The following is a 115,343-nucleotide window of genomic DNA, read 5'->3' as shown; positions in this document are numbered from 1 at the left end:
AGGTTCTGGCGTCATCAAGCGCTCGAACTGTTGCAGGTGTTCTTCACCCTGACGGTCCAGGGTAATTTCCACAATGGCCGTCAAACTGGAGCCCAATTGTTCAGGGTCCAGCAAGGCAACTTGCCGTCGAATCACCCCTTGTTCGCTTAAACGACGTACGCGGCGTAAGCAGGTTGGGGGGGACGCGTGTACGCGCAAAGCCAGCTCTTGATTGCTGATGGAGGCATCATTTTGTAGTTGCTCCAGAATTCGCAGATCCAGCTCGTCCAGTTCAATCATGACAATGTTTATCTATCTATTATGAAATTAAATTTCGTTAAATAAATTTTATTTTGTGCTTATTTCATATTGATTATTAAGTGAAATTTTAATTCATTTCAATAAAAAAATAGACATAAAATTTTTCTTGTTTCAGATCAGAATAGGCGATTGGATTGATTAGCTGGCCCTAGAAGACAGGGTCATGAACAGGAGTTGGCTATGTGTGGAATTGTTGGCGCTGTGGCGCAACGCGATATTGTCCCCGTGCTGCTGGAAGGTTTGAAGCGTCTGGAGTACCGGGGCTACGATTCTTGCGGCGTTGCTGTTCATGCGCAGGGCCAGTTGTTGCGGGCACGTAGTACTCAGCGTGTGGCAGAGCTGCAAGAGCAGGTCAAGGCGGATAATCTGCAAGGTTTTACCGGCATTGCCCACACACGCTGGGCGACGCACGGCGCACCCGCTACCCATAATGCTCATCCGCATTTCTCCGGTAAGGGCAAAGCGCGTATTGCACTGGTGCATAACGGCATCATCGAGAACCATGACGATCTGCGTGCCGAACTGCAAGGCATTGGTTATGTGTTCGAGAGCCAGACCGACACCGAAGTCATTGCCCACTTGATCGACCACCTGTACAACGGCGATCTGTTTGAAGCTGTGCAGCAGGTTATCCGCCGCCTGACCGGTGCCTATGCCATTGCCGTGTTCTGCCAGGACGAGCCACATCGCGTTGTCGGTGCCCGCCACGGCTCGCCGCTGGTTGTCGGCGTAGGTGAAAACGAAAACTTCCTGGCCTCGGATGCCTTGGCATTGGCCGGCACCACCGATCAGATCATCTACCTGGAAGATGGAGATGTGATCGATCTGCAAATCAATAAAGTGTGGATCGTGGACAAAGACGGCCGCTCTGTTGATCGTCTTGTACACACTGTGCATCTGCATACGGCTGCGGCTGAATTGGGCCCATACCGCCATTTCATGCAAAAGGAAATTTTCGAGCAGCCCCGTGCGGTGGGCGATACCTTGCAAGATATCGAAAGCGTCACACCCGAGCTGTTTGGTGATCAGGCTTACAAGGTTTTCCAGGATATCGACAATGTACTGATCCTGGCTTGTGGCACCAGCTACTACGCCGGTCTGACTGCCCGTTACTGGATCGAATCCTTGGCCAAAATCCCCGTTAACGTGGAAATTGCCAGCGAATACCGTTACCGCGACAGCGTGCCTAATCCACGTACCCTAGTCGTGACCATTTCCCAGTCAGGAGAAACCGCCGATACCCTGGCCGCGTTGAAGCACGCTCGCAGCCTGGGCATGGAACAGACCTTGACCATCTGCAACGTGGCCACCAGTGCCATGGTGCGCGAGTGCAAATTGGCTTATATCACCCGTGCTGGGGTGGAAATTGGCGTAGCTTCTACCAAAGGCTTTACCACTCAGCTGACGGGTCTGTTTCTGTTGACCATCGCTTTGGCTCAAGTCAAAGGCCGTTTGAATCAGGAACGGGAAGCGGATTACCTGAAAGCCTTGCGGCACCTGCCTACTGCCATTGCGGCCGTGTTGGCCCTGGAGCCACAGATCATGGCTTGGGCGGACCGTTTCGCCAGCAAGGAAAACGCCTTGTTCCTGGGCCGTGGCATGCATTACCCCATTGCCATGGAAGGTGCGCTGAAGCTGAAAGAAATCAGCTACATCCACGCCGAAGGCTACCCCGCTGGAGAGCTGAAGCACGGCCCCTTGGCCTTGGTCACTGAAGCCATGCCCGTGGTCACCATCGCACCACGCGATGAACTGTTGGAAAAGCTGAAATCCAATATTGAAGAAGTCCACGCACGCGGTGGTGAGTTGTACGTATTTGCCGACGCCGATACCCGAATTGGTAGCAGCGAACGTGTACATGTCATCCGCATGCCCGAACACTACGGCAAACTGTCGCCCATTCTGCATACCGTGACGCTGCAATTGCTGGCTTATCACACGGCTTGCTCGCGTGGCACGGACGTGGACAAACCACGGAATTTGGCTAAGAGTGTGACGGTGGAGTAAACGAAATTTGATCGTTGTAGACCGGAGTCAAAATTGATCCGGTTCCGCTGTCGATTCACACTGAGCAAGTCTTATCAAAACCCGCCGACATTAATGTCGGCGGGTTTTGATTTTTATGTCGCTGCCTTGCTCAAAAGAGCTAACCGTTAACAGGTTTTATTAAAAATAGTCAAAAACCCAGAATTTGATACACGACTGTCTATTCAAGGAACTGCCTGTATATCATCGACTGATGAAGATAATTGTGGTGCTTATGCCCAGTAGAGGGCGGCCGAATGGAGTTGTATTTGATCGTCTGGAGAAGCGATCAGAGTCCCTAAAAACAGCCCCATTTGTCGCTCCAAATCCACACCGCTAGCGGACTGGACAACGTGAGCCATATAATAATTGATAACGATTCTCATTATTGTCAGTGCGGAGTACCCTCGTGTCATCTTCAGTCCTTTCCTTGTCAGGCGTGTCGTCGGCCCATTCGGTCGAGGCACTTTACTGCGACCACCACAGTTGGTTGCAGCGCTGGCTGCATCACCGCTTGGGTGGAGCAGACCAGGCGGCTGACTTGGCACAGGACACGTTTGTACGTTTACTAAGTAGCCGATCCAAGTGGCAGTTTTCCAGTCCCGGTGAAGCTCGGGCTTATTTGCGCAAGACGGCGCAAAACCTGTGCATCAATTTGTGGCGACGTCAGGAAATTGAACAGGCCTGGCTGGATATTCTGGCGGCCACCCCCGAGACGTTCTACCCCTCGGCAGAACGGCAGGCGATGATTTTGCAGGCGCTGGAAGAAATCAGCATCATGCTAAGCGGCTTGTCTCCCAAAGCCGCCAAAGCCTTTACCCTTGCCGTTATTTGTGAGATGACCGACGACGAGGTCGGTGCCGAAATGGGTATTTCTGGTCGCATGGTGCGCAAGTACGTAGCCCAGGCCATGTTGGGCTGCATCAGCCTGCATGCTTGCCAAACGGTGGCCGAGCTACGCCAGGAACCCCAGTACTAATTGTTATGAATCACGGTTCCAGTTTTTCTTCTCCGGGCACGCCTCCCCATACCGTCCTGATGCAAGCCGCCGAGTGGTACGCCTGTCTGCGTGATGGCAAGGCTAGTGCCGCGCAAAGATCTGCCTGGCAGAGTTGGCTGACGCAGGACGAGATGCACAGCACGGCCTGGCGCTATGTGGAGGAGGTCAGCCGCGGGTTTGAGCCGGTGCGCACGGCCCCGGATTCCCGCCGCGTGGTGGAGCAGTTGCACACGGCGAATGAACGTTTGCATAGCCGCCGCCGCGTCTTGACCAGTGTGGCGGCCCTGGCGGGTACCGGGGTGTTGAGCTGGCTCGGCTGGCGTCAGTCCTGGTTGCCTTCCAGCGTCATGGCCTTGGGTGCTGACCATTCCACCCAGACCGGTGAGCAAAGTCAGATTGTGCTGGCAGATGGCTCCCGGCTTTGGCTCAATACGGCCTCGGCCATTGATGTGCAGTTCAGTGCACAGGCTCGCCACATTGTTTTGATTTCTGGTGAAGTGTTTATCCAGACGGCGCAAGACGATGCGGCACGGCCTTTCACTGTGCAGACCCCCCAGGGCAGCATGCGTGCTTTAGGGACGCAGTTTAATGTGCGTATGGACAAGGATTGCACGCAGCTGGCGGTGTACGAAGGGGCGGTGCGGGTGTCTACGGCGACAGGTCAAAGCACTGCCACGGTACAGGCGGGCAAGCAGGTGCATTTTAGTGCGCAGCGTGTCAAGCAGAGCATGGATGCCGACCAGGCGCGCGAGGCCTGGACTAAAGGCGTGCTGGTGGCGGACAACATCCCTTTGCGCAGTGTGATCCAGGAATTGGGCCGCTATCGGAAAGGCTATATCGGCGTGGATGAGTCCGTGGCCGATTTGAAGGTCTATGGCAGTTTTCCCATTCATGACACCGACCGCGTGTTGAAAATGCTGGTTTCGGCACTGCCGATACGGATAGGCCAGCCCTTGCCGTGGTGGACCAATGTGGAAGCCCAACACTAAGCGGGCGGGGTGCTGGGGTACTCATTTATAGATATTTTTAAAAATAGAATATCCATTGTTTTCAATGGGTTGATAGCGCTTCAGTACAAAAAAACAAAATAAGACGCAAAAGCAGGTTCCGGGTTTGGGAGACTTATTGGTTTTAGACAGTAAGAGGACCTGATTGGCGTGACGCCAATGAAGCAGGAGGCGGGCCGTGATGGCCGCTCAGTACTGAACATCAACGCAAGAACATCGTTCAGGTTCATCGTTTCTTTTGTGACTGACCCGTGTTTTTGAAGGATGTCTTCGTATGCTTCGTCGCCCCGATCCACTTTCCCTGTCCAAGGAAACGGGATTGCATCGCACCCCCTTGCGCCCATTGGTCTTGGCCTTGTATCTGCTGATGGCTGGTAGTGCATTTGTTATCAGCACTCAGCAGGCCCAGGCGGCTACACAAAACAGCCCGGCGGCGGACAAGACGCAACGCTATGACATTTCTGCCGGGCCTTTGAGCCGCGTGCTGATGCGTTTTTCGCAAGAAAGCGGGGTGTATCTGGTTGGCTCGGGCAGTGTGGCCGAAGGCAAGCAAAGTGCGGGCCTGAAAGGCAATTACAACGTGACACAGGCCTTGGATACCTTGCTGGCAGGCACGGGTATTCGTTATTCACGCGATGCCAATACCGTGAATTTGTGGCCAGTCACAGAAACTACACAGCTTGAGCCCGTGCGCGTTCAAGGCACCTTGAACCGGGCGACGGAAGACACCGGTCTGTACACCCTGAACGGCACCAGCAGTACTGCTACCCGTTTGAACATGGACACCCAGCACACACCGCAATCAGTCAGTGTGATGACGCGCCAGCAAATGGATGACTTTGGGCTGACCAGCTTTGATGACGTCATGAACTTCACCACCGGCGTTACGGCCAATACGGCAGCCGTGGGTGGTGGGTTTCAGTTTCAGGCGCGCGGTTTTGACATCAGCAATGTGCAGGTGGACGGCGTGCAAAGCAGCTACCGTGCTGCCGGGCGTGGTGCGTTCAATCCTATTTCTCTGGATATGGATTTATACGACCGTGTGGAAGTCGTGCGCGGGGCGACGGGTCTGTTGTCTCCGACAGGTGAGCCGTCTGCGCTAATCAACCTGATTCGCAAACGTCCTCAAGCAGAATTCGGTGGCAAGCTCAGTGCGCAATACGGCTCTTGGCAGGACAAACGCATTACGGCTGATGTGACCGGCCCACTGACTGACGACGGTCGTTTGCGCATGCGCGTCATTGGTTCACACAAGGAGGCTGACTCCTTTATGGACCGTCAGAGCAACAAGAATGATCTGCTCTCTGGCATGCTGGAATTTGACCTGACAGACCGGACTTTGTTGACCGCTGGCTACGATTATCAGAAAGCCAAATTGCGCGGCGAAGCCAATATGGGGGTGCCCTTGTTTAACAGCGAGGGGGACCGTATCGATGTGACCCGCTCTATGTCGCTGGTGCCGGACTGGACTTACTGGGACAAACGCCATCAAAACGCGTTTTTTTCGGTTGAGCATGAGTTTGATAACAGCTGGAATGCCAAGCTCAGCTATAGCCACCAGCGTGATGATGGTGATGCCTTGATTACCGGCTGGGGGCAGGGGGTCAATCCTATTGTTCGCCCCGACGGCTCCGGTCTTGGCATACGTGCCAACTTGGCGGCCAATGGCTATCGGCATCAGGACAATCTGGAACTGTCGGTCAACGGCCCCTTTGAGCTTTTTGGTCGCCAACACCAGTTGATGTTTGGGTTTAATGGCACCCGCAAGCGTGACACCACGCACACCATGAAAATCAGCGATGAAAGTACATGGTTTATTCCCAATATTTACGATTGGGACGGCTATATGCCTGAACCGAGCGTCAGCCGGACGGGTGAATGGAACCGCGTACACACACGTGAATATGGGTTTTTTGCAGGTACACGTTTAAACATTATTGATCCGCTTAACGTGATCTTGGGCATGCGTTTGTCTGACTACAAAACCTACCGCGATAACTACGGCAAAACCGGTCAGTTCACCGGCGTGTCCAATGAATTGCGTAACCGCAATGAAGTCACGCCGTACTTTGGGGTGACCTACGATTTCAACCCGAATTTGACGGCCTACGCCAGCTACACGCGCCTGTTTCAGCCGCAAAGCTACAAAGACATCAACGAAAACTTTCTGGACCCCATTACCGGTGTTAACCGCGAAATTGGCTTGAAAGGCAATTTGATGGACGAGGCCGTGCAGTTCTCCTTGGCGGCCTTTGAAACTCGTCAAAACAATCTGGCCGTTCTGGACCCGTCTGTGCCGGATGATTTCCTCTTGCCCGATGGCAGCCGCCCCTATGTCTCTTCCGGGGATGGCAATAAAACCAAGGGTTTTGAAGTGGAGCTGAACGGGGCGTTAAGCAATAGCTGGAACGTGTTTGCGTCCTACAGCTACGCCAGTACCAAAAATGGTCAGGGCGAGCGCATTAATACCTACATCCCGAGTCAGACCTTCCGCCTGGGCACCATGTATCAATTCTCGGGTGCGCTGCAAGGCCTAAGCGCCGGTGCCACGGTGAATTGGTTTGGCAAGCGTGATCTGTGGACAGCAGGCCGTCCGTACAACGCCAGCAATGGCAAAGCGCTGGAAGCCACCCATAGCAGCTACGCCCTGGTGGGTCTGCATGCGAACTACCGCGTGAATCAACACTGGAACGCCAAGCTGACCGTCAACAACCTCTTTGACAAGCATTACTACGATAACTTCGTGATCTTCCGGGCTCGCTACGGCGCGCCGCGCAATGTGCATCTGTCCATTGATTACCAGTGGTAGTCCTTTCACCTACTTTCTATCGAGCCAAAATTATGACGTCGCTGACGACTCGCCATCTTGTTCGTGGTCTGTACCTTGCTATCGCAATGGCCTTTTCAACAGGCTACGTACACGCCAAGACCCCTGCGCCTGCAGGCTATCAAGCCGTTACCCAAGCCCAGATCATGCAAAAACCGACTGCCGCTGAAGTGCTGGAAATTGTTTACAGCCTCAAGCAATCCAGCTTGTACGTGTCCTCGCCCAACTGGCAAGACGAGACTCTGTCCCGCACGCTGGTGCTGGACCCTAAAACACTAGCCATCAAACAAGAAATCCCGATGCAAGCCAAGAGCTTTGGGGTGGCTCTGGATGATGCCGCCAACCGGCTGTATCTGACTCAAGGTTTCAACGGCAGCATGGCCGTGGTGGACACTAGCAAGAACGAAGTGATCAAGCGTATTCCCATGCAGGAAAAAATCAATTTCCAAGACGCCATTGCTGCTGCCGATTTTGGCCAAGCGCGTAAAGACGGCTTGTTGAAAATGATGGAACGCTTCAAGGTGACGGACGACTACAAATACAAGACGCGCGAGCTGGTGTTGGACAAGAAAAACCACCGTGCTTTTGCACCGGGCCTTGGCCTGGGTTTTGACAGTGTCTTGTTCGTGGTGAATACACAGACGCTGGAACTGGAAAAAGTGCTGCCCGGCTTTGGCTATAACGTCGTGGGTATCACCCTGGACGAAGCCAATAACCGCTTGTTTGTGTCCAACATGCAAGGTCAGCTGATGGTGGTCAACACCCAGACCTTGAATATTGATCAGGTCTGGGAAATTGAGGCCGATCAGTTGCTGAATATGGCCTACGACCCCGCGCAAAATCGCCTGTTCGGTGTGGACCAGGGCATTGACCGTGACGATGCACGTAACCTGCATCTGGAGCGTGAGTACAAGCGCCGCAGCTCCGGCCATCAGGTGTTTGTGCTCAATGCAGACAATGGCAAAACTTTGGCGGTGATGCCTACGGGCGAAGTGCCTATTGGCGTGCGTTTTGATGCTGAATCACAGCGTCTTTTCGTAGCCAACCGCGGTGGCGTGCGCGAGAAAGAAGGCAAAGGTTCGGTCAGCATTTTTGACACCGTGAACTACAAGCCACTGCAAACCATTGAGTTGGCTCCCCATCCCAACAGCCTGGAATACATTCCTGCTGAAAAAGCCTTGTACGTGTCGGTGAAGAACGACGGCAACAGCAAGGAAAAAGGGACTAAAGAAAGCATGGTGCGTATCCAGTTTTAAGCAGGGTAGGCATGTAGCAAGGCTGCAAGACTGATTGACAAGGTGGGTCCAAACCCGGGTTCGGCGTCATGCTGAACTCGGGTTTCTTTCATGTGGATTGCTTGCGATATTTACTGCTAAACTATAAGATTAGATATCTAACTAAATGATGGTTTCATAAGGGCTACGAGAATGATAGCTAGCCCTTGTGCCGTAGGTCGCCTGCTTGTCGGCCCTTCTTCCAAATCCATCTATCGAATTTTTCAGCACAGAGTGTGCTTCTTCAGTTAAAGGAAAACCACCCATGTCTCACTATCTGATCGAGCTTTACACGCCTAATGCCAAGTGGAATGCACTGCCTGTCGAGCAGCGTCAGCACTTCCTGGCAGGTCTTCAGGAAGCGATGGGGGGTCTATCCAGTCTTGGAATTGAAGTGTTGGCCCTGACAGCGACCGAACATGATATTGATCGCGCCAGTGACCATCGCTTTATGGGTGTGTGGCGCTTCCCTGATCAACAGGCATGTGAGGCCTTGCTGGGTGGTATCAAAGCCAGTGGCTGGTACGAGTACTTCGACCATGTCAATGCGTCGGGAACAGAGGGAGGGTTTGCTCAACACTTGCTTGAGCTGGCCCAAGCCTGATCGTAGGCTTGGTTCCTGTGTGATGCTTGCAGTCATGGCCTGAAAAGGTGACTCAAGTTGGGGTTGGGGGCAGGTGTGAAAACCTGCTCCCAATTCCGCTATCACTATTTACGATCCGTTTGGAACATCAGAACTGAATGCGTGCCACGCTCTCAAACATACCCTGGGCGGCATCTTCGCCATTCTTCACCGTGGCATATACATCACCGTTTTTCTTGGCGATTGCCAAGGTGTTGGGATGGGCCGGTGTACTGATGCTGTGCAGCTTGCGGTAGTTATTGCTGTCGAACACGGTGATCTCGCCTGATTCACGGTTGGTCACCAGCAAGCGCTGTCGGGCCGGGTCCAGCTTCAAATTGACGGGGCCGGAGGCGGGCATCTCAGCCACCATTTTCTCGGTGTTCAGGTCAATGGCGACTACCCGGTTACCTGGGTGGCGGGATTGATAGCCGGGAATGCCGCGCTCCTGGAAACCACGCATTTTGGGGTGGCCTTGGTCCACGGCTAACAGACGGTGATTGATCTCGTCATAGGCCAGGTTCAGGGGCTGTTCCGCACCCAGGCTGAAGCGTTTCACAATCTCATTGGTTTGTGTATCAAGCACTACCGCTTCGCCCTGCATATTGGAGACATACAGGCGTTGATGCTTAGGGTCCAGTGCAATGCCGGTCGCGGTAAAGCCAAAGCCGGGAATAATTTTCTCGACCTTATTGGCTTGGGTATCAATCACGAAGAGCTTGCCCTGTTCGTTGTCAAATGCAGGCATGTACAAGCGGTGTGCGGCGGTATCCAGCAGCAGTTGGCGGAAATGATATTCAGGCCGTTCCTTGCCGTCTTTGCCCTTGAGCATCGGAGCCAGTTGTAGGTTTTGCAGCACTTGTCGGCTTTGTGTGTCGATGATGGTGATGGCTGCTTGGCCTGTATTGCCCACGTATAAACGGTTAGCCTGATCATCCAGTGCCAGGCTGAACGCTTTGCGGTTTAGTGGGATAGTTCCCACAACTTTCAGGTCTGCCGGACTCACGATCAGGATTTGATAGGGCACGGTGCTGTCCGTGAAGCTGCCTGCGGAGGCCACAAACAGTAGATCCAGCTTGTCGCTGTACACCAGCTCGTAAATGCCTTGGGCAATCTGTGCCCGGGTCACCACTGGCTCGGCACGCTGTTCCACCGAGGTGGGAGCCGTGTTTTGCTGATTCTGAGCGGGCGCGCTGCAGGCCATCAGGCTGGCAGCCAGGGCGGCGTACAAAAGGGTAGAGGCAACAGTTCGGGTCATGGAGTTAGGCCGTATAAAGAGGTTGGGCATCGCCATCAGAACTCAAACGAGGCGGACAGATTGAAGGTGCGCGGCTGGCTCACCCCACGCCACAAGGCGCCATACCAGTAATGGGAGTTGGCCACGTTGTAGACCGTGCCACGGAACGTGACCGGGGTAGAGGCAATTTTGGTGGCGTAGGCAAAGCCCAGGTCGTAACGACGCCAGCTAGGAATGGATTGGCTGTTGGCTTGATCCAGATACTGCTTGCCGGTGTGGATGGCGTTGGCTGTCAGTGTCAGACCATTGATTTGCGGCACGTCATAGGCGACGCCCAGCTTGGCTTCAAAGCGTGGCACTTCGGGTGCGTCGTAGCCGTCATACAACCCGCCTTGAGTCTGGGTTAGCTTGGCTTGTTTCCAGCTCAAACCCCCAATCAGGCGCAGCCCTTTGACGGGTTCACCAAACACTTCCCATTCAATACCGCGATTGCGTTGTTCGCCATCAAAGCTGTAGACGTTGTCTGCATTGGTGATGGCGCTGGGGCGGGTAATTTCAAACAAGGCCACAGTGGTGGCCAGACTGCCAGCGTCGAATTTCAGGCCGATCTCTTTTTGCTTGGACTTATAAGGGGCAAACATATCCCCGGCATTGGCAGCGGTAGCGGGGGCCTGGGCTCCTGCGCTTAGGCCTTCGATGTAATTACCGTAAATCGAAACCTGATCCGTCAGCTTGAACAGCGCGGCAAAGGCAGGCGTGGTGGCCCGTTCGTCGTACATACCGCTGTTGACCTGACCCGTTACTGGATCAAACGTTTTTTGTTTTACGCGCTGTTGACGCACCCCGACCGTCAGTTGCAAACGGTCATCCAGCATGGACAGCGTGTCGGCTACACCCAGACTTTGTAGTGTGTTCTCGTTGCTCTTGGGGATGTCAGGCGAATAGTTGACGTTGGGCTTGGAGACGTACGTGGGGTCGTAGATATTACCGGAGGGCAGACCAGCGACGAGGTAGTTCGCGCGGGCTTGATACACCGTTCTTTCAGAGGCATTGGCATTGAACGACAACTGATGCTTGATCGGCCCGGTGACAAATTTCGTTTGCCCCCCAATATCAGCAGCAATGTTTTCGAACTTGGAGTTCCACACCAGGACGGAGTCACGTGCGAAGTCGCCATCGGTGTTCAGCAGACGCCAGTTCATGACGTTAGCGGTCATTTTGCGATCGTTACGACCTACGCTGGCCCAGATGGTAGTGTCATCGCTCAGGTCGTACTCGCCCTTAAGCATGAACAGGTCGCCACGGGTGTTGTAGACAGACCAGGGTTCGCCCGCGATCAGCTTGTCGTGCGTAGGGGGAGCGGGGACAGACGCCAGCCTAGAGGTGATCTGCGCGGAGACACCGTCGGTATTTTCTTCGTTGTGAATCCAGTCAAAGCCCACGCGTAAATTCGGGCTGCGATAGTCCAGGCCCAAGCCTATGGCTTCGTTATCCAGTTTTTTGTCTTTGACGGCGGTCTCGCCTTTGCGCTTGGTGGCATTGATGCGTACCCCCCATTGATTGTCGGCACCAAAGCGGCGACCAAAGTCGACTTTGCCTGAATAGATGGAGTCACTTTCATAACCGATACCCACCCGGTTCAGGTCCTCGTCAGAGGCACGCTTGGTGACGGTGTTAACCGTTCCGGCAACGCTGCCGCTGGGCATCATGCCGTTAAGCAGAGCCGAAGGGCCTTTGAAAATCTCTACCCGTTCCGAAAAATCGCCCAGGCTGCGGTTGCCGTAAGAGGCCAAGCCGTATAGACCATTAATGCCCAGGTCCTCCAGACCGGCGGTGTTGAAACCACGGATATGCACAGAGGCATAGTTACTCAAGTCGTAATCGCTGCCTGTGGTGGAGACAGAGGGGTCGGAGTCGGAAATGACCCTGAGTAAATTGCCCGACTGGGTGCTTTCAATGGCTTCGCGGGTATACGCCTTGGTGCTGAACGGCGTTTCCATGAAGTCTTTATTGCCTAACATGCCTACCCGGCTACCCGTAGCAATTTGCCCGCCAGCGTAAGTGGGTGTCAGGCCATTGCTGGAGCCCACAACGGTCAGGGGAGCCAGTTGTGGGACCTGACTATCCGCATTGGGGGCCAACGCGGTCAAGGACACACTCTTGCCACGGCGCTGATAGCGAATATTGGTATTGGCCAGTAATTGGCCCAACGCTTGATCGGCGGTCAAACTGCCCGAAAGAGCCGGGGCGTAGAGCCCTTTAACGATCTCGGGGGAGTAGGCCAGATCCAGCGAATAACGGTTGGCTAGCTCCAGCAGTGCCTGACTTAATGGCTGAGCGGGAATGCTGATGGAGATGGCTGCGCTTTGAGCGTGGGCTGGCGTCGCTCCCATACCGAGGAGCACAGCAGCAGTTAGGCAGCTTATCGAGAAAGAAAAAAAAGTCTTGCTGCACGCAGCGCGGCTGCGGCCTGGTCGGGTCTGGTTCACTGAGCGAGGGTTCCGGTTGGGTTGCTGGCGTTTTTGTACCGCCCAAGCCCAGACAGCAGCGTGGACAGGGGAACAAAAAACGGCCTCTTATGGATAAAGACAAAGCAGCCGAACCAAAACCGGATAAAAAACCGAGCCGAATTTGAAACAAATTGTTTCTTTGGCGAGGTTTATGCTATTTACGTCGAGACACCACTGGCGTGCCGTCCCGCAAATAGCTGACCGTCACGGGAACAATATCGGGTAGTAAATCCAGAAATACGGCGGTGTCATTCGTGCTGAACGCACCGGCAATATGCAGGCCACTTAAGTCTTGGCGGTTGGCGCGTACCGGCTTGGGCGCATACCGGTTGATCTCGCTGATCGCCTCGCTTAGCGGCGTATCGCTAAACAGCAGCCGGCCTTGTGTCCAGGCCATCAAAGAGGCGACGTCACTGTCACCCATCATCACTAAATCAGTATCTGTCTGGGCGCTGACGCCTTGTTTGGCGGTCAGGGCAACCGTGCTGCGGTTCCACCAGGGCCCATGTTTCACTTGTACCGAACCAGAATCCACCACCACTCGTACTTGCGCCTCGTCGCGTCGCACACCAAAGCGAGTCCCGGTCACGCGTACCGAGGTGTCACCCGCATCCACCAGGAAGGGGCGCTGGGTATCGCTGGCGACGGTGAAAGAGGCCTCGCCAGCCCGTAGGGTGACGACACGACTATGTTCAAACAGCTGCACGTGCAAAGCCGTGGCCGTGTTCAGTTCAATGATGGAGCCATCGGGCAAAGAGACTTGGGTATGTTCGCCTTGGCGGGTGGCAAATTGTTGCTCATAAAGCGACTCGCCTTGATTAAACCAGGACAGGGCAAGCCCGCCACTAATGGCGGCAGTGCAAGCTGCACCGGCACCAATCAGCAGGCCCCGACGCTGTAGAAAGCCAGGGCTGGGGGCCGCCGGTTCCTGGGCCAGTTTGCGCAAACGTTCGCTGGATACCAGGCTGACCGCATTCCAGATACCTAGGGCCCGCTTGTATTCCAACAGATGCTCCGGGCTGGCTTGCAACCAGGTTTGTAGCTCAAGACGCTCGGCCTCATCCATGTTTCCCGACTTTTCACGTGCGAGCCAGTACGACGCTGCATCGCAAGGGTTGTGTTCGGTGGAGGGGAGGTTCGGGTCGTTCACAGGATCAAAGTCCGACAGGGGGCGCCAAATAATCTCATGGGATTATAGGCTTGCCAGCCTTCTCGACGAGTCCGGAATCCGCTGGGCAAAAGCTATGCAGTTGTGTACGGATGTGGCGCGTGGCATCAATCACATAGCGCTCCACCGTATTGATAGCGAGTCCCATTTTCTGGGCAATTTCCGCGTGGGTATAGCCTTCCAGCCGATGGTAAATAAAGACTTGGCGTTTTTTCAAAGGCAGTTGCGCCAGCGCGGCCTCCAGCGCCTGAGCCAGATCGCAGACATGCAAATGGGCTTCAGGGTCCGCTAAAAGGGGGTGGTCTTCTTCGGCCAGCTCTTCCAGCGATACGCAATGAGTCCGCGATTGCCGTTTGACCTCATTGATCAGCCGGTTACGTGCCGAACGCATTAAATAAGCTTTGGGGTTGAGAACGGCTTCGGAGCCTTTGCTCAGAAACTGCAACGCCGATTCCTGGGCGGCATCCTCCGCGTCGCAGGATAAGGAGTTTCTTTTTGCCCATGTCCCGATCAACCCGCTGTAGTGAGCGAGCCAGCCTTTGAGGAATGGCGATGGGCGGGACATGACAATGAGACAAGGCGTATGAAAAGGGAAGGGCTCATATTAGCAATAATTCTCATTCTTATATACGAATCCCTTTCCTATTGTGTCTGCCAATACACAAGCGCAGCCTCAAGTCGCTGGATTTTCTGGCTCTTATGACCCCAGGGTGGGCAGTGCACTACGCGTATGACGCTATTGGTTTTATCGATGGCCGGTGCTGATTAATCGATTTGTTCCCTCTCTTATGCCCCTCTACGATGAACTTCAATAATGAGGAGGCAAACCATGACAACGCAGTTTTCAAATCCGGTCCGGACTTATGTCGGTCCGGGAAGCCTGAAAGAAATATCCGGATTGGCAGCCAATAAAAAAGTGACGCTGGTGACTTTCCCGGAAGCGCGGGGACTGGGCTTGGTTGCCCATATCCAAAGTCTGTTGGGAGATAGCCTGATTCACATTGTGGAGGATGTGCAGCCCAATCCCGATGTCAGTTATTTAAAGGCCGTGTACGAGACCTTCTGGCAGCAGGCCAGAGACAGTGACATCGTACTGGCCGTGGGCGGTGGCAGCGCGATTGATACAGCCAAGGCCTTGATCGTAGGTACCCAGACCGGGACCTTTCAGGAACTGCTGGATTTATTGTTTACCGGCAAGGCATTTACCCCTGCCACTACCAAGTCTTTGATTGCTGTGCCGACGACGGCAGGTACAGGTAGTGAAGTCACGCCGTGGGCGACTATCTGGGATCAGCAGGCTCAGAAAAAATACTCTCTGCATCTGGAACAAACTTGGCCAGCCGTCGCGATTATCGACCCGGAGTTGATGTTGACCGTGCCGGAGAAAGTGACAGTTTCGACGGGGCTGGATGCGCTGTCCCATGCCTTGGAGTCCATCTGGAACGTCAATGCCAATCCGATTTCGGATACGTTTGCGATATCAGCGGTCAAGGACATCTTGACCTATTTGCCGCTGTTGCAAAAAGACCTGGGCAATATCACACTGCGTTCCAAAATGGCCTTGGCCGCCTTGAAAGCGGGGATGGCTTTTTCCAATACCAAAACCGCGCTGGCCCATTCCATTTCCTACGAAATGACCTTGCGTCACGGCTTGCCACATGGCATTGCCTGCTCGTTTACCTTGCCGTATGTGCTGGGGCTGGCTTGGGGATGTGATCCAGCGCGTGATCAGGTTTTTGAAACCTTGTTCGGCCCTGATCGCCTTCAGGCACAAGAAACGTTGCGATTATTCCTGCTCAGTGTAGGGGTCAAGACCGAATTTGCAGATTACGGCGTTCAGGCTGAAGAGCAAGACGCCATGATCGCCTATGCCATGCAAGGTGCACGCGGGAAGAACTTCATCGCGGCGTGATTTGTATCGAAAAAAACAAGAAACAAGAGACAAAAAAGCAAAAAGGTAGCGCGGATATCTCCACCTTTTTGAAACAGCAAAAAAATAGCATCCCCAGGCTCTGGCTCGCCAGTTCAAGCGGGATGAAAGGAGCTGGTTATGACTCAAGCAACAAGCCTGCCGGGGCTGGCCCAGGCGCCTGGTTCATCGTTTCGGAAAGCGCAGTGGCGCATGCTCCTGGCGGCGATGTTTTGTTATTTGTTTTTCTACACAGGACGACAGACTTTCGGCTTTGCCATTCCGGGGCTGAAAGAGGAGTTTGGGTTCTCCAGTGCGGCACTGGGTTGGGTATCGGCTGCTTTGTTATGGGCCTATGCCGTGGGGCAGGCCATCAATGGCAATCTGGCTGACAAGTATGGTGGCCGTCGCATTATGACAGCGGGGGCGGTGCTGTCCTGCGGTGCCAACTGGATTGCTAGTTTTGCGACGGGTTTTTTCAGCTTGTTGATTCCCTGGGGAGCCAATGGCTATTTTCAGGCTCTGGGCTGGGCTCCCGGCAGTCGTTTGATCTCCAACTGGTGGGGCGTGTCCGAACGCGGTAGAGCCTATGGCTTATATGTGTTTGCTGCTGGTTGCGCCTCTGTCTTGTCCTATGCGACGTCCATTGTGGTGATTGATGTCCTGCACTTGGATTGGCGGTGGATTTTCAGGCTACCCGTCTTGCTGATGCTGGTCGGTGGGATTGTGTTTTATCTGGTGGCCCGCGAGCGGCCCGAGGATATGGGTTTTGAGCCTCTAGCCGATACAGGAGTCGCCAATTCCGATGATGCTACCAAGGCGCTGGAAGGGGAGACAGAAACCTCCTGGCAACGCTATAAGGCAGTCCTGAAAAACAAGCGTCTGTTGATTGCCGCCTTGTCCTTGGGTTTTCAGAATGCGGCCCGTTATGGCTTGATTGTTTGGGTGCCAGTGCACTTTCTGGGCGTGGACTGGAAGTCGGGCGACGGCATGATTGATCCCAAATGGATCACGATTGCACTGCCTATCGGTATGGCGGTCGGGGCCTTGAGCAATGGCTGGATATCAGACCGTTTGTTTGGCTCCAAGCGCTACCAGGCCATCATGCTTTATACGGGTCTGGGGGCACTGACCAGCCTGTGGATGTGGACCTTGCCAGTCACCAGCTCGCTAGGACTGCTGGCCTTGTTCTTATGCGGTTTCTTTGTGTATGGCCCGGCGACTAGCTTTTGGGCTCTATGTCCGGATCTGGTCGGTGCCAAGCGTTCGGGCACGGCAACCGGCGTGATGAACTTTTCCTCTTACTTGTTTGCTGGCTTGGCCGAACCAATGATTGGTAGTGTGCTGGATTCGACTGGCGATACCTCCTTGATCTTTGTAGTCGTGTTGATTGCATGTTCATGTAGCGCGCTGGTGGCACTATTCATCCGTCGTTAATTCAAACAAGGGCTGTCCATGCACCACTATCACAAATGGTTGAGATCTTTTTATGCCGTGGCTTTCACCGGCGGGTTCACCTCGGCGGCACGGTATCTCAGCATTGGACAGCCTACCGTCAGCGAACAGGTCCGGGCTTTGGAGCAGCGCTTTGATGTGGAACTGTTTTACCGCTCGGGCAGCCAGCTTGAACTCAGCTCAGCGGGCAAGCGGCTCTATGAAATTACCAAGCCCTTGTTTGATCTGGAAGAAGAGGCCGTTCACCTGCTGGAGAGTTTTAAGCAGCGTAAATCAGGCTTGCTACGTATCGGGGGGGTGTCCCCGCCCATTGCGATGGATCTGGTTTTTAAGTTGGGGCAGAACAATCCGGACCTTGAGTTAAAGACCTATTTTTCCTCCGCATCCGAGGTGTTGGAAAAACTCTATGACTTTGAGGTGGATGTGGCCTTGCTGGCTCATCCCAAATCAGATCCCAGCTTGCACACGCAGCTTTACCAGCGTTACCCAGTGGTCGCTGTGGTCCCCGAACAGCACGCCTGGTGTGCCCAAAGCCGGGTGTCGGTGGAGCAACTCAGGGACGAGCCCGTTGTGCTTAGGGAAAAGGGTTCACGCACCCGTCAGATTATGGAGGAGGGCTGCGAGCAGCATCAGATCAGTATGAATTGTGTGATGGAGCTAAACAGTCGCGAGGCGATTGTGCACGCCATCCGCAAAGGGATGGGAATCGGTTTTGTATCGGCCCCAGAGTACGTGGATATTCCAGGTACGCGGCTGATTACCTTTGAGCACCATCCTTTTTTTATCGACTACTACCTGTGCTGCCTGGAGTTACGGAAAGACCGACCACTTATTAACGATTTGTTCATGGATCTGGAATCCACCCATTAGCTCTTGTAACTAGCATTTCGCGTTTGGAGAACGATGATGACGTATCAACAACCTCAACAAGTACAGGCCGTGATTTTTGACTGGGCAGGCACGGTCGTTGATTTTGGTTCTTTTGCACCTACTCAGATTTTTGTCGAGGCCTTTGCCGAGTTTGGTATGCAGGTGTCCCTGGAAGAAGCACGTGGCCCGATGGGTATGGGCAAGTGGGACCATATTCGCACCTTGTGCAATGTGCCCGAGATTGCCGAACGCTACAAAGCCAAGTTCGGTCGTACCCCCAGCGATGAGGACGTCACCGCGATTTATGAGCGCTTCATGCCCTTGCAGATTGAAAAAATCGCCGAGCATTCAGCCTTAATCCCGGGGGCGCTGGAGGTGATCTCCACTCTGAAAAGTACAGGGGTAAAAGTGGGTTCTTGCTCTGGCTACCCCAAAGTGGTGATGGACAAGGTGGTCGAGCTGGCTGCAAAGAATGGCTATATGGCTGACTGCGTTGTAGCCACGGATGAAGTACCTAACGGGCGCCCGCATCCTGCTCAGTCCTTGGCCAATGTGATTGCATTGGGTGTGTCGGACGTGGCCGCTTGCGTCAAAGTAGATGACACTTGGCCAGGCATTGTAGAAGGGCGTAGTGCCGGAATGTGGACAGTGGCACTTACATGCTCGGGCAATGCCTTGGGCCTGACCTACGAGCAGTTCAAGCAGTTGCCTGCTGACAAGCTGCAAGCTGAGCGTGAACGAATCGAAGCCATGTTCAGCGATTCGCGCCCCCATTATATGATCGACACCATTGTTGACTTGCCGGAGGTGCTGGCAGACATCAATCGTCGTTTGTCCAATGGCGAGATGCCGCAAAGTAGTTGATTTGCTGCGTCGCATCTCAAGGAAAACCTCCATGTACGGCACCTAAGCATGGCGGCACACTGCAAGATAGGCCGCGCCCGTCCGGGGGTGGCCTGTTTTCGGGATGAGCGCAGATATGCAGTCTTCACATGTGGCACATGTTCAGGAGATTACGGCTGTTTGGCAGGGGAACCTGTCACGGCGCGATCAGGCTGTTATTCATAGCTGGCGGCGGTGCATCGAGCATCACCGTCTTGATCCCGCCCAGGCTTGCGAGGCCTATATCGTGCCGGACTCTCAGTTGCGTGAGCACCGTCAGCAGTCCGAGGCCCTGATCAATATTGCGCGCTCCGGGCTGGAACGCCTTTACCAACAGGTATCCGGCTTGAACTATGTCCTGCTGCTGTCGGACAACAAGGGCGTGACGGTCGATTTTCTGGGTTCGGATGGTCAGCGCGATGCTTTGCGGCAGGCCGGTTTGTATATGGGCTCGGAATGGTCTGAAGAGCGCGCGGGGACGTGTGCGGTGGGCACTTGCCTGCACACGGGCGAGGCCCTGACCATTCATCAAAACGATCATTTCGATCATATGCACGCGCCCCTGTCCTGCACGGCGGCGCCTATCTATCGCTATGACGGCGAGCTGGCTGCGGTGCTGGATTTGTCTTTGTTGCAGTCTCCGGAAGTCAAAGCCAGCCAAGGTTTGGCTCTGCACCTGGCGACGGCGGCAACCCGGCGTATTGAACTGGCCAACCTCATGGCCTGCCATCGTCAGGAGTGGATTCTGTGTCTGTCTCAGTCGCCCGAATTTCTGGATATTGATCCCGAGGCTGCGATTGCCATTGATGGTTCTGGCCGTATTAAGGGAATGACCCATACCGGTGCCCGTATCTTGGCGCGGGCGGCAAATCTGGACTGGCGTAGTCCTGCTGGTTTGCTGGGGCAGAATCTGATGCGTTTCCTGCATCTGGACGTCGATCAATTGCCGACGCTGATGCGCCACCGCCCGACTCAGGAGCGGGTTGTTATGGCGCGTGATGGCAGTGTGCTGTTTGCCCATGCCATTGAGCCTCGGCGGGTGTCGAGTAGCCGATCCGTCGGCATGGATGGGGCGGCGGTGGATGCGGCGCTGCCGCAGGCCCTTCGAGGGCTGGCGGGCACTGACGCCGCCATGCAGTCCATATTGCTGAAGGCTGCGCGGCTGGCTCCACGGGGAATGCCCGTGTTGCTGCAGGGCGAGACCGGTTCGGGTAAAGAATATTTGGCGCGGGCGATTCATGCCGCGAGTGCTCGTCGGGGGAGTTTTGTGGCCGTCAATTGCGCCGCTTTGCCCGAGAGCCTGATTGAAAGTGAACTGTTCGGCTATTTGGCGGGAACCTATACAGGGGGCGCGGCACGCGGTCGCATGGGTTTGATTGAGGCGGCGGATGGCGGCACGCTGTTCCTGGACGAGATCGGTGATATGCCGCTGGCCATGCAAAGCCGCCTGTTGCGGGTCTTGGCGGAGTCAGAAGTCACCCCACTGGGGGCACGCACTGGTAAGCGCGTTGATATACGCGTGATTTCGGCTAGCCATCATGATTTGAGTGCTCTGGTCGAACAAGGCCGGTTTCGTGCAGACCTGCTGTATCGCCTGAATGCGGCGGTCCTGACTCTACCTGCTTTACGTCAGCGCACGGATGTTGAGTGGCTGGTGCAACAGGTGCTACAGCGACGTAGAACGCAGGACGATGTGCTGGGTTTGTCTCCAGAGGCGTGGCAGGCCTTGAAGGCGTATGACTGGCCGGGCAATCTGCGCGAACTGGATAATGCGCTGGTGTTGGCTTTGGCACTGGCGGAAGGTTCATGCATAGAAGAGCATGACTTGCCGGAGGCCTTGCGCGACATGCGCTCCCCCGGTTTGATGGGTAATACGCTACTGGATCGGGCCACGGGATTGCCATGGCAGCAGACCTTGCAGGACTGTGGCGGTAACGTCAGCGCAGCGGCGCGGCGGCTTGGAATCAGCCGCTCCACCTTGCACAGACATATCAAACGCGAGGGTGTGGCTCATAAACCGGTGGCGGGTGACACAGGCTGCGACACCTGATGCATCACCTGTGCCACACATGGCACAGTTTCATGGCCCACAAACGGGATACAGCCCTTTAAAACAAGCCCATTGCGGCTTGGCACGCTGTTTGCTTTGTACTCCATAGCTGGACAGTAAAAGTCCGGCGCAACATTAAAACGATATGGAGACAAATCATGCCAACACAGCAGCACCTGCAGCCGTCTGCACGACAGCTGGACACGGTTCTTGAACAGTTGACCCATGCTCTTGCCAGCAATGCACCAGACGATGCGGCAGCCTTGTTTGCCGACGACAGTTATTGGCGCGACTTGGTCATGTTCACCTGGAACCTGCGCACCATGGAAGGGCGCGATCAGATACGGGACATGCTGACGCAGCAAGAGCAAGCCGCCATGTCCGCCAAGTTTGAGCGTGATAGTGCAGAGCCCGTCAGTGATGATGGCCAAGGTTTGATAGAAGGCTGGTTCCGTGTGGAGACCGATGTGGCGAGGGGCTATGGCCACGTTCGTTTGAAGAACGGCAGGATCTGGACTTTTCTGACCACCATGTCCGAGCTGAAAGGCCACGAAGAACCTTTGGGCGTGCGTCGCCCCATGGGGGCTGAGCATGGTATCCGACGTGGTCGTCAGACCTGGCAGGAACGTCGTCAACAGGAGCAGGCCGAACTGGGCACGTCGGAGCAGCCCTATGTGCTGGTGATTGGTGGCGGGCAGGGCGGTATTGCATTGGGCGCACGCCTGCGGCAGTTAAATGTGCCGACTCTGATCATCGACCAGCATGCTCGCCCCGGCGATAGCTGGCGCAAACGCTACAAGTCGCTGTGCCTGCATGACCCCGTCTGGTATGACCATCTGCCTTACATGCCCTTTCCCGAGAACTGGCCGGTCTTCGCGCCCAAGGACAAGATTGGTGATTGGCTGGAAATGTACGTCAAGATTATGGAGCTGAACTATTGGAGTAGCACCGTTTGCAAGAAGGTGAGCTACGACGAATCCAGCAAAACCTGGGAAGTGCAGATTGAGCGTGATGGCAAGCCCATGACGCTAAGGCCACAGCAATTGGTCTTTGCCACGGGCATGTCCGGCAAGGCGAACGTGCCTAGCATGAAGGGGCAGGATGTTTTTAAGGGTGAGCAACAGCACTCGTCGCAGCACCCCGGCCCTGAAGCTTACGCAGGCAAAAAAGTGGTGGTGATCGGTGCCAACAACTCGGCTCACGATATCTGCGCCGCACTGTGGGAAGCGGGCGCGGATGTCACCATGGTGCAGCGTTCATCCACGCATATTGTGCGATCCGACTCCTTGATGGAGATCGGTTTGGGCGATTTGTATTCCGAACGCGCATTGGCCTCGGGAGTGAGCACGCGTAAGGCTGATCTGCTGTTTGCGTCCTTGCCCTACCGCATCATGGCCGACTTCCAGATCCCTGTTTACGACAAGATTCGTGAACGTGATGCGGATTTTTATAACAAGCTGGAAGCCGCCGGTTTCATGTTGGATTGGGGTGATGATGGCTCCGGGCTCTTTATGAAATACCTGCGCCGGGCGTCCGGCTATTACATCGACGTGGGTGCTTGCGAGTTGATTATCGATGGCAGTATCAAGCTTAAATCTCGCACCGATATTAGTCATTTGAGCGAGGACGCCGTGGTGCTGACGGACGGCACCGAATTGCCTGCTGATTTGGTGGTTTACGCCACAGGCTACGGCTCCATGAACGGTTGGGTGGCAGATCTGGCAGGCCAGGAGATGGCGGATCGCGTCGGTAAGTGCTGGGGCCTGGGCTCAGAAACCATCAAAGATCCCGGGCCGTGGGAAGGTGAGCAGCGCAATATGTGGAAGCCGACCCAGCAGCCTAACCTTTGGTTCCACGGCGGGAATTTGCATCAGTCGCGCCATTACTCCCAGTACCTGGCCTTGCAGCTTAAAGCTCGTCAGGCGGGTTTGCCGGTACAGGTGTACGGGACGCAGGAAGTGCATCATCTGCGCTGATAGTGGGTAGGTGTGCACACTAGGCGCGCGGCTGATAGCTTGGCGTCGACCTACAGCAAGCCAGGCGATCCTATCGATTGCCTAGCCTGCTTTGGGATAGCCCCGAAGTGCGCCGTCCTTAGCAAACACGCGATCAAGGCCGGGGCTTTGTTAGTAAATCAGCTTAACTTTTTACCTTATGTATCCAGCCAGGCGCGGCCGGATCGGGGTAAGGGCGCGCGCATTTTTAGCCTCTTGCATAGAGTAAAGTGGGTGGCAGCGTAGCTATTTGTTTAATCTCAGGAAGACCGGTGTTGGCGCGTGCTGCCATGGATCAAATTATGCAGCGATCATCCCCGTAAAACAGGGTAAAAAAGTGAGGCGGCAACGAGTCAATGGAGAGGGGCTGATGAAATTGCGAATCAATTATTATAAGGAAATTGCTTGTTGCATTTCGTAGTTTCCGGCCTGAGTGAGGGTGTTACGGTAGAACCATCCATTGAAAACAACGAATTTTTTGTTGATTGATTTGGACTCCTTTTAATAACAGCGATAAAGGTATTTTTAAATTAAAAATCCCTTTTTCTGATATTGGAGAAAGTCTATGAAAAAATCTGCCATTCTCTCTAGTGTATTAATGGCTACGGCCTTGAGCTTTGGTCTGCAAGGCGGCGCTATGGCCAACGAGCCCGCCGTTAATCAGGATCAATCGGCAACGACAGGTGAAGCTGTCAGCGATACCTGGATCACTACCAAGATCAAGGCTGATCTGGCCAGCACCAAGGATTTGAAGAGCACGGATATCTCTGTTGAGACCAATAACGGCGTCGCAACATTGACCGGTACCGTCCCCAGCGAAATCGAGCAAAAGAAGGCCGTTGCCGCCACTGAAAGCGTCAAAGGCGTTGTGAAAGTTGATTCGTCTGGATTGAAAGTAAAACCAGAATAAGTTATCTGGATTCAATCCAAGTTTTGCATTCCTGCTAAATAGGAGAACAACTATGAATGAAGATACTATCAAAGGTAAATGGAAACAGCTGTCGGGTAAAATCCAGGCTAAATGGGGAAAACTGACCAATGATGATGTCGATGTTGTCGAAGGCAATACCGAGTATCTGGTTGGGAAAATACAGGAACGTTATGGCATTGCGCGTGAAGAAGCTGAAAAGCAAGTGCGTGATTTCAACGGCGGTGCTTGATGGCCCAAGCTGATTGATTCGGCATAGAAAAACGCCCTGCATATGCAGGGCGTTTTTATTTGTCCTTCAAGTGCACGCTAGTCAAAAGCGGGGCCACCAGCGCGGCACCTCCGCGGGATCAGTCCTCATCCATTGCTTGATAGCGCTCGAGCAGATAATCCAGCAGTGCCCGCACGGCAGGCATTTGGCCTCGGCGGGAGGAAAAAACGGCATGGATGATCTCGCGCCGCGGGGCCCAGTTGGGGATCAGTTTGACCAGCGAGCCCTCGGCCAGTTGATCGCACACCACCAAGGTCGGTAATTGCACTACGCCCACACCGGCCAGGGCCGCTGCGCGTAGGGCAGTCATATCTGTGGTAATCAGCCGGGGCGTGTGGTGCAGCATGGCTTGGGCCCCGTCGGGGCCGAACAAGGTCCAGGTATGGCTTTGCTGAGGCAGGCCCAAACCCAGGCTGGGGTAGTCCGCCAGATCGGCGGGGGAGCTGGGCATGCCGTGGCGTTCAATCAGCGCGGGGCTGGCTATCAGGCACTGGCTGCGGTCAGACAGAACCCGCATCACCAGGTCGCTATCTTGCAGTGGTGGGGGACGCACGCGAATGGCGATATCCAGCGCTTCGCCAATCAAATCTACGCGCCGATTGGTGGCGTCCAATTGCACGGTCACATGTGGGTAGCTGACCATGAAATCGGCCAACATATCACTGACATGTGCGTTCAGTAAGGTAATTGGGCAACTAATCCGTACGACGCCACGTGGCTCGGCACGGGTCAGCTCAATGGCAGCCTGGGCCGCTTCGGCCTCAACCAGCATGGCTTTGCAGTGCTCGTAATAGGTCTGGCCGATTTCAGTGATGGTAAAGCGCCGGGTGGAGCGCTGGATCAGCCGTACACCCAGGCGTTGCTCGAGCGCGGCCAGTCTGCGGCTTAGTGTGGATTTGGGCAGGCCCAATGCACGGCCCGCTGGGGCGAAGCCGCCATGATCCACAATCTGAACATAGAAGTACAAGTCGTTTAAATCTTGCATGGCGTTTTATCGTTCCAAAAATGGAACATAGATGGCAGATTTAGGGGGCTACTGGTGTCGTCGTCCCGAGTTTATTCTGTCTCTTATGTTGAAACAAGGAGATGGACATGAAGAAAATTCTTGGTATCTATAGCGCTCCCCGTCCTCATTGGGTGGGCGACGGCTTCCCCGTTCGCTCCCTGTTTTCGTACCACACACACGCAAAACAGCTGAGCCCCTTCCTGCTGATGGATTATGCCGGACCTGCCGAGTTCGCGCCCAGTAACCACAAGCGCGGCGTTGGCCAGCATCCACATCGGGGTTTTGAAACCGTCACCATCGTCTACAAGGGCGAAGTGTCGCATCACGACTCCACCGGCCAGGGGGGCACCATTGGCCCCGGCGATGTGCAGTGGATGACCGCTGGCTCGGGGATTTTGCACGAGGAGTACCACTCCGACGCGTTTGCCCGTTCGGGCGGCACGCTTGAGATGGTGCAACTGTGGGTCAACCTGCCTGCCAAGGACAAAGGAGCCCCTGCTGGCTACCAGGCCATTACCGATCAGCAGATCCCTGTCGTGGCTCTGCCTGATGCGGCTGGCATGGTGCGCGTCATTGCCGGTGAGAAGGACGGTGCTACTGGCCCTGCCAAGACTTTCACTCCCATGAATGTATGGGATATGCGTCTGAATCAGGGGGGTATTGCTGAGCTGGAAAGCCCAGAGGACTGGACCGCTGCTCTGGTGGTGCTGCAAGGCACGGTACTGGTCAATGGTCAGAGTGTGGCGCGTGAAGGGCAGTTGGTCGTTCTGGATCGTACCGGCAGTCAGTTCAGCGTCGAGGCCAATAACGACGCCGTGGTTTTGCTGATCAGTGGTCAACCCATTGATGAGCCCATCGTGGGACACGGTCCATTTGTCATGAATAGCAAGCAAGAGATTTTGCAGGCTATGGATGACTTCAGTAGTGGCCGATTTGGTGCGATGACGCCTGCATCGGCATCGTAAAGCAAGCCTGCGAGGGCTGCACGGCAGCCCTCGTCTTTCACCCCCAGGAGAAACAGCATGTCTATTCCCAACAATGTGGCCAACTTCAACGGCGCTGCCCCGGTCATTGATCCTGATGACGCCGTCATGTTGCTGATTGATCACCAAAGTGGCCTGTTTCAGACCGTCAAAGATATGCCCATGACCACCCTGCGTGATCATGCAGCGGCCTTGGCCAAAATCGCTACGTTGAGCAAGCTGCCTGTGATCACCACGGCGTCGGTTCCGCAAGGCCCCAATGGCCCCTTGATTCCCGAGATTCACCAGAATGCTCCCCACGCCCAGTACGTGGCCCGCAAAGGCGAAATCAATGCCTGGGATAACGAAGATTTTGTGGCAGCTGTCAAAGCCACAGGCCGCAAGACACTGATTATTGCGGGCACGATCACCAGCGTCTGCATGGCTTTCCCGGCGATAAGCGCAGTCTATGAAGGCTATAAAGTCTTTGTGGTGATTGATGCCTCGGGCACCTATTCCAAGATGGCCCAGGAAATCACCATGGCTCGTATGGTTCAGGCCGGCATTGTGCCTATCGACGTGGGTGCGGTGGCCTCCGAGCTGCAAAAAACCTGGAACCGTGCAGACGCCCAGGAGTGGGCACAGGTCTACACCAAGATCTTCCCGTCTTATCAACTGCTGATCGAGAGCTACATGAAAGCGCAAGACGTGCTCAAGAACCAGGAACAGTTGGATTCGCAGCGCTAATACCCTCAGCGCTGTTGCCGTACCGGGTGCGTGACCCGCACCCATCCCTTTCCATCACTTTTGAGGAAAATTGAGATGACTACGCCTTACAAACGACTGGATAAAGACCAAGCTGCTGTACTCCTGGTCGACCACCAAACCGGCTTGCTGTCTTTAGTGCGTGATATTGACCCCGACAAGTTTAAGAATAATGTGCTGGCACTGGCTGACCTGGCCAAGTACTTCAACTTGCCCACGATTTTGACCACCAGCTTTGAAGAAGGCCCCAACGGTCCTTTGGTTCCCGAGCTGAAAGAAACCTTCCCGGATGCACCTTACATTGCCCGTCCCGGCCAGATCAACGCGTGGGATAACGAAGACTTCGTCAAAGCCATCAAAGCAACAGGCAAGAAGCAGCTGATTATTGCTGGCGTGGTGACCGAAGTGTGCGTGGCGTTCCCTGCCTTGTCGGCCATTGAAGAAGGTTTTGATGTGTTTGTGGTCACGGATGCGTCGGGCACATTCAACGAGTTCACCCGTCATTCGGCGTGGGATCGTATGTCTGCCGCTGGTGCGCAATTGATGACCTGGTTTGGCGTGGCGTGTGAACTGCACCGCGACTGGCGTAACGACGTGGAGGGTTTGGGTGCTTTGTTCTCCAACCACATCCCCGACTATCGCAACCTGATCAACAGCCACACCAAGTTCACTTCCGGTAAGTAAGCGTCTGGGTGCAGCGCTGGTCACTTCGGTGACCAGCGTTTTTTGCTGGCTCTTTACCCAGCCCCCGCACAAGCATTTTTTGGAGTTTGACCCATGAGTACACTCAGTTCCGAAGTCTCCGTATCCTTTGATTGTCCTGAAGGCCCCAATGGTGACAAGCAGATCCAGCGCGTGGCGTCGCGCAGTGCACAAGTGGGCGGAGGTATTACCGTTAGCCGTATCTTGCCGTCCTCGCAGCGACGTTTGGTGGGGGCCTGGTGTTTCCTGGATCATGCCGGGCCAGCGGTGTTCAGCTCCGGCTCGGGCCTGCGTGTCGGGCCGCACCCGCATATTGGGCTGCAGACCTTTACCTGGATGATTCAGGGTGAAGTGTTGCACCGCGACAGCCTGGGCCATGTACAGGTGGTCAAACCCGGCCAGGTCAATTTGATGACGGCAGGGTACGGCATCAGCCATACCGAAGAATCCTTGCCCGGCGAGGATAAATTGCATGCGGTTCAGCTCTGGATTGCCTTGCCTGCCAAGGACGCCGCCTGTGAACCCGCTTTTGACCATCACCCGGACTTGCCGCATTGGCGCGAAGGGGAGTGTGATTTCACCTTGTTGGCGGGTAGTTATGGCAGCCGAAAAGCGCCCAGCAAGCTGTATTCGCCTTTGGTGGGTATGGATTTGAATAGTGTGAAGACCGGTGACATCACCTTGAATCTGAATCCGGAATTTGAGTATGGGTTTTTAGTGGTTCAAGGCACGGTGGGTATTCAAGCCGAGCAGTTTCAAACGAATGAACTGGCCTATGTTGGGCGGGGTCTGAACCAACTAACGCTGAGTTTGAGTGCAGGCTGCCGGATCATTGTCCTGGGTGGCGAGCCTTATACCGATGATCTGGTGCTGTGGTGGAACTTTGTTGGTGAAAATCAGGATGTTATCGGTCAGGCACAGCGCGATTGGCGTGCCGCCCATGCTCGCTTTGGCGTGGTGCAGGGTTATGACGGTGATCCTTTGCTGGCGCCCGATTTGCCGTGGGAAACCAACTGATTGTTGAAGGTTTCCCGGTCGTGCCAGGTCTTTGGTCAGTGCAAGCCTTCGCCTCTGCGATGGCTTGCGTCTTGGCTCAATAGGTAGAGAACTTAGCGTTAGCGGCCTACCAGTCTGCATCCCTTTGAACTTGCTGCTATCTGCCCGAATGGCCCCTTTTGGGGCCATTCTGCTTGGATGAAATTTGCTCAGCTTGACTGGCGGTCTACGGATGATCGGAGTACAAAACAGTGTGCTGGTGTGAACGAGTGTGCAGGAAATAGCCTGCTGGGGTGTTGTACAAACCTGTGTTTGCACGACAGCGTTGAGCGATTTTTTAAAGGTAGCTGGAATGCGATTGAAAGATAAAGTGGCGGTTGTTACCGGGTCGGCAGCGGGTATTGGTTTAGCAACGGCCAGGAAGTTTGCCCAGGAAGGGGCGATTGTGGTGTTGTGTGATCGTAATGCGGATGCCGTCAATCAAGCAGCGCAATCCTTAAGCAGCAATGGCGTTACCGCTGTGGGCTACACCGTGGATGTGACAGACCGTGCGCAGATTGATGCAATGGTGGCCGATGTGAAGCAAAAGTTCGGCCGCATTGATGTATTGGTGAACAATGCTGGGATCACCAAAGATGCCAAGCTGGTGCGCATGACCGAGCAGCAGTTTGATGACGTCATTGATGTAAACCTGAAGGCTGTCTTTAGCTTCACCCAGGCGGTTGCCGCGGTGATGCTGGAGCAGGAAAGCGGTTCTATTCTGAACGCCTCCAGCGTGGTGGGCCTGTACGGTAATTATGGTCAAACGAATTACGCAGCCAGCAAGTTTGGGGTGATCGGTTTTACCAAAACCTGGGCCAGGGAATTGGGCCCCAAAGGGATTCGCGTCAATGCTGTTTGTCCTGGTTTTATCGAGACCGATATTCTGAAAACCATCCCTGAAAAAGTACTGCAAGGCTTTCGCGATCATTGCTGGTTGCGACGCATGGGCAAGCCGGAAGAAATCGCCAATGTGTACGCCTTTTTGGCCTCGGATGAAGCCAGTTTCATCAATGGCACAACCCTGGAAGTATCGGGTGGTTTAACGGTTTAATTTCGAGTCGCAAAAAGCGGTGTGACAGCTTCGTTCCTGAGTGAAATGTCAACGCAAGAAAAGCCTGAATCCGAGTCAAACCGGATTCAGGCTTTTTTCTGCATCGGCGCTTCAGGAATTGCGGATTTGAGAGATGTTCTTCAAACCAGCGGTCCTGTTGCGTCCGTTCTCTTTATAGAGAGGAGTGTGTCTTAGTCCAGCTCGGGATGGCGGTCCACCAAACGCTGACGTTTTTGCTTGAGCGCTTCCAAGTCTTCCTCGGCCTTGGCGATTGCTTCTTCCACATCCTGCACGCTTTGTTCGATGTGGTCATAGGCTTGCTGCAGCAGCTCCTTGGCTTCCTTGCGGTTGGAGGCGGTAGGCGTATCACCCCGCAAGGGGCGGTTGGCCGTTTCAGGCAGGAACAAGGCGGTAATCAGACCAATCACACTGGCAAACATCAGGTAGTACGCGGGCACCATCAGATTATCGGTGCGTTCCACCAACCAGGCCGCAACGGTAGGAGTTAAGCCCGCCACAATAATGGCGATATTGAACGAGGCGGCCAGGGCGCTATAACGCAGTCGGGTAGGGAACAAGGCTGGCAGGGTAGAGGCCATCACCCCGGTCAGGCAGTTCAGCAAGACGGCCAGGATCAGCAGGCCCAGGAAAATCTGCACATTGCTGTCGCTGCCAATAAAGTGAAAAGCAGGGATAGCAAAGAGGAACAGACCCAGGCTACCCGCCAGCAGAAAGGGTTTACGGCCAATCTTGTCGCTGACAAACCCCACGACGGGCTGCACAAACAGCATCCCTATCATTACCACCACAATAATGAAAACCCCGTGCTCTTCGGCGTAGCCCAAGCTGCTGGACAGATAGGTGGGCATATAGGTCAGCAACATGTAGTAAGTGATGTTGGTGACCAAGACCATACCAATACAAATCAGCAGGGCTTTGCGGTACTTGGAGAAGATCTCGCGAAAGGAGACGGTGGGGCGCTCTTGCAGGGCCGCGCGGTCCTCTTGCTCCATTTTTTCCAGCTGCTCGATAAAGGCAGGCGTCTCTTCTGCCGCATGGCGTAAGTACAGACCCAAGACGCCCAGTGGCCCGGCAATCAGAAAGGGAATGCGCCAGCCCCACTCCAGGAAGTTTGCCTCTGTTAGGGAGGTCTGCAGCAGGACTACCAGACCAGCACCTAATACAAAGCCTGCAATGGAGCCAAAATCCAGCCAACTGCCCAGGAAACCACGCTGCCGGTCCGGGGCATATTCAGCCACGAAAACGGCTGCGCCGGTGTATTCACCCCCCACGGAAAAACCTTGGGCCAGTTTGCACAGCAGCAACAAGATGGGTGCCCAGAGGCCGATAGACAGATAGGAAGGAATCAGACCAATTAAAAAGGTGCTGATGGCCATGATGATGATGGTGATGGACAGCACTTTCTGGCGACCGAATTTGTCGCCCATCAAACCAAAGAACACCCCGCCTAAAGGCCGCACCAAAAAGGGCACCGAGAAAGTACCCAAAGCGGCAATGGTTTGTACGGCGGGTGAAGCATCGGGGAAAAACACTTTACCCAGGGTGGCAGCCACAAAGCCGTAGACGCCAAAGTCAAACCACTCCATGGCGTTGCCCAGGGCAGCGGCCGTAACGGCTTTTTTGAGTTTGCTGTTGTCTACGACGGTGATGTCGTCAATGTGTAGCGGCTTGGCGTTGCTGGATGCCGCGGGGGACTGCGTCATAAGGCTTCTCCGGGTGAGCAGGACGATGGCCTACAGGTTCGCCTTATGTGCAATCGATACCAGGGAAGGAGCGCTGGCATGACGACATTCTGATCAGGCGAGGCTTGGAGGCGATTCTACGTCCTGCTTTGCTGTTCGTCTATCGAATGGAAAGGGTCGAGCAGACAAGGCCAAGTCGCGAAAAGATCCGGGTGCGACTTGCTGTGCTTATTGTTACTTAGCCTAAGGCCGCCTCACACGATATTTGCACATGCTTACAGAGCGCGGCAGCCTGGCGGCAAAGCCGCTTTTTTCACGTAGGTCCGTAGCTCTTCCACCAGAGCGGCTGCGGCGGGCGTCAAATCGTGTTCTTGATGGAACATCAGGCACAAGGTACGTACCAGGGTGGGGGCCTGCAAAAGTGAAAACGTCAGGCCGGGCATCAAGACGCGCTGCGCGGCCAGGGCAGGGAGCAAGGCAATTGCCAGACCGCTTTGCACCAATGCGGCCTGCGAGGTCGTACTGGACGCTTCGTAAAACGGGGCCGAGGCTTCGATAGGCAGGTCCGGGCGCGATTGCAGCACCGCCATGATCCCGGTTTCGTCCACCACCCCGACCAGTTTGCGATCGTTGAGGGCGGACCAGCTGACCGTGTTATTGGCATCCGGTTTGATCAGCTTGTCGTCGCTGCGATAGAGCACACCAAACTGATCTTCCAGCAGCGGCTGAGTGTCCAGCCCTTGGACATCTGCCCAGGGACTGGTCAGACCAAAGTCAATTTCCCCCGCCACGATCTGACGTTGAATGCGCCCCGAGTTGTCATCACGCAGGTAGAGACGCACCGCAGGGTGACGCTGCGAAAAGTTCGCCGCGGCTGGTGCGATCAGATCCGTAATGGCGGAAGGGGCCGCCGCCACACTGACCCGGCCACTTTTTAATTCCCCATAGCGCATGACATCGCTGATGGCGCCATCAAAGTCCGCCAGCAGTCGGGTGATGCGTGGCAGGAACTCCAGGCCAATAGGCGTCAGGGATACGCGTCGGCTGGTGCGATTGAACAAAGTGGTATTTAAGGCCACTTCCAATTGCTGAATCAGACCCGTGACCGAGGATTGTGTTTGAAAAAGGCGACGCGCGGCATGAGTGAAACTGGCCTCTTGGGCCACCGCGACAAACGCGTTCAGGTGCTTGAGCGTGATGTGCTTGGGAAGTCTGTCCATATCAATTTGTGATTAATCAATTAACTTAAACAATTTTTCATATTAATAATACCTTTGGATAATGCGGTCAACTCCCCTTTTTGTGGGAGGGTTAGTGGAGACGTATATGCAGACAGACGACCGCAGCTTGGACGTCAAGATCAGCAATGGCTGGATTATTGATGGCTTGGCCACGCCGCGCTGGCGTGGTGATGTGGGTATTCGAGACGGGCGTATTGTTGCCGTGGGCGATTTGAGCGCCTGGCACGCCGATCAATTGCTGGACGCCAGCGGCCATGTTGTGGCCCCTGGGTTTATTGATACCCATGGCCATGATGATCTGATGTTCATCGAGCGGCCTGTTTTGGACTGGAAAACCAGCCAGGGCATTACGACAGTTGTGGTTGGTAATTGTGGCGTCAGTGCGTTTCCGACTCCTTTACCCGGTAATTCTGCCGCCGCCTTGGCCTTGCTGGGCGATTCGCCCTTGTTTGAGGACATGGCGCAGTACGTGCAAGCCGTGCGTAATCTGAAGCCCATGATTAATGTGGCCGCTTTGGTGGGACATGCCAATTTACGCATGGCCGTGATGCAGGACCCGCTGGCCCAGCCCACCGAGGCTGAACAAACCGCGATGGAATCCTTATTGGCCCAGGCACTGCAAGACGGTGCGGTGGGTTTTAGTACCGGTCTGGCGTATGAGCCCGGTTGCATGGCTGACCAGGCCGAGCTGGAAGGTCTGGCGCGTGTTGCCGCCACTAAAGGCTCTTTGCATACCAGCCATATTCGCAATGAAGGCGATACGGTTCAGGAATCGGTAGAAGAAGTGCTGGCCGTAGCTCGTCAGACGCAGTGCGCCACGCTGGTGTCGCACCACAAGTGCATGATGCCGGCCAACTGGGGCCGCAGTGCCCACACTTTGGCCAACATTGATCAGGCCCGCGCCGATGGCGTGCAGGCCACCCTGGATATTTATCCCTATTCGGGCAGCTCCACGATCTTGATCCCCGAGCGTGCCCACACCATCGATCAGATTCGGATTACCTGGTCCGAGCCTCACCCGGAATGCAATGGCCAGTATCTGGCCGACATTGCCGAGCAGTGGGGTTGCGATCGGGAAACGGCCGCTCGCCGCTTGCTGCCGGCGGGCGCTATTTACTTTGCGATGGACGAGAAAGAAGTCCAACGCATTTTCAGCCACCCATGTTGCATGGTGGGCTCGGACGGATTGCCCGCGGATGCGCACCCCCACCCCCGTTTGTGGGGCAGCTTCACGCGCATTTTAGGGCGGTACGTACGCGAGGATGGCCTGATGTCACTGGAGCAGGCGGTCGCCAAAATGACTGCCATGCCTGCTTCGGTCTTTGGGTTGGAGAATCGCGGCGTGTTGCAGGTCGGCGCCTGGGCGGATCTGGTGGTGTTTAATCCCGAAACGGTGCAAGATTGCGCCACCTGGGAGCAGCCCACCTTACCGTCTCAAGGTGTGCAGACCGTGTTTGTCAATGGCGTGCAGGTTCATCCTGTCGCCCCGGAAAAGCGGCCCGGACAGGTGCTTAACCGCGCCTTTGCCGCTCAGGCACAAAGCCTGGATGCGCCGATTATTCCGCTGTAAGCGGCGCGTCGGACAAAAAAACAGTCGCTGTGGCCTGGGGTGCTTAACCAGGGCAGGGTGATTGCATCACATGCAGGTCAGTCTTTTGAAAGCTGGCCAGGAAGGATCGTTAAGGAGACGACATGAGTGTCATTCAGCAACAAATGCCAACGGGCAAGCGCAATGCTGCCATGGTGGTGTTTTTAATAGGCATGGCGATTGCCTTGTACACCCACTTTTACATGCCGGGTGAAAGCTCCCTGTGGGGCTTGACGCCGGTAGTGGTGTTTGCGCTTATCGCTTTGCTGGGTGTGGATATTGTTCTGGCCACGATTGGTGCCATTGTGTTGGGCGCCATCATGACCAGTACCACCCCTATTGCCATGGGCAAACTGCTGGCAGAGTCCTTGGGCTCGTTTATTGCCGTGGTGGGTTTGATTATTGTGCTGGGCGCCGGTGTGGGTGAAGTCGCTGCTCGTACGGGGGCCGCTGAGCAATTGGTGCGCGCCATCGTCAAGCGTATTGGCCTGTCCAATCCGCTGCGCGTGCGTCTGGGCATCATGGTGGCTTCCACCTTGATCTGTGGCGCTCTGGGTACGCTGGCGGGCGGTAACGCCATTATTGCGGCGGTGGTTATTCCTATTGCCGCGGCCGTGCGTCTGTCCCCCCCTGCAGTTGCCGCCTTGTTCCAAAGTGCCGGTTCCGCAGGTCTGGTGCTGGGCCCCTTTACCCCTAACGTGGTGACGGTAACGGGTCTGACAGGCTTGAGCTACACCGATTATCTGCTGGTTGCCGGTCTGCCTATGGCTGTGGCCACCTTGCTGACGGGCTGGTTCATGTCCGGTCGCATCCAGAAGATGACCAAGGACCATTTCCAGTACGAAGAAGCCTCGCAAGGTGCGGCGGCTTTTGACGTGAATGCCAAGGCTTCGCCCAAGGCTGTACGCGCTGCTTGGGCTTTCTGCATCACCATCGTGGGTCTGGCTGCTATTGGTATTGCGTCCAAAGCCGGTTTTGCCTACGCCATTATCGTGATGGTGTCCTTGGGTGCGACGACGGGTCTGGCCGGTGGTCTGAACCCACGTGAAATTTTGCAAGCCATGTATGCCGGTGCGGGCAAGCTGATCTGGATTTTCTTCCTGTTCTGGTTGTTCAACCCCGTGCTGGTCTTGGTTGACCAACTGAACGCGTATCACGCCTTGCTGGATACGGTGCAGCCTTACCTGATCGGTATCAGTGGTGCGGTGCTGTGCATGTTGATTGTGGCCTTTAACGTGGTCGGTCACATTCCTGGTGCTGCCGTGGCGCAGATGACGTTTACCGCCAAGATTTTTGGTCCTGTGCTGGCTGCTGCCGGTGTGGGTCCTGCCGCGACAGCTGCTGTCATTTTGGGCAGCTCGCAAATTGACTGGTTTGGTCCATTCCCTTCTTCGGATATGTTTGGCCAGATGGGCCTGGCACGTTCCACTCAGCTGAAGTACATGTTGTATAACGGCTGGGCGGTGATGGCCATCAACTTACTGATGTTCGCCGGCCTGTTCTGGATTTTGGTCTGAGTATAAAAAGGGAGTTTGTATGTTTACCTTAGGAAGCGAGTTATTGGATGCGCCGCTGGTTCGCGAGCGCTTGCAAGAACGTCTTGAGCCTTTGCTGAATCAGGAGTCCGCCCGTATTTCCATGGCGGTCTACGCGACCGACGGTACCTCCTTGTTTGACTGGCATGCGCAGCGCGTCATGCCATCAGCCAGCCTGATCAAAACACCCATGCTCCTGTGTTTGCTGGAGCAAGTGGCCCAGGGCAAGCTGTCGCTGGATACGGTCTACCCTCTGCCCGAGGGTGACCGGACACCGGGTACCGGCATTTTGAGCCAGCTGCCCGGTGTGCCCAGCCTGAGCCTGCGCGAGCTGGCTTTGCTGATGATTATCCTGAGCGATAACGTCGCCACCAATGCCCTGATTGATTTGCTGGGCATGGATAACATCAACGCCTGGAGCGCCCAGGCCGGTTTGCAGCATACCGATTTACAGCGCCACATGATGGACATGAAGGCGCGTGAGGCCGGGAAAGACAACTGGACCACAGCCCAGGATGCCTGCTCGACCTTGCTGTACTTGCTGCATTCGCCCGCCTTGCCCGAGAACCTGCGTCAGCAAGGGCTGGACATGCTGGCCGATCAGCGCGAGCGCGGCCACTTTGCGGCGATTCTGCCCTCTATCGCTCAACTGGCTCACAAGACCGGCTCCTTGCCGGGCCTGCGTCACGATGCCGGGATTTTGACGATGGGCGAGCGCAGTGTGGTGCTGACGGTGATGGCTGATGGCTTTACCGATGGCCGCACCAGCACCTCCCTCTACGGTGGCCAGGGGGCGGGGGTTTTGTCCCGTCTGGCCTTGGAAACGGCCCGCGCCTTGCAGTACTAAGCGGGTCCGAAAGGATAAAAGTATGTCTACGACACGTGTTGCCCTGGTTCAACTGGATAGCGGCCGCGACCGCCAGACCAACCTGGATCAGCTAGAACATTGGGTGTTGGCCGCTGCCAAAGATGGGGCTCAAGTGATTGTGACCCCGGAATACAGCGATGTCCGTGGCGATACGGAATGGCTGCAGCAAAACGCTACGCCCATTCCGGGCCTGGTCACTGAGCATATGGCCAGCCTGGCGCGCCGCACTGGTGCCTGGATTCATCTGGGTTCCATGCACGAGCGCCGTCCCGATGACCATCGCTTGGGCAACACCAGTGTCACTTTCTCGCCCGATGGGCAAATTGTGGCGCAGTATCGCAAAGTGCACTTGTACGATGCGGTAGTCAACGGTCTGGAATATCGCGAATCCGACGATTTCTGCCATGGCGAGCATCTGCAAAATGTACAGGTCGGGGAGTTGAACCTGGGCCTGAGCATTTGCTACGACATGCGCTTTGCTGAGCTGTTCCGTACCTTGCGTGCCCGTGGCGCCAATGTGCTGGTGGTCCCGGCTGCTTTCAATGTGCATACCGGCCGCGACCACTGGGAAGTTTTGCTGCGTGCCCGTGCGATTGAAAACCAATGCTACGTGCTGGCCGCAGCGCAGATCGGTGGCCCTGGTCCTGCCATGCCTTGTCTGGGCCGCAGCATGATTATTGATCCCTGGGGAACCGTGTTGGCTTGTATGCCTGATCAGGCGGGTTATATCTGTGCCGATCTGGACCCCGCACGTGTGCAAGGCATGCGTGAATCGCTCCCGGCTTGGCAGCACCGCCGGGGCGACCTGTATCCTATTCCTTCTTGATTGTGTGCTGAAACAGACTGGAGTCTGCTAATGACCGTTCCTGCTGCCTTTGAGTTTTATCCGGGCACCGCGCCTTTATTGATCTCCATGCCCCATTCGGGCACCTACGTGCCATCGGATCTATTGGCACGCTTTACGGAGTCGGCGTGTCAGGTGCCAGATACGGATTGGCATATCTCTCGCTTGTATGAAAATGCCCGTCAGTTGGGGGCCTCGGTACTGGTGGCGACGTATTCGCGTTTTGTTGTGGACCAGAACCGTCCACCCGACAACACCAGTCTGTACCCCGGTCAAAGTGTGACTGGCCTGTGTCCCCTGGATACGTTCGGCGATGAGCCTATCTACCAGTCCGGCCAAGAACCTGACGAGCGTGAAATCGCCCAGCGTCGCGAGACGATCTGGCTGCCCTATCACCAGAAGCTGGAAGAAGAGCTGACTCGTTTGCTGGCCCTGCATGGCCGTGTAGTTCTATGGGATGCACACTCGATTCGTTCAGTGGTGCCACGTTTTTTTGAAGGCCGTTTGCCGGATCTGAATTTTGGCACGGCCAACGGTGTCAGTTGTGATTCCGCTTTGAGCGATCGCTTGATGCAAACGGCATCGGCCAACCAGGACTACAGCAGTGTTTTGAATGGTCGTTTCAAAGGTGGCTACATCACTCGCCACTACGGGCGTCCCGAGCAGAACATCCATGCTGTGCAGCTGGAAATGGCGCAGTGCTGTTATATGGAAGAGCAGTGGCCCTTTGAATACAAAGAAGATGCCGCCCGTAACATCCAGCCCTTGCTTGAGGCCTTGTTACGCGACGCGCTGGCTTTTGCTTCTGAGACGTAAATTCAGGATTGGCCCCGGCGCAGACAGGCCGGGGCGCTACACTATCGCCTTGGCCACGGTGGCCGTAGAGCGATTCATTCATGTCTGACCTTTCCCCGCCCTTGTTCGAGAAATTGTGCTGTCCGTTGGACGGCTTGCCGCTCGTGTTCGAGGCGCCCAGCTGGCGCTGTCCGTCAGGCCATTGTTTCGATACGGCCAGCCAGGGCTATATCAATCTGCTTCCGGTACAAAACAAACGTTCACGCGATCCAGGCGATAGCAAGGAAATGGTGGCGGCGCGCCGTCGCTATCTGGAGTCCGGGGTATACGAGCCAATTGCCGCCGGCGTCTGGCAGGCGTTGATGGATGGCCTGGAAGGGGAGGCGCCCTATGCGTGTCTGGATGCAGGCTGTGGCGAGGGCTATTACCCACGCTATTTGCGTCAGCAAGACAAAGAGGGGCAACTGGCCCTGATTGGCCTGGATATCTCCAAATGGGCAGCGATGGCGGCGGCACGCAGTTCCCCAGATATCCGCTGGCTGGTAGGCAGCAATGCGCAATTGCCGGTACCTGATGGCAGCCTGGATGCCTTGCTATGCATGTTTGGTTTTGCCGTGCCTGAGGAGTTTCTGCGTGCCCTGAAATCGGGTGGTATCTGGGTGCAGGTAGAAGCCGGTTCTGATCATTTGCTGGAGCTGCGGCGCATTATCTATCCAACCTTAAAGGCGGATAAGGACGTGGCCCAGGAGCCTGCCGCAGGCTTTAGCCTGGAGGCCTGCGAGCGTATTCGCTGTGAGATCAGCCTGACATCACAAGCGCAGATTGCAGATCTGCTCCTGATGACACCCCATCTGTTTCGCGCCAGCGCGCAAGGCTTGGAGCAGGCTCGTCAATTGACGAGCCTGGATGTACAGGTAGATGTGCTGGTGAAGGTGCTGCGTCGCCTTTAAGCCGTTTTCACGTCTTCATCGCTGATGATAGGGTCGCACAGCTCGACCCGGTTACGGCCATTGCGCTTGGCTTTGTAGAGCGCTGCATCGGCCAGTTTTAAGACCGTGCTGTGCTCGCGAGCGTGTACCGGCCAGTGGGCCAGTCCAATTGAAATCGTAATAGGGGAGCCCGCCGGGCTATTGGTCTCGCTGATCAGGATGCGCAGGCGTTCAGCCAGTTGCAGGGCTTGGTCGATGTCTTGATCGGGCAGGAAAATGCAGAACTCCTCGCCACCGACCCGACAGATCAGGTCAGTCTCGCGGGTACATGCCCGCATCGTGTCAGCCAAAAAGCTCAGCACCAGATCGCCAATATCGTGCCCATGGGTGTCGTTGATGCGCTTGAAGTGGTCAATATCCACCGTCAGCACGGAAAAGGGAGTATCTGTTTCCTTCCACTGCTGCAATACGGCGGCCATGCCACGGCGGTTATTCAGGCCGGTCAGCGGGTCGGTATTGCGCTCCACATTCATCACACCCATCTTGCGATTGACGCGTTTCAAGCCCAGCAGCATAGCCAGCTTGATCTGGCGGGATTCAAAGTACCAGGCGTGGACCTGAGAGATACGCGAACTGGCATTGGCCGAGTCCAGATGTGGCGCCTGACGGGCCAGCTGGCGCAAGGGCTTGGCGATCAGCATGGCCAGCATCCAGATCAGAATCTGCACGGCCACGAAAAACGGAATGGAGTTGCGCAGCACCTTGCCCAGCAAGACGGTCAGCTCGTCCAGCACGACTTTGGTGGGGCTTTGCACCACCACGCCCCATTTCACATCACTGCTGGGCGCGAAACCGGTCAGCATGTCTACGCCTTTGACATTGCGTAGGGCAATGGCATCGCTCTGGCCTTGGCTGACGGCATCAATGGCGGGATTGCCGTGCACGACTTCGCCAATACGGGCCACATCACGATGGAATATCAGGCGTTTGTGCTGATCGACCACATAAATATAGGAGCCGTCCCTGTAGAAATGCTCGCCCAGCAAGGCGTTCAGGCTATTGGGTTCATGCAGGTAAATGGAGCCGCCTACCAGCCCCTTGTAGTTACCGTCCCCATCAAAAATGGGGTGCGATATAAAGATCAGCAAACGCCCGGTGGCTGATAAATACGGAGGGCTGATCACCGGCTCTTTGGTGTGCAAGGCCAGCTGCGTGCCTTCGCCTTTCAATGTGGTGCCGATCAGGCTGAGCTGCTGGGGGGCATTGGCCAGAACCCGCCCCTCGTCGTTCAGGATCAAGACCGAGTTAAAGCTGTTGTTTTGTTCTTGCAGACGTCTGACTTCGTCGCCCAAGGTTAGCTCGGCCTGCGGCAAGGCTGTCGAGAGCACACTGGCGCTGTAGCGCAGCTGCTGTTGCAAATTGGCGATGAACGCATCGGTACTGCTGGCCAGCTTAAGCGCATAGGCACGGTTCTTCTCCAGTGCCTGCTCGATGAGCAAGGTACGTTCAGCCGAATAGGCCCCGTATAGGGTATAGCCCATGGTCAGCAGACTGCTGGCGGTAGCCAGCAAGAGAATCAGCCGGCGCAGATCAACAAAAAACATGAGGATGGGCGAATGCTAAAGGTAAAAGGGGGCAGATAAGACCAAGAAGAGGGGCGGAAGACGCCTAAACCATTATACGTAAAGAATGTTTCTAGGTTTGTGTAGGTGTGAGCTGAAGCGACAGACAGCCGGGCGTGCAGGGCAGGGGATAAGCTCAGAGTGTAAGATGTGAAATGGTCTAGACCAATAGACAATTACCACATGTGTTTCGCTGGCTGGGTAAATTGGACGGTATCGGCCAGCACTTTTCCATGGAGATCCCGATATGAAAAGCGTAGATAGTTTTAAGGCTTTGCACCAGTTGGACGTCGGCGGGCAGTCCTACGACTACTATCGGTTGGATGCGGTTCGTGGAGATGGCCTGGATGTTGCCAGCCTGCCCTATGGCCTGAAGATCCTGCTGGAAAACTTGCTGCGCACCGAAGACGGCGGGGATGTTACCGCGGATGATATCCGTGCTTTGGCGGCCTGGAACCCGGCGGCAGAGCCAGATCGTGAAATTGCCTTCACCCCCGCACGCGTTGTTTTGCAGGACTTTACCGGCGTACCCGCCGTTGTGGACTTGGCCGCCATGCGTGAAGCCATGCAGGCTCTGGGTGGCGACCCTCAAAAAATTAACCCCTTGGCACCGGTAGAGCTGGTGATCGATCACTCGGTGATCGTGGATGATTTCGGTAAGCCCAGCTCCTTCGAGCGTAACGTGCAGATTGAATACGAGCGCAATATGGAGCGCTACCAGTTCCTGCGTTGGGGCCAAAGTGCCTTCGATAATTTCAAAGTCGTGCCACCGGGCACGGGTATTGTTCACCAGGTAAACCTGGAGCATTTGGCTCGCGTGGTCTTTACGCGCGACGAGCAAGGCCGTCAATTGGCGTACCCCGACACCTGTGTGGGCACGGACTCGCATACGCCTATGGTGAACGGTCTGGGCGTGGTCGCCTGGGGCGTAGGCGGGATCGAGGCCGAAGCCGCTATGTTGGGCCAGCCCATTTCCATGCTGATCCCCCGTGTGGTGGGCTTTAAGCTGACGGGTCAAATGCCCGAGGGCACCACCGCCACCGACTTGGTACTGACGATTACCGATATGCTGCGCAAACATGGCGTGGTCGGTAAGTTTGTCGAGTTCTACGGCCCCGGTGTCAGTGCTGTGCCCCTGGCCAACCGGGCGACCATCGGCAATATGAGCCCCGAATACGGCTCTACGATCTCCATGTTCCCCATTGACGACGAAACCCTGCGTTATATGGAGCTGACTGGTCGCAGCACAGAGCAGATTGAACTGGTACGCGCCTATGCTCAAGCCCAGGGCCTGTGGCACGATCCGCAGCACGAACCTCGCTATTCCGAGCGTCTGGAACTGGATCTGTCTACCGTTGTGCCGTCGATTGCGGGCCCCAAGCGTCCACAGGACCGTATTGCCCTGTCCTCGTCCAAACCTTCGTTCCGCACCGCTGTGCGTGACCTGTTGGGCGATGATGTAGCTACTTACGATGAAGCCGTGGAAGAAAGTTTCCCCGCCTCGGATGTGCCTTCCCACAAGCCACCCGCACCACGTAAAGCTGCTGTGGAATTTACGCTTGCCGATGGTAGCCAATGCACACTGGACCACGGCTCGGTCGTGATCGCCGCTATTACCTCGTGTACCAACACTTCAAACCCCAGCGTCATGATGGCTGCCGGTTTGTTGGCTAAAAAAGCGGTGGAAAAAGGTTTGAGCCGCAAACCTTGGGTAAAAACCAGTCTGGCCCCCGGTTCGCGTGTGGTCACGGACTATTACCAGCGTGCGGGCCTGACGCCGTATCTGGACAAGCTGGGCTTTGATCTGGTCGGTTATGGTTGCACCACGTGTATCGGTAACTCCGGCCCTTTGATTCCCGAGGTCAGCCAAGCTATTAACCAGAACGATTTGGCAGTGGTGTCTACCCTGTCGGGTAACCGTAACTTCGAGGGCCGTATTCACCCCGAAGTCAAAATGAATTACCTGATGTCGCCACCTCTGGTGGTGGCCTATGCTTTGGCAGGCACCATGGACATCGACCTGTACCAAGAGCCTTTGGGCCAGGGTAGCGATGGCAAGGATGTCTACCTGAAAGACATCTGGCCCTCTGCGGCAGAGGTGCAGGACGTGATCAGCAAGGCTATTGCCTCGGATATGTACCGTGATGGCTATGCCGATGTGTTTGCCGGTGATGAACGCTGGCGCTCGCTGCCTACCCCACAAGGGGACCGTTTCGAGTGGCAGGATGACTCTACCTACGTACGCAAACCGCCTTACTTCATCGACTTGAAGCGCGACCCCAGCCCGGTTACGGACATTCGGGGGGCACGGGTTCTGGCCAAGCTGGGTGATTCGGTCACAACGGACCATATCAGCCCAGCGGGTTCCATCGCCCGTATGTCGCCAGCGGCCACGTATCTGATGGAGCACGACGTTAAACCACAGGATTTCAACTCCTACGGTTCGCGTCGCGGTAACCATGAAGTCATGATTCGCGGTACCTTTGCCAACGTTCGCTTGCGCAACCAGTTGGCCCCCGGCACTGAGGGCGGCTACACCCGCGACTTCACGCAGGATGGTGCTCCCGTTGCGACCATTTACGATGCCTCCCGCAATTATTTGAACGCAGCGGTTCCACTGGTGATTCTGGCTGGTAAAGAATACGGTTCAGGCTCGTCGCGTGACTGGGCGGCCAAAGGCACAGTGCTGTTGGGCGTACGTGCCGTGATTGCCGAGTCTTACGAACGTATTCACCGCAGCAACTTGCTGGGCATGGGTGTTATGCCCTTGCAGTTCCCAGCGGGTCAAAATGCCGAAACTCTGGGCCTGACGGGCGATGAGGTCTTTGATATTGAAGGCATTACGGCCTTGAATCAGGACAAAATCCCCGAGAAAGTGAAAGTGCGTGCCGGGGAGATCGAATTCGAGGCTCTGGTCCGCATCGACACGCCTAGCGAAGCACATTACTACCGTCACGGCGGTATCATGCAGTACGTTTTGCGGGGCTTGTTGAAGGCCTAAGCCCGGCCTAGGTCAAGGCGTGTCGTGACACGTCAGCAGGTGCGTCAGTGGCAGGGTGCAACTGACGCACTTGTGTGTTTAAGAGCCGGCATTTTTGCCGGTTTTTTGCTTGGAAAAAGAAAAAATGCAAAATACCCAAGAAGCGTCTTGGTCTGAATTACTGTCTGGCCGCAATGGTTTGCGCTCCTTGGCATTGGCCGGAGGCGTGGCTGTCCATGCGATTAACGTGTATGTGGCGACAACGATTCTGCCTTCTGTGGTGGAGGATATTGGCGGGCTGGAGTACTACGCCTGGAATACGACGCTGTTCGTGGTGGCCTCCATTCTGGGTTCGGCCCTGTCACCCCAAGTGCTGGAAAAACTGGGTCTGCGACACAGCTTCTTGATCTCGCTGCTGTTTTTTGCCATTGGCACCACCTTGTGCGCCGTGGCACCGTCTATGCCTTTCTTGCTGTTTGCCCGCACGGTCCAGGGTTTGGGGGGCGGCTTGTTGCTGGGTCTCAGCTATTCCTCGATCCGGCTAGTCTTTGACGAGCGTCTTTGGCCGCGGGTGATGGCACTGGTGTCTAGTATGTGGGGCGTGGCAACCTTATCCGGCCCCGCTATTGGCGGTATCTTTGCCCAGATGGGGCAATGGCGTCTGGCCTTCTGGAGTGTCTTGCCCTGTGCGGCTTTGCTGGCCGTGCTGGTCTGGACGCAGTTGCGTGATGCGCGTGCGCCTGAAACGCGTAAATCCGGCTCCACCCTAGGCAAGGTCTTGCTGCTGACAGCCTCTGTGCTGGTGATGTCGGCAGGTAGCCTGTCCACCTCCTGGATGATTAATCTGGCCGGAGTGCTGGGCGGTGCGATTCTGGTTTATTTAATGGCCCGTGCAGATCGCCAGTCCACTAGCCGGCTTTTTCCTCAAGGTACTTATTCGATCAGCACGGCCTTGGGCAGTTTGTATGCGGGTATTGGCCTGGTCAGCGTGGCAGTGGCCACGGAAATCTTCATTCCGTATTTTCTGCAGATCATCCACCACATGAGCCCACTTAAAGCCGGTTATCTGACGGCCTTGATGTCGGGTGGCTGGACCTTGGGTTCAATTGCCAGTTCCAGCCGTAGCCTGAAAACCGGGGACAGGCTGATTATTGCCGGGCCTGTGCTCTCGGGCGTGTCCCTGGCCGCTCTGGGCGTATTCATCCCTTGGGTCGGTTTGAGTGAAGGCACTGATTATTCTTGGGCCCTGTACCTGTCTTTATTGGGGGTCGGACTGGGGATTGGCCTTGCTTGGCCGCATCTGCTGACGCGGGTTTTTCATTCTGCGCCCAAGGGGCAGGAGAATATTGCCTCGGCCGCCATTACCACCTTGCAGTTGTTCACGATGGCATTGGGTGCGGCCTTGGCGGGGATTATTACAACGGCTTCGGGCTTCGTAGACCCCGGTGGGGTGCAGGGCGCACGCCAGTCGGCGCAGGCGCTGCTGTGGCTATTCGCCTTGGCACCCCTGCTCGCGGCCTTTTTGTCCGGGCCAGCGCGCCGGGTGCGTCCTACGACTTAGTCCTGGACGGTGCTTTTGGGCAAGCGGAACAGTTCTGGATCAGGGCCAAGACGGCCTTCGGGCTGGTCCAGACTGGCAATAGCCGCCATATCCTGTTCGCTTAGTTCAAAGCTGAAAATGTCCATATTGTCGCGTTGACGCTGGGCGGAGTTGGACTTGGTAATCACCATATTGCCCAGTTGAATCTGCCAGCGCAGCATGATTTGAGCTACGGAACGACCATGCTCCTTGGCAATCTTGTTCAGCACCGGGTTGTCCCACAGCGTGCCCAATCCCAGCGGGCTCCAGGCCTGAGTCTGGATGGCGTGGTCAATATGGTAGTGGCGGGATTCTGCCTGCTGAAAGCCAGGGTGCAGCTCAATCTGGTTCAAGACGGGCAGAACACCGGTCTTATCCAGCAAGGTTTGCAGGTGCTGGGGCAGGAAATTGCACACACCAATGGATTTCACACGGCCCTCATTGCGCAAATTGATCAGCGTTTCCCAGGACTGCATGTACTGGCGGTTCTTGGGCACAGGCCAGTGAATCAGGTATAGATCCACATAGTCCAGCTGCAGCTTGTCCATGCTTTCTTCAAAGGCGGCGCGAGTGTTCTCATGGCCATGCATGTCGTTCCACAGCTTGGTGGTCACAAACAATTCTTCGCGGGGTACGGTGGACTGACGAATGCCTTGTCCGACCTCGGCTTCGTTGCCGTAGATAGCGGCGGTGTCGATCAGGCGGTAGCCCGCGTCGATGCCACTGCACACGACATCTGCCGTTTGCTCGACAGGAACCTGCCAGACGCCCATGCCCAGTTGCGGCGCACGGTTATCGTCATGGAAGGTGATTGTTGGGGGGGTAGTCGACATAGGTCTCTCCTCGGTTGAGTGCACGGCAAAACAGCCAGGACATGGCTGCTGCAACCACCGCGCATTGGGAACGATCGGGCTCTAGCGTACAGGCAGTGTCAAAGTGAATGTCCTTAAAAGGACCTGAATCCGCATGGGATGGACACGCGAAGCTTGTACGTAGGCAGGAAATTAGCTTATTGTTTTTTGTCCTGCGGCGATTATAGAGGCGTCGACTGGAATTTTTCTTAAGATGTTGCAATCTGCATCATTCATAATCCCATATAAGCGTTTGCCTATGGGATTCCAGCTGGAGTAAGTATGAGCGTACATACCACGCAGGTTCGCGTAAGCGTTCCCGCCCTGACCGCCTGCAAGGGCAAACAAAAAATTGCTGCGTTAACAGCCTATATCGCGCCTATCGCACGTATGCTGGACGAGCACCTGGATATGATTCTGGTGGGCGATTCGACTGCTATGGTGGGCTATGCCATGCCCGACACCCTAAGCATTACCGTCGATATGATGGCTGCCCACGCTGCCGCCGTGGTGCGTGCGACTCAACACGCTTGTATTGTCGTGGATATGCCGTTTGGTAGCTATCAGGAATCACCCCAGCAGGCCTTTGCCAATGCATCGCGTATGCTGGCAGCCAGTGGCGCACAGGCCGTCAAGCTGGAAGGTGGCCAAGTCATGGCAGAGACCACCCGCTTCCTGGTCGAGCGCGGCGTACCTGTGCTGGCCCACGTTGGGTTGATGCCGCAGTACGTCAACACTATGGGCGGTTACAAAGCCCAAGGCATGACCGATGCCGCCGCCCAGCGCGTGCTGGAAGATGCCGTGGCGCATGCTCAGGCCGGTGCCTGGGGTGTTGTACTGGAAGGTGTGGCTGAAGGTCTGGGTCGCCGTATCACCGAATCTATTTCCATCCCTACCATTGGTATTGGCGCATCGCCCGCATGTGATGGTCAGGTTTTGGTAACGGAAGACATTTTGGGCCTGACTAATGGCAAAATCCCCAAATTCGCCAAGCCTTATGCAGATGTGGGTGCCTTGATCTCGCAAGCCGCAGCGCAATACGCGTCTGAAGTGCGTGATGGCTCTTTCCCCACGCTGGATCAATGTTTCGGTGTCAAACGCTAGTCCGGCTAACTATTACCCATTAGAATATTTCATGTTGATAAATGCGGCATTCACATAGAACGACATGGAAATTCGCCAATTAGAAGCTTTTGCAGCTGTGATGTCCGCAGGCAGTGTGACCGCTGCCGGCCGACTGCTTGACCGCTCTCAGCCGGTGGTCAGTCGGCAGATCCAGGAGATGGAGCAGGAACTGGGTTTCAGACTTTTTACACGCACCCGTCCGCAGGTCACCCTGACCGAGCAAGGGCGCGAGTTTTATCTGGAAGCCCGGCCTGTACTGATGAACCTGGAGGTACTGCAAAGCCGTGCCCTGGAAATCGCGCGTGGGGGCTTGCGGCCCCTGCGTATCGTCGCGACCCATGCCCTGGCTCTCGGCTTGTTGCCGCAAGCCCTGGGCATCATGGAGCAGCACGATCCGGCCTTCAAGCAAAAGCTGATTATTGACACGGTTAAACCGGAAGAAGTGGTGCAGGCTATCGACGAAGGGCGGGCAGACCTGGCTGTAACCAGTCTGCCGCTGGATATTGATGGCTGCACCTTGCATTGGTCCGGGCAAAGTCCCTGCTTACTGGGCATGTCCGTGAACCATCCATTGGCAAAGCAGGAACTGGTGCGCTTAAGCGATATTCAAGGCACGCCCTTGATCTCGATCCAGAACCGCCACCGCTTGCGCCACACCTTGGCCACCGCCTTGCTGCGCGCGAGCCCGGAAGCGCCGGAAGATATCCGTCATATCGAGGTTGCCTCATCGCTGGAAGGCCTGGTTCTGGCTAGCCAAGGCGTTGGCGTGTCCCTGATTGATCCTTTCACCGCCCACGGCCTGCCTCTGCCGAACGTGGTGCTACGCCCGATTGATATTCACGTGCCTTATATGGTCGGCGTGGTGTCTTTGCGATCCCGCGAACTGCGGCCCGATGCGCAGCGTCTGGTGGAAGCCATGCGGCAATATGTACTGCAATTTATCCCGCGTTTTGTGCTGGGCGATGACACTGGTTTGCCAAGCACACAAGACCCATTTGATTCGCTGTAATTAAGCGTGCAGGCAAGGGCGTGGCCGCCGCTTGCCCGCCTTTTCTAGCGCTAGGGAATCATGGCGTAAGCCACCACTTCCAGCTTCATGCCCGGCTCGACCAAGGCCGCTACGCCCACGCTGGCGCGGTTAGGGTAGGGGGCGGAGAAAAACTCGCGATACACCCTATCAATAACATCCATGTCTGCTACATCAGTCATGTAGATGAGCACTTGGGTGACATTTTCCAGCGTACCGCCCGCCGCTTGCGTGGCACGCTGCAGGTTGGAAAAGGTCAGGCGAGCCTGCTGTTCGATGGGCCCCGTGTCTATGCTGCCATCCGGCCGCACAGGCCCGTTCACCATGAACAGCATTTCACCTTTGGCTTTGACTGCCCATGAAAACGCTTGCTTCAGGGGCGGAAGCCCGACGTCGACAACGTGTTTCATTACTTGCTCCGAGTAAAGGTGACCGGCAGCGACGCAAAAAGTGCGCGCGTCGCATCGCCCAGGCTCGTGTTGGGGCGAGCCAGGTCAAGAATGACATTGAAGTGATTGCGTGCAGGCATTTCGATGGACGTCCCGTACTGCACGCTCATCGCGTCGAGTAGCTCTGCAAAAGCCTGGCTCTGTCGTTTGAACTCCGAGGTTTCTATCTCGCCCCAGCTAATGATGGAGGGAGGAAAACCCGTCAAATCAAACCCTTGCGGGCTGACCGTCAGTGCGCTGGACTCGTCCAGGGAGAGCGCCTCATTGATGCTGGTGCCAATAAGGGGCTGCAGATCGTAGATGCCCGACACAAGTACTGCCGCTGCAGGCGTTCCAGCCGGTAAATCAGCGTCGTCCTTCCACCCCCGCAGACAGCACATGGCAGCCAAATGCGCACCGGCTGAGCTACCGGCAACGATGATGCGTTGAGGGTCAAAGCCTAATTCTTCCCCGTGCTGGTGCAACCAGCGTAATGCCTTACGACATTCAAGCACCATGTCATGGACGCTAGCCTGCGGTGCCAAGGTGTAGTCAATGGCGGCAAAGGCAATGCCAGCCTGGGTGCAATCCGGGGCAGCGAATAAGGAGGACGCCTTGGAGAGCTCCTGCCAGTAACCGCCATGAATAAACAGCAGTAGCGGCGGGAGTGGTTCCGAGTCACCGTGCTCCGGCAAAAAGAGGTCGAGCGTATGCGCCGCAGCACTGCCATACGCTAGCTCGACATGCCTGGACGCGCTGTTCAAGGCGGCCTTGCTGAGCGTGGCGTATTCCTCAATGTACGGCGCATAGTTGCCGCCTATACAGGAGCTTGGCGAATACTCGCGCTCTCGCACCTCGGCAGAGAGAGTGTGTTTTGAGGCCTGCGTCACAGTGCGGTCCGAACAGTCCAGATCTCGGGGAACAGCACGACGTCCAGCATCTTGCGCAGGTAGCTGACGCCACCCGTGCCACCCGTTCCACGCTTAAAGCCGATAACGCGTTCGACTGTTGTGACGTGACGGAAACGCCAAAGGCGGAAAGCGTCCTCAATATCGGTCAGTTTTTCGCCGAGTTGGTAAAGATCCCAGTGAGCATACGGGTCGCGATAAACCTGCAGCCAGGCGGCTTCGACTTCGGGGCTGGCAACATAGGGTTGAGTCCAGTCACGCTCCAGATGGTCGGCTGGGATATCAAAGCCCTGGCGTGCCAACAGGCGCAGCGACTCGTCGTAAAGCGAAGGGGCGCGATACGCTGCCTCGACTTGGCTTAACAGGTCGGCTCTGTGCGCATGGGGTTTGAGCATGGCCGCATTCTTGTTGCCCAGGGCGAACTCAATACAGCGATATTGCGCGCTTTGGAAACCGCTGGAACTGGCCAGATACGGGCGCATGGCGGTGTATTCCGGCGGGGTCATCGTTGACAGGACGGTCCAGGCGCTGACCAGTTGCTCCATGATGCGCGAGACGCGTGCCAACATCTTGAAGCTGTCGGCGTAGCGGTCCGCGGCGACGGAGGCGGTGGCCGCGTTCAATTCGTGCAGCATCAGCTTCATCCAGAGTTCGCTGGTCTGGTGCTGGATGATGAACAACATTTCGTCGTGAGCAGGGGAGAGCGGGTGCTGCGCGCCCAGCACTTCGTCCAGGTGCAGGTAATCGCCATAGCTCATGGATTGGCTGAAATCCAATTGCGCCTTTTCTTCCGAAACGATGCGCTCTGTGTCGCTGAATTCCTTGTCAGCCGATGCTTTGGAAGCATTCATTGATTCTGTCTCCCGTACGTTAATAATGGCGTTTGTGATATGCCGAACATTATCGTTTGTTAGAGCCCGACATGCGCATGTAGCCTGATTTCACCAGTGAATGTTTCGCGCTTCAGGGAGAGAGCCGCTGGGCGCTGCGTTTGCCGCTAATGATGGGCAGACAGGGTGGGGTCAACCGGGTAGGCGCTTGCCTGGGCAAAGAGGGGATTTGTCTGTGGTTTCAGGAACAAGTCCCACTTAATTTTATGCGTTGATCTTATGTATTTAAGAGACTTGTGCCAAGCTGTTTTTCGTGGACGCATAATTTTTTCTCTAAATTTTCAAAAATGGATTTTTTTATGCAAATAGAACTGGATGAGGTGGACTGCAAGTTGTTGGCAGAACTGCAGCGAAACGCCAGGCTCACGACCAGCGAGCTGGCTCAAAAGGTGGGCATATCGCAGTCGCCTTGCTGGCGTCGAATTCGGCGCATGGAAGAATCCGGATTGATCGCCGGCTACCAGGCCAGGCTCGACCGCCGCGGTTTGGGGTACGGGGTGGTGGCCTTTGTCAGTATCAGTGTCGACTTTCAAAACGAAGCCCGCTCGGTCGAGTTTGTCGAGGCTGTGCGCGATATTCCCGAGGTGGTGATGTGCCATGGCATTGCTGGTCCGGCCGATTTTTTGCTGATGGTCGTTGCCAAAGATCTTGATAGCTATTCCGAACTGCTGCAACGAAAACTGCATCGCTTGCCGGGTGTTAGACAGGCACAAACCAGCTTTTCTTTGCAAGAATTCAAAGGGCTGAATGAGCTGCCAATTCCTGCGCTAAGCGGCGCTACCACTTGATTTGGCGCCTTACTGATCGGGGTGCGTGGACAGGCAAAAGCGCTTGCCAAGCCGCGTATCCCCAAGGAAGGTGGTAAGGGTTTGCTCTGATTTGTTGTTGGGGAAGTCCGTCCTTAGAATTGATCAAATATCACAAATCATTGGTCGAATTCACTTTGTGACGGAATTTAATGAAACATTCAGATGCTCCCAGCACAAGCGCTCCGCTTGAGGCTTTTCAACCCATCGTGCGGCAATCCGTCAACGAAGCGGTCTATCAAGCCTTACGCAATAAGTTGATGCACGGTGAATACCGTGCCGGCCAAGTGCTCGGCATTCAATATCTGGCCGATGCGCTGGGCACCAGCACGATGCCTGTGCGTGAAGCGCTGCGCCGTCTGGTCGCCCAGCAGGGCTTGGAGCCCTTGCCCAACGGCACTACGCGTGTCCCCCTGATTACCAAAGCCTGCCTGAGCGATATTCGTCGCGCCCGTGTCCTGATCGAAGGCACGGTCACGGAGTGGGCCGGTCCTTACCTCACCTCGGCCTTGCTGGACCAGCTTGAACAACTGGCAGGGGAAATCACTCAAGAGCGCCGCACGCCCCAAGGCGTTGCCAGCAGCCTTGAGAAAAACCGGATCTTTCATTTCACGATTTACGGAGCGGCACAGTCCCCCGTCATGCTCGCCATGATCGAGAGCCTGTGGCTGCAGTCGGGTGCTTATCTGCGTGAAACCCGCGAGTTGCTGCACAACAAGGATTCCGCGGATCAACTGCACGAATCCACCATCAAAGCGCTACGTGCCGGAAAGTTCACCGAGGCGCGCCAATACATTCAGGAGGATGTCTCCTGGGTCTTCGACCGCCTGGATCTCGCCGATTAAATCGATCTCTTAACGACTCCTCATCCACCAAAGACCATGCTAAAAAAACATAGATCAAAAGTAGTTACCGAGGGCGCGACCCGCACCCCACACCGAGCTTTTCTACGGGCCACCGGCCTGGATGATGATGATCTGGACCGCTCGATGGTCGCTATCATCGGCACTGCCGGAGACAACACACCTTGCTCTAAATCGCTAGGCCCTCAGGCAGACAGCGTTCGTTTGGGCGTTGCCCAAGGCGGCGGTGTGCCCGTCATGATGAACACGATTTCCGTGTCCGACGGTACCTCCATGAACCACGCTGGCATGCGTATGAGTCTGGTCTCGCGCGAGTTGATCGCCGACAGTATGGAAGTGGCGGTGCGCGGTCATGCCTATGACGCTTTGGTTGGCCTGGGCGGTTGCGACAAGACACTGCCTGGCACTTTGATGGCCATGGCACGGCTTAACGTGCCCTCGGTTTTCATTTATGGCGGTTCTATGTTGCCGGGCTACTCGCCTGACGGCACTGAAAATACGGTGCTGACCGCCATTGAAGGCGTGGGCCGCTACCAGACCGGGGCGATTTCCCTGGAGCAACTGCACGGTATCGAGCGCACCTGTGCCATGACCGTCGGCTCCTGTCCGGGCCAGTTCACGGCCAACACCATGGGTATGGTGGCCGAGGCCTTGGGTTTGTCTTTTCTAGGTTCTTCGACCACCCCAGCGGTGTACAGCCAACGGCACGCGTTGGCTCGCCGTGCGGGTCGACGCGTGATGGAAATTCTGGCTAACGGTGGCCCACTGCCGCGCGATCTCATTACACGCAAGAGCCTGGAAAACGCCACTGCCGCTGTCGCCGCTACCGGTGGATCGACCAACGTGGCTTTGCATATTCCCGCTATTGCGCACGAAGTGGGCATTCGTTTCACCACGGACGATATGGCCGAGGTCTTTAACCGCACGCCATTGATTGCCGACTTGCAACCCGGTGGCCGTTATTTGGCACGTGATCTGGACGTGATCGGCGGCGTGCCAGTGGTCTTTAAGGCACTGCTGAAAAGCGGCCACTTGCACGGTGATGCACTGACCATTACGGGTGAAACCCTGGCAGAGGCCCTGGAGAGTTTCCCTGATGTGGATGGTCGCATTGTGCGCAGCAGCGATCAGCCTATCCATGCTTCGGGTGGTTTGGTCGTACTCAAGGGCAATCTGTGCCCCGATGGTGCCTTGCTGAAGATCGCCGGTCTGAAGTCTCTTGTTTTTGAAGGGCGTGCACGCGTTTTTGAAACTGAAGAAGACTGTATGGCGGTGGTGTCCAAACAAGCCTACGAGGCGGGCGATGTACTGATCATTCGCAACGAAGGCCCTAAAGGTGGCCCCGGTATGCGCGAGATGTTAAGCGTTACCGCCGCGATCTACGGTCATGGCAATGGCGAGAAAGTGGCGCTGCTGACGGATGGCCGTTTTTCGGGTGCGACACGCGGTATGTGTATCGGCTATGCCAGCCCTGAAGCGGCGGCAGGCGGGAACATCGGTCTGGTGCGCGACGGCGATCGTATCACTATCGACGCTACGCAAAGCAGTATGCAGCTGCATGTGTCCGATGAGGAACTGGCCCTACGCAAGACGCAATGGCAGCCCTATTTGCGAGGCCGGCTGGCCGGTGCGCTGGAAAAATACTCACGCCTGGTTGGGCCAACCAACGAGGGGGCAGTAACCCATTCGGGGGCTGCTGAATGGCCGCAAGAAGAGAACGAGGACGACTGAAATGAAACTCGGTTTTTGCGGTTTAGGATTAATGGGCGCTGCGATGGTGCAGCGTCTGCTCAAGGCGGGCCATGAGGTCAAAGTCTGGAACCGTTCCAGAGAAAAGGCCGAGCCGCTTGCGGCGCTAGGCGCTCAGGTCGTGGGCACGCCAAGCGAAGCTGCTGAAGGTGTGGATGGCGTCCTGTTATGCCTGTTCGACGCCAAGGCGGCAGAGGCCGTGGTGTTCGGTGTGGACGGGCTGGCTCAGGCAGCGGGGCTTAAGTGGGTGGTGGATCATTCCAGCATTGATCCGGAAGCAACGCGCCGTTTGGCTGCCCGTTTAGCGCAGAACGGCGGGGCCGACTGGATAGACGCCCCGGTTTCTGGCGGCATTCCAGGCGTGGAAGCCGGTACGCTGGCCATCATGACAGGCGGCAGTGAAACCCATATGCCCGAGGCCGAGGCTGCCATGCGTGCCTATGCCGGCAATATTACGCATATGGGGCCCTCCGGCGCGGGGCAAGCGACTAAGCTGTGCAACCAGGCTATCGTCGCTACCTCGATTGCGGCGCTGGCTGAAGCGATTGGTTTTGCCCAACGCAATAACATCAATGTAGATAAGCTGGCGCCCGCGCTGGCGGGCGGCTGGGCGGACTCCAAGCCCTTGCAGATTTTCGCCCCTCGCATGATAGAGGCCCAAGCAAAAAGCATCGGTGCGCTGTCCACCATGCTCAAGGATATGGATACCTTGATCGCCAACGCTCAACAAAGCGGTGCGCCTATGCCGGTGGCAGCAAGCGTGCAGCAACTGTTGCGCGTCGCAAGCGCGATGGGGCTGGGGCAGGCTGAAGTCTCTGCGGTGATTAGCGTGGTTCTGCCCGAGCAGCGCGACGCCTTTCTTCGACAGATAGACGCTTAAGACAGGCGGCCCCATGCAACTTTCCGCGAACCTCAGCTGGCTGTATCGGCATCTGGACTGGAACGAACGCTTTGAGGCGGCGGCGGCCGATGGTTTTCAGGGGGCCGAGATTCTGCTGCCCTACGACCATTCTCCCGCTTGGTACGCCAGTCAGCTGCAAGCTGCAAAACTTGAGCTGACATTGATCAATACACCGATAGGCGAGGGGGCGGGCAGGCTGGGCTGGGCGGCGGTCCCCAACGCTCAGCCGCAGTTCCACGAAGCTTTTGATCGTGCCCGCGCAGTTGCGCAGGCAACTGGATGTCGTCGTATCCATGTCATGGCCGGCTATGTGAGCGGCTTGGAGCAGGAGTCGTGCCTGTCTACCTTGCTCAATAACCTGGAACACGCGCTGGCCTTGGCCGAAGCCGACGATTTGGTGCTGACGCTGGAGGCACTGAATCGCAGCGATATGGTGGGGTACTTCTATCACCTGCCCGAGCAGGCGATAGCGGTGCTGAAGCATTTCAATGCCCCGCGCCTGCGGCTGCAATTTGATTATTACCACTGCGTCAAAGAAAGTCTGGACGTACCTGCCAGCGTTGCGGCCTGTGCCCCCTGGATAGGGTATGTACAGATCGCTGGCGCTGATGGGCGCTATGAGCCTGATCTTACTCAGCATGGTTTGCTTGAGGGTCTAAGCGCCTTGCCGACTTTGGGTTACGACAGCTGGTTGGGCTGCGAGTATCAGCCTCGCGGACTACCGTCAGAAGGCTTGTCCTGGTGTCAGCCCTTGCGTGATCGTGGGGTGCTGGACACAGCACGTCGTCACAATGACGCCGCAGCCAGCTTTCAGACCGCTGGGAGATAAGCCATGAAACATGTTTTGATTACTGGCGCCAATGGCTATATCGGGCAAGCGCTTGCCCGTGCGGCGCTTAACCGCCTTGCCGCTAATGAGATTCAAAGCCTGACGCTGACTGATCTTGCCTTTGAGGATCAACGCTATCACCAGGTGCCCGGCGTGCGCTGCATCAGTGGTGATCTATCCGACAAGACCGTGCTGGAAACGGTTCTGACGCCCGCGCCGGATACGGTTTTCCATCTGGCTTCGGTGACCAGTCGGCTGGCTGAAGAAAACTTTGCATTGGGTCTGCGCGTCAATATCGACGGCACAATTGGCTTGTTTGAACACCTGCGTCAACAAGGCCAGTGCCCTGTCGTGGTGTATGCCAGCAGTATCGGCGTCTTTGGTACTCCCTTGCCCGAGCAGGTAAGCGACGACACACCAGTCGCACCCACCTTAAGTTATGGCACACAAAAGCGGATGGTGGAGCTGTTGCTCGCTGATTACAGCCGCCTTGGTTTTCTGGACGGTCGCTCGGTTCGCCTTCCTACGGTGGTCGCCAGACCGCTTACTGCCGAAACCGCGCTGTCCTCATTTGCCAGTTCCTTGATTCATGCCCTGGCAGCAGGCAGTCCTTACGACTGTCCCATCGGACCGCAGGGGTGGATGTGGCTGCTTTCCTTACCCGCTTGCGTCCGACATCTTCTGATGGCTGCGACGATTGAAACAGCCCGGCTTCCTGCTGGCCGGGTGTGGAGTCTTCCCGCTCAACGCCTTCAGGTCGCAGACCTGGTTCAGGCAGCGAAATCCCGCTATGGCTTGGGGGCCGATGCGGGCTTGCGCTTCCAGTCCAACCCTCAGTTTGAACAGCAGTTTGCCCAGTGGCCGCCTTTGACGACCTCGATCGCCACGCAGCTGGGTATGTATCACGACGGCGATGTTACTACCTTGATTGAACAGGCCCTTGTTTCTTGAACGGCCTACTTAACTATACCTATAACTATCTACCACCAAAAAAGGATCTCCCCATGAAAAATCGATGGATTTCTCGCCTGTTGGGTATCGCCTTAACGAGCCTGGGTGTTGCGGCTGGCCCCGCGAAAGCGGACAAACCTGTGGAGTTGACTTTCTCTGCCTGGATTCCGCAAACGCATGTCCTGGTGGCTAACTTCATGAAGCCCTGGGCCAAAGAGGTAGAGCAGGCCACTGAAGGGCGCGTCAAGATCAGCTTCCTGACGAAGCCCGTCACCAACCCGGTCGGGCATTTGGATGCAGTACGTAATGGCATCGTCGATCTGGCCTTTATTTCGTACTCCTATTACCCGGGCAATTTCGATTTAATGAAATTCGCCATGTTGCCTTTTTCGGGTAATAGCGCTGAGTCGACCTCGCTGGCTGCTTGGGATATCTATGACAAGTACCTGCAAGATGCCAAGGAGCATCGCGGTATCAAGTTGCTCGGCATTTATGGACATGGCCCTGGCAGCGTCTATACAACGACTAAACAGGTACAGACCATCGACGATTTCGATGGCCTCAAGCTGCGCATCGGTGGGGGCATGCAGGCTGACCTGTCTAAGGCACTTAAAGTGAACGCGGTTGTAAAGCCAGCCTCCGAATCGTATGAACTCTTGAGCACTGGCGTGGTGGATGGAGTGCTGTTCCCGCCTGAGTCTATTGCTTCTTTTCGTCTGGATACGGTGGTCAAACACGCTACGGTTTTCCCGGGTGGCCTCTATGCCGATCTGCACGGCATCATCATGAACCCGGGCGCTTTTGATCGTCTGTCTGAAAAAGACCGTGCCATCGTGCTGGGTCTCTCCGGTGAGCATATTGCTCGCATGGGGGGCAAGGCTTGGGGCGATGCCGATGCGGCCGCCATGAAAACCTTGGAGACACACAACGTGCAGTTCCATCCTGCCAGTGATGAGCTGATCGCTGCCGTCAAAGAGCGTACTGCGCCATTCGAGCAAGCATGGCTGACTGCTGCGAAGGCCAAGGGCATTGATGGGCCCGCTGTGCTGGCAGAATTTCGTGCCGACCTGAAAGAGCGGGAAAGCGGTAATTGATCAGCACACCCAGACTGTCTTGAACCTGCTGTGCGCCCTGTGCGCCAGCAGTCCCGGAGCTACAAATCATGAACTCCTTTGTCTCTTTACTAAGAGCAGGTCTTCGACGTTTGACCGAGTTATGCATCGCCTCGCTGGCCTTGCTGACGCTGGTTGACGTGTTAGGGCGCTATATCTTCAACGTCTCGGTCATGGGGGCGGTAGAACTTACCGAAATACTCATGGTGGGTGTCATCTTCTGCGGCATCGTCTTTGCAACTATGGAGCGCGAACACGTTGTTGTGGATCTGGTGCCTATTCCCGGTGGGGAGAAGGGCGCTCGCCTTGTCCACGTCTCCAGCCACTTGCTGGCAGCGGGAATCAGTGCCCTGTTGGCGATGGTCAGCTGGACGCAAGCCGAGTCGGCTGCCGAGTACGCCGACCAGACTACCTTGCTGGGGTTGCCGCTGGCCCCGGTTGTTTATTTCATGAGCATCATGTTGTTCGTCAACACAATCGTGGAGTTGAGTCAGCTTCGACGAGACCTGCGCACAGACACGACACATCTGGAAGAAGAGGCAACGAATGACTGAAGCGCTTATTGGCTTTGCAGCCATGCTCCTCTTGATCTTCCTGCGTGTGCCGGTGGCGTTTTCCATGGCCTTGGTGGGGTTCATCGGCGTTGGCATCATGCGCAACTGGCCTTCGGCCTATGCAATGACCGGTGCAGTGGTTCGTGAAAGCGGTTTTCAGTATCTTTTGTCGGTACTGCCGCTGTTCATTTTGATGGGTAATTTCATCACCCAGGCCAAATTGTCCAAAGAACTGTATGCCGCGGCGTATGCGTTCCTGGGCCATAGAAAAGGCGGGCTGGCCATGTCTACTGTGGTGGCCTGTGGCGGCTTCGGTGCGGTGTGCGGCTCCAGTCTGGCGACGGCCGCCACTATGTCCAAGGTGGCCTACCCAGAAATGCGCAGGCTGGGCTACAGCCGTGCCTTGGCTTCCGGTTCGATCGCGGCCGGTGGCACTCTGGGCATTCTGATTCCGCCTTCTATTGTCATGGTGGTCTATGCCATCTTGACCGAACAAAGCATAGGCAAGATGTTTGCCGCCGGAATTTTGCCAGGGCTGCTGGCCATCGGCTTTTATCTATTGGCGGTGCGCTGGACAATCTGGCGTGATCCCAATGCGGGCCCTCCCGGTGAACGCATGAGTTGGAAGGAGCGTTTGCTTGCGCTGCGGGATGTCTGGGGTGTGCTGGTACTGTTCATCATCGTCATGGGCGGTATTTATGGCGGCATCTTTAGCTCGACCGAAGCAGCGGGGATTGGTGCTTGTGGCGCCTTCCTGTTCGCCTTGCTGCGCCGCCGCCTGACCTGGCAGGTGCTCTCTACCGTTCTGGTTGAGTCAGCCCGCACCACGGGCATGCTGTTTATGGTGCTGATCGGTGCTTTGCTGTTTTCCAGCTTCATCAACTTCACCTCCATGCCCGGCGACTTGCAAGACTGGGTGCAGCAATTCGACATGAGCCCGATCGTGGTGATCCTGCTGATTTGTGCGATTTATATCGTTCTGGGCAGCGTGCTGGAAAGCATGTCCATGGTCTTGCTGACGGTGCCTATTTTCTACCCGCTGGTACAGCACCTGGGCTTTGACCTGATCTGGTTTGGCATCATCGTGGTGGTGGTCACAGAAATCAGCTTCATCACGCCGCCCGTGGGCATGAACGTGATGGTCCTGAAAAGCCTGCTGCCCGACGTGAAGATGCAGACGCTGTATCGGGGTGTTATCCCCTTCGTGGTCGCCGACGTTTTCCGTCTGGCTGTGCTCTTGGCTTTCCCGGTCATTTCGCTGCTGCTACCAAGATACCTTGGATAAGCAAAAAAGGATTTCAAACATGATTATCGACCAAAGAACCTACACCATTCCGACCGGTTTGCTGCGCGATTTCTTGTCGCTGTATGCGGTGGAAGGGCGTGCCGTACAAATCGAGCATCTGGGCGCCTGCCATGGTTACTACACTACCGAAGTTGGGGAGTTGAATCAGGTGGTGCATCTGTGGGCCTACGAGGATATGGCGGACCGCGAGGCTCGTCGCAGCGCGCTGGAAGCTGATCCTCGTTGGCTGGCCTATCGCCGCAAAGCCTCCGCAGCAGGGCATGTTGTACGTCAGAGCAATGCGCTTCTTAAACAAGTGGATTTTGACGTTTTTACCAGCGAGTCCTGATCATGAGCCAGAAAATTCTTCAAGCATGTCCCTTGCCACCGCCTTTGGCGGCCAAATTGCCCTCCTTGTGTCAGACCGAGCTTCTTAGTGATGCCCCTGACCAAGCCGCTTTTTTGCGTGAACGTGGTGGCGAGTTCACCGTATTGATCACCACCGGGACACAGGGTGCGGACAAGGCACTGATTGATGCGCTGCCTAACCTACAGGCTATTTGCAGTCTGGGCGTGGGCTACGATGCCATCGACTTGGATGCAGTCCGCGCGCGTGGCGTGATGCTGAGCAATACCCCGGACGTGCTTAACGATTGTGTGGCCGACCTGGCCATAGGTCTGCTTATTGACGTGGTGCGTGGCATTTCTGCTTCTGACCGCCACGTCAGACGCGGCGATTGGCCCCGTGTTGGCCCCACAATGCCAAGCACGCGTGTCAGCGGCAAGCGCCTGGGTATGTTGGGTATGGGCCGAGTAGGCCAAGTCATTGCGCGGCGTGCGATTGGCTTCAATATGGAGATCCGCTACCACACGCGCACAGCAAAATCTGAACTTCCCTGGCAGCACGAGCCTTCGCTTATCGACTTGGCGCAATGGTGTGATTTCCTCATCGTGGCTTGCCCAGGCAGCCCGGAAACCTTCCATTTAGTGTCTGCCGAGGTGTTGAAAGCCTTAGGGCCCAACGGCTACCTCGTCAATATTGCCCGCGGCTCGGTCGTAGATGAGCAGGCGCTGGTCGCCGCGCTGGAAAGCGGCCAATTGGGCGGTGCCGGGCTAGATGTGTTTGAGAACGAACCCGAGGTACCTGCCCCATTGCTGAGCAATGAGCGAGTGGTCGTATTGCCGCATGTAGGTAGCGCCACCCGAGAAACCCGAGCCGCCATGTGCGAGTTGGTGCTCAAGAATGTAGAGCGCTTCCTCACGAAGCGGAGTCTTGTGACGCCAGTAGAGCTTTAAGACTTGCATAGAGCAAAGCAGTGGCCCACCCGAATTGCTTGGGCCGCTGTTATAGCTTGGCAAGGCGGCAGCCTTTGTCGCTGTGTCACTTAAGGCCGATGCTGCTCAGTTTATCGGGGCGGCGATCCCTGTCGGCATGATTGGAATATGCTGGTTAACTCGTGCAGAAAGCCGGGCTGGGAAGGGGCCGATAAACGCATTCGCGCTTCCCAAGATGCGTCATTAAATTAAAATTCGACTGCCGACTGCCGACTGCCGACTGCCGACTGCCGACTGCCATGATCCGTGCATAGTTTGTCTTGTCCCGGTCTAATTGCGAATCGCCGTTCCACACGAGGTGGTAGATCTTTGAGATGGCTCGGCTCAGTCATATACTTGATGCTTAAACAATTAAATTGAATCGGATTAATAATCCGGCATCAGGTGGAGAACACACGCATCATGCGACTCAATATCGAGGATTATCAGACAGCCGCGCAGCGTTGCTTGCCGCGCTTTGTCTATGACTATGTGGCTGGTGGTGCTGAAGATGAGTTATGTCTGGCCCGCAACAGGGCTGATCTACAGGCCCTGACCTTGTCTCCACGAAGCCTGCGCGATACCTCGGCGCTCAGTACCGCTATCGATGTCTTCGGACGGCGCTGGGCGGCTCCCTTTGGGGTTGCACCGGTTGGCCTGATTGATGTGGTTCGGCCTCATGGGGATGTGCTGGCAGCCCGTGCTGCAGGTAAAGCTGGCTTGCCGTATATCTTGTCCACCGCTTCCAATAGTCCCCTGGAGCAGGTGCGTGAAGCCTGCGAAGGCCCATGCTGGATGCAGTTGTATGTCATGCAAGACAGGGGTATGGCCAACTCTATTCTGGATCGCGCTCGCCAAGCCGGTTTTGAGGCCCTAGTGTTAACGGTAGATGTGCCAATCGGTGGCTACAGAGAGAAAGATATACGCCACGGTTTCAAATTGCCGTTTCGCCCAGGTCCCAGCTTGTTGCTGGATATGGCATCACAACCGCGCTGGCTATTGCGCCAGGCCCTGGCGGGTCAGCCTCAGTTCGTCAACTTAATGCCAACAGAAGGGGCCAGCTCGGCACAAGCACAAGCGGCCTTGCTGGCGCGGAGCATGGACCGCAGCCTGGTATGGGACGATGTGGCTTGGTTGCGCTCCAAGTGGGGCGGTCCCGTGCTGATTAAAGGCGTACTGCATCCCGAGGATGCGCGCCAAGCACTGCAATACGGCATTGACGGCTTGATTGTGTCCAATCATGGAGGGCGTCAGCTCGATTGCGCCCCGTCCACGATTAGCGCGCTGCCGCAGATCATGGATATCGTTAAAACGCAGATCCCGGTGTTTATCGATAGCGGCTTCAGACGTGGTGCAGATGTGGCCAAAGCACTTGCATACGGGGCGACCGGAGCTTTCTTAGGTCGCGCGGTTGCCTATGGATTGGCTCAAGGCGGTGAACAGGGAGTATCTGAGGTGCTGGGTCTGGTCGCTCAGGAATTGGAGCGGACGATGGTTCTGCTAGGAGCCGCATGCCCGGAGGATTTGGTTCAATGCCAGATTTAATCCGCTAAGCGCTTAGAGGCGCAGCATGAGCTCTGTTGCCTCAGAACGGCAGGTTGGATTGCTCTGAGACCCTTATCCGTGTGGCGGCTAGCCTGATCTGATATTCCCGCAGTTTAGAGTGTTAATAGCCTTAGCCTACCTTGCTCAATCCTGTTCCGGGCTATATAGATAGAGGTGGAGAAACTTAGCGGAGGTACTCTTGTGAAAGGAACTTGTCTTTGCCAAGGGGTGGCTTTTGAGCTAGATGGCGCGGTGACGGAGTTGCTGTATTGTCATTGCAGTATGTGCCGTAAGTCCCACGGCTCAGCATTCCGGGCGCGTGGCAAAGTAAATGCCGGGCAGTTTCATTGGCTGCGGGGTCAGGAGCTTGTCCGTTTCTATGAGTCATCACCAGGCGAGCACCGAGGTTTTTGTTCTACCTGCGGGTCAAACATTCTGACTAAGTTCGATCGAAAGCCACAAGAGTTTGGCTTGGCGCTAGGGGTGCTGGATGATGATCCTGGCCTGCGTCCCACTTGCCATGTCTTTGTGGGTTCAAAAGCTTCGTGGCATGAGATCAGGGATGACTTGCCTCAATATGACGGCTTTGCACCGGGTTAGATGCTTTTGGGGCAGAAAAACAAAACGCCAAGCTTTTGAAAGCTTGGCGTTTTATTTTATTCATGGTGCCGGCTAAAGGAGTTGAACCCTCGACCTTCGCATTACAAGTGCGCTGCTCTACCAACTGAGCTAAGCCGGCGAATTGACGATTATAGCCGGGTTTTTTGTAAACAGGCAATCCCTGAAAAAATATTCCTATACCCTGTTCGCGACGGCCTTAGCCAATAGATGGGTTTTGGTTATAAGGGCATGATGAAAATGTCGTTTTAAATGCCTTTTCCCCTATCCATAATCTGATCTATCCAAGCTGCGCTTATATAGATAGCACGCGGTTGAACATCAGTGACGGGCAAAGAATGCCGCGTCAGGGAACTCTGGGGAACACCATGAAATTGAAGTCTGTTGTTGGTTCTGCCTTGTTGTTGGCATCATTGCTGGGTGGCACAGCCAGTGCCCAGGTTTCTTTGCTGAATGCCTCTTTTGACGTGGCTCGCGAAACCTTTGCGGCGATTAACCCCAAGTTTGTTGAACACTGGAAAGCCACCACGGGCGAGGACATCAAGATTGACCAGTCCTTTGCCGGTACGTCCCGTCAGGCTCAGGATATTATCCAGGGCAAGAAAGTGGATACGGTTACTTTCAATCAAGTCACTGATATCGAGTTTTTGGCCGAGCGCGGCGCGGTCGCCAAAGATTGGGCCAGTCAATTTCCGAACAACAGCTCGCCTTACTACAGCACCATCGCTTTCCTGGTACGCAAGGGCAATCCCAAGAACATCAAATCCTGGGATGATCTGGCCCGCGACGATGTGAAGCTGGTGTTCCCGAACCCCAAGACCTCGGGCAATGCACGTTATACCTACCTGGCCTCCTGGCTGTACGCTCACGACGCTTTTGCGGGTGACGAAGCCAAGATCAAAGAGTTTGTCGGTAAGGTGTTGGGTAATGTAGAGAGCTTCCCCACGGGCGGTCGTGGTGCGACGGTCGCTTTTGCCCAGAACGGGCAGGGCGATGTATTGCTGACCTTTGAGTCCGAAGTGATCAATATTGCGGCCAGCGAAGAATTCAAGGGTAGCGAGCTGCAAGTGGTGGTACCACCTGTTAGCGTTCTGGCTGAGTTCCCCGTTGCCGTCGTGGACCGGGTTGTGGACCAGAAGGGCACTCGCAAGGAAGCGACCGAGTACCTGAAGTTCCAGTACACTCCCGAAATCCAGCGCCTGCTGGCTGGCTTTAACTATCGTGTGACTGATCCTGCTGTGGCCAAAGAGTTTGAGTCCAAGTATGCACCAGTCAAGTTGATCAATCCTACGGATGTATTGGGTTCCTGGACCGACATTCAAAGCCGTCACTTTGCAGCTAACGGAGTATTGGACCAGTTGCTGGCCAAGTAATTCATGAGTCGTACTCTTGTGGGCGAGGCGCAGGATTCCGGGGCGAAGACTGCGCTAAAGCCCATCTTCTTTCTGCGTCGTCCCGTCATGCCAGGTTTTGGGCTGAGCTTCGGCTTTAGCGTCCTGTACCTGTCCATTATTGTGCTGCTGCCTTTGTCGGCCTTGTTCATGTACGTCAGTGACATGAGTCTGGCCGACTATTGGCGTGCGGTCACCGACAGGCGGGTTGTCAGCAGCTATCAGGTCACTATTAGTGCTGCCTTTTATTCCACCGTCATTGCCAGTTTGGTGGGATTCATCATTGCCTGGATCATTACTCGCTTTGAGTTCCCGGGACGTCGCTTGATCGATGCCTTGGTGGATCTGCCGTTTGCTTTGCCCACTTCCGTTGCTGGTTTGACCCTGGCGACCTTGTTTGTGCCCGGTGGCTGGTTTGGTCAATTTCTGCCCGAAGGGTGGAAGGTGGCGTATCAGTATCCCGGTATTGTTCTGGCCATGACCTTCACCAGTCTGCCTTTCGTCGTGCGCATTGTGCAGCCCGTGATTGAAGAGCTGGGTGCGGAGTACGAAGAAGTTGCCCACACGCTGGGAGCCAATGGCTGGCAGACCTTTAGCAAGGTTGTATTCCCACCGCTAATTCCTGCTTTGGTGACGGGGGCCTCTCAGGCCTTTATCCGTAGCCTGGGTGAGTTTGGTGCGGTGATCATGATTGCTGGCAACATCCCCTTCAAAACTGAAGTGTCGTCCTTGATGATTTTTGTGCGTTTGCAAGAATTCAATTATCCGGCGGCGGCGGCGATTGCCTCGGTGATCCTGATCGCCTCCCTGCTGCTGCTGTTTACCTTGCAGCTGGTACAGAATCGCTTGTTGGGTTGGCAGCGGAGGGCACCATGAGAAAAAAACCTAAAAGCACGGCTGATCGCTTGATCCTGGCCTTGGGTGTTGTGTTGGTGCTGGGCCTGCTGGTCGTGCCCTTGCTGCTGATTTTTTCTAAAGCCTTGGGTGATGGCTTGCCCGCCTTGTGGAGCAATCTGCAAGAAGACTATATGTTGCATGCCATCGGGCTGACCTTGTTTGTGGCGGTGCTGACCGTGCCCTTGAATATGGTCTTTGGGATTCTGTTGGCCTGGTGCCTGACACATTACCAGTTCCGTGGCCGTCGCTTGTTAAGCACACTGGTGGACTTACCTTATGCCGTGTCACCCGTAGTGGCAGGCTTGTGTTATCTGGTGGTGTACGGGGTGGAGTCATCCCTGGGGCAGTGGTTAAGTGCGCGCGATATTCAGCTGATGTTTGCTTGGCCCGGTATCTTGATGGTCACGATCTTCGTGACGACGCCTTACGTGGCTCGTATCTTGATTCCTATCATGCAGGCGCAGGGCTCAGACGCTCAAGCGGCTGCGCTAAGCCTGGGGGCCAATGGTTGGCAGATTTTCTGGCATGTGACGCTACCGGATATCAAATGGGCGTTGCTATACGGCGTGGTGTTGACCAATGCTCGTGCGATTGGCGAATTTGGTGCGGTGTCTGTGGTGTCGGGCACCATCATGAATCAGACCTTGACCTTATCTTTGCTGGTTGATCAGCTGAACAACGATAACAAGGCGGCTGCGGCCTTTACGGCTGCCGCGCTGCTGGCGATATTCGCTATGGTCTCCGTGATGCTCAAGAGCCTGCTGGAGTGGCGTGTAGCGGCAGGGCGTCGCCGTAATCAGGCAGAGGCCGTGCAAGGGTAAGGGGCGGATTGGGGCAATATGCTCAGGGACTTTGGATGACTGAATATTCTACGGATTGGCTCCGCTAGTTGATACTTCTCTGAACCAAAGCCACAACTTGGATATTTACTGAGAGTAGAACCAAAAAAATAGAGCCCCATGCGGGGCTCTATTTTTGTCTGCGTCAAACGTGCCTTACTTGACGATCTTTAGGTGCGAGACCTTATCAGCGTCTTTCTTGGCAGCGGAAGCTTCTGGAGCGGCTTCTGGAGCCGCATCCAGTGTTTCCTCTTGCGTATAAGGCTCGGATTCCACTACTTCAAAACCCATACCAGCACCTGTTTCGCGAGCGTAAATTGCCGATACAGCGGCCACGGGTACGAAAATGTCTTCTGTGACGCCGCCAAAGCGGGCCTGGAATTCAATATATTCGTTGCCCAGGATCAGGCCATTGGTGGCCATATGCCCGATATTCAGGGTGATTTGACCATCCTGAATATGGCCACGTGGAACAACCGTGTTGGCGTCTACCGTCACCACAATGTGAGGGGTGTAGCCCTGATCGGAACACCATTCGTGCAGCGCGCGTAGCAGGTAAGGCTTGGTCGAGGTTTCTTGCATAATGGATTAGCGACGCATGACTTTTTCGGAAGGAGTCAGTGCTTCAATGTAAGCAGGACGCGAGAACACGCGCTCGGCGTACTTTTGCACAGGAGCAGCGCTCTTGGGCAGTTCGATACCGTAGTGGTCCAGGCGCCAGAGCAAGGGAGCGATCGCCACGTCCAGCATGGAGAATTCTTCGCCCAGCATGTACTTGTTCTTGAGCAGGATAGGAGCCAGCTGCGACAGGTGGTTGCGGATTTGCTGACGGGCCAGATCTTGTGCCTTGGCATCGGAGTTGCGGCGGTCTTCCAGGGCAGCCACGTGCACAAACAGTTCCTTTTCAAAGTTGTACAGGAACAGACGTGTGCGGGCGCGCATGGTGGGGTCCGCAGGCATCAGCTGAGGATGAGGGAAGCGCTCATCAATGTATTCATTGATGATGTTCGATTCGTACAAGATCAGGTCACGTTCTACCAGGATAGGCACCTGTCCGTAGGGGTTCATGACGGCGATATCTTCAGGCTTGTTGTACAAGTCGATGTCGCGGATCTCGAAATCCATGCCTTTTTCAAACAACACGAAACGGCAGCGTTGTGAGAATGGGCAAGTTGTTCCAGAGTAGAGCACCATCATGGTAGGAGATTCCAGTCGTAGAAATAAAAACAAGAGCCTCACGGCTCAGGATTTAAAACCCTGCAAGGAGTTTTAACAATAAAAAGCCGGGCAGGCTAGTGGAGCCTGCCCGTCTAGCATAGCGTTTTACTTGATGTCTTTCCAGAAAACGCTATTGAGTCGCCATGCAACGACAAAGAACAGCAGCAGGAACAGGATGACGCCCACGCCGATTTTCTTGCGCTCCAACTGAACGGGTTCAGCCATCCAGTCCATGAAGTTGGCCAGGTCAGCCACGTCGCTGTCGTATTTGGCAGCAAGTTTGGCATTCACTGGTTCCAGCTTGACGGAGTCAGTGGCGTGGCCGGTGTAGTTGGCCAGAACTTCTGTCTTGACCGACGAAAAACCGGCTGGATCATAGCTTGCAACCGTCTTGACCCATTCTTTGCTGCCGTCGTCCTTGGCTTCTTCAGCCACGGTTGTACGGTGCAAAGTCATGCCGCCTTGGCGCTCCCACATGGCGTGAGGCATACCCACGCTTGGGAAAACCAAGTTATCCCAGCCGGTTGGGCGGGAAGCGTCACGGTAGAAAGTGCGCAGGTAGGTGTAGATGTAGTCTGCGCCGCTAGGGCCCAGGTTGGTGGACTTGGCGCGTGCAATCACGGACAAGTCAGGAGGAGCAGCACCGAACCATTTGGTACCCATTGCCGGGGTCATGGCGATCTTCATCAGATCGCCCACCTTGTCCGAGGAGAACAGCAAGTTTTTCTTGATGTCCTCTTCGGTCAGGCCAAGGTCTGTCAGCTTGTTGTAGCGCATGGAGTTGGCGCTATGACAGTTCAGACAGTAGTTCACAAACAGTTTTGCGCCATTTTGCAACGCCGCCATGTCGTTAATGCGGTTGGGCGCGCGCTCCAGAGCATAGCCACCTTCGGCGGCACCAGCCACCGCGCAGGTAAGGGACAAGGCCAGAGCGCCAAGCAGTTTTTTAATCATGGTCATTCCGATTCGTGTTGGGGGCCTAGTGAGGGCGGAAAGTCACGCGATCAGGTTCGGGTTTGAACGTACCCAAGCGGCTCCATACCGGCATCAGCAGGAAGAAGGCCAGGTAGATCACCGTACCGATCTGACTCAGCAAGTTAAACAAGTCGTTTGGAGCTTGCGTGCCCAGGTAACCCAGGATCAGGAAGTTGACGAGGAAAATCGCGTACAACACTTTGTGCCAGCCTGGACGATAGCGGATCGATTTAACAGGCGACTTGTCCAGCCAAGGCAGGAAGAACAAGATCACAACCGTACCACCCATGGCCACCACACCCCAGAACTTGGCATCGATGACGCGCAGCAGCACAGCCACAGCGATCAGGATAGCGGGGACGGCCAGACGCCAGATACCGGGCAGCTTGCCTTTGACGAACAGCACCAGAGCGCCCAGCACGGAAGCACCGGCCAGAACCCAGGTAAAGTCGGCCGTAGTGGCACGCAACATGGAGTAGAACGGCGTGAAGTACCAGACTGGAGCGATGTGCGGAGGAGTCTTCAGAGCATCGGCCGGGCTGAAGTTGTTGAACTCCAGGAAGTAGCCGCCCATTTCAGGGGCAAAGAAAACGATAGCTGCAAAAACGATCAGGAAGCCAGCTACACCCAGGATGTCGTGCACCGAGTAGTAGGGGTGGAAGGGGATACCATCCAGAGGACGACCTTGTGCGTCTTTAGGGCCGTCTTTGATTTCAATACCGTCGGGGTTGTTGGAACCCACTTCGTGCAAAGCGATCAAGTGAGCCACAACCAGACCCAGCAGAACCAAAGGCACAGCAATGACGTGCAGCGCAAAGAAGCGGTTCAGGGTGGCGTCGGACACCACGTAGTCACCACGGATGAAAATAGCCAGGTCAGGACCAATAAATGGAATGGCCGAGAACAGGTTAACAATCACCTGGGCGCCCCAGTAGGACATCTGGCCCCATGGCAGCAGGTAGCCCATGAAGGCTTCAGCCATCAGACAGAGGAAAATGGCAACGCCAAAGATCCAGACCAGTTCGCGAGGCTTACGGTAAGAACCGTAGAACAAGCCGCGCAGCATGTGCAGGTATACCACCACAAAGAACATGGAAGCGCCGGTGGAGTGCATGTAGCGGATGATCCAGCCACCGGGCACTTCACGCATGATGTATTCAACCGACTCGAAAGCCAGCTTGGCATCAGGCTTGTAGTTCATGACCAGGAAAATACCCGTCACGATCTGAATAACCAGCACCAACAGTGCCAGAGAGCCAAAGAAGTACCAGAAGTTGAAGTTCTTCGGCGCGTAATATTCTGACATGTGCTCTTTGTACATGGATGTCAGGGGGAAGCGCCTGTCAATCCATCCTAAGAGTCCTGTCGTTTCGACGGTTTTCTCGCCAGCCATGAAACGGCTCCTTTATCTTTTTAAATAGTACGTATTGGGTTTACAGCCGCCTTAGGCCTTGTTGTTTTCGTCTACGCCGATGGTGACCATCGTGCCGTCGGCCGAGAACTCGTAGGGCGGGATTTCCAGGTTGTCTGGAGCGGGCTTGTTGCTGTAGACGCGGCCGGCCAGGTCAAAAGTAGAGCCGTGGCAGGGGCACAGAAAGCCACCTTCCCAACCGCCGGGCAGGCCGGCGCCAGCGCCAGCAGCCAGATGCGGGGTGGGCGAGCAACCCAGGTGGGTGCAAATACCGATACAGATAAAAATTTCAGGGCGACGCGAGCGGTATTCGTTTTTAGCGTACGCAGGGGTGTAGCCGGGACGATCCGAGTTGGGGTCAGCCAGCTGGCTGTCCAGCTTGGGCAGGCTGTCCAGCTGCTCTTGGGTGCGGTGCATAATCCAGACGGGTTTGCCACGCCATTCAACGGTGCGCATCTGACCGGGGACGATGCCTGAGATATCGACCTCTACGGGAGCGCCGGCCGCTTTTGCTTTCTCGGAAGGAGCAAAGGAGCTGACAAAGGGAACAGCCGTCGCCACACCAGCGACACCACCTAATGCACAGGCGGTGGCGACCCACGTGCGGCGCGAAGGATCGGGCGGAAGATTGAAATCAACCGCGCCTCTGGCATCGGGCTGTGTCGTATTCTGACTCATTCTAGTATCCTTATTCCTGCCCGACTTGGGGCTACCACAATTTACGGATTTGGGCCTGGGTATATTATTCAACCGCACATTATACGCGTTACCCAGCGCAGCATAACTTGATCAAAGGTGAACATATGAACAAGGCTCGAGGTTTCCTTAACGAATTCCGGGAGTTCGCAGTCAAGGGCAACATGATGGACCTTGCGGTCGGCGTCATTATTGGCGCTGCTTTCGGCAAGATTATCGACTCGCTGGTAAAAGATATCGTCATGCCCGTCATCAGTTTCATCCTGGGCGGCGAGGTGGATTTTACCAATCAGTTCACTGTCTTGCGTACACCAGAAGGCTATACCGGCCCAGAAACCCTGGAAGCTCTGAATTCGGCAGGCGCTGTTGTTTTGTCGTGGGGTAACTTCCTGACCATTTTGATCAACTTCATCTTGCTGGCCTTCGTTGTGTTTTGCATGGTTAAGATGATTAACCGTATGCGCGCCACCGTGGCCAAGGCTGAGGCTGAACAAGCCGTACCCGAACCAACCCCTGAAGACGTGATCCTGCTGCGTGAAATCAGGGATTCGCTGAAAAAATAAAAGCGTAACTTTATCAAAGCTTTAAGGTGCCTTTCGGCACCTTTTTTGTCTATGTAACCCACCGGCAGGGTCAAGTTCGCCCGTACCGGATGCCTGATTTTAGCCTTTCATAGCCTGGGCTTGTCTAGCCTGTGGCGCTTTAAAGCTTGTTCAAAGTCATATGGGCTGGTTTTTATGCCATCAGATCGGGTTGTCCAGGTCGATGAACTCCACGTCAATTCCAAACTGGCGGGCGATTTCTTCACCCAGTGCTTTGGCGCCATAGCGCTCCGTTGCATGATGGCCAGCCGCCATGAAGGCAATATTGTTTTCCTGCGCACTATGAAAGGTTTGCTCCGATGCTTCGCCGCTGATGTAAAGATCGGCTTGTGCGCTAATGGCGGCATCAATAAACCCTTGAGCTCCTCCCGTGCACCAGGCAATGCGACGAATTTTCCGTTGTAAATCGCCAACAATCAGTGGCTCGCGGTGTAAATTATTGCAAACTGTTAGGCCGAATGTTTCCAGTGAAACCGGGGTGGCTAATTCTCCTAACCAGACCAGGCCATCCGGACCACAGGTTTGTGCTACGCCATTTTCGTCGCGCAATATCTCAATGCCTAACTGCCGAGCCAATTGGGCGTTGTTGCCAAACTCGGGATGCGCATCCAGGGGCAGGTGATAGCCCAAGAGGTTAAGCTGATGCGACAGGACGCGTTCGATACGAGTTTTTCGGGTGCCAACAATGCACGGGTTTTCGTTTTTCCAGAACCAGCCGTGGTGCACCAAAATAGCGTCCGCCTGGCGGGCAATAGCAGCATCAATCAGTGCCAGCGAGGCCGTCACCCCGGTGACGAGTTTGCCAATGTATGGCTTGCCCTCGACCTGGAGCCCATTGGGACAGTAGTCCTTGAAGCGGGCGACCTCCAGGGTGCTATTGAGCCAGCTGGCCAGTTCGGCCGTTGAAACCTGAGTCATGGAAATCCTTATCTGAAAGAGTGCTATGCGTCGATTGTGGCTAGTGTTTGCTCAAGCGGTGACGATCTGTCTGGCGGGCTTTTTTATTGTGGTGACGCTGCGACCGCAGTGGGTGGGGGCACCCCAGGCACCTGCTCGTTCCAGTAATACGGTGGTCTTGCCCGCGCCAGTGCCCGCTTTGGTGGCGCCCCTCGCCCAAGAGAGGCCCTTGTCGTATGCTTCGGCCGTCACTAATGCCGCACCTGCGGTCGTTAATGTGTACACCAGCAAGCATTTGGAAGGCAATTCTCCCTTGTTGGAAGATCCGGATTTGCAGCGTCTGTTTCGCGAGCTGCCCGATTTAATGGGGCGTCGCTCAACGATCAACCTGGGTTCGGGCGTGATCGTACACGAACAGGGCTATATCCTGACCAATTATCACGTGATTGAAGCGGCCGATGCCATTGAGGTTGCCTTGTCGGACGGGCGGCAGGCCAAGGCGCATTTGATTGGATCGGACCCGGAAAGTGATCTGGCTGTCTTGAAAGTGAATCTGCCCAAGCTGGCCGTTATTCAGACCCAGGAACAAGGTCAGGTGCAAGTGGGCGATGTGGTCTTGGCCATTGGTAATCCGTTCGGTGTGGGTCAAACCACCACGATGGGCATTGTGTCCGGCTTGGGGCGCAATCGTCTGGGCATCAATATCTACGAAAATTTCATTCAGACGGATGCGGCCATTAATCCCGGTAATTCGGGTGGTGCTCTGGTCGATGCGATAGGGCGTCTGGTGGGAATTAATACGGCCATCTACTCCGAAACGGGCGGTTCTTTGGGAATTGGTTTTGCCATTCCTGCTTCGACCGCACTGGCCATCATGAATGAGATTATTCGCAATGGCGAGGTCACTCGTGGCTGGTTGGGGCTGGAGCCCCAGGACATCACCCCGGATCTGATCAAGTCCTTTAAGTTGAAAAGCGATGCGGGTGTAATTATTGCCAGCGTGCAACGTCATGGCCCGGCGGCCGAGGCGCATTTGCTAGTCGGAGACATCGTGCTGCGCTTGAACGGTCAGGAAGTTGCCGATTCGATAGGCTTGCTGAACCAGATTGGTCCGGTGCAACCAGGGCAGATGGTGACCTTAGGCGTATTGCGTGAAGGTAAGGAGCTGGATGTGGCCGTGAAGGTGGGTGTGCGGCCTCAGGTGCGCAAGTAAGGCTCTGGCAGTCCCTTGGCTTGGATCAGGGCCATTCGGGTCGCTGGTGCTGCTCTCAGGGCTTTGGGGGCTTGTTGATACGCCGTGGTTTAGCGCCGCTACGTTCGTAGCAGATATTCGCGGCGCATGCTTCTATCCGCATCACTATAAAAAATGGCTCTCTATGTTGCTCTTGCAGGAGCGGCATAGAGAGCCATTTTTGTAGGGTTTGGCGGGTTTTACCTGTTTCTGTTTAGAGATCCAGTTCCCGACCTTCTTCTTCACTGCTTTGCGCTTCCCGCTTTTTGATCAGGCTAGCCGCCAAAATGCCTATCTCATACAGCAGGCAGAGCGGGGCCGCCAACAGAATCTGGCTGACAACATCCGGTGGTGTCACAACAGCGGCAATTACAAAGGCGCCCACAATGACGTAGCCACGAATCTCACGCAGCTTGGCAACAGTGACGACACCGGTTTTAACCAGCAAGATGACCGCAATAGGCACTTCAAAAGTGATGCCAAAGGCCATGAACATCGTCATGACAAAGCCCAGATAGGCTTCGATGTCAGGGGCTGGCGTAATCGATTGCGGAGCAAAAGATGCGATGAAGTGAAATACAGTGCGGAACACCACGAAATAACAGAAAGCCATCCCGGCCATGAACAGCAAGGTGCTGGTCATGATCAGCGGCAAGGCCAATTTCTTTTCATGGTTGTACAAGCCAGGGGCGATAAAGGCCCAGGCTTGGTAAAGCACGACAGGCAAGGCCAGCACAAAGGCGGCCATCAGCGTGACTTTGACCGGCACCATAAAGGGCGTGATCACCCCGGTGGCAATCATGCGCGTCCCTTCAGGCAGGGAGCTCATCATGGGCTGCGCCAGCACGTCGTAAATGGCTGAGGCACCCGGATAGGTGAACAGCACAATAAATATCCCTACCACCGCAATCACGGCCCGCAACAGACGGGTGCGTAACTCGATCAGGTGGGAGATAAAGGTATCTTCTTGAGGCGTGTCGGAGCTCATGCCGTAGGTCCTTTAGGAGTAGAGGCGGGAGCATCCGTAGGACGGGGAGCGTCGTCACTGGCTGGCGCGGCGGGCGCTGGCTGGGCGGCTGCATCCTGGGTGGCAGGTTCAGCAAGCGATTCTGTTGCTGGCGCGTCGGGCTGGGCAGAAGCCGTACCGGTGGTATCCGAAAAGGCTTTGCGTGCCGAATCCGACGCGTTTTGCAAGGTGTCACGAGCTTCGGTCAGGGGCTGGCTAATGCTTTTACCCGTGTCCTCAACGGAGCTGCGTACTGAGCGTGCCGCATCTTCCATTTGATCTTTGAGCTTGTTGACCTCGTCCAGATTGATTTCACGTTGGATATCGGACTTGACCTCACTGACGTAACGCTGCGCACGGCCAAGCAAATGCCCGGCTGTGCGTGCCACTTTGGGAAGACGCTCGGGACCGATGACGATCAAGGCGACTACGCCGATCAGGAGTAGCTCGGTAAAGCTGATATCAAACATTGAGACTCACACAGAAGGGGATCAGGTGCGATCGGATTTTTCCTTGGCCTGCACGTCGATCGTTTGAGGATCGGCAGCGCGTTGGCTGACGGTTTCTGGCGCTTTTTCGTCTTCGGAGACGTCTTTCACGCCTTCTTTGAAGCCTTTAACAGCACCGCCCAGATCCGAGCCGATATTACGCAGTTTTTTGGTGCCGAAAACCAGGGCAACGATGACCAAAACGATCAGCCAGTGCCAGATGCTAAAGCTACCCATAATGTATCTCCCTTAAGCAGCCATGGCTGCGCGTTGTTGCCATGGGCGCTCACCGCCCAAGATGTGCATGTGTAAGTGGTTGATTTCCTGCCCGCCATCCAAACCATTATTGATGACAACACGGAAACCGCCTTCAGGGCCGGGGCGACAACCAGCCTGTGCGGCCAGGGAAGGTGCCAAAGCCATCATTTTACCCAACCATTCGCTGTCCTGACCCGATACGTCCTGTAAAGAGACGATGTGTTTCTTGGGGATTACCAGAATATGGATAGGTGCGGCTGGGTTGATGTCGTGAAAAGCCAGAAAGTCTTCGTCCTCGTATATTTTTTTGGACGGGATCTGATCGGCCGCAATTTTACAAAAAAGACAGTTCTCGCTCATAACAACCTCGGTAGCGAGGCACTCGCTGGGCAAGTGCCGAAAATCTAGGTATTAGTACAGTGTAGCGCGACTAGATGACAGGATTACACCTGATCCTTAGGCCGCGAAGCTTTTTCTTCCAGCCCCGATGTGCCTTCGCGGCGCAGCAGTTCTGTCAACACATCCCGGGGTTCCAGACCGAAGTAGGTCAGGGTTACCAGGCTATGAAACCACAGGTCGGCGGTTTCATAGACAATGCGCTCGCGATCTTCGTCTTTAGCCGCCATGACGAGCTCGGTGGCTTCTTCGCCGACCTTCTTCAAAAATGCATCCGGGCCTTTGGCAAGCAGCTTGGCCGCGTAGGACGAAGAAGGGTCCCCACCTTGTGCAGGCAGACGGGATTTCAGCGTGCGGCTCAGATGATCGAGTATGGTGTCGACGGTCAGTTGTTCGCTCATCGGTAGATATGCTCCGGGTCTTTCAGGACAGGGTCAACGGTGACCCATTGTGCATCGTCGCTTTGGCCTTGCAGCTGGCGAAAGAAGCAGCTTTCACGTCCTGTGTGGCAGGCGATCTGGCCGACCTGCTCCACACTAAGCAAAATAACGTCGCCGTCACAATCCAGACGTAAATCGCTGACATGCTGTACGTGGCCCGACTCCTCGCCCTTGCGCCATAGACGCTTGCGAGAACGCGACCAGTACACGGCTCGGCCGGTGCTGACGGTCTCTTGCAGTGATTCCTGGTTCATCCAGGCCACCATCAAGATTTTGCCCGTGGCCTGATCCTGCGCAATGGCGGGAATCAAACCTTGTTCATCAAAACGAATTTCAGCCAGCCAAGCCGGTAAGTCAGCCATTAGCGTCGCACCTGAATACCTTGCGCAGCCATGAAATCTTTGGCTTCGGCAATAGTGTGTTGACCATAGTGGAAGATGCTGGCGGCCAGCACGGCGCTGGCGCCGCCCTGAATCACGCCATCGGCCAGATCTTGCAGGCCGCCCACGCCACCCGAGGCGATGACGGGGATGGAAACCGCATCGGAAACTGCGCGGGTCAGGGCCAGATCAAAGCCAGATTTGGTGCCGTCGCGGTCCATGCTGGTCAGCAGCAATTCGCCTGCGCCGTATTCGGCCATGCGTGCTGCCCATTCCACAACATCCAGACCGGTTGCGCGGCGACCGCCGTGGGTAAACACTTCCCAGCGGGGTGTTTCGTTGTCAGCGCTGACGCGGCGTGCGTCAATCGCCACAACCATGCATTGTTTGCCATGATGGTCGCTGGCCGCACGCACCAGATCAGGGTTGCTGATGGCGGCGCTGTTAATGGACACTTTATCCGCACCGGCATTAAGCAGGCGTTGAATATCAGCCACTTCACGCACACCGCCACCCACCGTCAGGGGGATGAAGATCTGGCTGGCCACCTGTTCGATGATGGGCAAAATCAGATCACGGTTGTCCGAGGTGGCGGTAATGTCCAGAAAAGTCAGCTCGTCGGCGCCCTGGTCGTTGTATTTGCGGGCGATCTCGACCGGGTCTCCGGCATCCACCAGATCCACAAAGTTGATCCCTTTGACCACGCGCCCTGCCGTTACGTCCAGGCAGGGGATGATGCGGCAGGCTAGTTCGTTAGCAACATCCTGGCTCATGCCTGGTACTCGTCGGCATAGGTTTGTGCCTGTGCAAAGTCCAGGGTGCCTTCGTAAATGCTACGGCCCAAAATGACGCCTTCAACCCCTTCGTGTTCGACTGCACACAGGTTTTCGATGTCTTTCAGGTTGGTCACGCCACCAGAGGCGATAACCGGAATCTTGACGTGCTGGGACAGCGCGACAGTGGCTTCAATATTGACGCCTGTCAGCATGCCATCACGGCCGATGTCGGTGTAGATAATGGATTCGCAGCCGTAGTCTTCAAATTTCTTGGCCAGATCCAGTACGTCGTGACGAGTCAGCTTGCTCCAGCCGTCGGTAGCGATTTTGCCATCACGAGCGTCCAGGCCAACAATGATGCTGCCGGGAAAGGCACTGCAGGCATCTTGCAGGAAGCCGGGGCTTTTGACCGCCGCGGTGCCAATGATGACGTAGGTCATGCCGGCGTCCAGGTAACGCTCGATGGTATCCAGGTCACGGATGCCGCCGCCGATCTGTACGGGAATTTCACCGTCGATCGCAGCAATAATGGATTTGATGGCTTCGCTGTTCTTGGGCTTGCCGGCAAAGGCGCCGTTCAGGTCCACCAGATGCAGGCGCCGGGCCCCTTGTTCCAGCCACTGTGTTGCTATTTTGGCCGGATCTTCCGAGAAAATAGTGGCGTCATCCAGGTCACCCTGGCGAAGGCGCACACAACGCCCGTCTTTAAGGTCGATGGCGGGAATCAAAAGCATGGTCTTTAGCCGTAAAAAACGTAAGAAATACTGGATCGGGAAAAAGGGCAGAAAAACGCTGTGGAGGCTGGGTGAATCATCATGGCTTCCAGTTAGCGAAATTCCGGAACAGTTGCAGGCCGTTATCGGCACTTTTCTCAGGATGGCATTGCAACGCGAAAATATTAGCGTTTGCTATCGCCGAGGTAAAGCGTTGGCCATAGTGTGTCGAACCACAAGTTTGATCTATATGCAGTGGATCGGCAAAGTAGCTGTGTACAAAGTAAAAGAATGCGCCGTCCTCAATGCCGGCCCATAGGGGATGGTCTTGAGTTTGGTGTACGCGGTTCCAGCCGATATGGGGCACTTTTAGCCCAAGGCCAGAGTCTGCAGGATCACTGCTTTTGTAGTTTGGGCCTTCAAAGCGGCGTACTTGGCCGGGGATCAGGCCTAAACAAGGGACGTCACCTTCCTGGCTGGAGTCGAACAGCATTTGTTCGCCTACACAGATGCCCAATAAGGGTTTGCTGCGTGCGGCCGTCAAGAGGGCGTTGCGCAAACCGGATTGATCCAGGTGGGCCATGCAGTCGGGCATGGCACCCTGGCCGGGTAGGACAACCCGGTCCGCATCCAGAATGGCTTGGGAAGTTTGAGCAAGAATGATGCGCGCATCAGGTGCGGCGGCATGCAGTGCTCGGGCAACCGAGAAAATGTTGCCCGAACCGTAATCGACAATAGCGATAGTGGTCACGATATGTGTCCGAAGGACGTTTACAGAACCCCTTTGGTCGAAGGCACCACGCCTTCGCTACGTGGGTCCAGCTCCAGAGCCATACGCAATGCTCGGCCAAAGGCTTTGAACACGGTTTCGCACTGGTGGTGTGCGTTTTCGCCGCGCAGGTTATCGATGTGCATAGAAACCAGGGCGTGATTCACAAAACCCTGGAAAAACTCGCGTGCCAAGTCTACATCGAACTGGCCGATTCGTGCGCGGGTAAAGGGCACAAAATAAAATAGGCCGGGACGACCGGAGAAGTCCACGACGACGCGCGACAGGGCTTCATCCAGCGGGACATAGGAGTGCCCGTAGCGGCGCAAGCCGGCTTTGCTGCCCACAGCCTTGGCAAAAGCCTGGCCCAGCGCAATGCCGATGTCCTCGACGGTATGGTGATCGTCGATGTGGGTATCGCCCTCACAGTGCACGTCCAGGTCAATCAGACCGTGGCGGGCAATCTGGTCCAACATGTGGTCCAGAAAAGGCACGCCGCTGTTGAGCGAGTGACGGCCGGTGCCGTCCAGGTTAACGGCCACGCGGATGCGGGTTTCATTAGTATTGCGGGTAATCTCGGCGGTACGCATATCAGAGCCGGCGGCAAGGCCGGTATCAGGATTGGTTCAATCGGAATTGCGCGCTGGCAGCGTGGGCGTACAGCCCCTCGCCTTGAGCCAGCGTAGCGGCTATGGGTCCCAGTGTCTGGGCGCCTGATTCGGAAACCTGAATAATGCTGCTGCGTTTCTGGAAATCGTAGACGCCCAAGGGTGACGAGAAACGCGCAGTGCGTGCCGTCGGCAGGACATGGTTAGGCCCGGCACAGTAATCGCCCAGCGATTCAGAACTGTAAGGGCCTAGGAAAATGGCGCCAGCATGGCGAATTTTGCTCAACAATTCCTGGGCGTTCTGGGTAGAGACTTCCAGGTGTTCCGGCGCGATATGGTTGCTGATCTTACAGGCCTCGTCCAGGTCGCGGACGTGGATCAAGGCACCGCGGCCAGACAAGCTGCGGCGGATGATGTCCGCGCGTGGCATGGTGGGCAGCAGGCGTTCGATAGCGGCTTCAACCTGATCCAGGAAATCTGCATCAGGACATAGCAAGATTGCCTGGGCCAGCTCGTCGTGTTCGGCCTGGGAGAACAGGTCCATGGCCACCCAGTCAGCAGGAGCACTGCCGTCACTGATGATCAGGATCTCGGAGGGGCCGGCAATCATGTCGATCCCCACCACGCCAAAGACGCGGCGCTTGGCAGCAGCCACATAGGCGTTGCCGGGGCCAACAATCTTGTCCACGGCCGGGATCGTGTCCGTGCCGTAGGCCAGAGCGCCGACGGCTTGTGCGCCACCAATGGTGAACACACGGTCTACACCGCCTAAAGCGGCGGCAGCCAGCACGATGGGGTTGCGTATGCCATCGGGCGTCGGCGTAACCATGATTAGTTCAGCAACGCCAGCCACTTTGGCAGGGATAGCATTCATTAGAACGGAAGAAGGGTACGCTGCCTTGCCACCGGGAACATACAGCCCCACGCGATCCAGGGCCGTAACTTGCTGGCCTAGCACGGTGCCATCGGCTTCCGTGTAGGTCCAGGTTTCAGTGCGTTGGTGCTCGTGGTAACGACGTACGCGTTCGGCTGCTTGTTCCAACGCCTGGCGTTGTTCCGCAGGCAGGCTGTTCAGTGCCGCTACAAGTTCTTCTTTAGAGATTTCCAGTGCCGATGCCTGGTCAACGCTCAGGCGGTCAAAGCGTTGGGTGTAATCCAATAGAGCCGTGTCTCCTTCATGCTGGATACGATGCAAGATCTCAGCACACGCGTGCTCGATAGACGCGTCCTCAGACGCTTCGTAAGCCAGTAGAGTGCGCAGTTCAGCATCGAACTGGGCGGATTGGGAGTTCAGGCGATGGATCAGTGACATGTCGCTATAGGAAAAAGCTAAGGATCAAGGACCAGTGTATAACATTTCGCTTAGGCAAAAGGCGGTCTGCGCCTTTTGCCTAAGCATGATCTACCGGCTGTTTCCCTTTATCAGGAAAAGGGGGTGTGTTACTCGTCCACCGAGGCGCGGGAGAAAGCGTCGATCAGGGGTTGCAGCTGTGCACCGCGGTTCTTCATGGCAGCCTGATTAACGATCAAGCGCGAGGAGATGGGGCTGATATCTTCCACTTCCACTAGCTTGTTGGCGCGCAGGGTGCCACCACTGGAAACCAAGTCCACAATAGCATCGGCCAGACCGACCAGTGGCGCCAGTTCCATGGAGCCATACAGCTTGATCAGGTCCACATATACGCCCTTGCTGGCAAAGTGTTCGCGCGCAGCACGGGTGTATTTGGTGGCGATACGCAGGCGTGAGCCTTGCTTGACGGCGGAATGATAGTCAAAACCCTCAGCCACAGCCACACACAGGCGGCAGCGTGCAATGTTCAGGTCCACGGGCTGGTATAGACCGCCTGGGTGCTGTTCCATGTGCTCGTACAGCACGTCCTTGCCTGCAATCCCAATATGGGCGGCACCGTATTGCACATAGGTCGGCACGTCCGTGGCACGCACAATAATCAGACGCAGGTCAGGACTATTGGTTGGCAGGATCAGTTTGCGCGACGTTTCAGGGCTTTCCAGCACCTTGATGCCTGCCTCTTCCAGCAAAGGCAGGGTTTCGTCAAAAATCCGGCCTTTGGACAAGGCCAGCGTCAGGGGTTGATTTAAACCGGCGGGACTCATTAGGTTTCCTTGCTGCTGATTCGCTCGATGTTGGCACCTACGGCCTGAAGCTTGGCTTCCATGCGGTCGTAGCCACGGTCCAGATGGTAGATGCGTTCGACGGTGGTGTCACCCCGAGCGGCCAGGCCGGCAATGACCAAACTGGCCGAGGCACGCAAGTCGGTTGCCATAACGGTGGCGCCTGTCAGGTAGGGGACGCCGGTAATGACGGCCATATGGCCTTCGATCTCAATTTGTGCGCCCAGGCGATTGAGTTCCTGCACGTGCATGTAGCGGTTTTCAAAGATGGTTTCCACAACCGAGGCAGTGCCTTCAGCCAGGGTATTCAAGGCCATCAATTGGGCTTGCATGTCCGTGGGGAAGCCGGGGTATTCGCTGGTGCGGAAACCGACTGCCTTGGGGCGCTCATTCATGCTGGCCTTGATCCAGTCAGGGCCAGTTTCGATGTGCAGGCCCGCTTCGCGCAGCTTGTCCAATGTCGCGCCCATGGCGTCGGCATCGGTGTTGCGCAAGGTCAGTTCGCCACCTGTGGCGGCAACGGCACACAGAAAGGTTCCGGTTTCGATACGGTCCGGGCAAATGCGATGTGTGGCACCGTGCAGGCGCTCTACACCATCAATGACAATGCGGTCCGTGCCGTGGCCCTGAATCTTGGCGCCCATTTTGATCAGCAACTCAGCCAGATCAATAATTTCCGGTTCGCGGGCGGCGTTTTCCAGAATGGTTTGGCCTTCTGCCAGCACGGCGGCCATCATCAGGTTTTCAGTACCGGTGACGGTCACCATATCGGTACGTACGACCGCGCCACGCAAACGTTTGGCGCGGGCATTCACAAAGCCGTGTTCGACATGGATCTCGGCACCCATGGCCACCAGCCCTTTGATGTGCTGGTCCACGGGGCGTTGACCAATGGCGCAGCCACCGGGCAGGCTGACGCGGGCTTCACCGAAGCGGGCCAGCAAGGGGCCCAGCACCAGAATCGAGGCGCGCATGGTTTTCACCAGCTCGTAAGGCGCTTCCAGATTGGTGATGTTGCCCGCATTCAGGGCCAAAGTGCCATTGCGCTCCTGGGTGACACCCAACTGCCCCAACAGCTTCAGCGTGGTGTCGATATCGCGCAGGCGTGGGACATTATCCAGGTACACCGTGTCGGCAGTCAGCAGACTGGCACACAGAATGGGCAGGGCGGCGTTTTTCGCGCCAGAGATAGTGATCTCGCCATTCAGGCGTTGTCCGCCCGTGATACGTAATTTATCCATTCGGATTGGCCTTGTATTCGTCGGGGGTAAGCGTGCGCATGGACAGGGCGTGAATTTCAGCTTTCATCCGGTCGCCCAAGGCCTTGTAGACCAATTGGTGACGGGCGATCAGGCGTTTGCCTTCAAAGGCAGCGCTGACAATCAGGGCCTCAAAGTGCGAACCATCGCCTTGCACTTGCAAGTGTTCACAGGGCAGGTTGTCGGCAATGTATTGGTGAACTTGTTCGGGGGTCGGCAACATGAAATCAATTCCGTAATTTATAGCCTGAGGCAAGCAGGCGTAGCGAAATCAGACACAGCGCAACAAAGACGCTGGCGACAACGGTCAAGCTGAACCACGGAGAAATGTCCGAGGCGGCAAAGAAACCGTAGCGGAATCCGTCAATGGTGTAGAGCAGCGGATTCCAGTGTGAAACAGATTGCCAGAAGGGCGGCAAGCTATGAATCGAATAAAACACACCTGACAGAAAGGTGGCGGGCATGATCAGAAAGTTCTGGAACGCCGCCAGCTGGTCGAATTTTTCAGACCACAAGCCGGCGATCAGCCCCAAGGTGCCCATGATGCCGCAAGATAGGATGGCAAAGACCAATACCCATAAGGGATTGGCAATGGGCAGGGACACAAAGAACAGGGAAACCAGCCAGACACAGAGTCCCACGCAGACGCCACGGGCGATGGCCGCCAGCAGGTAAGCGGCGAAAATTTCGCGGTGCGAGAGCGGTGGCAGCAGGATAAAGACCAGGTTGCCTGTGATACGGCTTTGAATCAGTGACGATGAGGGGTTGGCAAAGGCGTTTTGCAACATGCTCATCATCATCAGGCCTGGAATCAGGAAGGCGGTATAGGGCACGGAGTCGTACACCGTGACGCGGCCTTCCAGTACGTGGGCGAAAATCAGCAAGTACATCAGCGCCGTCAGTACCGGGGCGGCAATGGTCTGAAAGCCCACTTTCCAAAAACGCATCAGCTCTTTGCGCAGCAGCGTTGGAAAGCCCGACCCCATTTTAGGTTGCGGTGGCAGGTTCAATGTCCCGATCTTGGCGGCCGGTGCGTCCGTGTTCTGAGGTACACCCCAGTGTTTGGGGGAATTGTTCTGGTTCACAGTGCAACCCCCATTTTTCCTTCGTTATGCATGATGCGCACAAAAGCATCCTCCAGATCGTGGCCACCTGCACGCTCCATGATGGCTTGCGTGGTATCCAGGGCAACGATCTTGCCACTTTTGAGCATGGCCAGCCGGCCACAGAGGGCCTGGGCCTCTTCCAGGTAGTGCGTGGTCAGCAAAATGGTGTGGCCTTGTTGATTCAGGCGGATGATGAACTCCCACAGTGTGCGTCGTAGATCCACGTCTACCCCGGCAGTGGGTTCGTCCAGAATAATGACAGGGGGGCGGTGTACCAATGCCTGGGCCACCAGGACACGGCGCTTCATGCCGCCAGACAAGGCACGCATATTAACGTCGGCCTTATCGCTCAGGGCCAGATTGGCCAGAATTTCGTCGATCCAGTCGTCGTTGTTTTTCAGGCCAAAGTAGCCTGATTGCAAGCGTAGCGTTTCACGGACGGTGAAAAAGGGATCGTAAACAATTTCCTGTGGCACCACGCCCAGCGACTGGCGGGCCTTTTGGTATTGGGTGCGCACATCGTAACCACAGACGCTGACCTGGCCACTGGTCGGACGGGTCAGACCCGCCAGCATGGAGATCAAGGTGGTTTTTCCCGCACCATTCGGACCCAGCAAGCCAAAAAACTCGCCATGTTCGATCGTCAGGCTGACCTGATCGACGGCCAGAAAACCGGCATCGGAGCGGGGAGGTGAAAACAGGCTTTTGAGTCCCCGGCTTTGGGGGGCGAAGCGTTTGCTGACGTTATCTAGTTTGAAGGCGGACATGGCAATTTCGGTAGGCCTGACGCGGGTGGAGCGGTGATGGTCGTCGCTAAAGCGTCTTTGTTAACTAAACAGGCCTACGCATGGGCGTAGACCTGTTTGGGTGGTGGTCAGGCTCTTTATTATAGAGTACGACTCTGGTCTGCTTAAGTGTGCAAGACCGAAGGCACCGTGCTTGCCACGGCCTGGCTTAGCTGTTTTGTTTGTTCAAGGCCTGGATCAAGCCATCAATACCGCCTTGCTCAATTTGCTGGGCGAACTGGTTGCGGTAATTCTGGATCAGCCAGATGCCTTCTACGTTCAAGTCATAGATTTTCCAGCCATCCGGTGTTTTTTCCAGACGGTAGTCCACGCCGACCGGGCCGCCATTAGGCTGGGTCAGGGAAGAACGTACGACGACGTCATCGGCATTGGCATCACCACGGAAAGGCAGAATGGTCAGCTGGGTTTTGGCATCGACGCGGGACAGAGCTCCACTATAGGTACGCACCAACGTGCCCTTGAAGGCATCAACCAGCTTTTGACGCTGCTCTTCGTTAGCCTGACGCCAGTAGCGGCCAGCGGCTAAACGGGTTGTCTTTTCCAAATTGACGTAGGGCATGATGTGAGCGTTGACCGCGGCCGTAATAGCAGCACGATCACCCTTGCGGATGGACTCGCTTTCCTTGACGACTTGCAATGCTTGATTGCCGACAGTTTCAACAAACTTGTTGGGTTCCCCTTTGGGATCAGCGGCTTGTGCTTGGGCTGCAACAGCATGCAAACACAGAGCCAGAGCGGCACAGGCGGTCAGGAACCAGGAAATAAGGCGAGAGGGAGAGGACTGCAAAGCAGTCCCGCCCAAGGCGGGACGGGAAATCATAAAAAACTCCAGATGTGTGTTCTGCGGGCAGGGCGTTTTTATTCGTCTGCGTCCGAGTAATCAGGCAAGTCCTGGCTGGTGTCGCCGCCGGTACGGCGTACTTGCACCAAGGCGTGGCGTCGTTGCAGGTAAGCGTCGCGTATGAAGCTGTAGCGGTCAAGCGCGATGTCGTTAACAAGTTTTTCTGCGTCCAACACACCCGCGCGGGCATCCAGGGCCCACAGACCCATAATGCTGTTGCGTACGGGTACATCCTTGATGGCCATGATCGGGCCGGTGGACGAGAAGCCTTCCAGGAAGCTGGTGCCGCGTGCCACACCGTCGCGCACGGTGCTAGGGCCAAAGAATGGCAGCACGACGTAAGGACCGGATTTGATACCCCATACACCCAGCGTTACGCCAAAGTCATTGGGAATACGCTGCGAGCCGTTCATGGTGGCCACGTCGATACAACCGCCCAGGCCCATGGTCGAGTTAAACAGGACTCGGCCCAGGGTGTTGAAGAAGTCGATGTGCTCGCCTTGCAGGAAGCTGTTGACTGCCGACCAGGCATCGCCCAGGTTATTGAAAATATTGCCAACGCAAGTACGTACAGGCTGTGGCGTCAGGGCTTTATAGCCTTCGGCAATCGGTTTGATCAGCGCACCGTCCACGTTTTCGTTGAAAGCGTAGATGCCACGGTTCATGCTTTCCCAAGGGTCTTGCGGATTGGGGTTGGGCACACTGGCGCAACCGGCCACAAAGGCAGCACTGGCACCGATCAGGCTCAAACGGACTCCACGAGGCAGGGAGTAAGAGCGGCGAGTTGTTGTTGTATTCATGGTTGTGTCGTCTGTAATGAGCATGAGGCAGCGGTGTATTACTCCGTTTTGGAGTCGCCTTCTTTGGAGGCTGTGTTGTAGAGGAACTTGCTGATCAGTTCTTCCAGCACAACCGCGCTTTGGGTATAGGTAATGGTGCTACCGCCTTGCAGGTCTTTATCGTCGCCACCGGCTGTCAGGCCAATGTACTGCTCGCCAAGAAGGCCCGAGGTCAGGATAGAGGCCGAGGTATCCAATGGAAATTTGTAGTGCTCATCCATATCCAGCGTGACTATGGCCTTGAAGTCCTGGTTGTCAAAGCCAATGGAGCCTACCCGGCCGACGACTACGCCGCTGGCCTTGATGGGCGCACGGGGCTTCAAGCCACCCAGATTATCGAATTTGGCTGATACCTGGTAGGTTTTGGCAAAGGAAAAAGAACTGAGGTTACCCGCACGCAGGGCCAGGAACGCCAGTGCGACCAGCCCTAGCAAAACAAACAGGCCAACCCAGAAATCGGTTTTCTCGCGATTCATAGCTGAGCAATTCCTAAATAGTTAACTGAACATAAGGGCGGTGAGCAGGAAGTCCGTGCCCAATACCGCCAGTGCGCCGCTTACAACCGTACGAGTGGTCGCGCGAGAAACGCCTTCGGGGGTGGGTTTGGCGTGCCAGCCCATATACAGGGCGATCAAGGTCACGATCAGGCCAAACACAAGGCTTTTGATCACACCGTTGAGCACGTCATCAATGACATCGACGCCATTTTGCATCTGCGACCAGAATGCACCTGCATCAATGCCGATCATTTGTACACCGACGATATAGCCACCCAAAATGCCGACCATAGAAAATACGGCAGCCAGGATGGGCATGGCAATAATGCCGCCCCAAAAACGCGGCACCAGCAGTCGGCGCAAGGGGTCTACCGCCATAACTTCCATGGCGGCAATCTGTTCACCGGCTTTCATCAAGCCGATTTCAGCCGTCAGTGAGGTGCCCGCCCGGCCCGCAAACAACAGGGCGGTGACGACGGGGCCCAGTTCACGAACCAAGGACAGGGCCACCAGCAGGCCCAGGGCCTCTTCAGAACCATAGCGGTTCAGCGTGTAATAGCCCTGCAAACCCAAGACAAAACCCACGAACAGACCCGAAACGGCAATGATCAGTAGTGAATAGTTGCCAATAAAGTGAATTTGCTGGGAAACCAGGCGCGGACGCTGCCAGAGCAGGGACGAGCGTGCCAGCAAGGCGGCAAACAAGCGGCTGAAGGCACCCAGGCCATAAATGCTGCTGCGTATAGCCGCGCCTAGTGCATTAATCGGGGCGGTGATGAAATTCATGAGCGCGTCGTCCGATTCTGCAGCCAGGCTTCAAAGGCTGGGGTGCTGGGATAGTTAAAGGCGATAGGGCCGTCGGGCTCACCACGCAGGAATTGCTGGACATAAGGGTCTTTAGACGCACGCAGCTCGGTGGGGGTGCCTTGGGTCAGCAAACGTCCTTGGCCAACAATATAGACCTGGTCGGCAATAGCAAAGGATTCCGCCACGTCGTGCGTAATCAGTACCGAAGCGCAGTTCAGGCGGTTCGTCAGGTTGCGAATCAATTGCGCGGTAATCCCCATGGAAATCGGGTCCAGACCGGCAAAGGGTTCGTCGTACAGAATCAGTTCGGGTTCCAGCACAATGGCGCGAGCCAAGGCGACCCGGCGTGCCATCCCGCCTGAAATTTCGCTAATTCCCAAATGGGCTGCGGTGCGCAAGCCCACGGCATCCAGCTTGTCCAAAACACGGTCCTGAATCTCGGTTTCGGACGAGCCTGTCAGTTCCCGTAAGGGGAAGGCGACGTTTTCAAACACGTTCAGGTCGGTAAACAAGGCACCTTGCTGAAACAGTACACCCATGCGTTGACGGGTCTGGCGCAGGGCTTCGTGGTTGAGTTTGGCCAGGTCCTGACCAAAAACCGTAACAGTCCCTTTCTGCGCGCGGATTTGCCCTGTCGCGGCCCGCAGAAGTGTTGTTTTTCCGGAACCTGAGCCCCCCATCATGGCGACTACTTGGCCCTTCTGAACGGTCATGGAGACGTCCGCCAGCACGGTGAAGGCACCATAGCCCAGCGAGGCAGCATCCAGATTTAGTACGGCTTGGTCAGTATTTACAGCCATGTCGCGGGCAAAATGGGATAAAAGGACCTGCCATTGTACCGCTTGCGCGTCTGGCGGCTCAATGTCTTACGTACGATAAGCGCGGGATTGGGACGTTTTGTGGCCCTGGACACAGCTGCTTACTGAATAGGTGCTTGGAACGGGAAAATAGATCCTTAAGAAGTGCCAGATTTGTCTCAGGAGGCCGGCTGGATCACAGCAAAAAGCAGTCCGCCGCCTGCTAGCAGCCATAAGGGGTTGATGCGGCTAAGCAATAGCGCGGCAGCACAGGCCAGGGCTGTGCTCCAAGCCCATAAGCCGCCCTGAGCCGCTTTCAGAATGGTACCGCTGGCGGCCAGAATCATGCCCGCCGCAATCGGCAACAGACCGGCCTCGATCGCGCGAATCATCCGCGTGCCCTCATAGCGCTTCCAGATCGTGGCCAAGTAATAAATCAGCAGGGCCGAGGGTAGAAAAATAGCGATGGACGCCGCTAATGCACCCGCCCATCCCGCTGCTTTCCAGCCCACCAGCGTGACCAGTAAGGACTTGGGGCCGGGTGTCAGGCGCGACAGGGCAAACAGATCCAGGAACTCCTGATTGCTGAGCCAGCCATGAATCTCCACCGATTGCCGATGGATTTCAGGAATGATGCTTTGCCCGCCACCAATAGTCAGAAAGGATAAGGGCGCAAATACGCGCATCAGCTGCAGCAAAATCGTGATCATGACGGGTCAGCCTGCGATTGGCCTTGTTGTAGCCAGGCGTGCCAGATGGATAAGGGGGCACAGATCAGGATGACGGGGATCAGGTTCCACTCCATGACGAAGATGCCTGCAAAAACGGCCACCATCAGGGTAATCGGTATTAGGCCATTGGCTGCACGACGTGCGGAACGCACCCCCATTTCCAGGGACAGGCCAATGGCTGCCGCCGCAATTCCGGCCATGATCTGGGGCACCAGGGTGGAGCCGGTCAGTTGCTCCAGACCTATCAGCATCAAAATCGCCAGCAGCAGTGGGGGCACCACCATGCCTAGCGTTGCGACCAGTGCGCCACGGCCTGCCTGCAGGCGGTAGCCAATCCAGATAGAGAGGTTGACGACATTAATGCCGGGCAGGGCCTGAGACAGAGCCAATCCGCTCAAAAAGTCATCCTGGCTCATCAATCGGCGCTGTACGACGAATTCGCGCATCAACCAACCACTCAAGCCCCCGCCAAAGCTGGTCAGGCCAATGCGGGCAAAGATCAGAAATAAAGCGCTTAAGGATAAAGGAGCGGGTTCTTGGGGCCGGGTCATAAGGCAATCAGGACGGATGGGCTCTTAAGTGTGAAAGTGAGAGCATTCTGGCATACAAAATAAGCTGATTTTGCCTTCTTGTGGACTTGAGGGGGCGAGCGGCACGTCGTTTTTTGGGGTTGGGGAGAGGGGCTGGGCTCTAGAAGGTGAAATTTAATACTTGGACGGTCTGGGCTTGTTAGGGGGCGAAGGACTTGTCATTTGTTTGAATTATTTAAGAATAAAAATAAATAAAATATGAAATAAAAATTAAATAAAAATAAAAATAAAATAAATAGAAAAAATAATAAAAAAATCCTGAAGCTATACCTGATGCCTGCTTGGGGAGGTCTGTCTGTTGCTCTCCTGGTGGAGGGGCGAAATGATCTCTTTATATCTTCAATCTATTGAAATAAAAGGGATTGAAACGATCGTTTGAATTCTTCGATGGTTTGCAGACCAGCTTGGCAGGTCGTTTGGGCGACCGCCATGGACAGATTGATGCAGATGTATTTGATCTATACCCGACTTTGATTGAAAATGGAAAAGACTTTATGGTCTTAAAACCAGTTGTGCGTGTACGATTATTCGATTGCCTCGCATCGTAGAGCGTCCGTTTGGGAGCTTACGCTGCGTGGGGTTTCAGTTTCCTGGAGACAAACCTATGACATCTAGTTCAGCCAGTGCAGTGACGGGCAGTGCCCGTACCTTGCGTCGGGTCGCCGTGTGCGGTGCCGGCGTTATGGGCGCGCAAATTGCCGCCCATTGCGTGAATGCGGGCATACCAGTGGTTCTGTTTGATCTGCCTGCCCGCGAGGGTCCGAAGAGTGGCATCGCCATCCGTGCAATTGCCAATTTGCGAAAAATGAATCCCGCTCCCTTAGGGACGCCAGATCTGGCCGAGCTGATCGAGCCCGCTAACTACGAAGACAATCTGGATCGTCTAGCCGACTGCGATCTGGTGATTGAAGCCATTGCCGAGCGGCTGGACTGGAAACAGGATCTGTATCGCAAGATCGGGCCAGCTTTAAACCCTCACGCCATCATCGCCAGCAATACCTCGGGCTTGTCCATTACTTCTCTGGCAGATGTCTTGCCCGAAGCGTTACGCCCACGTTTTTGCGGTGTGCACTTTTTCAACCCGCCCCGCTACATGAGTTTGGTGGAGTTGATCCCAACGAAATACACCCAGCCAGAGTTGCTGGATACCCTGGAAACCTTCCTGGTATCGCAACTGGGCAAGGGCGTGGTTCGCGCCAAAGATACCCCTAACTTCATCGGTAATCGTATCGGTGTATTTGGCATTCTGTCCGTGTTTGAGCAGGCGAACCGTTTCTCCCTGACTTACGAACAGGTTGATGAATTAACGGGCACTCGCTTGGGTCGTGCTAAATCGGGTACTTACCGCACCGCTGATGTGGTGGGCTTGGATACGCTGGCCCATGTGATCCGCACCATGCAGGATCAATTGCCTGATGACAGTTTCAAAGCTCACTTCGGTCTGCCGCCAGAAGTGCAGGGCCTGATTGATGCCGGTGCACTGGGTCAAAAGACCGGCGCGGGTTTTTTCCGCAAGAAGGGCCGTGAGATCCAGCGTTTCGATGCCCAGCAGCGTGATTACGTTGCCGCTGACCAGAAGATCGATCCAGATGTTGCTGCTATTCTGGCTGTGCGTGACCCGGCTGAGCGCTTGCGCCAGCTGCGCGAGTCCGATAAGCCACAAGCTCAATTTGTGTGGGCCGTGCTGCGCGACACGTTCCACTACAGCGCCATTCATCTGCAAGATATTGCTGACAACGCCCGTCAATTGGACTTGGCCTTGAAATGGGGCTTTGGCCACAAACAAGGCCCCTTCGAGATCTGGCAAGCGGCCGGATGGCGTCAGGTGGCCGAGTGGATCAATCAGGATATTCAAGACGGTAAAACGCTTAGCAGCCAGGCGCTACCAGATTGGGCCACCCGTGGTCCCGTGTGGGAGGCGCAAGGCGTACATACTGCCGCTGGTTCCTGGAATCCATCGCAATCACGTTTTGAGGGCCGTAGCGAGCTGGCCGTGTATCAGCGTCATATCGGCACACCTTTGCTGGTGGGCGAAGTCGATGCGCTGGAAACTCGCACGGTTTTTGAAGATGAGTCGGTTCGTTGCTGGACTCTGCCAGCCCCACATCCCCAAGATGTGCTGATCGTTTCCTTCAAAACCAAGATGCACACGCTTAGCCCCGGTGTGGTCACAGGTGTTTTCAAAGCGGTTGAACTGGCTGAGGCCTCCTACCAAGCATTGGTCATTGCCCAGGACGGCGATCCCTTCTCGGCAGGTGCTGACCTGAAAGCTATCTTGCCTTTGTTCGAGAAAGAAGGTGTGGCGGCGGTTGAGCCGGTAGAGCGCGCCATGCAGGACATGGTTCTGCGTATTCGCTATGCACAAGTGCCCGTGGTGGCTGCCGTTGCCGGTCTGGCCTTGGGTGGCGGTTGCGAGTTGGCTGTGCATTGTGCGCACCGTGTTGCCCACTTTGAGTCCTACATCGGTTTGGTGGAAGTGGGTGTGGGTCTGGTTCCGGGCGCAGGTGGCTTGGCGTACTCCGCTCGCCGCTCTGCGGAGTTGCAGGCAATGGGGGCTCCTGATGCGCCTTTGCTTGCGTACTTGAAGCGCTTTGCTCTGGCTATTGCCAGCGCTCAAGTGTCGCGTTCGGCCTTGGATGCTCGCCAACTGGGTTTCCTGAAAGAGTCCGACACTATCGTCATGAACCGTCAGGAACTGGTTTTTGTGGCCGTGCGTCAGGCACAGGCTCTGGCTAGCGCCGGTTGGCGTGCTCCATTGCCACGTCGCTTCCCGGTCGCAGGACGCGATGGTATCGCCACGTTGAAAGCCCAACTGGTGAATATGAAAGAGGGTGGTTTTATCTCGGAATATGACTTCCATATCGCCGAGAAGGTCGTAACCGTGATCTGCGGGGGCGATGTTGATCCAGGCTCGCTGGTTGATGAAGCATGGATGATGGCGCAAGAGCGGCAGGCTTTCCTGGAGCTGCTCAATACCCCCAAGACCCAGGAACGTATTACTGGGATGTTGACCACTGGCAAGCCAGTGCGTAACTAGAGCGGATCAAGGAGTAGACATGACTGTACAACAAGCTTATATCGTCGCTGCCAAGCGTACGCCCATCGGCAAAGCGCCTCGTGGTGTGTTTTCGTCCTACCGCCCTGACGAGCTGTTGGCCGAAGCCATTCGCGGAACACTGGCTGGTGTGCCCAACCTAGACCCGGCTGCTATTGAAGAAGTGGTGGCGGGTTGCGCTCTGCCTGAAGGCCCACAAGGCTTTAACGTTGCGCGTATCTCGGCCTTGCTGGCTGGCCTGCCACATACCGTGGCGGGCATGACTGTGAACCGTTTCTGCGCTTCGGGTTTGAGTGCCATCGCCATTGCTGCCGACCGTATCCGTACGGGGCAGGCCGACATTATTGTGGCCGCCGGTGTGGAATCCATGAGCCAGGTCCCGGTAATGGGTGTCGGCACCACATTTAGCCCCGAAATTTTTGCTTCGGATGAAAACTACGGCATTGCTTACGGCATGGGCTTGACCGCCGAGGAAGTTGCTCGCCAGTGGAAAGTGTCCCGCGAAGATCAGGACGCCTTTGCGTTGGCATCGCACCAGAAGGCCGTCAAGGCCTGGGAGTCGGGCGAGTTCACGGGTGAAGTCTTGCCCGTATCGGTGACACGCCGTCAGCCTAATCTAGCCACCCAGGAAATCACGGTCAAAACGCAAGTGGTTGACCGTGACGAAGGCCCGCGTCCCGATACCAGTCTGGACGTGCTGGGCAAGTTGCGTCCTGTATTTGCGGCACGTGGCTCGGTGACAGCAGGGAACAGCTCGCAGATGTCCGACGGTGCGGGCGCTTTGCTGGTGGTGTCCGAGCGTGCTCTACGCGAACACAATCTGACGCCTTTGGCTCGCTTTGTGACTTTCTCGGTTCGTGGCGTGCCGCCGCAGATCATGGGTATCGGCCCTAAAGAAGCCGTACCTCATGCCCTGGCGTTGGCGGGCCTGAAGCAAGATCAGATGGATTGGATCGAACTGAACGAAGCCTTTGCCGCTCAGTCTCTAGCGGTGATTCGTGATTTGGGCCTGGACCCAGAGCGCGTCAACCCGCTGGGTGGTGCGATTGCCATGGGCCACCCTCTGGGTGCGACCGGTGCCATGCGTGCCGCGACCGTTGTTCATGCTTTGCAGCGCCGTCAGTTGAAATACGGCATGCTGACCATGTGCATCGGTACAGGCATGGGAGCCGCCGGGATTTTCGAGCGTACGTAATTCCAGGTCTGACCCTGGTTTTATCTCTGCGTTGCAGCAAGCCGCCTTCGGGCGGCTTTTTTATTGGGTCGAATGGCGATGCTGCGCCTTAGGGCTGGCCTACTCGATGTCCTGTAACAAGCGCATGAGGCAATGGTCGCCCAGAGGACTGTAAAAACACGATTGACCCGCTGTATGATCGAGATACCGATCAAAGATAGAGCACACTCAAGCAACTGCTTCCCAAGGATATACGCCTAATTACGGAGGTACGACATTGAATACGCACACTGATCCCGTTAAATATGACGCCGTGGACTGGCATGTAGGCGGCGATTACCCAGCCGAGCTGGGCTCACAAGGCGGACGTACGCACATTGGCATGTATTTGGCCTGGCTTGTTGAACGTGGGCTGATGGCCAATGCTTTTTTGGACCGTTTCCCCAACGAGGTCCGACAGTGCCGTGATCACATGCTCAAAGGCTCGCAACTGCTGCAAGAGTGTTGTGATGATGTGCTGGTTAGCGAAGATATGTCGGAGTTAGGCAAGGCTTTCAGTGATTTTTACTACGACGACCTTTACCTAGACGACTACGTAGAGACGCTGGATGATGAGGTTTTGCCGTCTATCTACCATGTGCCTGACGATTGGGACAGCTATGAGACCCTGCGTCCGGTTTTGGAGCAACGTTACCAGCACTGGCGTCAGGAGCAGGGCTTAGACACCTAATCCCTGTCGCTGGCTCACGCTGTTTTGCGCTTGCCGATCAGACCTGTCGCCAGCAAGGTGCCAAACAAGACGGTGCTCATGCCTATCAGCATTTGGGCGGTAAGGGCTTCGCCCAGCAGCAAGGCCCCCCATAGCACCCCGAACGGCGGCACCAAAAAGGTGACCGTAATGGTTTTGGACGGGCCTACATTGGATAGCAGGCGGTAGAAGATCAGATAGGCGACAGCGGTACACAGCAAAGAGAGCGACAGCGCGGCGCCCCAGGCATGCAGGCCGGGAAGCTGTGCAGGCCACCAGAAAATAGCAACGGGCAGCAAAATTAAGGTTGCGCTGACCATACTGCCAGCGGCCACGGCTTGCGGTTGTACGCCTCGCAGATAACGAGCAGTAAAGTTGGCCGCAATGCCGTAGAACACCGTCGCTAGCAAAGAGGCCAGCACGGCCCAGCCTGCGGCTCCCTGGTTAAAACTGAGCTTGTCGTAGACTAGAATCAGAATCCCTAAAAAGCCCAGGCAGAGCCCCAGTATGCGGTTGCGTGTCAGACGCTCTTTTAGCCAAACGCGGGCGACCAGTGCGCCAAACAGAGGGGCCATCGCGTTCAAAACGGCTAATAGCCCGGATTCCAGCCGCAGGGCCGCAAAGGCGTACAAGGAGAAAGGCACAGCCGCATTAAGTACCCCCAAGGCAAAGATCGGTTTCCAGTTCGCCAGAAAATCAGGCAAGCGACCTGTTACGGTGATGTAGCTCATCAAAGCCAGGGCACTGACACCTACACGAACTGCCGTCAGCGGGAAGGGGCCAAACTCAGGGACCGCTTGAAGCGTAAATAAAAACGAGCTGCCCCAGATGGCAGCCAGCAGGAATAAATCGCGTAAGTCTTTGGGGGACATGGAATTGGGTCGGTGGTGGCGGTCCGCAGGGGCCGCATAACAGCGCTGATTGTAATCCTCCCGCTGCGGCGCGGACATCGGATCTTGGCGTGCAAGGTGCTGGTCTGAAGCCCCCCTGACTCTTTAAACCGACAGTTCTTTATCAAGAGCACGTTTCAGCACCTTGAAGATGCGCTTGTCGTTACATTGCGCGACGTTGAAACGCAGAAAACGGGCTGCGTCCGGTGCTTGGCTAAGCACAGGGCCGGGGGCCAGTACCACGCCATGGGGCAGACAGGCACGAGCCAGGCTCAAGGCGTCATGTTCTTCGGGCAAGGCTGCCCATAAGAACATGCCCTCGCGGGGGCGTAGCCAAGGTGTCAGGCCTAGTTGCTCCAGCTGCACCATGGTTTGGTCCATGGCTTTGGACAAGCGGTAGCGCACCCGCTCCAGATGCTTGCGGTAGCCGCTATCGCTAAGCGCACTGTACAAAATGTGTGAGGCCAAGCGGTTGCTGCTGAAACTGGTGGCGGTGCGTAAATCCACCAGGCTTTCGATCCAGGGGGATTGGGCGGCGATATAGCCGCAGCGCAAGGAGGCCGATAGCGTTTTGGAAAAACTGCCTATCTGCACAACACGGGACAGGCCATCTAGCGCGGCCAGCCGGGTGGCGGGGCGGGTTTCCAGATCACCGAAGATGTCGTCCTCGATGATGTAGAGGTCAGCCCGCTGCGCCATAGCCAAAACACTGTGCGCAGTGGTGGCGGATAGACGGGCTCCAGTGGGGTTATGGATGCCGGAGTTGGTAATGTACAGGCGGGGTTTGTGTTCCTGCAGGGCGACTTCAAAAGCATGCAGATCCGGCCCTTGGTGTGTGTAGGGCACGCTGGCTACCTTGGCTCGGTGAGCCCGCAACAAAGCATGGAAATTGAAGTAGCAGGGGTCGTCCACCAGCACGGTATCGCCGGGCTCCAAAAAGAAGCGGCAGATCAGATCAATGGCTTGGGTGCCTGAGTCGGTCAGCATAATTTGATGGGGGGCGGCGTCAATCTCGGATTGCACCAGACGACGGGCCAGCAGTTGTCGTAAAGGCTCCAGACCCAATGGGGAGCCATAATCCGTCAAATCCTCGTTGGGGCTGCGGGCGGCTTTGCGTAAACCCCGGCGTACGCCTTGATCGTACATCCAGTCTGATGGAAGCCAGCCACAGCCAGGCATCAGCATGTCTGCGCTGGCTTCCAAGGATTGGCGTGAAATCCATAGAGGGTCGATATCCCGGTCCAGCGCAGGCTCCAGGGCCGACAGACTTAAAGGCGCTAGCGGAGCCGTGACATAAAAGCCGGAGCCAGGGCGAGCCTCGATCAGACCTTCGGCGGCCAGTCGTCCATAGGCCTCCACAATAGTGGATACCGATACCCCGGCCGATTTGGCTTGAGCGCGTACAGAAGGCAGTCGGGTGCCCGGCGGGTAAGTGCGTGCGGCGATGCGTTCGCGCACAGATTGCATGACGTGGTCGATGCGGGAAAAAGAGGGCATGAGTAGGGCCAAAGCACGGTGTATGGGTCTAGTAAGCAGTACAGTTTTTTAAAACTGTACTGGACTGTGCCTGTGTATGCTGGCATGGCTGTGTTGTACTGACAAGCTTCTTTGTTGGAGCGTGAAAGATGGATAGCAAGGCAGTCAGCTGGCTCAATGGCTTTGTAGGGGTAGCGATTTTTGCGGGCTCCTTACCGGCGACGCGTGTCGCGGTATTGGGCTTGGACCCCTTTTTTCTGACCGGAGCGCGTGCCGTGGTGGCCGCTTTGTTGGCCGCCAGCTGGTTGCTGATCGGACGTGTTGCCCGCCCACAAAAATCTGATCTACCTTCGTTGGCGCTGGTTGGTTTCGGAGTGGTGTTGGGTTTTCCTTTGCTGACCGCATTGGCCTTGCAACACATCACGTCGGCCCACTCTATTGTCTTTCTGGGTTTGTTGCCTTTGTGTACGGCGTTGTTCGGTGTGATTTTGGCGGGTGAACGGCATAAGCCGGTGTTTTGGGTGTTTTCGGTATTGGGTAGTGCCCTGGTCGTTAGCTACGCCGCCCGTGAAGGGCTGGATGTTGCCTGGCAGGGGGATTTGTATATGCTGGCCGCCGTAGTGGTGTGCGGCATGGGCTATGCCGAGGGCGGACGCCTTTCACGTCGTTTGGGGGGCTGGCAGGTTATTTGCTGGGCCTTGGTGTTGTCCTTACCTTTTATGTTGGTGATGATGATCTGGTTTTGGCCCGCAAGTTTTAGTGGTGTTGCCTCTTCCGCCTGGGTGGGTTTTGCCTACGTGTCGGTCTTCAGTATGTTTTTGGGTTTTGTGTTTTGGTATCGGGGGCTGGCGCAGGGCGGGATTGCGGCTGTCGGTCAGCTTCAGTTGCTCCAACCCTTTATGGGTTTAGGTCTGGCCGCCGCTTTGCTGGGCGAGACTGTCAATGCCAGCATGATCTGGGTGACGGTCGGTGCAGCGCTGTGTGTGGCTGGAGCCCGTCGCTTCGCCTCCTGAACCTGATACCTTATAAAAAAAACTGGCCTGTCTCGTCATGAGACAGGCCAGTTTCAAGAACCGAACGGCAGCCGTAATTTATGCTTCGGCGTGTTTGGCTGCGTCTACAGCGGCTTGCGTATCTTCTTTAGCACCGTTGAAGAATACGTTCAGCAGGACAGCGGCAATCGACGTCAACAAAATACCGGACTCGATCAGTGGGTGAATGGCGTGGGGCATCCACTGCATGTAATTAGGAGCTACCAAAGGAATCATGCCGACCCCAATGGAGATAGCCACAATCATGGAGTTGTTACGGTTGGTCTTGTAATCCACATTGGACAGGATGCGAATGCCCGTGGCGGTCACCATACCGAACATCACAATGCCAGCGCCACCCAATACAACGGTGGGCAGGGATTCAACCAGAGCAGCCATTTTGGGCAGCAGGCCCAGCACAATCAGGATGACACCACCGGCCACGCAGACAAAGCGGCTGCGCACACCCGTTACAGCAACCAGACCCACGTTTTGCGAGAAGCTGGAGTAGGGAAAGGTGTTGAAGATTCCGCCCAGCAAAGTGCCCAGGCCATCAGTACGCAGACCGCGTGCCAGATCTTTCTGATCCACTTTCTTGCCTGTCATATCGCTCAAGGCCAGGAACATGCCAGTGGATTCAATCAGCACCACAATCATGACCAGTGTCATGGTCGCAATGTGCAGGAGGTTGAATTTGGGCATGCCAAAGTGGAACGGCAACACCAAGTCAACCCAAGCAGCGTTGGCTACTTTTTCGTAGGTCATGATGCCCATGGCCGAAGCCACAACGGCACCGATGATAATGCCCAGCAAAACAGCGACGTTGGCCAGAAAGCCCTTGCAGAACTTGGCGATCAGCAAGATGGATGTCAGTACGATGGCGGCAATGCCCAGACCTGTCAGGTTGGCGTAGCGTGGGTTGGGTACCGTTGCCTTCAAGGCTAGCCCTTCAGGCAGCGGGGGCAAGGCAGAACCCGGCATGGCGGCAGCCGATTGGGCGTGCTGTATCCAGGCCAGGTGGTCAGGATTGATGACGCTTGGGGCGGTAGGGCCAAAGGGATTGCCGAAAATCCAGTTGATCCCCACACGCATCAGCGTAATACCGATCATGACAATAATCGTGCCTGTCACGACAGGGGGGAAAAAGCGCAGCATTCGGCTGACGGTGGGCGCAATAATCATGGTGATAATGCCCGCCCCGATTACCGTGCCAAAGAGCAGTTGGGCTCCTTCATGGCCGGGGTTGGCCTGAGCCATGGAGACCATGGGGCCTACAGCGGCAAAAGTCACGCCCATCATGACGGGCAGTTTGATACCAAAGTATTGCGTAAAACCCATCGATTGAATGATGGATACGATGCCGCATACAAACAAGTCAGCGGCAATCAGGATAGATACTTCTTCAGACGTCAAATTCAGCGCTCGGCCCACAATTAGTGGAACCGCGACGGCACCGGCGTACATTACCAAAACGTGTTGCAGGCCCAGTGCAGCCAGCCTGCCGTTTGGTAATCGTTCGTCGACGGGTGCGGTGGTCGCGTTCGTACCCATGAAATGTCTCCAGAGTGGATTAATTATTAGATGTAGCCATGCCAATGTAACGGCGTGCGACAGGCATGCCATAAGACATTTCGTATAGAGCCTAGGTGGGCCTGGCTATAAATGAGGGATAACCCCCAGGAAAAATACCCGAATCAGGACGTTTTCGAGGTCGCTAAGGGAAAACACTGCTTGGGTGAGGCGTCGTCAGACGGGATGGCTGATCGGCGTTTACGAGCGCCAGCAACGGCTTTGCACTCGTCACGAGTCTGTCGTGTTTGTATCAAAAATGGCTTTTTATATACGACTTATCAGTCGTATTGTGTCGGGGGCAGGGAGCAGAAGTGTCAGTTATGACTGGGGCAGGGTCGCTTGAAGATGGCTGAAAAGCTTGTATAGCGCCATTTTGACGGCATCGGATTGTTACAGTGCACCCTTGCCCGATTTCAATTCTTTATAGATTAGAACAACTGCGTAATGGTAATATCCCTAGCTGCAAATCTTTTTGAAGCGCTGCGGACTACCGCTCTGAACAAAGAGTTTTCTTGGCGGATAAAGTCTTTGCTGAGTATCGAGTTTTGATTTTTATTCTGCAGATGGTGGCTGAAGAGTGGAAATACCTTTGATGTTTTTCCTAGTGTCTTGATTAGGCTGCCTTGGTAAAGGTATCCAAGGCCTTGTTATTTATCAGACACTTATTTTTGCTTTAAAAAATAAATAGAATAATATCGTCAGTGAGTATTTAGTTTGGATATTTTATTTTTGGCGATTTTCTTAAATAAAAATCGAAAATAAATATTATCAAATTACTTTGAATTTATATGGATTCAAAGTAATTATGGTTTGTAAACCATGGTAACTGGGTGTAATTTTCGCCATTGTTTACCGGTGTGCTGCCTGTGATGCGTCTGTATCAGAAGACGTCATCCAAAATAGCGTTTATTCAAATATGACTATTCTGCACTCCGGAGTGACAGGGCGAGTCAATAAAGATCGAAAGGGTAGGGTGCGTGTCTCAAAATACAGGCAAGGGGGCTACGGAGTTTGAAGCGTCCCGTACGGATATTAATAAAAGAAATACGTCGTCTGGTGCAATCGCTATTATTGGTATGGCGTTTCGCTTCCCGGGCGATCTATCGGAACCCGATCAGTTCTGGAATGCCTTAATTGAAAAACGCGACCTGGTTACTGAAATCCCGGCGGATCGTTGGGCCACGACTGAGTTGCAGCACGATAAGCGCTCCGAGCCCGGCCGTAGTGTTACCTTTTCTGCGGGCGTGTTGTCGCGTATCGACGAGTTTGATGCGGGTTTTTTCGGAATTTCCCCACGCGAAGCAGCCTGGCTGGACCCTCAGCAGCGTTTGTTGTTAGAGCTGTCCTGGGAAGCTATGGAGAATGCCGGGGTATTACCATCGGCAATGGCGGGCAGTGATTGCGCCGTATATGTCGGTATTTCCGGTTTGGATTACGGCATGCGTGGCCTGGATGATTTGGCCAGCCTCACCTCTCATATGATGACCGGCAATACCTTGAGCATTGCCGCCAATCGCCTGTCTTATATTTACGATTTACACGGCCCTTCAATGGCTGTGGATACCGCCTGCTCGTCGTCGCTGGTCGCCTTGCATCAAGCCTGCGCCAGCTTGCGTAATGGCGAAGCGTCTACCGCTTTGGTCGGTGGCGTCAATCTTTTGCTGCACCCGTATCCCTTTGTCGGCTTTACCAAAGCCTCCATGCTCTCGGCTGATGGCCGCTGTAAAGCATTTGATGCAGCAGGCAATGGCTATGTACGTTCCGAAGGTGGCGCAGTTGTCATGCTCAAGCCGCTGGAGCAGGCGTTGGCGGATGGTGATGACGTCCAGGCCGTGATTCTGGCCACGGGCGTGAATGCTGATGGTGCTCGTAAAACTGGTATCACTATCCCCAGCTGTCAGGGGCAGATTGAGTTGATGCGCTCCGTGTTGGAGCGCAGTGGCCTGAGCGCCGCCGAGGTGGATTTCGTGGAGGCCCACGGCACGGGAACGGCGGTAGGCGACCCGATTGAAACCACTGCCATCAGTGCGGTGTATGGCAAAGAGCGCGAGAAGCGTCTGCCTATCGGTTCAGTCAAAGCGAATTTAGGCCATATGGAATCGGCTTCCGGCATGGCCGGCTTGGTGAAGGCCGTGTTGGCTTTGCAGCACCAGGCGTTGCCGCCAGCTTTGCATTTGACGACCCCCAATCCGGCAATTGATTTTGATGGATTGAACCTGGAGCTGCTTACCCAGTCGCGTATTTTGCAACGTGCAGATGGCAAGCCTTTGGTTGCGGGTTTGAATTCCTTTGGGTTTGGTGGTGCTAACGCCCACGTACTGCTGCAAGCGCCCGTCGCTGTGCCGGTTACCCCGTCTCGCTTGCCAGAAGCGGGCTTGCCGCCTTTGGCCTTGTCGGCCAAATCGGAAGGGGCCTTGCGCGAGCAGGCTGGTAACTACGCAGACTTGCTGGAAGGCAAGACAAGTCAATATTTTTACGATGTCAGCTACGCGGCTGCCCATCGTCGCCAGGCTTTGACTCGTGGCTTGATTATTCAGCCTGAAACCGTCAAAGAAGGCGTGGCGCAATTGCGTGCCTATGCCCAGGGTAAAGACCCGCAAGGCCTGCAAACTGTGGATGCCTTGGATAAAGAAGGCCTGCTGGCCTTTGTCTACGCCGGTAACGGAGCGCAGTGGTTGGGTATGGGCGTGACGTTGTTGCGTGAATCCCCTCGCTTTGCCGCTTTGCTGACTGAGCTGGACTCCATGATGCAGCCCCTGGCTGGTTTCTCCCTACTGGAGCAAATGCAGGCCGAACCGTCCGCGTCCCGAATGGACGACACCACGGTTGCTCAGCCCTTGCTGTTTGCCGTGCAAGTCATTGTGACGCGCATGCTGTGCGAAGATGGGGTGACGCCTGATGCGGTTGCCGGTCATAGCGTGGGCGAGATCGCTGCGGCTTGGGCTGCTGGGGCGCTGGAGCTGGAGCAGGCCATTCGCGTGATTTGCGCTCGCAGTCAGGCGCAAGGCTTGACCCGTGGCCAAGGCCGGATGGCGGTGATTGGTCAGTCGCTGGAAGCGGTCAACACTCTGCTGGAAAGTCTGGGTGCCGACTTGGGCGTGAATGTAGCGGGTGTAAATAGCCCCTCCAACATTACCTTGTCAGGCAGCTTGGAAGGCCTGCAACGCATCCAATCCGAAGTGCAGGGCCAAAGTGTGTTTTTCCGCTTGCTGGACCTGGACTACGCGTTTCACAGCCCCTATATGGATGGCTTGTTGCCGCATCTGCACAAAAACCTGGGTGATTTACAGCCCGGTCAGAATGCTCCAAAAGCTCGTTTTGTCTCGACCGTAACGGGTGAAGAGTTAGCTGCCCAGGAACTGGGCGTGGACTATTGGTGGCGCAATATTCGCGAACCCGTGCAGTTTGAACAGGCAATTTCTTGCTTGGCCAAACAGGGTTGCCGCGTTTTCCTGGAAATTGGCCCGCATGCCATTTTGCAGCGTTATATTCGTGAAACCCTGACGCAAGCTGACGTGCAGGGTGTGGTGTTGTCGAGCCTGAGTAAGCATGATGATGGCCCTCAGCGCTTGCTTGATACCGCTTTGCGTACCTTGGCTTTGTTGCCCACCCAATTGAAAGCCCGGTTCCCCGTGCCCGGTAGTCCCGTAGATCTGCCTGTGTATCCGTGGCAGCGTGAGCGTCACTGGTACAAGGCCAGCACCGAAGGCATGCGTTCTATTGAGCGCCGCCGTGTGCATGATCTGCTGGGTTGGCGCTTGCCCGATACCGAGCTTGGTTGGGAAAACGTGCTGGACCCTATGGTTCTGCCTTGGCTAGCCGACCACAAAGTGGGTGGCGCAATGGTTTACCCCGGCGCTGCCTACCTGGAAATGGCCTTGGCCGCTGCCCGAGAGTGGCTGGGTGAGGACCTGATTCTGGTGGACGAGCTGGATATTCTGGCTCCATTGGTCTTTGATGGTGAGCATGCTCGCAGCCTGCGCTTTGTGCTGAGTCCACGCGACGGCAGCTTTCATATCAAGAGCCGTCAACGCCTGAGTCATGATGAATGGGTGATTCATGCCAGTGGTCGTATTCTGGCTTCCGATGGACGTATGCCTTTGGCTGAGCTGCTGCCCTTGGAGCACTCGGACCTTCAGATTGATCGTGATCGACACTATCAACTGGCCCATACCTTGGGTTTGGATTACGGCCCAGCCTTTCAAGGCTTGAAAGCTGCGCAAGTGCAGGGTACCCATCTGAGTGCCCAGTTGGATATGCCTATCAGCCTGGAGCAAGACAGCTATCTGCTGCATCCGGCCGTGATGGACGTGTGCTATCAATCCTTGGTGGACTTCTTCGCACAGGATATCGAGGCAGGCCAGGGCGTGGCCTTGCTGCCTGTGAAAGTAGGGCGCTTTGCCTTGTCCACAGAAGGGCAGGTGACACATTTCCGTGCGCATTTGCGCCGTAGTAGTGCCCGTTCGGTGCTGGCGGATTTTGAACTGTATGGCGCTGATGGTCACTTGCTGGCCAGCGCACAGGGCTGCCGTTTCCGTGCTGCTTACTTTTTGCGCCAGGATCGCCACGCGGTTTCCAACTGGCAAATTACCCCCTACCTGCGCCCTCATCCGCGTGATCAGCACGTTGCTATTACGGTGTCTACCGGACAGCTGGCTACAAGGGGTTGGGCCGCCTTGGCCGACCAGCAGCAGGAGCGCGAAAATTGGTTCCAGCAAACCTTGCCTCTGCTGGATGCGCTGAGCCTGTCCTTTATTTATGAAGCCTTCCAGAGCCTGTCGGCTCAGCCTTCTGCCATCAGCGCTGAAGTGCTAAGCGGCCCCTATGGCCGCTGGATGAGCGATCTGTTGCGCCGTGAAGAGCTGCTGCAAGATAAAGAGCAGGGCTGGAGTGTGGTGGAGCAGGCAGACATGCCGCCCGCTCAGGATTTATGGCGCACGATCTTGCAGGACTCGCCCAATAGCCTGCCGCAACTGACCCAGATTGGCTCGGTTGGCCGTCAACTTCCCGCATTGCTGCGTGGTGAAATGTCGGGGCAAAAATTGCTGGCTTCTTTGCGTCGTTCGCCCGTGGTCGAGGTGCTGTACGACGATGACCCCATGTATTTGGGTGTGCGCCTGGCACTGGAGGCTCAGTTGCGTGAGCTGGCTGCTAACTTGCCAGCATCCCAGCGCCTGCGAGTGCTGGAAGTAGCCGTAGGCCCAAGCGATTTGCCCAAGATCCTGGCGGCGTGTCTGTCTGAAGATCAGTTTGACTATGTGCTGGCCCTGCCGGATGCCGATTTGCAGGCACGTCAGGCAACCCAGCATCATGGTCTGGCGAATGTGCAGGTTGTTGGTTTTGATTTGCAGGAATGGCAACTGGAACAGCCAGACGCTACTGCATTTGATGTCGTGATTTTGCGCCACAGCTTGCACCGTACGGTGCATGTGCCTCCCGCGCTGGCGCGTAGCAAACAGTGGTTGGCCAGCGGCGGCGTTTTGTTACTGGCCGAGTGTCACCCGGATTGGCATGCAGACTTCTTATCGGGTCTGGATCAGAGCTGGTGGCATGAAACTGGCGATCAACAATCCTCCTCCTTGTTGTCGCCCGAAGGCTGGCATAAGGCCTTGGAGCAAGTCGGTTTTGAGCAGGTGCAAACCGCCGTCGAACCCGCCGCCCACGAGCTCAGTGAAGGTGCTTATCTGCTATTGGCCAATGCGGCCAAAGCTCAGCCCGAACAAGACGCCGAGTCCGTGCCTGCTGCCAATTGGGTGCTGCTGTTTGACGATGCTTCCCAGGCGCAGGCTCAGTCGTTGCAGACCCGCTTGCAAGCGGCAGGCCAAACTGTCAGCGCTCAAACCTGGCCCTTGGCAGCCGATGCCTTGGCCGAGCAGGTGGCGATCAATGTGGTGCAGATGCTGGGTTGGGGCGACTCCGTTGCCGCAGCCAGTGATAGCAGCGGCAAACTGTTGAGCCTGGCTCAAGGTTTGTCCGCACGTGCTGCTCAAAGCCGCTTGTGGCTAGTGACGCAAGGTGGTGCCTTGCCAGCGATGGCAGATAAGCTGGACTGGACGGTTAACCCGGCCCAGTCGGCACTGTGGGGATTTGGCCGTGTCTTGATGAATGAGCTGCCCGCTTTGTCATGTTCCATGATTGATCTGGCCGGTGATACCGCCGCTAGCGATATCAGCATCCGTTTGGAACGTGAACTGCTGTGGCCAGATAATGCCACTGAAATTGTCTTGTCCCACGACGCACGTCATACCTTAGTGCTCGAAGATGCTACTCAGGCAGAACAGGCCCAACTGAGCCAGGACGCCCGCTTTAAGCTGGACTTCCAAGTGCCCGGGCAACTGCGTAATCTGGAATGGCAGGCCGTTCAAGCTCCGAAGCTGGCGGCAGATCAGGTTGAAGTCCGCACGATGGCTGCTGGCCTGAACTTCCGTGACGTGATGTATTTAATGGGCTTGTTACCCGACGAGGCGGTGGAAAACGGGTTTGCCGGTGCCAGCCTGGGCCTGGAGTTTTCAGGCGTGGTGACGCAAGTTGGTGCTGACGTCAAAGATGTGTCGGTAGGCCAGCCAGTGATGGGCTTTGGCTCCTCCTGCTTTGCCAGCCATGTGGTGACGCGTGCCGATGCGATTGCTCCCATGCCAGAGGGCTGGGATTTTGAGGCCGCCGCTACAGTACCTACCGTCTTTTTCACGGTGTATTACGCCTTGACTCACTTGGCTCACATCCAGCCTGGTGAGAAAATTCTGATTCATGGTGCCGCAGGTGGTGTGGGAATTGCAGCGATTCAACTGGCCCGCCATTTGGGTGCGGAAATCTATGCCACCGCCGGTACGGATGAGAAGCGTGTGTTTGCTTCCCTGCTGGGTGCGGATCGTGTGTTTGACTCGCGCAGCTTGAGCTTTGCTCAGGATGTGATGGATGCCACTGGCGGTGCAGGTGTTGATGTGGTGCTGAACTCGCTGGCGGGTGAAGCCATGCGTCGCAGCCTGGACGTCTTGAGCCCCTTTGGTCGCTTCCTGGAGTTGGGTAAACGCGACTTCTTCGAGAACACGCCCATTGGTCTACGTCCCTTCAAGAGCAATATCAGCTACTTCGGAATTGATGCCGACCAGTTATTGACGGGTCGTCCTGCCTTGGCGGGGCGCTTGTTTAAAGAGGTCATGGAGCTGTTCCATGATGGCGCCTTGTTCCCCTTGCCGTATCGCAGCTTCAATGCGGAGCATGTGGTTGATGCCTTCCGCGCTATGCAGCAGGCTCGTCATATTGGCAAACTGGTAGTGTCCTTGAAGGATGCCCAGCCTAGCCTGCCAGCGCCTCGAGCCGCTGCTATTGATTTGTCCGCACAGGGGGCTTGGCTGGTAACGGGCGGTTTGTCCGGCTTCGGTCTGGCTTCAGCTCAGTGGCTGGTCAAACGTGGCGTCAAATCGTTGGTACTGGCTGGCCGTCGGGGGGCTGATACCCCTGGTGCACAGGAGCTGCTGGAGCAGTTCCAGGCGCAGGGCTGTCGAGTACAAGTCGTGGCGTGTGATGTTACCGACTACACCGCTGTACAGGCCGTAGTGGCGCAGATTCAGGCTGGCGAAGCTCCGCTGGCGGGTGTGCTGCATGCCGCCGCCGTGTTTGATGACCGCCTGATTGCCAATATGGATCAGGACAGTCTGGATAAGGTGCTGCAAACCAAACTGGTGGGTGCCTGGAATTTGCATCAGGCGACACAGGATTTGAAACTGTCGCACTTCGTGCTGTATTCCTCGGTGACGACCGCTATTGGTAACCCCGGTCAGGCCAATTATGTGGCTGCCAACGCGGGCCTGGAAGGCCTGACGCGCCTGCGTCAGAACTTGGGCCTGGCTGCATCTTGCATTGCTTGGGGACCCATCGGTGATGCAGGCTACCTGACCCGTAACGAAACCGTTAAAGACAGTCTTGGAAAGCGCTTGGGCAAGGCTCCTTTGCAGGCTGAGCTAGCTTTGGACCAATTGGATCGCGTACTGGCAGTCAATGGTGAGGTCTCCATTGTGGCTAACTTCGACTGGAATGCATTGGCTCGTTTGCTGGCCTCGGCGCAAAGCGAGCGCTTTGCCATCTTGAACCGAGCCTGTAAAGACCATGACTCCGGCAGTGATGGACAGGATATCCATGCGCTGATCGCCGGTAAAACACCGGAGCAGATTCACGCCTTAGTCGCCGATTGGGTGGCCCAGGAAGTGGCCAACATTTTGCGTACCGAGGTAGACCGTATCGAGACCCAGCGGTCTTTGCATGATCTGGGCATGGACTCCTTGATGGCGGTGGAGTTGGCCTTGGGCCTGGAGCAACGCTTTGGCGTGCAATTGCCGGCCATGGTGCTGAATGACTCGCCGACTGTCTGGAACGTGGCGGGCCGTATTGTGGACAAACTGACCGCCGGTGGCGAGGATTCTGTGGAACAGGAAGCCGGGCACTTGGTAGCCGATGTCGTACGTCAGCACGGAGACGATATGTCTGAGGCGGATTTGCAAGGTCTGGCGCAGGATGTACAGCGATTGGCAGAAAAAGGGACAACACTGATCAATGAGTAAGAAAGATCTAGCGCCAGGCAGTAAAGCACAACTGATCCAGCGTATCTTGGGACGTAAAACTGGGCAAGCGGCCAGCGATGGCCGCATGGCCGATCAAACTGCGACCCACCAAAGCGCGACCAGCCATATCCCAGAGTCCTTTACCCGTTTTGATCGTCACCCTGGTTACGAGAAAATGCTGGTGCCCAAGGCCATGGCTGATCGTCTGGGTGTACGCAATCCCTTTTTCCGTAGCCACGATGGTGCGGCTGCTGCACGTACCCGTATTGGTGGGCGTGACTACCTGAACTTTGCCAACTACAACTACCTGGGTCTGTCTGCTCACCCTGAAGTGAACGCTGCGGCTAAAGCTGCAATGGACCAGTACGGAACATCGGCCTCGGCCAGCCGTTTAGTGGCAGGCGAGCGTCGTGTACAGCGAGAGCTGGAAGAAGAGTTGGCACGGAATTATGACGTGGACGATTGCGTGGTGTTTGTCAGTGGACACGCCACCAACGTCAGCACCATTGGTTACTTGTTCGGCCCCAAGGATCTGGTTATCCACGATAGCCTGATCCACAACAGTATTTTGCAAGGCATCCAGCTATCGGGTGCTGCTCGCCGTTCCTTCCCGCACAACGACAGCGCTGCGTTAGAGCGCATCCTGGCCGAGATTCGAGGGCAGTTCGAACGGGTGCTTATTGTCATCGAAGGCTTGTACAGCATGGATGGCGACATTCCCGACCTGCCTGCTTTTATTGACATCAAGCGGCGCTATAAAGCCTTTTTGATGGTAGATGAAGCACACGCATTGGGCGTGCTGGGCAAGACTGGCCGTGGCTCGCATGAATATTTCGGTGTGGCGGGCCGTGATGTGGATATCTGGATGGGTACGCTGAGTAAGACTCTGGCAAGCTGCGGCGGTTATATCGCTGGCGACCGCGCTTTGGTGGAACTGCTTAAATACGCTGCCTCCGGTTTTGTGTACAGCGTGGGTATTTCTCCCGTGCTGGCCGCTGCCTCCTTGAAAGCTTTGCAGATAATGCGGCGGGAACCTGAGCGTGTGCAGACCCTGCAAGAGCGGGGTAGCCAGTTCTTGAACACGATGCGTTCGCTAGGAATCAATACTGGCTATGCCCAAGGCTATGCCGTTATTCCTGCAATCACGGGTAGCTCCTTGAAAGCAGTCAAGTTGTCTGGGCAGTTGTTTGATGCCGGCCTGAATGTGCAACCGATTATTCATCCGGCGGTAGAAGAGAAAGCTGCACGTCTGCGCTTTTTCCTGTCGGCCAGTCATAGCCAGGATGATATAGACCAAGCGTGCGAAACCGTTCACACGCTCATGAAGAAATAAGCATGGCTCAATTACTACACATAGCAGTTAGCAAGATCGCCGCAATGGGGCGCCCCGTTGTGGCGAGCGCCCTGGTCGCTGTACTGGCCGGATGCGCCACGATGCCGGATTGGATGCCTGCGGATGGTCCCAGCCGCCAGCAAGTACAGGAACGGCGCGAAGGTCGGATTGAGGGAATTACTTTAGTCAATGTGACGGACGAATTGACGAAGAAATTGGCCACAAAAAAAAGGATGGGAGATTTTGCTGCTCAGTTTCCTAGTACCGGTTCAAATTATTACCTGATCGGTCCGGGTGATGTATTGGAAGTGTCGGTTTGGGAGGCACCGCCTGCCATGTTGTTTGGTACCATTTCGCTGGATACCAAAGCCATGGGCACAACGACGAATGCCGTCGCTTTCCCTCAGCAAATGGTCTCCCCAGATGGCATGATCAGTATGCCCTTTGCCGGCCGTATTGCCGTCAAGGGCCGCAACACCCAACAAATTGAAGAAAGCATCGCCAAGCGTCTGCAGGGCAAGGCTAATAATCCCCAAGTGCTGGTGCGCATCATCAAGAACAACACGTCCAACGTGACAGTGGTGGGTGAGGTCAATCAAAGCACCTTGATGGCTTTGACACCTAAAGGCGAGCGCCTGCTGGATGCTCTGGCGGCTGGCGGTGGGGTCAAGCAGGCTGTAAACCGCGTTGCTATTCAGCTCTCGCGTGAACAAAATACAGCAACCATGGCGCTGGATACGATCATCCGGAATCCGAACCAGAACATCATGTTGAAGCCGGGTGATGTGATCACGGCTCTGTTCCAGAACCAAAGCTTCTCCATTCTGGGTGCGACAGGCAAGAACGAAGAGATTTCGTTTGAAGCACAGGGTATCTCCTTGGTGCAGGCTCTGGCTCGTTCGGGCGGCCTGGATACGTCACGTGCTGATGCTCGTGGTGTTTTTGTCTTCCGCTTTGAAGATGCTGCTCTGGTGGACGGTGCCCCTGAGTCGACCTTGCTGGACAAGAAGGGCGTCGTGCCCGTGGTGTACGAGATTGATCTGCGTGACCCGGCTTCTTTCTTCGTTACCCAGAATTTTCCTGTGCAGGATAAGGACGTGATCTACGTTTCCAACTCGCCAGCAGCTGAGTTTCAGAAGTTCTTGCGTCTAGTGGTGTCGGTGGCTGTGCCTAGCACGACTTTGAATAACATGATGAAGTGATGAACTTCATGTCTGAGAACTCTTTCTTTAACAGAGGCCAAAATGACTAATCAGGTACGCAGCCCTATGGCCGTCACCTGGTCGGTCTGGCGGGCATTGTTTTTGCGTGAGGCTCTGGATCGTCTGTTTGATATGCGTGCCGCCTGGTTCTGGCTTTTGATGGAGCCGGTGCTGCATATCAGCTTTATTACGTTCATCTTTACCGTCATTCGTCTGCGTACGGTGGGAGGTATTGACGTTACGATCTGGCTGGTAGTCGGTCTGCTATCTTTTTTTATGTTTCGACGTACGTCAGTGCAAGTTATGCACGCAGCAGATAGCAATAAGCCTTTGTTTGCTTATCGGCAAGTCCACCCTTTTGATACTGCCATTGCGCGGGCTTCATTAGAGGCATTTTTGATGACTTTGGTGGCTGCTGTCATTCTGACTGGGGTGGCCTTGCTGGGGCATGAGGTACGACCAGATGACCCTTTGCAGGTTTTTATAGCTGTGTTTGGTTTATGGCTGTTTGGTGTGGGGTATGGGCTGATTGCCTCGGTCTTGATGGCACTGGTTCGGGAGACCGAGCATATTTTGAAAATCATAATGATGCCTTTGTATCTCATTTCGGGCGTCATTATGCCAATTTCTGCTATACCCCAGCCGTTTCGAGAAATGTTGCTGTTCAACCCTTTGGTGCATGGCCTTGAATTTGTGCGACAGGGGTTTTCAAGTTACTACCATATGGTTCCTGGCGTGAGCTTAGAGTATCTCTATGTATGGGGTGTTGTAAGCCTCTTTTTAGGCCTGCTGTTATACCGGCGTTTCACTCAACAGTTGGTGATGAAATGATCATCGTCAATGATGTTTACAAGCGTTATAAGACTGCCCATGGTGTGGGCCGTTGGGTATTAGAGGGTATAAATCTGACCATTCCTCCCAAAGTGAATGTGGGTTTGATTGGTTCCAATGGGGCTGGCAAGTCGACTTTGCTGCGTTTGATCGGTGGGGTCGATCATCCTAATAAGGGCTCCGTGCAACGTTTGTGCCGCGTGTCCTGGCCTATGGGTAATGGAGGCTTGGAGGGCACTTTGACCGGACGTCAGAACGCAAAGTTTGTATGTCGAGTGCATGGACATCAGAAAGATTTAGTCGATCGACTCGCGTTCATCAAGGATTTCTCCGAGTTGGGGCATGCTTTCGAAGAACCTATTTACACCTACTCTTCAGGGATGCGCTCGCGGCTGCAGTTCGCCTTGTCTTTTGCCTTCAACTTTGATGTGTATATCTCGGATGAGGTTACCGCAGCTGGGGACGCCGCTTTCCGTAAAAAGGCAGCTGATGCGTTTAAAACAATGACCGATCGTGCTGGATTGATTATGGTCGCGCACGATAACAAGACTTTAAGACAATTCTGCCAGGCTGGTGTCTGGCTGCATAAAGGAAAAGCGCACTGGTTTGACCAGATTGATGATGCGCTTAATGCCTATAAGGATTCACTTCCAAAATGACGGATACACCCCAAGCCACTATGCAGACTAATAGTGCTCTTTCAGATAGGGCTGAGGCTAAAAAGCCTCCATTTATGGCGCGTGTGCGCTCTTGGTTTTCGTTGCGACTGTTTGATCATGCTGTGCGTGTGATCCTGATTTTGGCGGTTTTGACGACAGTGTATTGGTTGGTCTTTGCCTCCGATCGATACGTATCAGAGGCCAATGTCATTATTCGTAAAACGGACTCGGTAGGAGCCCCCTCTTTTGACTTGGGCATGTTGGTTTCAGGTGTCGCTTCTGTAGATCGGGCTAATCAGCTGTTATTGCGAGATTATCTGTTGTCCGTGGATATGTTGAAGAAGCTGGATAACACTTTGGATTTGCGCACTCATTACAGTTCGTCCGAGCATGATTTGGCCTCCAGAATGTGGTTCCAAGATACTTCAATGGAATGGTTTCATCGACATTACCTGCGTCGAGTAGAGGTGGAGTTTGATGAGTTTTCAGGTGTGCTGCGTATCAAGGTCCAAGCGTATAACCCTGAGGTAGCCCAGGCGATTACTCAACAGTTGGTTCAGGAAGGCGAGCGTTATATGAACGTGTTGGGTCATGAGATGGCCCAGGTTCAGGTTAACTTTCTGGTGACGCAAGTTGACCAGGCTCAGGACCGTTTTCAGAAAGCCAGCCAGGACTTGTTGAACTATCAAAACAAGGCGGGTTTGTTATCGCCCCAAGCTACGGCAGAAAGTATTAATGCCATTGTGGCAGTGTTGGAGGGGCAACGAGCTCAATTACAGACGCAATTGGCATCCCTGCCCAAAACCTTGGACAAAGATCATCCCAATATCTTGATGTTAAAGCAGTCTTTAAAGGCAGTGGATTCCCAGATCAAAGAGGAAAAACTTAAGTTGGCGACCCCTTCAGGCGGAACATTGAATGCTTATGTCGAGGAGTTCTACCGATTGGAAATGAATGTGAAGTTCACTCAGGAGCTTTACAAATCATCTTTGACAGCCCTGGAAAAGGGGCGGATTGATGCAACGCGGATGTTGGAAAAAGTGTCTGTGCTGCAGTCTGCTACCTTGCCTGAATATCCGATGGAGCCGCGCCGTCTGTACAACACTTTGGTCACGCTTTTGTTGGCTTTGATCTTGGCGGGCATTTTGAAACTGCTCAAGAGCATTGTCTTGGATCATGTAGATTGATCGGGGGTGCTTGAATGAGCAAGGTATCTTCGTGTGGTGAGCAAGTGCTGGAGCAGGAGCGTGAGGCACAAATAAAGTTGTTAAGTGATGAAAACCGATTGCTATTCGATCACTTGGAGCTGCTTCAACGCGAGTTGGTGTGCGTGTTAGGCGATGACGGTAACATTTATGCTGCGGTCTCGCATGGGACAGGGGCAAAACCGGCTGTATCGGAGGATGTGCTTGATTATTTGTTTGAAGCTTTAGCTGAAAACATTCGTTGCCAGGCGTTGGTGGAAGTACAAACGCATTTGTTTTTTTTGAAGTCTCAAAGGGCTTTGGAGAATCAGTTGGGAAGAATTCTTATTGATGCTGCAGGCTCAGTAAGTGGCTTTATCTCCGCTCCTGTGTCTTTGTGGCGGGCATGGCGGCAGAACCGGAATACGAGTGCTCCCAAAACGTTGGGAGGCAAGTCGTTTGAGAGAGTTGTACAGGTATACGCTTCAGGTGGGCAAGCAGCAGTTGAGACTTTGTTGAGTCACGTCCCCCTCTCTTTGTCTATACAGGCAAGCGCGTGGACTGCAGTTGCCCGTAGTCAGCTTCAGGTAGATAGCAAGGTTGTTATTAATCTGGCTCGACGAGCCTATGAGTTGGAGCCGCTTCCATTCCGGCAGAAGTGGTTGGCGTTTCGTTTGTATGAGGCCGGGGAGTTACTGGAAGCGGAAGCATTGATAAGCCTGTTGCCTGAGGACATGGTGTTCAGTGAGTCTGAGGAGCAACAAATGCTTAGCCTCAAAAATGCGGCACAACAATATCGTTTTGATCAAGCGCGCCAGATGTACGAGACCACATAAATGGAAGTGGGCTCTGACTGTTGGTTTGGCAACAGAGAGAGCCGCGTCTTGATTTGAACAATTTGTCAGAGTTGGTACAGAGAGTGTATTTGCCAACTCATACGACTTATTTATCTTAGGATTGCAAGGTTTTAAAAATGAAGATTTTGACTGTATTTGGCACACGACCGGAGGCCATCAAAATGGCGCCAGTCGTTAAGGCACTGGCTGCCGACTCAGCGTTTGACGCGCGTGTTTGCGTGACGGGGCAACACCGCCAGATGCTGGATCAGGTGCTGGATATTTTTTCTATCAAACCTGATTTTGATTTGAACCTGATGAAGCCAGGCCAGGATCTCTACGACATTACTAGTAATGTGCTGTTGGGCATGCGTGATGTATACAAGCAATGGCAGCCAGATATGATTCTGGTGCACGGTGATACGACCACTACCATGGCGGCGGCTGTGTCAGCTTACTACGCCAAGGTCAAGGTTGGACACGTAGAGGCTGGCTTGCGTACTCACAATAAGTATTCGCCTTGGCCTGAGGAAATGAATCGTCGCCAGGCAGGCGTACTGGCTGATGTGCACTTTGCGCCCACCGAACAGTCGCAATCTCATTTGTTGCGTGAAGGTGTGGATCCAAAAACGGTGCATATCACTGGCAATACCGTGATTGACGCACTGTTGGATGTGGCAACTCGTGTGCGCCAGGACTCGGAACTGCGCAGCCGCTTTGAGTCGCAATTTTCTTTTATCAATCCAGCCAAGCGATTGGTCCTGGTGACGGGGCATCGTCGCGAGAACTTTGGTTCTGGCTTTGAAAATATCTGCATGGCTTTACGCCAGATTGCCTCTCGAGGTGATGTGCAGGTGGTGTATCCAGTGCACTTGAATCCGAACGTTCAAGAACCAGTACGTCGTATCTTATCGGACGTTTCAGATGTTCATTTGATCGAGCCACTGGATTATTTACCCTTTGTTTACTTGATGGATCGTTGCGATCTTTTGGTAACAGACTCTGGGGGCATTCAGGAAGAAGCACCTTCTTTGGGTAAACCGGTTTTGGTAATGCGGGACACCACCGAGCGCCCTGAGGCCGTAGATGCAGGCACTGTGCGTC

Annotated in this window: 104 protein-coding genes and 1 tRNA gene (2 of these 105 cut by a window edge); 59 read left to right on the top strand and 46 right to left on the bottom strand. The window is 55.5% G+C overall.

What is annotated here, in order from left to right:
* On the bottom strand, positions 1 to 279 hold the 5' portion of the coding sequence (locus IE156_RS12215) for an Lrp/AsnC family transcriptional regulator (protein WP_189392796.1). The gene continues 198 nt to the left of window position 1, outside the view; 279 of the gene's 477 nt are visible here — the first part of the coding sequence; it begins with the start codon at positions 277 to 279; its stop codon lies beyond the left edge, outside the window.
* A 201-nt stretch (positions 280 to 480) separates the two neighbouring features.
* On the opposite strand from IE156_RS12215, the gene glmS reads away from it, so the two are divergent.
* From glmS to IE156_RS12185, 6 genes are all read left to right on the top strand, one after another.
* Complete coding sequence (glmS, locus tag IE156_RS12210; protein ID WP_189392795.1) at positions 481 to 2,307, top strand: glutamine--fructose-6-phosphate transaminase (isomerizing); 1,827 nt, start codon at positions 481 to 483, stop codon at positions 2,305 to 2,307.
* 427 nt (positions 2,308 to 2,734) lie between these two features.
* Entirely contained in the window at positions 2,735 to 3,304 is a 570-nt protein-coding gene (locus IE156_RS12205; RefSeq protein ID WP_268248113.1) for a sigma-70 family RNA polymerase sigma factor, read from the top strand.
* Positions 3,305 to 3,309: 5 nt separating this feature from the next.
* A complete protein-coding gene (locus IE156_RS12200) occupies positions 3,310 to 4,314 on the top strand; it encodes a FecR domain-containing protein (protein WP_189392794.1) in 1,005 nt (334 codons plus the stop codon).
* Between the two features lie 292 nt (positions 4,315 to 4,606).
* Positions 4,607 to 7,141: a TonB-dependent siderophore receptor gene (locus tag IE156_RS12195; protein WP_189392793.1), complete on the top strand. Its 2,535-nt coding sequence runs from the start codon at positions 4,607 to 4,609 to the stop codon at positions 7,139 to 7,141.
* Between the two features lie 32 nt (positions 7,142 to 7,173).
* On the top strand, positions 7,174 to 8,415 hold the full coding sequence (locus IE156_RS12190) for a YncE family protein (protein ID WP_229841264.1): 1,242 nt from the start codon (positions 7,174 to 7,176) through the stop codon (positions 8,413 to 8,415).
* A 283-nt stretch (positions 8,416 to 8,698) separates the two neighbouring features.
* On the top strand, positions 8,699 to 9,037 hold the full coding sequence (locus IE156_RS12185) for a DUF6616 family protein (protein ID WP_189392792.1): 339 nt from the start codon (positions 8,699 to 8,701) through the stop codon (positions 9,035 to 9,037).
* A gap of 127 nt (positions 9,038 to 9,164) precedes the next feature.
* Here the strand turns inward: IE156_RS12185 and IE156_RS12180 are convergent, their stop codons facing one another.
* The 4 genes from IE156_RS12180 to IE156_RS12165 form a co-directional block, all read right to left on the bottom strand.
* Entirely contained in the window at positions 9,165 to 10,313 is a 1,149-nt protein-coding gene (locus IE156_RS12180) for a YncE family protein (protein ID WP_189392791.1), read from the bottom strand.
* 35 nt (positions 10,314 to 10,348) lie between these two features.
* On the bottom strand, positions 10,349 to 12,685 hold the full coding sequence (locus tag IE156_RS12175; RefSeq protein WP_189392790.1) for a TonB-dependent receptor: 2,337 nt from the start codon (positions 12,683 to 12,685) through the stop codon (positions 10,349 to 10,351).
* A gap of 271 nt (positions 12,686 to 12,956) precedes the next feature.
* Positions 12,957 to 13,952, bottom strand: coding sequence for a FecR family protein (locus tag IE156_RS12170; RefSeq protein ID WP_189392789.1), 996 nt, complete (start codon positions 13,950 to 13,952; stop codon positions 12,957 to 12,959).
* 34 nt (positions 13,953 to 13,986) lie between these two features.
* Entirely contained in the window at positions 13,987 to 14,535 is a 549-nt protein-coding gene (locus IE156_RS12165) for an RNA polymerase sigma factor (RefSeq protein ID WP_189392788.1), read from the bottom strand.
* 264 nt (positions 14,536 to 14,799) lie between these two features.
* Here IE156_RS12165 and psrA point away from each other — a divergent pair, with 264 nt between their 5' ends.
* The 8 genes from psrA to IE156_RS12125 all read left to right on the top strand — a co-directional run bounded on the left by psrA (position 14,800) and on the right by IE156_RS12125 (position 24,290).
* Positions 14,800 to 15,882 carry an iron-containing alcohol dehydrogenase PsrA gene (psrA, locus tag IE156_RS12160; protein WP_189392787.1) on the top strand — a complete coding sequence of 361 codons (1,083 nt, stop codon included), beginning with the start codon at positions 14,800 to 14,802 and terminating at the stop codon, positions 15,880 to 15,882.
* A 138-nt stretch (positions 15,883 to 16,020) separates the two neighbouring features.
* Positions 16,021 to 17,316: an MFS transporter gene (locus IE156_RS12155; RefSeq protein ID WP_189392786.1), complete on the top strand. Its 1,296-nt coding sequence runs from the start codon at positions 16,021 to 16,023 to the stop codon at positions 17,314 to 17,316.
* 39 nt (positions 17,317 to 17,355) lie between these two features.
* Positions 17,356 to 18,204: a LysR substrate-binding domain-containing protein gene (locus tag IE156_RS12150; RefSeq protein ID WP_229841262.1), complete on the top strand. Its 849-nt coding sequence runs from the start codon at positions 17,356 to 17,358 to the stop codon at positions 18,202 to 18,204.
* A gap of 36 nt (positions 18,205 to 18,240) precedes the next feature.
* Positions 18,241 to 19,068, top strand: coding sequence for a phosphonoacetaldehyde hydrolase (gene phnX / locus IE156_RS12145; protein ID WP_189392784.1), 828 nt, complete (start codon positions 18,241 to 18,243; stop codon positions 19,066 to 19,068).
* A gap of 115 nt (positions 19,069 to 19,183) precedes the next feature.
* Positions 19,184 to 21,136: a sigma-54-dependent Fis family transcriptional regulator gene (locus tag IE156_RS12140; RefSeq protein ID WP_189392783.1), complete on the top strand. Its 1,953-nt coding sequence runs from the start codon at positions 19,184 to 19,186 to the stop codon at positions 21,134 to 21,136.
* 158 nt (positions 21,137 to 21,294) lie between these two features.
* Positions 21,295 to 23,112: a flavin-containing monooxygenase gene (locus IE156_RS12135; protein WP_189392782.1), complete on the top strand. Its 1,818-nt coding sequence runs from the start codon at positions 21,295 to 21,297 to the stop codon at positions 23,110 to 23,112.
* 583 nt (positions 23,113 to 23,695) lie between these two features.
* Positions 23,696 to 24,040, top strand: a complete 345-nt coding sequence (locus IE156_RS12130; protein ID WP_189392781.1) for a BON domain-containing protein — start codon at positions 23,696 to 23,698, stop codon at positions 24,038 to 24,040.
* A 52-nt stretch (positions 24,041 to 24,092) separates the two neighbouring features.
* On the top strand, positions 24,093 to 24,290 hold the full coding sequence (locus tag IE156_RS12125) for a CsbD family protein (RefSeq protein WP_189392780.1): 198 nt from the start codon (positions 24,093 to 24,095) through the stop codon (positions 24,288 to 24,290).
* 118 nt (positions 24,291 to 24,408) lie between these two features.
* Here IE156_RS12125 and IE156_RS12120 read toward each other — a convergent pair whose 3' ends face one another.
* On the bottom strand, positions 24,409 to 25,314 hold the full coding sequence (locus tag IE156_RS12120; protein ID WP_189392779.1) for a LysR family transcriptional regulator: 906 nt from the start codon (positions 25,312 to 25,314) through the stop codon (positions 24,409 to 24,411).
* A 107-nt stretch (positions 25,315 to 25,421) separates the two neighbouring features.
* On the opposite strand from IE156_RS12120, the gene IE156_RS12115 reads away from it, so the two are divergent.
* The 5 genes from IE156_RS12115 to fabG all read left to right on the top strand — a co-directional run bounded on the left by IE156_RS12115 (position 25,422) and on the right by fabG (position 29,853).
* Positions 25,422 to 26,300, top strand: coding sequence for a pirin family protein (locus tag IE156_RS12115; RefSeq protein ID WP_189392778.1), 879 nt, complete (start codon positions 25,422 to 25,424; stop codon positions 26,298 to 26,300).
* Positions 26,301 to 26,357: 57 nt separating this feature from the next.
* Positions 26,358 to 27,044 carry a hydrolase gene (locus tag IE156_RS12110; RefSeq protein WP_189392777.1) on the top strand — a complete coding sequence of 229 codons (687 nt, stop codon included), beginning with the start codon at positions 26,358 to 26,360 and terminating at the stop codon, positions 27,042 to 27,044.
* A gap of 75 nt (positions 27,045 to 27,119) precedes the next feature.
* On the top strand, positions 27,120 to 27,746 hold the full coding sequence (ycaC, locus tag IE156_RS12105) for an isochorismate family cysteine hydrolase YcaC (RefSeq protein WP_189392776.1): 627 nt from the start codon (positions 27,120 to 27,122) through the stop codon (positions 27,744 to 27,746).
* Positions 27,747 to 27,839: 93 nt separating this feature from the next.
* Positions 27,840 to 28,781 carry a pirin family protein gene (locus tag IE156_RS12100; RefSeq protein WP_189392775.1) on the top strand — a complete coding sequence of 314 codons (942 nt, stop codon included), beginning with the start codon at positions 27,840 to 27,842 and terminating at the stop codon, positions 28,779 to 28,781.
* A gap of 331 nt (positions 28,782 to 29,112) precedes the next feature.
* Positions 29,113 to 29,853 (top strand): 3-oxoacyl-ACP reductase FabG, encoded by a 741-nt coding sequence (gene fabG, locus IE156_RS12095; protein ID WP_189392774.1) that lies wholly within the window; start codon positions 29,113 to 29,115, stop codon positions 29,851 to 29,853.
* Between the two features lie 191 nt (positions 29,854 to 30,044).
* Here fabG and proP read toward each other — a convergent pair whose 3' ends face one another.
* Positions 30,045 to 31,577, bottom strand: a complete 1,533-nt coding sequence (proP, locus tag IE156_RS12090) for a glycine betaine/L-proline transporter ProP (RefSeq protein ID WP_189392773.1) — start codon at positions 31,575 to 31,577, stop codon at positions 30,045 to 30,047.
* A 254-nt stretch (positions 31,578 to 31,831) separates the two neighbouring features.
* Positions 31,832 to 32,776, bottom strand: coding sequence for a LysR family transcriptional regulator (locus tag IE156_RS12085; protein ID WP_189392772.1), 945 nt, complete (start codon positions 32,774 to 32,776; stop codon positions 31,832 to 31,834).
* A 106-nt stretch (positions 32,777 to 32,882) separates the two neighbouring features.
* Between IE156_RS12085 and IE156_RS12080 the strand changes: the two genes are divergently transcribed.
* From IE156_RS12080 to IE156_RS12055, 6 genes are all read left to right on the top strand, one after another.
* Positions 32,883 to 34,367 carry an N-acyl-D-amino-acid deacylase family protein gene (locus IE156_RS12080; RefSeq protein WP_189392771.1) on the top strand — a complete coding sequence of 495 codons (1,485 nt, stop codon included), beginning with the start codon at positions 32,883 to 32,885 and terminating at the stop codon, positions 34,365 to 34,367.
* 122 nt (positions 34,368 to 34,489) lie between these two features.
* The gene (locus IE156_RS12075; protein WP_189392770.1) at positions 34,490 to 35,902 is read left to right on the top strand and encodes a gluconate:proton symporter; all 1,413 of its coding nucleotides are present in this window, start codon (positions 34,490 to 34,492) and stop codon (positions 35,900 to 35,902) included.
* A 19-nt stretch (positions 35,903 to 35,921) separates the two neighbouring features.
* A complete protein-coding gene (locus tag IE156_RS12070) occupies positions 35,922 to 36,767 on the top strand; it encodes a serine hydrolase (protein ID WP_189392769.1) in 846 nt (281 codons plus the stop codon).
* A gap of 22 nt (positions 36,768 to 36,789) precedes the next feature.
* Entirely contained in the window at positions 36,790 to 37,614 is an 825-nt protein-coding gene (locus tag IE156_RS12065; protein ID WP_189392768.1) for a carbon-nitrogen hydrolase family protein, read from the top strand.
* A 30-nt stretch (positions 37,615 to 37,644) separates the two neighbouring features.
* On the top strand, positions 37,645 to 38,448 hold the full coding sequence (hutG, locus tag IE156_RS12060; protein ID WP_189392767.1) for an N-formylglutamate deformylase: 804 nt from the start codon (positions 37,645 to 37,647) through the stop codon (positions 38,446 to 38,448).
* A gap of 80 nt (positions 38,449 to 38,528) precedes the next feature.
* The gene (locus IE156_RS12055) at positions 38,529 to 39,377 is read left to right on the top strand and encodes a putative RNA methyltransferase (RefSeq protein ID WP_189392766.1); all 849 of its coding nucleotides are present in this window, start codon (positions 38,529 to 38,531) and stop codon (positions 39,375 to 39,377) included.
* Here the strand turns inward: IE156_RS12055 and IE156_RS12050 are convergent.
* On the bottom strand, positions 39,374 to 40,960 hold the full coding sequence (locus tag IE156_RS12050) for a sensor domain-containing diguanylate cyclase (RefSeq protein WP_189392765.1): 1,587 nt from the start codon (positions 40,958 to 40,960) through the stop codon (positions 39,374 to 39,376). The two genes, IE156_RS12055 and IE156_RS12050, sit on opposite strands and share 4 nt — an antisense overlap.
* Before the next feature lie 265 nt (positions 40,961 to 41,225).
* Between IE156_RS12050 and acnA the strand changes: the two genes are divergently transcribed.
* Both acnA and IE156_RS12040 read left to right on the top strand, forming a co-directional pair.
* A complete protein-coding gene (gene acnA / locus IE156_RS12045; RefSeq protein WP_189392764.1) occupies positions 41,226 to 43,979 on the top strand; it encodes an aconitate hydratase AcnA in 2,754 nt (917 codons plus the stop codon).
* Positions 43,980 to 44,103: 124 nt separating this feature from the next.
* Complete coding sequence (locus IE156_RS12040; RefSeq protein WP_189392763.1) at positions 44,104 to 45,519, top strand: MFS transporter; 1,416 nt, start codon at positions 44,104 to 44,106, stop codon at positions 45,517 to 45,519.
* On the opposite strand, the gene IE156_RS12035 is transcribed toward IE156_RS12040, so the two are convergent.
* On the bottom strand, positions 45,516 to 46,370 hold the full coding sequence (locus IE156_RS12035; RefSeq protein WP_189392762.1) for an aldo/keto reductase: 855 nt from the start codon (positions 46,368 to 46,370) through the stop codon (positions 45,516 to 45,518). The two genes, IE156_RS12040 and IE156_RS12035, sit on opposite strands and share 4 nt — an antisense overlap.
* 300 nt (positions 46,371 to 46,670) lie before the next feature.
* Here IE156_RS12035 and panB point away from each other — a divergent pair, with 300 nt between their 5' ends.
* The gene (gene panB, locus IE156_RS12030; protein ID WP_189392761.1) at positions 46,671 to 47,492 is read left to right on the top strand and encodes a 3-methyl-2-oxobutanoate hydroxymethyltransferase; all 822 of its coding nucleotides are present in this window, start codon (positions 46,671 to 46,673) and stop codon (positions 47,490 to 47,492) included.
* A 64-nt stretch (positions 47,493 to 47,556) separates the two neighbouring features.
* On the top strand, positions 47,557 to 48,522 hold the full coding sequence (locus IE156_RS12025; protein WP_189392760.1) for a LysR family transcriptional regulator: 966 nt from the start codon (positions 47,557 to 47,559) through the stop codon (positions 48,520 to 48,522).
* 50 nt (positions 48,523 to 48,572) lie between these two features.
* Here IE156_RS12025 and IE156_RS12020 read toward each other — a convergent pair whose 3' ends face one another.
* From IE156_RS12020 to kynA, 3 genes are read right to left on the bottom strand one after another with little or no spacing between them, the layout of a single operon-like run.
* A complete protein-coding gene (locus IE156_RS12020) occupies positions 48,573 to 48,950 on the bottom strand; it encodes a RidA family protein (RefSeq protein WP_189392759.1) in 378 nt (125 codons plus the stop codon).
* Complete coding sequence (locus IE156_RS12015) at positions 48,950 to 49,858, bottom strand: alpha/beta hydrolase (protein ID WP_189392758.1); 909 nt, start codon at positions 49,856 to 49,858, stop codon at positions 48,950 to 48,952. Before IE156_RS12015 ends, IE156_RS12020 begins: the two co-directional genes overlap by 1 nt.
* On the bottom strand, positions 49,855 to 50,727 hold the full coding sequence (gene kynA, locus IE156_RS12010) for a tryptophan 2,3-dioxygenase (RefSeq protein ID WP_189392757.1): 873 nt from the start codon (positions 50,725 to 50,727) through the stop codon (positions 49,855 to 49,857). Before kynA ends, IE156_RS12015 begins: the two co-directional genes overlap by 4 nt.
* Positions 50,728 to 51,065: 338 nt before the next feature.
* Between kynA and IE156_RS12005 the strand changes: the two genes are divergently transcribed.
* The 13 genes from IE156_RS12005 (at position 51,066) to IE156_RS11945 (ending at position 63,275) form a co-directional block, all read left to right on the top strand.
* Positions 51,066 to 51,554 carry an Lrp/AsnC family transcriptional regulator gene (locus IE156_RS12005; protein WP_189392756.1) on the top strand — a complete coding sequence of 163 codons (489 nt, stop codon included), beginning with the start codon at positions 51,066 to 51,068 and terminating at the stop codon, positions 51,552 to 51,554.
* Positions 51,555 to 51,724: 170 nt separating this feature from the next.
* Positions 51,725 to 52,417 carry a GntR family transcriptional regulator gene (locus IE156_RS12000; protein ID WP_189392755.1) on the top strand — a complete coding sequence of 231 codons (693 nt, stop codon included), beginning with the start codon at positions 51,725 to 51,727 and terminating at the stop codon, positions 52,415 to 52,417.
* Between the two features lie 36 nt (positions 52,418 to 52,453).
* Complete coding sequence (ilvD, locus tag IE156_RS11995) at positions 52,454 to 54,166, top strand: dihydroxy-acid dehydratase (RefSeq protein WP_189392754.1); 1,713 nt, start codon at positions 52,454 to 52,456, stop codon at positions 54,164 to 54,166.
* A gap of 1 nt (position 54,167) precedes the next feature.
* Positions 54,168 to 55,064 (top strand): NAD(P)-dependent oxidoreductase, encoded by an 897-nt coding sequence (locus IE156_RS11990; RefSeq protein WP_189392753.1) that lies wholly within the window; start codon positions 54,168 to 54,170, stop codon positions 55,062 to 55,064.
* Positions 55,065 to 55,077: 13 nt separating this feature from the next.
* On the top strand, positions 55,078 to 55,914 hold the full coding sequence (locus tag IE156_RS11985) for a hydroxypyruvate isomerase family protein (RefSeq protein ID WP_189392752.1): 837 nt from the start codon (positions 55,078 to 55,080) through the stop codon (positions 55,912 to 55,914).
* Between the two features lie 3 nt (positions 55,915 to 55,917).
* Entirely contained in the window at positions 55,918 to 56,865 is a 948-nt protein-coding gene (locus IE156_RS11980) for an NAD-dependent epimerase/dehydratase family protein (RefSeq protein WP_189392751.1), read from the top strand.
* Positions 56,866 to 56,918: 53 nt separating this feature from the next.
* A complete protein-coding gene (locus tag IE156_RS11975; RefSeq protein ID WP_189392750.1) occupies positions 56,919 to 57,959 on the top strand; it encodes a TRAP transporter substrate-binding protein in 1,041 nt (346 codons plus the stop codon).
* A gap of 68 nt (positions 57,960 to 58,027) precedes the next feature.
* Positions 58,028 to 58,531, top strand: a complete 504-nt coding sequence (locus tag IE156_RS11970) for a TRAP transporter small permease (protein ID WP_229841260.1) — start codon at positions 58,028 to 58,030, stop codon at positions 58,529 to 58,531.
* Positions 58,524 to 59,816 (top strand): TRAP transporter large permease, encoded by a 1,293-nt coding sequence (locus tag IE156_RS11965; RefSeq protein WP_189392749.1) that lies wholly within the window; start codon positions 58,524 to 58,526, stop codon positions 59,814 to 59,816. Before IE156_RS11970 ends, IE156_RS11965 begins: the two co-directional genes overlap by 8 nt.
* Before the next feature lie 19 nt (positions 59,817 to 59,835).
* Complete coding sequence (locus IE156_RS11960; RefSeq protein ID WP_189392748.1) at positions 59,836 to 60,165, top strand: NIPSNAP family protein; 330 nt, start codon at positions 59,836 to 59,838, stop codon at positions 60,163 to 60,165.
* Between the two features lie 2 nt (positions 60,166 to 60,167).
* Positions 60,168 to 61,112, top strand: a complete 945-nt coding sequence (locus tag IE156_RS11955) for a 2-hydroxyacid dehydrogenase (protein WP_189392747.1) — start codon at positions 60,168 to 60,170, stop codon at positions 61,110 to 61,112.
* A gap of 441 nt (positions 61,113 to 61,553) precedes the next feature.
* A complete protein-coding gene (locus IE156_RS11950) occupies positions 61,554 to 62,675 on the top strand; it encodes an alpha-hydroxy acid oxidase (protein WP_189392746.1) in 1,122 nt (373 codons plus the stop codon).
* Positions 62,676 to 62,876: 201 nt separating this feature from the next.
* The gene (locus IE156_RS11945) at positions 62,877 to 63,275 is read left to right on the top strand and encodes a GFA family protein (RefSeq protein WP_189392745.1); all 399 of its coding nucleotides are present in this window, start codon (positions 62,877 to 62,879) and stop codon (positions 63,273 to 63,275) included.
* A gap of 63 nt (positions 63,276 to 63,338) precedes the next feature.
* On the opposite strand, the gene IE156_RS11940 is transcribed toward IE156_RS11945, so the two are convergent.
* A tRNA-Thr gene (locus IE156_RS11940) sits at positions 63,339 to 63,414 on the bottom strand.
* A 247-nt stretch (positions 63,415 to 63,661) separates the two neighbouring features.
* Here IE156_RS11940 and cysP point away from each other — a divergent pair.
* From cysP to cysW, 3 genes are read left to right on the top strand one after another with little or no spacing between them, the layout of a single operon-like run.
* Entirely contained in the window at positions 63,662 to 64,666 is a 1,005-nt protein-coding gene (cysP, locus tag IE156_RS11935; RefSeq protein WP_189392744.1) for a thiosulfate ABC transporter substrate-binding protein CysP, read from the top strand.
* A 3-nt stretch (positions 64,667 to 64,669) separates the two neighbouring features.
* A complete protein-coding gene (cysT, locus tag IE156_RS11930; protein ID WP_189392743.1) occupies positions 64,670 to 65,560 on the top strand; it encodes a sulfate ABC transporter permease subunit CysT in 891 nt (296 codons plus the stop codon).
* Entirely contained in the window at positions 65,557 to 66,402 is an 846-nt protein-coding gene (cysW, locus tag IE156_RS11925; RefSeq protein ID WP_189392742.1) for a sulfate ABC transporter permease subunit CysW, read from the top strand. Before cysT ends, cysW begins: the two co-directional genes overlap by 4 nt.
* Positions 66,403 to 66,576: 174 nt before the next feature.
* On the opposite strand, the gene IE156_RS11920 is transcribed toward cysW, so the two are convergent.
* The 5 genes from IE156_RS11920 to petA form a co-directional block, all read right to left on the bottom strand.
* Positions 66,577 to 67,002, bottom strand: coding sequence for a ClpXP protease specificity-enhancing factor (locus IE156_RS11920; protein ID WP_189392741.1), 426 nt, complete (start codon positions 67,000 to 67,002; stop codon positions 66,577 to 66,579).
* 6 nt (positions 67,003 to 67,008) lie between these two features.
* Positions 67,009 to 67,617 carry a glutathione S-transferase N-terminal domain-containing protein gene (locus IE156_RS11915; RefSeq protein ID WP_189392740.1) on the bottom strand — a complete coding sequence of 203 codons (609 nt, stop codon included), beginning with the start codon at positions 67,615 to 67,617 and terminating at the stop codon, positions 67,009 to 67,011.
* A gap of 126 nt (positions 67,618 to 67,743) precedes the next feature.
* Positions 67,744 to 68,598, bottom strand: a complete 855-nt coding sequence (locus IE156_RS11910; RefSeq protein WP_189392739.1) for a cytochrome c1 — start codon at positions 68,596 to 68,598, stop codon at positions 67,744 to 67,746.
* A 19-nt stretch (positions 68,599 to 68,617) separates the two neighbouring features.
* Positions 68,618 to 70,006 (bottom strand): cytochrome b, encoded by a 1,389-nt coding sequence (locus tag IE156_RS11905; RefSeq protein ID WP_189392738.1) that lies wholly within the window; start codon positions 70,004 to 70,006, stop codon positions 68,618 to 68,620.
* Positions 70,007 to 70,057: 51 nt separating this feature from the next.
* The gene (gene petA, locus IE156_RS11900) at positions 70,058 to 70,702 is read right to left on the bottom strand and encodes a ubiquinol-cytochrome c reductase iron-sulfur subunit (protein ID WP_189392737.1); all 645 of its coding nucleotides are present in this window, start codon (positions 70,700 to 70,702) and stop codon (positions 70,058 to 70,060) included.
* 125 nt (positions 70,703 to 70,827) lie between these two features.
* Here petA and mscL point away from each other — a divergent pair, with 125 nt between their 5' ends.
* A complete protein-coding gene (gene mscL, locus IE156_RS11895; RefSeq protein WP_189392736.1) occupies positions 70,828 to 71,283 on the top strand; it encodes a large conductance mechanosensitive channel protein MscL in 456 nt (151 codons plus the stop codon).
* Between the two features lie 180 nt (positions 71,284 to 71,463).
* On the opposite strand, the gene IE156_RS11890 is transcribed toward mscL, so the two are convergent.
* Positions 71,464 to 72,240, bottom strand: coding sequence for a Nif3-like dinuclear metal center hexameric protein (locus tag IE156_RS11890; RefSeq protein ID WP_189392735.1), 777 nt, complete (start codon positions 72,238 to 72,240; stop codon positions 71,464 to 71,466).
* A 25-nt stretch (positions 72,241 to 72,265) separates the two neighbouring features.
* Between IE156_RS11890 and IE156_RS11885 the strand changes: the two genes are divergently transcribed.
* Entirely contained in the window at positions 72,266 to 73,432 is a 1,167-nt protein-coding gene (locus IE156_RS11885; protein ID WP_189392734.1) for a S1C family serine protease, read from the top strand.
* A gap of 232 nt (positions 73,433 to 73,664) precedes the next feature.
* Here the strand turns inward: IE156_RS11885 and tatC are convergent, their stop codons facing one another.
* The 23 genes from tatC to IE156_RS11770 form a co-directional block, all read right to left on the bottom strand.
* The gene (gene tatC / locus IE156_RS11880) at positions 73,665 to 74,438 is read right to left on the bottom strand and encodes a twin-arginine translocase subunit TatC (protein WP_189392733.1); all 774 of its coding nucleotides are present in this window, start codon (positions 74,436 to 74,438) and stop codon (positions 73,665 to 73,667) included.
* Positions 74,435 to 74,926 (bottom strand): Sec-independent protein translocase protein TatB, encoded by a 492-nt coding sequence (gene tatB, locus IE156_RS11875; RefSeq protein ID WP_189392732.1) that lies wholly within the window; start codon positions 74,924 to 74,926, stop codon positions 74,435 to 74,437. Before tatB ends, tatC begins: the two co-directional genes overlap by 4 nt.
* A 21-nt stretch (positions 74,927 to 74,947) precedes the next feature.
* Complete coding sequence (gene tatA, locus IE156_RS11870; protein WP_189392731.1) at positions 74,948 to 75,181, bottom strand: Sec-independent protein translocase subunit TatA; 234 nt, start codon at positions 75,179 to 75,181, stop codon at positions 74,948 to 74,950.
* A gap of 12 nt (positions 75,182 to 75,193) precedes the next feature.
* Entirely contained in the window at positions 75,194 to 75,562 is a 369-nt protein-coding gene (locus IE156_RS11865; protein WP_189392730.1) for a histidine triad nucleotide-binding protein, read from the bottom strand.
* Between the two features lie 83 nt (positions 75,563 to 75,645).
* Positions 75,646 to 75,999, bottom strand: coding sequence for a phosphoribosyl-ATP diphosphatase (locus tag IE156_RS11860; protein WP_189392729.1), 354 nt, complete (start codon positions 75,997 to 75,999; stop codon positions 75,646 to 75,648).
* Entirely contained in the window at positions 75,996 to 76,400 is a 405-nt protein-coding gene (hisI, locus tag IE156_RS11855) for a phosphoribosyl-AMP cyclohydrolase (RefSeq protein WP_189392728.1), read from the bottom strand. Before hisI ends, IE156_RS11860 begins: the two co-directional genes overlap by 4 nt.
* Complete coding sequence (gene hisF / locus IE156_RS11850) at positions 76,400 to 77,191, bottom strand: imidazole glycerol phosphate synthase subunit HisF (protein WP_189392727.1); 792 nt, start codon at positions 77,189 to 77,191, stop codon at positions 76,400 to 76,402. The genes hisI and hisF overlap by 1 nt, the downstream gene beginning before the upstream one ends.
* Positions 77,188 to 77,928 (bottom strand): 1-(5-phosphoribosyl)-5-[(5-phosphoribosylamino)methylideneamino]imidazole-4-carboxamide isomerase, encoded by a 741-nt coding sequence (hisA, locus tag IE156_RS11845; RefSeq protein WP_189392726.1) that lies wholly within the window; start codon positions 77,926 to 77,928, stop codon positions 77,188 to 77,190. The genes hisF and hisA overlap by 4 nt, the downstream gene beginning before the upstream one ends.
* A 79-nt stretch (positions 77,929 to 78,007) precedes the next feature.
* Entirely contained in the window at positions 78,008 to 78,658 is a 651-nt protein-coding gene (gene hisH, locus IE156_RS11840; protein WP_189392725.1) for an imidazole glycerol phosphate synthase subunit HisH, read from the bottom strand.
* Positions 78,659 to 78,678: 20 nt separating this feature from the next.
* Positions 78,679 to 79,266, bottom strand: a complete 588-nt coding sequence (gene hisB / locus IE156_RS11835) for an imidazoleglycerol-phosphate dehydratase HisB (RefSeq protein WP_094197990.1) — start codon at positions 79,264 to 79,266, stop codon at positions 78,679 to 78,681.
* Between the two features lie 25 nt (positions 79,267 to 79,291).
* Positions 79,292 to 80,596 (bottom strand): histidinol dehydrogenase, encoded by a 1,305-nt coding sequence (hisD, locus tag IE156_RS11830; protein WP_189392724.1) that lies wholly within the window; start codon positions 80,594 to 80,596, stop codon positions 79,292 to 79,294.
* A 128-nt stretch (positions 80,597 to 80,724) separates the two neighbouring features.
* Entirely contained in the window at positions 80,725 to 81,399 is a 675-nt protein-coding gene (hisG, locus tag IE156_RS11825; RefSeq protein WP_189392723.1) for an ATP phosphoribosyltransferase, read from the bottom strand.
* On the bottom strand, positions 81,399 to 82,658 hold the full coding sequence (gene murA / locus IE156_RS11820; RefSeq protein ID WP_189392722.1) for a UDP-N-acetylglucosamine 1-carboxyvinyltransferase: 1,260 nt from the start codon (positions 82,656 to 82,658) through the stop codon (positions 81,399 to 81,401). Before murA ends, hisG begins: the two co-directional genes overlap by 1 nt.
* Positions 82,651 to 82,899 (bottom strand): BolA family protein, encoded by a 249-nt coding sequence (locus IE156_RS11815; RefSeq protein ID WP_153231292.1) that lies wholly within the window; start codon positions 82,897 to 82,899, stop codon positions 82,651 to 82,653. The genes murA and IE156_RS11815 overlap by 8 nt, the downstream gene beginning before the upstream one ends.
* 4 nt (positions 82,900 to 82,903) lie before the next feature.
* Positions 82,904 to 83,662 carry an ABC transporter permease gene (locus IE156_RS11810; RefSeq protein WP_189392937.1) on the bottom strand — a complete coding sequence of 253 codons (759 nt, stop codon included), beginning with the start codon at positions 83,660 to 83,662 and terminating at the stop codon, positions 82,904 to 82,906.
* 95 nt (positions 83,663 to 83,757) lie between these two features.
* On the bottom strand, positions 83,758 to 84,549 hold the full coding sequence (locus tag IE156_RS11805) for an ABC transporter ATP-binding protein (protein WP_009455490.1): 792 nt from the start codon (positions 84,547 to 84,549) through the stop codon (positions 83,758 to 83,760).
* Between the two features lie 187 nt (positions 84,550 to 84,736).
* Positions 84,737 to 85,408, bottom strand: a complete 672-nt coding sequence (locus IE156_RS11800) for an MlaC/ttg2D family ABC transporter substrate-binding protein (RefSeq protein ID WP_189392721.1) — start codon at positions 85,406 to 85,408, stop codon at positions 84,737 to 84,739.
* A gap of 38 nt (positions 85,409 to 85,446) precedes the next feature.
* A complete protein-coding gene (locus IE156_RS11795; RefSeq protein ID WP_189392720.1) occupies positions 85,447 to 86,229 on the bottom strand; it encodes an MlaA family lipoprotein in 783 nt (260 codons plus the stop codon).
* A 38-nt stretch (positions 86,230 to 86,267) separates the two neighbouring features.
* Entirely contained in the window at positions 86,268 to 86,744 is a 477-nt protein-coding gene (mlaD, locus tag IE156_RS11790; protein WP_189392719.1) for an outer membrane lipid asymmetry maintenance protein MlaD, read from the bottom strand.
* 21 nt (positions 86,745 to 86,765) lie between these two features.
* Positions 86,766 to 87,551, bottom strand: a complete 786-nt coding sequence (gene mlaE / locus IE156_RS11785; protein ID WP_189392718.1) for a lipid asymmetry maintenance ABC transporter permease subunit MlaE — start codon at positions 87,549 to 87,551, stop codon at positions 86,766 to 86,768.
* On the bottom strand, positions 87,548 to 88,372 hold the full coding sequence (locus IE156_RS11780; protein WP_189392717.1) for an ABC transporter ATP-binding protein: 825 nt from the start codon (positions 88,370 to 88,372) through the stop codon (positions 87,548 to 87,550). The genes mlaE and IE156_RS11780 overlap by 4 nt, the downstream gene beginning before the upstream one ends.
* A 176-nt stretch (positions 88,373 to 88,548) precedes the next feature.
* Positions 88,549 to 89,079 carry a chromate transporter gene (locus tag IE156_RS11775; RefSeq protein WP_189392716.1) on the bottom strand — a complete coding sequence of 177 codons (531 nt, stop codon included), beginning with the start codon at positions 89,077 to 89,079 and terminating at the stop codon, positions 88,549 to 88,551.
* Positions 89,076 to 89,651: a chromate transporter gene (locus tag IE156_RS11770; RefSeq protein WP_189392715.1), complete on the bottom strand. Its 576-nt coding sequence runs from the start codon at positions 89,649 to 89,651 to the stop codon at positions 89,076 to 89,078. Before IE156_RS11770 ends, IE156_RS11775 begins: the two co-directional genes overlap by 4 nt.
* Positions 89,652 to 90,294: 643 nt before the next feature.
* Between IE156_RS11770 and IE156_RS11765 the strand changes: the two genes are divergently transcribed.
* From IE156_RS11765 to IE156_RS11755, 3 genes are all read left to right on the top strand, one after another.
* Positions 90,295 to 92,727, top strand: coding sequence for a 3-hydroxyacyl-CoA dehydrogenase/enoyl-CoA hydratase family protein (locus IE156_RS11765; RefSeq protein ID WP_189392714.1), 2,433 nt, complete (start codon positions 90,295 to 90,297; stop codon positions 92,725 to 92,727).
* A gap of 19 nt (positions 92,728 to 92,746) precedes the next feature.
* On the top strand, positions 92,747 to 93,940 hold the full coding sequence (locus IE156_RS11760; protein ID WP_189392713.1) for an acetyl-CoA C-acyltransferase: 1,194 nt from the start codon (positions 92,747 to 92,749) through the stop codon (positions 93,938 to 93,940).
* A 256-nt stretch (positions 93,941 to 94,196) separates the two neighbouring features.
* Complete coding sequence (locus IE156_RS11755; RefSeq protein ID WP_189392712.1) at positions 94,197 to 94,649, top strand: DUF7832 domain-containing protein; 453 nt, start codon at positions 94,197 to 94,199, stop codon at positions 94,647 to 94,649.
* Between the two features lie 14 nt (positions 94,650 to 94,663).
* Here IE156_RS11755 and IE156_RS11750 read toward each other — a convergent pair whose 3' ends face one another.
* Positions 94,664 to 95,539: a DMT family transporter gene (locus tag IE156_RS11750; RefSeq protein ID WP_189392711.1), complete on the bottom strand. Its 876-nt coding sequence runs from the start codon at positions 95,537 to 95,539 to the stop codon at positions 94,664 to 94,666.
* A 123-nt stretch (positions 95,540 to 95,662) separates the two neighbouring features.
* A complete protein-coding gene (locus IE156_RS11745) occupies positions 95,663 to 97,054 on the bottom strand; it encodes an aminotransferase-like domain-containing protein (RefSeq protein ID WP_189392710.1) in 1,392 nt (463 codons plus the stop codon).
* Between the two features lie 128 nt (positions 97,055 to 97,182).
* On the opposite strand from IE156_RS11745, the gene IE156_RS11740 reads away from it, so the two are divergent.
* Positions 97,183 to 98,046, top strand: a complete 864-nt coding sequence (locus tag IE156_RS11740) for a DMT family transporter (protein WP_189392709.1) — start codon at positions 97,183 to 97,185, stop codon at positions 98,044 to 98,046.
* Positions 98,047 to 98,124: 78 nt separating this feature from the next.
* Here IE156_RS11740 and IE156_RS11735 read toward each other — a convergent pair whose 3' ends face one another.
* A complete protein-coding gene (locus IE156_RS11735; protein ID WP_189392708.1) occupies positions 98,125 to 99,615 on the bottom strand; it encodes a nucleobase:cation symporter-2 family protein in 1,491 nt (496 codons plus the stop codon).
* A 998-nt stretch (positions 99,616 to 100,613) separates the two neighbouring features.
* On the opposite strand from IE156_RS11735, the gene IE156_RS11730 reads away from it, so the two are divergent.
* From IE156_RS11730 to wecB, 8 genes are all read left to right on the top strand, one after another.
* Positions 100,614 to 108,194, top strand: coding sequence for a type I polyketide synthase (locus IE156_RS11730; protein ID WP_229841258.1), 7,581 nt, complete (start codon positions 100,614 to 100,616; stop codon positions 108,192 to 108,194).
* Positions 108,187 to 109,527, top strand: a complete 1,341-nt coding sequence (locus IE156_RS11725) for an aminotransferase class I/II-fold pyridoxal phosphate-dependent enzyme (RefSeq protein WP_189392707.1) — start codon at positions 108,187 to 108,189, stop codon at positions 109,525 to 109,527. The genes IE156_RS11730 and IE156_RS11725 overlap by 8 nt, the downstream gene beginning before the upstream one ends.
* Positions 109,528 to 109,529: 2 nt before the next feature.
* The gene (locus IE156_RS11720) at positions 109,530 to 110,729 is read left to right on the top strand and encodes a polysaccharide biosynthesis/export family protein (protein ID WP_229841256.1); all 1,200 of its coding nucleotides are present in this window, start codon (positions 109,530 to 109,532) and stop codon (positions 110,727 to 110,729) included.
* A 42-nt stretch (positions 110,730 to 110,771) separates the two neighbouring features.
* Complete coding sequence (locus IE156_RS11715; protein ID WP_189392706.1) at positions 110,772 to 111,560, top strand: ABC transporter permease; 789 nt, start codon at positions 110,772 to 110,774, stop codon at positions 111,558 to 111,560.
* Positions 111,557 to 112,219, top strand: coding sequence for an ABC transporter ATP-binding protein (locus IE156_RS11710; RefSeq protein WP_189392705.1), 663 nt, complete (start codon positions 111,557 to 111,559; stop codon positions 112,217 to 112,219). The genes IE156_RS11715 and IE156_RS11710 overlap by 4 nt, the downstream gene beginning before the upstream one ends.
* Entirely contained in the window at positions 112,216 to 113,406 is a 1,191-nt protein-coding gene (locus IE156_RS11705; RefSeq protein WP_189392704.1) for a KpsE/RkpR family capsule polysaccharide export protein, read from the top strand. The genes IE156_RS11710 and IE156_RS11705 overlap by 4 nt, the downstream gene beginning before the upstream one ends.
* A gap of 14 nt (positions 113,407 to 113,420) precedes the next feature.
* On the top strand, positions 113,421 to 114,239 hold the full coding sequence (locus tag IE156_RS11700) for a hypothetical protein (protein ID WP_189392703.1): 819 nt from the start codon (positions 113,421 to 113,423) through the stop codon (positions 114,237 to 114,239).
* A 137-nt stretch (positions 114,240 to 114,376) separates the two neighbouring features.
* Positions 114,377 to 115,343, top strand: partial view of a non-hydrolyzing UDP-N-acetylglucosamine 2-epimerase gene (wecB, locus tag IE156_RS11695; protein ID WP_189392702.1) — the 5' portion only. It continues 155 nt past the right edge of the window; only the first 967 of its 1,122 coding nucleotides appear in the window; the start codon lies at positions 114,377 to 114,379; its stop codon lies beyond the right edge, outside the window.

This window comes from Alcaligenes pakistanensis, from assembly GCF_014652815.1.
GTDB classification, from domain to species: domain Bacteria; phylum Pseudomonadota; class Gammaproteobacteria; order Burkholderiales; family Burkholderiaceae_B; genus Alcaligenes; species Alcaligenes pakistanensis.
This window is presented reverse-complemented; position numbering and strand designations above follow the sequence as displayed.

Excerpts from the sequence above, each read along its gene's own strand:
- IE156_RS12025 (WP_189392760.1), top strand. The coding sequence starts at position 47,557 with ATGGAAATTCGCCAATTAGAAGCTTTTGCAGCTGTGATGTCCGCAGGC.
- IE156_RS12180 (WP_189392791.1), bottom strand. The coding sequence starts at position 10,313 with ATGACCCGAACTGTTGCCTCTACCCTTTTGTACGCCGCCCTGGCTGCC.
- IE156_RS11725 (WP_189392707.1), top strand. The coding sequence starts at position 108,187 with ATGAGTAAGAAAGATCTAGCGCCAGGCAGTAAAGCACAACTGATCCAG.
- IE156_RS12175 (WP_189392790.1), bottom strand. The coding sequence starts at position 12,685 with ATGGGAGCGACGCCAGCCCACGCTCAAAGCGCAGCCATCTCCATCAGC.
- tatA (WP_189392731.1), bottom strand. The coding sequence starts at position 75,181 with ATGGGTAGCTTTAGCATCTGGCACTGGCTGATCGTTTTGGTCATCGTT.
- IE156_RS12120 (WP_189392779.1), bottom strand. The coding sequence starts at position 25,314 with ATGCAAGATTTAAACGACTTGTACTTCTATGTTCAGATTGTGGATCAT.
- hisI (WP_189392728.1), bottom strand. The coding sequence starts at position 76,400 with ATGGCTGACTTACCGGCTTGGCTGGCTGAAATTCGTTTTGATGAACAA.
- IE156_RS12165 (WP_189392788.1), bottom strand. The coding sequence starts at position 14,535 with ATGTCCCGCCCATCGCCATTCCTCAAAGGCTGGCTCGCTCACTACAGC.
- IE156_RS11865 (WP_189392730.1), bottom strand. The coding sequence starts at position 75,562 with ATGAGCGAGAACTGTCTTTTTTGTAAAATTGCGGCCGATCAGATCCCG.
- acnA (WP_189392764.1), top strand. The coding sequence starts at position 41,226 with ATGAAAAGCGTAGATAGTTTTAAGGCTTTGCACCAGTTGGACGTCGGC.
- hisA (WP_189392726.1), bottom strand. The coding sequence starts at position 77,928 with ATGCTTTTGATTCCCGCCATCGACCTTAAAGACGGGCGTTGTGTGCGC.
- IE156_RS12200 (WP_189392794.1), top strand. The coding sequence starts at position 3,310 with ATGAATCACGGTTCCAGTTTTTCTTCTCCGGGCACGCCTCCCCATACC.
- hisB (WP_094197990.1), bottom strand. The coding sequence starts at position 79,266 with ATGCGTACCGCCGAGATTACCCGCAATACTAATGAAACCCGCATCCGC.
- IE156_RS11745 (WP_189392710.1), bottom strand. The coding sequence starts at position 97,054 with ATGCCCTCTTTTTCCCGCATCGACCACGTCATGCAATCTGTGCGCGAA.
- IE156_RS12110 (WP_189392777.1), top strand. The coding sequence starts at position 26,358 with ATGTCTATTCCCAACAATGTGGCCAACTTCAACGGCGCTGCCCCGGTC.
- IE156_RS11905 (WP_189392738.1), bottom strand. The coding sequence starts at position 70,006 with ATGGCTGGCGAGAAAACCGTCGAAACGACAGGACTCTTAGGATGGATT.
- IE156_RS11720 (WP_229841256.1), top strand. The coding sequence starts at position 109,530 with ATGGCTCAATTACTACACATAGCAGTTAGCAAGATCGCCGCAATGGGG.
- IE156_RS11860 (WP_189392729.1), bottom strand. The coding sequence starts at position 75,999 with ATGAGCGAACAACTGACCGTCGACACCATACTCGATCATCTGAGCCGC.
- panB (WP_189392761.1), top strand. The coding sequence starts at position 46,671 with ATGAGCGTACATACCACGCAGGTTCGCGTAAGCGTTCCCGCCCTGACC.
- IE156_RS12020 (WP_189392759.1), bottom strand. The coding sequence starts at position 48,950 with ATGAAACACGTTGTCGACGTCGGGCTTCCGCCCCTGAAGCAAGCGTTT.
- IE156_RS11740 (WP_189392709.1), top strand. The coding sequence starts at position 97,183 with ATGGATAGCAAGGCAGTCAGCTGGCTCAATGGCTTTGTAGGGGTAGCG.
- IE156_RS11920 (WP_189392741.1), bottom strand. The coding sequence starts at position 67,002 with ATGCAAGAAACCTCGACCAAGCCTTACCTGCTACGCGCGCTGCACGAA.
- IE156_RS12070 (WP_189392769.1), top strand. The coding sequence starts at position 35,922 with ATGTTTACCTTAGGAAGCGAGTTATTGGATGCGCCGCTGGTTCGCGAG.
- IE156_RS11955 (WP_189392747.1), top strand. The coding sequence starts at position 60,168 with ATGAGCCAGAAAATTCTTCAAGCATGTCCCTTGCCACCGCCTTTGGCG.
- psrA (WP_189392787.1), top strand. The coding sequence starts at position 14,800 with ATGACAACGCAGTTTTCAAATCCGGTCCGGACTTATGTCGGTCCGGGA.
- cysT (WP_189392743.1), top strand. The coding sequence starts at position 64,670 with ATGAGTCGTACTCTTGTGGGCGAGGCGCAGGATTCCGGGGCGAAGACT.
- tatC (WP_189392733.1), bottom strand. The coding sequence starts at position 74,438 with ATGAGCTCCGACACGCCTCAAGAAGATACCTTTATCTCCCACCTGATC.
- petA (WP_189392737.1), bottom strand. The coding sequence starts at position 70,702 with ATGAGTCAGAATACGACACAGCCCGATGCCAGAGGCGCGGTTGATTTC.
- IE156_RS12055 (WP_189392766.1), top strand. The coding sequence starts at position 38,529 with ATGTCTGACCTTTCCCCGCCCTTGTTCGAGAAATTGTGCTGTCCGTTG.
- phnX (WP_189392784.1), top strand. The coding sequence starts at position 18,241 with ATGACGTATCAACAACCTCAACAAGTACAGGCCGTGATTTTTGACTGG.
- IE156_RS11765 (WP_189392714.1), top strand. The coding sequence starts at position 90,295 with ATGACATCTAGTTCAGCCAGTGCAGTGACGGGCAGTGCCCGTACCTTG.
- IE156_RS11760 (WP_189392713.1), top strand. The coding sequence starts at position 92,747 with ATGACTGTACAACAAGCTTATATCGTCGCTGCCAAGCGTACGCCCATC.
- IE156_RS12140 (WP_189392783.1), top strand. The coding sequence starts at position 19,184 with ATGCAGTCTTCACATGTGGCACATGTTCAGGAGATTACGGCTGTTTGG.
- cysP (WP_189392744.1), top strand. The coding sequence starts at position 63,662 with ATGAAATTGAAGTCTGTTGTTGGTTCTGCCTTGTTGTTGGCATCATTG.
- IE156_RS11910 (WP_189392739.1), bottom strand. The coding sequence starts at position 68,598 with ATGACCATGATTAAAAAACTGCTTGGCGCTCTGGCCTTGTCCCTTACC.
- IE156_RS12195 (WP_189392793.1), top strand. The coding sequence starts at position 4,607 with ATGCTTCGTCGCCCCGATCCACTTTCCCTGTCCAAGGAAACGGGATTG.
- IE156_RS11950 (WP_189392746.1), top strand. The coding sequence starts at position 61,554 with ATGCGACTCAATATCGAGGATTATCAGACAGCCGCGCAGCGTTGCTTG.
- hutG (WP_189392767.1), top strand. The coding sequence starts at position 37,645 with ATGACCGTTCCTGCTGCCTTTGAGTTTTATCCGGGCACCGCGCCTTTA.
- IE156_RS11885 (WP_189392734.1), top strand. The coding sequence starts at position 72,266 with ATGCGTCGATTGTGGCTAGTGTTTGCTCAAGCGGTGACGATCTGTCTG.
- IE156_RS12005 (WP_189392756.1), top strand. The coding sequence starts at position 51,066 with ATGCAAATAGAACTGGATGAGGTGGACTGCAAGTTGTTGGCAGAACTG.
- glmS (WP_189392795.1), top strand. The coding sequence starts at position 481 with ATGTGTGGAATTGTTGGCGCTGTGGCGCAACGCGATATTGTCCCCGTG.
- IE156_RS11990 (WP_189392753.1), top strand. The coding sequence starts at position 54,168 with ATGAAACTCGGTTTTTGCGGTTTAGGATTAATGGGCGCTGCGATGGTG.
- mlaE (WP_189392718.1), bottom strand. The coding sequence starts at position 87,551 with ATGAATTTCATCACCGCCCCGATTAATGCACTAGGCGCGGCTATACGC.
- IE156_RS12100 (WP_189392775.1), top strand. The coding sequence starts at position 27,840 with ATGAGTACACTCAGTTCCGAAGTCTCCGTATCCTTTGATTGTCCTGAA.
- IE156_RS11800 (WP_189392721.1), bottom strand. The coding sequence starts at position 85,408 with ATGATTTCCCGTCCCGCCTTGGGCGGGACTGCTTTGCAGTCCTCTCCC.
- IE156_RS11805 (WP_009455490.1), bottom strand. The coding sequence starts at position 84,549 with ATGTCCGCCTTCAAACTAGATAACGTCAGCAAACGCTTCGCCCCCCAA.
- IE156_RS11705 (WP_189392704.1), top strand. The coding sequence starts at position 112,216 with ATGACGGATACACCCCAAGCCACTATGCAGACTAATAGTGCTCTTTCA.
- IE156_RS12185 (WP_189392792.1), top strand. The coding sequence starts at position 8,699 with ATGTCTCACTATCTGATCGAGCTTTACACGCCTAATGCCAAGTGGAAT.
- IE156_RS11890 (WP_189392735.1), bottom strand. The coding sequence starts at position 72,240 with ATGACTCAGGTTTCAACGGCCGAACTGGCCAGCTGGCTCAATAGCACC.
- tatB (WP_189392732.1), bottom strand. The coding sequence starts at position 74,926 with ATGTTTGATATCAGCTTTACCGAGCTACTCCTGATCGGCGTAGTCGCC.
- fabG (WP_189392774.1), top strand. The coding sequence starts at position 29,113 with ATGCGATTGAAAGATAAAGTGGCGGTTGTTACCGGGTCGGCAGCGGGT.
- IE156_RS12135 (WP_189392782.1), top strand. The coding sequence starts at position 21,295 with ATGCCAACACAGCAGCACCTGCAGCCGTCTGCACGACAGCTGGACACG.
- proP (WP_189392773.1), bottom strand. The coding sequence starts at position 31,577 with ATGACGCAGTCCCCCGCGGCATCCAGCAACGCCAAGCCGCTACACATT.
- IE156_RS12115 (WP_189392778.1), top strand. The coding sequence starts at position 25,422 with ATGAAGAAAATTCTTGGTATCTATAGCGCTCCCCGTCCTCATTGGGTG.
- IE156_RS12155 (WP_189392786.1), top strand. The coding sequence starts at position 16,021 with ATGACTCAAGCAACAAGCCTGCCGGGGCTGGCCCAGGCGCCTGGTTCA.
- hisG (WP_189392723.1), bottom strand. The coding sequence starts at position 81,399 with ATGAGTCCCGCCGGTTTAAATCAACCCCTGACGCTGGCCTTGTCCAAA.
- IE156_RS11710 (WP_189392705.1), top strand. The coding sequence starts at position 111,557 with ATGATCATCGTCAATGATGTTTACAAGCGTTATAAGACTGCCCATGGT.
- IE156_RS11985 (WP_189392752.1), top strand. The coding sequence starts at position 55,078 with ATGCAACTTTCCGCGAACCTCAGCTGGCTGTATCGGCATCTGGACTGG.
- IE156_RS11965 (WP_189392749.1), top strand. The coding sequence starts at position 58,524 with ATGACTGAAGCGCTTATTGGCTTTGCAGCCATGCTCCTCTTGATCTTC.
- IE156_RS12050 (WP_189392765.1), bottom strand. The coding sequence starts at position 40,960 with ATGTTTTTTGTTGATCTGCGCCGGCTGATTCTCTTGCTGGCTACCGCC.
- IE156_RS12080 (WP_189392771.1), top strand. The coding sequence starts at position 32,883 with ATGCAGACAGACGACCGCAGCTTGGACGTCAAGATCAGCAATGGCTGG.
- ycaC (WP_189392776.1), top strand. The coding sequence starts at position 27,120 with ATGACTACGCCTTACAAACGACTGGATAAAGACCAAGCTGCTGTACTC.
- IE156_RS12000 (WP_189392755.1), top strand. The coding sequence starts at position 51,725 with ATGAAACATTCAGATGCTCCCAGCACAAGCGCTCCGCTTGAGGCTTTT.
- IE156_RS11960 (WP_189392748.1), top strand. The coding sequence starts at position 59,836 with ATGATTATCGACCAAAGAACCTACACCATTCCGACCGGTTTGCTGCGC.
- mlaD (WP_189392719.1), bottom strand. The coding sequence starts at position 86,744 with ATGAATCGCGAGAAAACCGATTTCTGGGTTGGCCTGTTTGTTTTGCTA.
- kynA (WP_189392757.1), bottom strand. The coding sequence starts at position 50,727 with ATGAATGCTTCCAAAGCATCGGCTGACAAGGAATTCAGCGACACAGAG.
- IE156_RS11810 (WP_189392937.1), bottom strand. The coding sequence starts at position 83,662 with ATGGGGTCGGGCTTTCCAACGCTGCTGCGCAAAGAGCTGATGCGTTTT.
- IE156_RS11780 (WP_189392717.1), bottom strand. The coding sequence starts at position 88,372 with ATGGCTGTAAATACTGACCAAGCCGTACTAAATCTGGATGCTGCCTCG.
- mscL (WP_189392736.1), top strand. The coding sequence starts at position 70,828 with ATGAACAAGGCTCGAGGTTTCCTTAACGAATTCCGGGAGTTCGCAGTC.
- IE156_RS11770 (WP_189392715.1), bottom strand. The coding sequence starts at position 89,651 with ATGACCCGGCCCCAAGAACCCGCTCCTTTATCCTTAAGCGCTTTATTT.
- IE156_RS11815 (WP_153231292.1), bottom strand. The coding sequence starts at position 82,899 with ATGTTGCCGACCCCCGAACAAGTTCACCAATACATTGCCGACAACCTG.
- IE156_RS11715 (WP_189392706.1), top strand. The coding sequence starts at position 110,772 with ATGACTAATCAGGTACGCAGCCCTATGGCCGTCACCTGGTCGGTCTGG.
- IE156_RS11915 (WP_189392740.1), bottom strand. The coding sequence starts at position 67,617 with ATGATGGTGCTCTACTCTGGAACAACTTGCCCATTCTCACAACGCTGC.
- IE156_RS12075 (WP_189392770.1), top strand. The coding sequence starts at position 34,490 with ATGAGTGTCATTCAGCAACAAATGCCAACGGGCAAGCGCAATGCTGCC.
- IE156_RS11700 (WP_189392703.1), top strand. The coding sequence starts at position 113,421 with ATGAGCAAGGTATCTTCGTGTGGTGAGCAAGTGCTGGAGCAGGAGCGT.
- IE156_RS11795 (WP_189392720.1), bottom strand. The coding sequence starts at position 86,229 with ATGAATACAACAACAACTCGCCGCTCTTACTCCCTGCCTCGTGGAGTC.
- hisD (WP_189392724.1), bottom strand. The coding sequence starts at position 80,596 with ATGTCACTGATCCATCGCCTGAACTCCCAATCCGCCCAGTTCGATGCT.
- IE156_RS12125 (WP_189392780.1), top strand. The coding sequence starts at position 24,093 with ATGAATGAAGATACTATCAAAGGTAAATGGAAACAGCTGTCGGGTAAA.
- IE156_RS12085 (WP_189392772.1), bottom strand. The coding sequence starts at position 32,776 with ATGGACAGACTTCCCAAGCACATCACGCTCAAGCACCTGAACGCGTTT.
- IE156_RS11750 (WP_189392711.1), bottom strand. The coding sequence starts at position 95,539 with ATGTCCCCCAAAGACTTACGCGATTTATTCCTGCTGGCTGCCATCTGG.
- IE156_RS12130 (WP_189392781.1), top strand. The coding sequence starts at position 23,696 with ATGAAAAAATCTGCCATTCTCTCTAGTGTATTAATGGCTACGGCCTTG.
- IE156_RS12040 (WP_189392763.1), top strand. The coding sequence starts at position 44,104 with ATGCAAAATACCCAAGAAGCGTCTTGGTCTGAATTACTGTCTGGCCGC.
- hisF (WP_189392727.1), bottom strand. The coding sequence starts at position 77,191 with ATGAGCCAGGATGTTGCTAACGAACTAGCCTGCCGCATCATCCCCTGC.
- IE156_RS12065 (WP_189392768.1), top strand. The coding sequence starts at position 36,790 with ATGTCTACGACACGTGTTGCCCTGGTTCAACTGGATAGCGGCCGCGAC.
- IE156_RS11775 (WP_189392716.1), bottom strand. The coding sequence starts at position 89,079 with ATGATCACGATTTTGCTGCAGCTGATGCGCGTATTTGCGCCCTTATCC.
- IE156_RS12190 (WP_229841264.1), top strand. The coding sequence starts at position 7,174 with ATGACGTCGCTGACGACTCGCCATCTTGTTCGTGGTCTGTACCTTGCT.
- IE156_RS11975 (WP_189392750.1), top strand. The coding sequence starts at position 56,919 with ATGAAAAATCGATGGATTTCTCGCCTGTTGGGTATCGCCTTAACGAGC.
- cysW (WP_189392742.1), top strand. The coding sequence starts at position 65,557 with ATGAGAAAAAAACCTAAAAGCACGGCTGATCGCTTGATCCTGGCCTTG.
- IE156_RS11980 (WP_189392751.1), top strand. The coding sequence starts at position 55,918 with ATGAAACATGTTTTGATTACTGGCGCCAATGGCTATATCGGGCAAGCG.
- IE156_RS12035 (WP_189392762.1), bottom strand. The coding sequence starts at position 46,370 with ATGTCGACTACCCCCCCAACAATCACCTTCCATGACGATAACCGTGCG.
- IE156_RS11970 (WP_229841260.1), top strand. The coding sequence starts at position 58,028 with ATGAACTCCTTTGTCTCTTTACTAAGAGCAGGTCTTCGACGTTTGACC.
- murA (WP_189392722.1), bottom strand. The coding sequence starts at position 82,658 with ATGGATAAATTACGTATCACGGGCGGACAACGCCTGAATGGCGAGATC.
- IE156_RS11735 (WP_189392708.1), bottom strand. The coding sequence starts at position 99,615 with ATGGGTACGAACGCGACCACCGCACCCGTCGACGAACGATTACCAAAC.
- ilvD (WP_189392754.1), top strand. The coding sequence starts at position 52,454 with ATGCTAAAAAAACATAGATCAAAAGTAGTTACCGAGGGCGCGACCCGC.